The sequence below is a fragment of the Alkalicoccobacillus gibsonii genome (assembly GCF_016798245.1).
GTDB lineage: Bacteria > Bacillota > Bacilli > Bacillales > Bacillaceae_D > Alkalicoccobacillus > Alkalicoccobacillus gibsonii.
On record NZ_JAEUZA010000001.1, the window covers coordinates 276907 to 389922 of the forward strand.

128 protein-coding genes, 5 tRNA genes, 1 other RNA gene, 1 riboswitch and 1 other annotated feature (2 of these 136 cut by a window edge) are annotated in these 113016 nt (G+C 40.0%); of the genes, 98 read left to right on the forward strand and 36 right to left on the reverse strand.

The genetic code is table 11. The annotated features are described in order from the left end of the window. The 20 genes from yqfD to JNO66_RS01585 form a co-directional block, all read left to right on the forward strand. A protein-coding gene (yqfD, locus tag JNO66_RS01490; RefSeq protein WP_203086442.1) for a sporulation protein YqfD crosses the window boundary here: on the forward strand, window positions 1–285 show its end. The gene continues 906 nt to the left of window position 1, outside the view; 285 of the gene's 1191 nt are visible here — the last part of the coding sequence; its start codon lies beyond the left edge, outside the window; it ends in the stop codon at window positions 283–285. Window positions 286–291: 6 nt separating this feature from the next. After that, window positions 292–1263: a PhoH family protein gene (locus tag JNO66_RS01495; RefSeq protein WP_203086443.1), complete on the forward strand. Its 972-nt coding sequence runs from the start codon at window positions 292–294 to the stop codon at window positions 1261–1263. A 122-nt stretch (window positions 1264–1385) separates the two neighbouring features. Next, window positions 1386–3602, forward strand: a complete 2217-nt coding sequence (locus tag JNO66_RS01500) for an HD family phosphohydrolase (protein ID WP_203086444.1) — start codon at window positions 1386–1388, stop codon at window positions 3600–3602. Beyond that, a complete protein-coding gene (gene ybeY / locus JNO66_RS01505; RefSeq protein ID WP_203086445.1) occupies window positions 3553–4020 on the forward strand; it encodes an rRNA maturation RNase YbeY in 468 nt (155 codons plus the stop codon). The genes JNO66_RS01500 and ybeY overlap by 50 nt, the downstream gene beginning before the upstream one ends. Next, window positions 4004–4393, forward strand: a complete 390-nt coding sequence (locus JNO66_RS01510; RefSeq protein WP_203086446.1) for a diacylglycerol kinase family protein — start codon at window positions 4004–4006, stop codon at window positions 4391–4393. The genes ybeY and JNO66_RS01510 overlap by 17 nt, the downstream gene beginning before the upstream one ends. A 19-nt stretch (window positions 4394–4412) precedes the next feature. Further along, the gene (locus JNO66_RS01515) at window positions 4413–4808 is read left to right on the forward strand and encodes a cytidine deaminase (protein WP_203086447.1); all 396 of its coding nucleotides are present in this window, start codon (window positions 4413–4415) and stop codon (window positions 4806–4808) included. After that, window positions 4801–5718 carry a GTPase Era gene (gene era / locus JNO66_RS01520; RefSeq protein ID WP_203086448.1) on the forward strand — a complete coding sequence of 306 codons (918 nt, stop codon included), beginning with the start codon at window positions 4801–4803 and terminating at the stop codon, window positions 5716–5718. Before JNO66_RS01515 ends, era begins: the two co-directional genes overlap by 8 nt. 217 nt (window positions 5719–5935) lie before the next feature. Next, entirely contained in the window at window positions 5936–6085 is a 150-nt protein-coding gene (locus JNO66_RS01525; RefSeq protein ID WP_203086449.1) for a YqzL family protein, read from the forward strand. Window positions 6086–6107: 22 nt separating this feature from the next. Further along, window positions 6108–6872: a DNA repair protein RecO gene (recO, locus tag JNO66_RS01530; protein ID WP_203086450.1), complete on the forward strand. Its 765-nt coding sequence runs from the start codon at window positions 6108–6110 to the stop codon at window positions 6870–6872. 284 nt (window positions 6873–7156) lie between these two features. Further along, on the forward strand, window positions 7157–8047 hold the full coding sequence (gene glyQ / locus JNO66_RS01535) for a glycine--tRNA ligase subunit alpha (protein ID WP_203086451.1): 891 nt from the start codon (window positions 7157–7159) through the stop codon (window positions 8045–8047). Further along, on the forward strand, window positions 8040–10118 hold the full coding sequence (glyS, locus tag JNO66_RS01540) for a glycine--tRNA ligase subunit beta (protein WP_203086452.1): 2079 nt from the start codon (window positions 8040–8042) through the stop codon (window positions 10116–10118). Before glyQ ends, glyS begins: the two co-directional genes overlap by 8 nt. Before the next feature lie 21 nt (window positions 10119–10139). Then, complete coding sequence (locus JNO66_RS01545) at window positions 10140–10775, forward strand: helix-turn-helix transcriptional regulator (RefSeq protein ID WP_203087466.1); 636 nt, start codon at window positions 10140–10142, stop codon at window positions 10773–10775. Between the two features lie 47 nt (window positions 10776–10822). Continuing rightward, window positions 10823–11629, forward strand: a complete 807-nt coding sequence (locus tag JNO66_RS01550; protein ID WP_203087467.1) for a pyruvate, water dikinase regulatory protein — start codon at window positions 10823–10825, stop codon at window positions 11627–11629. A gap of 340 nt (window positions 11630–11969) precedes the next feature. Beyond that, complete coding sequence (locus JNO66_RS01555; RefSeq protein ID WP_203086453.1) at window positions 11970–12425, forward strand: YaiI/YqxD family protein; 456 nt, start codon at window positions 11970–11972, stop codon at window positions 12423–12425. 69 nt (window positions 12426–12494) lie between these two features. Further along, window positions 12495–14297, forward strand: a complete 1803-nt coding sequence (gene dnaG, locus JNO66_RS01560) for a DNA primase (RefSeq protein WP_203086454.1) — start codon at window positions 12495–12497, stop codon at window positions 14295–14297. 49 nt (window positions 14298–14346) lie between these two features. Continuing rightward, window positions 14347–15462 (forward strand): RNA polymerase sigma factor RpoD, encoded by a 1116-nt coding sequence (gene rpoD, locus JNO66_RS01565; RefSeq protein WP_203086455.1) that lies wholly within the window; start codon window positions 14347–14349, stop codon window positions 15460–15462. Between the two features lie 65 nt (window positions 15463–15527). Next, window positions 15528–16055: a hypothetical protein gene (locus tag JNO66_RS01570; protein WP_203086456.1), complete on the forward strand. Its 528-nt coding sequence runs from the start codon at window positions 15528–15530 to the stop codon at window positions 16053–16055. A 129-nt stretch (window positions 16056–16184) separates the two neighbouring features. After that, window positions 16185–16568, forward strand: a complete 384-nt coding sequence (gene cccA, locus JNO66_RS01575; RefSeq protein ID WP_203086457.1) for a cytochrome c550 — start codon at window positions 16185–16187, stop codon at window positions 16566–16568. Window positions 16569–16680: 112 nt separating this feature from the next. Further along, window positions 16681–17394, forward strand: coding sequence for a tRNA (adenine(22)-N(1))-methyltransferase (locus tag JNO66_RS01580; protein WP_203086458.1), 714 nt, complete (start codon window positions 16681–16683; stop codon window positions 17392–17394). Beyond that, window positions 17387–18508, forward strand: a complete 1122-nt coding sequence (locus JNO66_RS01585; protein WP_203086459.1) for a Nif3-like dinuclear metal center hexameric protein — start codon at window positions 17387–17389, stop codon at window positions 18506–18508. The genes JNO66_RS01580 and JNO66_RS01585 overlap by 8 nt, the downstream gene beginning before the upstream one ends. Before the next feature lie 43 nt (window positions 18509–18551). On the opposite strand, the gene JNO66_RS01590 is transcribed toward JNO66_RS01585, so the two are convergent. The 3 genes from JNO66_RS01590 to JNO66_RS01600 form a co-directional block, all read right to left on the reverse strand. Then, complete coding sequence (locus JNO66_RS01590; RefSeq protein ID WP_203086460.1) at window positions 18552–19493, reverse strand: 4-hydroxy-3-methylbut-2-enyl diphosphate reductase; 942 nt, start codon at window positions 19491–19493, stop codon at window positions 18552–18554. Window positions 19494–19597: 104 nt separating this feature from the next. Continuing rightward, window positions 19598–20086, reverse strand: coding sequence for a CarD family transcriptional regulator (locus JNO66_RS01595; protein WP_203086461.1), 489 nt, complete (start codon window positions 20084–20086; stop codon window positions 19598–19600). A gap of 131 nt (window positions 20087–20217) precedes the next feature. Continuing rightward, window positions 20218–20835: a YqfQ family protein gene (locus tag JNO66_RS01600; protein WP_246483145.1), complete on the reverse strand. Its 618-nt coding sequence runs from the start codon at window positions 20833–20835 to the stop codon at window positions 20218–20220. Window positions 20836–20991: 156 nt separating this feature from the next. On the opposite strand from JNO66_RS01600, the gene JNO66_RS01605 reads away from it, so the two are divergent. Together JNO66_RS01605 and JNO66_RS01610 are read left to right on the forward strand one after the other, a co-directional pair. Beyond that, window positions 20992–22311, forward strand: coding sequence for a DEAD/DEAH box helicase (locus JNO66_RS01605; RefSeq protein ID WP_203086462.1), 1320 nt, complete (start codon window positions 20992–20994; stop codon window positions 22309–22311). A gap of 23 nt (window positions 22312–22334) precedes the next feature. After that, the gene (locus JNO66_RS01610) at window positions 22335–23228 is read left to right on the forward strand and encodes a deoxyribonuclease IV (protein ID WP_203087469.1); all 894 of its coding nucleotides are present in this window, start codon (window positions 22335–22337) and stop codon (window positions 23226–23228) included. Window positions 23229–23233: 5 nt separating this feature from the next. Here JNO66_RS01610 and JNO66_RS01615 read toward each other — a convergent pair whose 3' ends face one another. Further along, the gene (locus JNO66_RS01615; protein WP_203086463.1) at window positions 23234–23500 is read right to left on the reverse strand and encodes a DUF2624 family protein; all 267 of its coding nucleotides are present in this window, start codon (window positions 23498–23500) and stop codon (window positions 23234–23236) included. Window positions 23501–23683: 183 nt separating this feature from the next. Here JNO66_RS01615 and JNO66_RS01620 point away from each other — a divergent pair, with 183 nt between their 5' ends. The 5 genes from JNO66_RS01620 to JNO66_RS01640 all read left to right on the forward strand — a co-directional run bounded on the left by JNO66_RS01620 (window position 23684) and on the right by JNO66_RS01640 (window position 27999). Beyond that, entirely contained in the window at window positions 23684–24829 is a 1146-nt protein-coding gene (locus JNO66_RS01620) for a two-component system sensor histidine kinase NtrB (protein ID WP_203086464.1), read from the forward strand. A 141-nt stretch (window positions 24830–24970) separates the two neighbouring features. Further along, a complete protein-coding gene (locus JNO66_RS01625; protein WP_203086465.1) occupies window positions 24971–25663 on the forward strand; it encodes a lytic transglycosylase domain-containing protein in 693 nt (230 codons plus the stop codon). Window positions 25664–25883: 220 nt separating this feature from the next. Next, window positions 25884–26627, forward strand: a complete 744-nt coding sequence (locus JNO66_RS01630; protein WP_210340740.1) for a metal ABC transporter ATP-binding protein — start codon at window positions 25884–25886, stop codon at window positions 26625–26627. Further along, entirely contained in the window at window positions 26624–27499 is an 876-nt protein-coding gene (locus tag JNO66_RS01635; RefSeq protein ID WP_203086466.1) for a metal ABC transporter permease, read from the forward strand. The genes JNO66_RS01630 and JNO66_RS01635 overlap by 4 nt, the downstream gene beginning before the upstream one ends. A 71-nt stretch (window positions 27500–27570) precedes the next feature. Continuing rightward, window positions 27571–27999 (forward strand): Fur family transcriptional regulator, encoded by a 429-nt coding sequence (locus JNO66_RS01640; protein WP_203086467.1) that lies wholly within the window; start codon window positions 27571–27573, stop codon window positions 27997–27999. A gap of 165 nt (window positions 28000–28164) precedes the next feature. On the opposite strand, the gene JNO66_RS01645 is transcribed toward JNO66_RS01640, so the two are convergent. Further along, complete coding sequence (locus JNO66_RS01645) at window positions 28165–28752, reverse strand: hypothetical protein (protein WP_373367147.1); 588 nt, start codon at window positions 28750–28752, stop codon at window positions 28165–28167. A 136-nt stretch (window positions 28753–28888) separates the two neighbouring features. On the opposite strand from JNO66_RS01645, the gene JNO66_RS01650 reads away from it, so the two are divergent. Continuing rightward, the gene (locus JNO66_RS01650) at window positions 28889–29281 is read left to right on the forward strand and encodes a DUF4190 domain-containing protein (protein WP_203086468.1); all 393 of its coding nucleotides are present in this window, start codon (window positions 28889–28891) and stop codon (window positions 29279–29281) included. Between the two features lie 71 nt (window positions 29282–29352). Here the strand turns inward: JNO66_RS01650 and ispG are convergent, their stop codons facing one another. Together ispG and JNO66_RS01660 are read right to left on the reverse strand one after the other, a co-directional pair. Further along, window positions 29353–30465 (reverse strand): flavodoxin-dependent (E)-4-hydroxy-3-methylbut-2-enyl-diphosphate synthase, encoded by a 1113-nt coding sequence (ispG, locus tag JNO66_RS01655; RefSeq protein ID WP_203086469.1) that lies wholly within the window; start codon window positions 30463–30465, stop codon window positions 29353–29355. 108 nt (window positions 30466–30573) lie between these two features. Continuing rightward, the gene (locus tag JNO66_RS01660; RefSeq protein WP_203086470.1) at window positions 30574–30918 is read right to left on the reverse strand and encodes a hypothetical protein; all 345 of its coding nucleotides are present in this window, start codon (window positions 30916–30918) and stop codon (window positions 30574–30576) included. Window positions 30919–31014: 96 nt separating this feature from the next. On the opposite strand from JNO66_RS01660, the gene JNO66_RS01665 reads away from it, so the two are divergent. The 3 genes from JNO66_RS01665 (at window position 31015) to JNO66_RS01675 (ending at window position 33979) form a co-directional block, all read left to right on the forward strand. Next, complete coding sequence (locus JNO66_RS01665) at window positions 31015–32193, forward strand: MFS transporter (protein ID WP_203086471.1); 1179 nt, start codon at window positions 31015–31017, stop codon at window positions 32191–32193. 150 nt (window positions 32194–32343) lie between these two features. Beyond that, window positions 32344–33192 carry a DUF1002 domain-containing protein gene (locus tag JNO66_RS01670; RefSeq protein ID WP_203087472.1) on the forward strand — a complete coding sequence of 283 codons (849 nt, stop codon included), beginning with the start codon at window positions 32344–32346 and terminating at the stop codon, window positions 33190–33192. A 133-nt stretch (window positions 33193–33325) separates the two neighbouring features. After that, complete coding sequence (locus tag JNO66_RS01675) at window positions 33326–33979, forward strand: NfeD family protein (RefSeq protein WP_203086472.1); 654 nt, start codon at window positions 33326–33328, stop codon at window positions 33977–33979. A gap of 7 nt (window positions 33980–33986) precedes the next feature. Here JNO66_RS01675 and JNO66_RS01680 read toward each other — a convergent pair whose 3' ends face one another. Beyond that, window positions 33987–34760 (reverse strand): DUF1189 domain-containing protein, encoded by a 774-nt coding sequence (locus tag JNO66_RS01680; protein WP_203086473.1) that lies wholly within the window; start codon window positions 34758–34760, stop codon window positions 33987–33989. A 221-nt stretch (window positions 34761–34981) separates the two neighbouring features. Between JNO66_RS01680 and JNO66_RS01685 the strand changes: the two genes are divergently transcribed. The 11 genes from JNO66_RS01685 (at window position 34982) to JNO66_RS01735 (ending at window position 44046) form a co-directional block, all read left to right on the forward strand. Beyond that, on the forward strand, window positions 34982–36604 hold the full coding sequence (locus tag JNO66_RS01685; RefSeq protein ID WP_203086474.1) for a Na/Pi cotransporter family protein: 1623 nt from the start codon (window positions 34982–34984) through the stop codon (window positions 36602–36604). Window positions 36605–36807: 203 nt separating this feature from the next. Next, window positions 36808–36882 (forward strand) — tRNA-Asn (locus tag JNO66_RS01690). Window positions 36883–36888: 6 nt separating this feature from the next. Next, window positions 36889–36965: transfer RNA gene (locus JNO66_RS01695), tRNA-Met, on the forward strand. Between the two features lie 33 nt (window positions 36966–36998). Then, window positions 36999–37074, forward strand: a tRNA-His gene (locus tag JNO66_RS01700). A 4-nt stretch (window positions 37075–37078) separates the two neighbouring features. After that, window positions 37079–37152, forward strand: a tRNA-Ile gene (locus JNO66_RS01705). Between the two features lie 27 nt (window positions 37153–37179). Continuing rightward, window positions 37180–37269, forward strand: a tRNA-Ser gene (locus tag JNO66_RS01710). 793 nt (window positions 37270–38062) lie between these two features. Beyond that, window positions 38063–38671 (forward strand): superoxide dismutase, encoded by a 609-nt coding sequence (locus JNO66_RS01715; protein ID WP_203086475.1) that lies wholly within the window; start codon window positions 38063–38065, stop codon window positions 38669–38671. 109 nt (window positions 38672–38780) lie between these two features. Further along, window positions 38781–40073: an MFS transporter gene (locus JNO66_RS01720; protein ID WP_203086476.1), complete on the forward strand. Its 1293-nt coding sequence runs from the start codon at window positions 38781–38783 to the stop codon at window positions 40071–40073. A gap of 54 nt (window positions 40074–40127) precedes the next feature. Continuing rightward, window positions 40128–40307: non-coding RNA, 6S RNA (gene ssrS / locus JNO66_RS01725), on the forward strand. A 101-nt stretch (window positions 40308–40408) separates the two neighbouring features. Next, window positions 40409–42517 (forward strand): peptidoglycan D,D-transpeptidase FtsI family protein, encoded by a 2109-nt coding sequence (locus JNO66_RS01730; protein WP_203086477.1) that lies wholly within the window; start codon window positions 40409–40411, stop codon window positions 42515–42517. 194 nt (window positions 42518–42711) lie between these two features. Beyond that, window positions 42712–44046 (forward strand): CitMHS family transporter, encoded by a 1335-nt coding sequence (locus JNO66_RS01735; protein ID WP_203086478.1) that lies wholly within the window; start codon window positions 42712–42714, stop codon window positions 44044–44046. Between the two features lie 96 nt (window positions 44047–44142). On the opposite strand, the gene JNO66_RS01740 is transcribed toward JNO66_RS01735, so the two are convergent. Continuing rightward, window positions 44143–44670, reverse strand: a complete 528-nt coding sequence (locus tag JNO66_RS01740; protein WP_203086479.1) for a hypothetical protein — start codon at window positions 44668–44670, stop codon at window positions 44143–44145. Continuing rightward, entirely contained in the window at window positions 44663–45049 is a 387-nt protein-coding gene (locus JNO66_RS01745; RefSeq protein ID WP_246483147.1) for a hypothetical protein, read from the reverse strand. Before JNO66_RS01745 ends, JNO66_RS01740 begins: the two co-directional genes overlap by 8 nt. Window positions 45050–45379: 330 nt before the next feature. Here JNO66_RS01745 and JNO66_RS01750 point away from each other — a divergent pair, with 330 nt between their 5' ends. The 9 genes from JNO66_RS01750 to JNO66_RS01790 all read left to right on the forward strand — a co-directional run bounded on the left by JNO66_RS01750 (window position 45380) and on the right by JNO66_RS01790 (window position 55597). Continuing rightward, window positions 45380–45913 carry a DUF4912 domain-containing protein gene (locus JNO66_RS01750; protein ID WP_210340741.1) on the forward strand — a complete coding sequence of 178 codons (534 nt, stop codon included), beginning with the start codon at window positions 45380–45382 and terminating at the stop codon, window positions 45911–45913. 19 nt (window positions 45914–45932) lie between these two features. Continuing rightward, a complete protein-coding gene (locus JNO66_RS01755) occupies window positions 45933–48692 on the forward strand; it encodes a 1,4-alpha-glucan branching protein domain-containing protein (RefSeq protein WP_203086481.1) in 2760 nt (919 codons plus the stop codon). Window positions 48693–48707: 15 nt separating this feature from the next. Next, window positions 48708–49469, forward strand: coding sequence for a hypothetical protein (locus JNO66_RS01760; protein WP_203086482.1), 762 nt, complete (start codon window positions 48708–48710; stop codon window positions 49467–49469). A 101-nt stretch (window positions 49470–49570) separates the two neighbouring features. Further along, window positions 49571–49720 (forward strand): 50S ribosomal protein L33, encoded by a 150-nt coding sequence (rpmG, locus tag JNO66_RS01765; protein WP_054712094.1) that lies wholly within the window; start codon window positions 49571–49573, stop codon window positions 49718–49720. 59 nt (window positions 49721–49779) lie between these two features. Further along, a complete protein-coding gene (locus tag JNO66_RS01770) occupies window positions 49780–50343 on the forward strand; it encodes a 5-formyltetrahydrofolate cyclo-ligase (RefSeq protein ID WP_203086483.1) in 564 nt (187 codons plus the stop codon). Beyond that, window positions 50340–51128, forward strand: a complete 789-nt coding sequence (locus JNO66_RS01775; protein ID WP_203086484.1) for a DUF92 domain-containing protein — start codon at window positions 50340–50342, stop codon at window positions 51126–51128. Before JNO66_RS01770 ends, JNO66_RS01775 begins: the two co-directional genes overlap by 4 nt. Window positions 51129–51152: 24 nt before the next feature. After that, window positions 51153–52163, forward strand: coding sequence for a ThiF family adenylyltransferase (locus JNO66_RS01780; RefSeq protein WP_203087474.1), 1011 nt, complete (start codon window positions 51153–51155; stop codon window positions 52161–52163). Window positions 52164–52545: 382 nt separating this feature from the next. Next, the gene (locus JNO66_RS01785) at window positions 52546–54066 is read left to right on the forward strand and encodes a rhomboid family intramembrane serine protease (protein WP_203086485.1); all 1521 of its coding nucleotides are present in this window, start codon (window positions 52546–52548) and stop codon (window positions 54064–54066) included. Window positions 54067–54136: 70 nt separating this feature from the next. Beyond that, window positions 54137–55597 carry a spore germination protein gene (locus JNO66_RS01790; protein ID WP_203086486.1) on the forward strand — a complete coding sequence of 487 codons (1461 nt, stop codon included), beginning with the start codon at window positions 54137–54139 and terminating at the stop codon, window positions 55595–55597. Here JNO66_RS01790 and JNO66_RS01795 read toward each other — a convergent pair. Continuing rightward, entirely contained in the window at window positions 55594–56001 is a 408-nt protein-coding gene (locus JNO66_RS01795; protein ID WP_210340742.1) for a YueI family protein, read from the reverse strand. The genes JNO66_RS01790 and JNO66_RS01795 overlap by 4 nt on opposite strands. Before the next feature lie 97 nt (window positions 56002–56098). Here JNO66_RS01795 and JNO66_RS01800 point away from each other — a divergent pair, with 97 nt between their 5' ends. The 12 genes from JNO66_RS01800 to JNO66_RS01855 all read left to right on the forward strand — a co-directional run bounded on the left by JNO66_RS01800 (window position 56099) and on the right by JNO66_RS01855 (window position 65924). Next, on the forward strand, window positions 56099–56611 hold the full coding sequence (locus JNO66_RS01800) for a hypothetical protein (RefSeq protein WP_203086487.1): 513 nt from the start codon (window positions 56099–56101) through the stop codon (window positions 56609–56611). A gap of 17 nt (window positions 56612–56628) precedes the next feature. After that, a complete protein-coding gene (locus JNO66_RS01805) occupies window positions 56629–56817 on the forward strand; it encodes a YqgQ family protein (RefSeq protein ID WP_203086488.1) in 189 nt (62 codons plus the stop codon). Between the two features lie 14 nt (window positions 56818–56831). Then, a complete protein-coding gene (locus JNO66_RS01810; RefSeq protein WP_203086489.1) occupies window positions 56832–57803 on the forward strand; it encodes an ROK family glucokinase in 972 nt (323 codons plus the stop codon). A 63-nt stretch (window positions 57804–57866) separates the two neighbouring features. Further along, on the forward strand, window positions 57867–59279 hold the full coding sequence (gene aspA, locus JNO66_RS01815) for an aspartate ammonia-lyase (RefSeq protein ID WP_203086490.1): 1413 nt from the start codon (window positions 57867–57869) through the stop codon (window positions 59277–59279). A gap of 130 nt (window positions 59280–59409) precedes the next feature. After that, on the forward strand, window positions 59410–60483 hold the full coding sequence (locus JNO66_RS01820; RefSeq protein ID WP_203086491.1) for a YqgU-like beta propeller domain-containing protein: 1074 nt from the start codon (window positions 59410–59412) through the stop codon (window positions 60481–60483). Window positions 60484–60537: 54 nt separating this feature from the next. Then, window positions 60538–60642, forward strand: a riboswitch (TPP riboswitch). Between the two features lie 65 nt (window positions 60643–60707). Continuing rightward, window positions 60708–61334: a thiamine phosphate synthase gene (thiE, locus tag JNO66_RS01825; protein ID WP_203086492.1), complete on the forward strand. Its 627-nt coding sequence runs from the start codon at window positions 60708–60710 to the stop codon at window positions 61332–61334. Next, a complete protein-coding gene (gene thiS, locus JNO66_RS01830) occupies window positions 61331–61528 on the forward strand; it encodes a sulfur carrier protein ThiS (protein ID WP_203086493.1) in 198 nt (65 codons plus the stop codon). Before thiE ends, thiS begins: the two co-directional genes overlap by 4 nt. A 1-nt stretch (window position 61529) precedes the next feature. Next, complete coding sequence (locus JNO66_RS01835) at window positions 61530–62309, forward strand: thiazole synthase (RefSeq protein WP_203086494.1); 780 nt, start codon at window positions 61530–61532, stop codon at window positions 62307–62309. A 15-nt stretch (window positions 62310–62324) separates the two neighbouring features. Further along, on the forward strand, window positions 62325–63434 hold the full coding sequence (gene thiO / locus JNO66_RS01840) for a glycine oxidase ThiO (protein ID WP_203086495.1): 1110 nt from the start codon (window positions 62325–62327) through the stop codon (window positions 63432–63434). 13 nt (window positions 63435–63447) lie between these two features. Continuing rightward, a complete protein-coding gene (gene thiD, locus JNO66_RS01845) occupies window positions 63448–64248 on the forward strand; it encodes a bifunctional hydroxymethylpyrimidine kinase/phosphomethylpyrimidine kinase (RefSeq protein WP_203086496.1) in 801 nt (266 codons plus the stop codon). A gap of 85 nt (window positions 64249–64333) precedes the next feature. Continuing rightward, complete coding sequence (locus JNO66_RS01850; protein ID WP_203086497.1) at window positions 64334–64903, forward strand: hypothetical protein; 570 nt, start codon at window positions 64334–64336, stop codon at window positions 64901–64903. Between the two features lie 31 nt (window positions 64904–64934). Further along, entirely contained in the window at window positions 64935–65924 is a 990-nt protein-coding gene (locus tag JNO66_RS01855; RefSeq protein WP_246483148.1) for an MTH1187 family thiamine-binding protein, read from the forward strand. Window positions 65925–65940: 16 nt separating this feature from the next. Here the strand turns inward: JNO66_RS01855 and JNO66_RS01860 are convergent, their stop codons facing one another. From JNO66_RS01860 to JNO66_RS01870, 3 genes are read right to left on the reverse strand one after another with little or no spacing between them, the layout of a single operon-like run. After that, the gene (locus JNO66_RS01860) at window positions 65941–66405 is read right to left on the reverse strand and encodes a GNAT family N-acetyltransferase (RefSeq protein ID WP_203086499.1); all 465 of its coding nucleotides are present in this window, start codon (window positions 66403–66405) and stop codon (window positions 65941–65943) included. A gap of 4 nt (window positions 66406–66409) precedes the next feature. Continuing rightward, window positions 66410–66922, reverse strand: a complete 513-nt coding sequence (locus tag JNO66_RS01865; protein WP_203086500.1) for a 2'-5' RNA ligase family protein — start codon at window positions 66920–66922, stop codon at window positions 66410–66412. Between the two features lie 27 nt (window positions 66923–66949). Continuing rightward, entirely contained in the window at window positions 66950–67678 is a 729-nt protein-coding gene (locus JNO66_RS01870) for an alpha/beta hydrolase (protein ID WP_203086501.1), read from the reverse strand. A gap of 134 nt (window positions 67679–67812) precedes the next feature. Between JNO66_RS01870 and JNO66_RS01875 the strand changes: the two genes are divergently transcribed. Both JNO66_RS01875 and JNO66_RS01880 read left to right on the forward strand, forming a co-directional pair. Next, window positions 67813–68364, forward strand: a complete 552-nt coding sequence (locus tag JNO66_RS01875; protein WP_203086502.1) for a phosphatidylglycerophosphatase A family protein — start codon at window positions 67813–67815, stop codon at window positions 68362–68364. Window positions 68365–68421: 57 nt separating this feature from the next. Continuing rightward, on the forward strand, window positions 68422–68610 hold the full coding sequence (locus JNO66_RS01880) for a hypothetical protein (RefSeq protein WP_203086503.1): 189 nt from the start codon (window positions 68422–68424) through the stop codon (window positions 68608–68610). Here JNO66_RS01880 and JNO66_RS01885 read toward each other — a convergent pair. After that, the gene (locus tag JNO66_RS01885; RefSeq protein WP_203086504.1) at window positions 68607–68942 is read right to left on the reverse strand and encodes a helix-turn-helix domain-containing protein; all 336 of its coding nucleotides are present in this window, start codon (window positions 68940–68942) and stop codon (window positions 68607–68609) included. The genes JNO66_RS01880 and JNO66_RS01885 overlap by 4 nt on opposite strands. 168 nt (window positions 68943–69110) lie before the next feature. On the opposite strand from JNO66_RS01885, the gene JNO66_RS01890 reads away from it, so the two are divergent. Beyond that, entirely contained in the window at window positions 69111–69344 is a 234-nt protein-coding gene (locus JNO66_RS01890) for a helix-turn-helix domain-containing protein (protein ID WP_203086505.1), read from the forward strand. Between the two features lie 39 nt (window positions 69345–69383). Here the strand turns inward: JNO66_RS01890 and fumC are convergent, their stop codons facing one another. The 6 genes from fumC to JNO66_RS01920 form a co-directional block, all read right to left on the reverse strand. Then, the gene (fumC, locus tag JNO66_RS01895) at window positions 69384–70769 is read right to left on the reverse strand and encodes a class II fumarate hydratase (RefSeq protein WP_203087476.1); all 1386 of its coding nucleotides are present in this window, start codon (window positions 70767–70769) and stop codon (window positions 69384–69386) included. A 142-nt stretch (window positions 70770–70911) separates the two neighbouring features. Then, window positions 70912–71352, reverse strand: a complete 441-nt coding sequence (gene msrB / locus JNO66_RS01900; RefSeq protein WP_203086506.1) for a peptide-methionine (R)-S-oxide reductase MsrB — start codon at window positions 71350–71352, stop codon at window positions 70912–70914. Continuing rightward, window positions 71352–71918 carry a peptide-methionine (S)-S-oxide reductase MsrA gene (gene msrA, locus JNO66_RS01905; protein WP_203086507.1) on the reverse strand — a complete coding sequence of 189 codons (567 nt, stop codon included), beginning with the start codon at window positions 71916–71918 and terminating at the stop codon, window positions 71352–71354. The genes msrB and msrA overlap by 1 nt, the downstream gene beginning before the upstream one ends. Before the next feature lie 100 nt (window positions 71919–72018). Continuing rightward, window positions 72019–72162: a YvrJ family protein gene (locus tag JNO66_RS01910; protein ID WP_203086508.1), complete on the reverse strand. Its 144-nt coding sequence runs from the start codon at window positions 72160–72162 to the stop codon at window positions 72019–72021. 2 nt (window positions 72163–72164) lie between these two features. Beyond that, entirely contained in the window at window positions 72165–72386 is a 222-nt protein-coding gene (locus JNO66_RS01915) for a DUF2922 domain-containing protein (RefSeq protein WP_203086509.1), read from the reverse strand. A gap of 28 nt (window positions 72387–72414) precedes the next feature. Beyond that, window positions 72415–72618 carry a DUF1659 domain-containing protein gene (locus JNO66_RS01920; protein WP_203086510.1) on the reverse strand — a complete coding sequence of 68 codons (204 nt, stop codon included), beginning with the start codon at window positions 72616–72618 and terminating at the stop codon, window positions 72415–72417. A 144-nt stretch (window positions 72619–72762) separates the two neighbouring features. Between JNO66_RS01920 and JNO66_RS01925 the strand changes: the two genes are divergently transcribed. Beyond that, on the forward strand, window positions 72763–74421 hold the full coding sequence (locus JNO66_RS01925; RefSeq protein ID WP_203086511.1) for a BCCT family transporter: 1659 nt from the start codon (window positions 72763–72765) through the stop codon (window positions 74419–74421). An 88-nt stretch (window positions 74422–74509) separates the two neighbouring features. Here JNO66_RS01925 and JNO66_RS01930 read toward each other — a convergent pair whose 3' ends face one another. Next, a complete protein-coding gene (locus JNO66_RS01930; protein ID WP_203086512.1) occupies window positions 74510–74878 on the reverse strand; it encodes a PilZ domain-containing protein in 369 nt (122 codons plus the stop codon). Window positions 74879–74929: 51 nt separating this feature from the next. Continuing rightward, window positions 74930–75565, reverse strand: coding sequence for a LysE family translocator (locus JNO66_RS01935; RefSeq protein WP_203086513.1), 636 nt, complete (start codon window positions 75563–75565; stop codon window positions 74930–74932). A gap of 204 nt (window positions 75566–75769) precedes the next feature. On the opposite strand from JNO66_RS01935, the gene JNO66_RS01940 reads away from it, so the two are divergent. From JNO66_RS01940 to JNO66_RS01950, 3 genes are all read left to right on the forward strand, one after another. After that, window positions 75770–75946 carry a hypothetical protein gene (locus JNO66_RS01940; RefSeq protein ID WP_203086514.1) on the forward strand — a complete coding sequence of 59 codons (177 nt, stop codon included), beginning with the start codon at window positions 75770–75772 and terminating at the stop codon, window positions 75944–75946. A 150-nt stretch (window positions 75947–76096) separates the two neighbouring features. Further along, window positions 76097–77080 (forward strand): aromatic acid exporter family protein, encoded by a 984-nt coding sequence (locus JNO66_RS01945; RefSeq protein ID WP_203086515.1) that lies wholly within the window; start codon window positions 76097–76099, stop codon window positions 77078–77080. 33 nt (window positions 77081–77113) lie between these two features. Next, window positions 77114–77617, forward strand: a complete 504-nt coding sequence (locus JNO66_RS01950; RefSeq protein ID WP_203087477.1) for a L,D-transpeptidase — start codon at window positions 77114–77116, stop codon at window positions 77615–77617. A gap of 46 nt (window positions 77618–77663) precedes the next feature. Here JNO66_RS01950 and prli42 read toward each other — a convergent pair whose 3' ends face one another. Further along, a complete protein-coding gene (prli42, locus tag JNO66_RS20975) occupies window positions 77664–77765 on the reverse strand; it encodes a stressosome-associated protein Prli42 (RefSeq protein WP_203086516.1) in 102 nt (33 codons plus the stop codon). Between the two features lie 96 nt (window positions 77766–77861). Between prli42 and mce the strand changes: the two genes are divergently transcribed. Beyond that, window positions 77862–78275, forward strand: coding sequence for a methylmalonyl-CoA epimerase (gene mce / locus JNO66_RS01960; RefSeq protein ID WP_203086517.1), 414 nt, complete (start codon window positions 77862–77864; stop codon window positions 78273–78275). 64 nt (window positions 78276–78339) lie between these two features. Continuing rightward, entirely contained in the window at window positions 78340–79458 is a 1119-nt protein-coding gene (locus tag JNO66_RS01965) for a M20/M25/M40 family metallo-hydrolase (protein ID WP_203086518.1), read from the forward strand. Between the two features lie 50 nt (window positions 79459–79508). Here the strand turns inward: JNO66_RS01965 and JNO66_RS01970 are convergent, their stop codons facing one another. Next, window positions 79509–79703, reverse strand: coding sequence for a hypothetical protein (locus JNO66_RS01970; protein WP_210340743.1), 195 nt, complete (start codon window positions 79701–79703; stop codon window positions 79509–79511). 162 nt (window positions 79704–79865) lie between these two features. Here JNO66_RS01970 and JNO66_RS01975 point away from each other — a divergent pair, with 162 nt between their 5' ends. From JNO66_RS01975 to JNO66_RS02005, 7 genes are all read left to right on the forward strand, one after another. Then, window positions 79866–81104, forward strand: coding sequence for a DNA polymerase IV (locus JNO66_RS01975; RefSeq protein WP_203086520.1), 1239 nt, complete (start codon window positions 79866–79868; stop codon window positions 81102–81104). A gap of 79 nt (window positions 81105–81183) precedes the next feature. After that, complete coding sequence (locus JNO66_RS01980) at window positions 81184–83508, forward strand: hypothetical protein (protein ID WP_203086521.1); 2325 nt, start codon at window positions 81184–81186, stop codon at window positions 83506–83508. After that, window positions 83505–83801, forward strand: a complete 297-nt coding sequence (locus tag JNO66_RS01985) for an EscU/YscU/HrcU family type III secretion system export apparatus switch protein (protein WP_203086522.1) — start codon at window positions 83505–83507, stop codon at window positions 83799–83801. The genes JNO66_RS01980 and JNO66_RS01985 overlap by 4 nt, the downstream gene beginning before the upstream one ends. 49 nt (window positions 83802–83850) lie before the next feature. Then, the gene (locus JNO66_RS01990; RefSeq protein WP_203086523.1) at window positions 83851–84270 is read left to right on the forward strand and encodes a flagellar export chaperone FliS; all 420 of its coding nucleotides are present in this window, start codon (window positions 83851–83853) and stop codon (window positions 84268–84270) included. Window positions 84271–84288: 18 nt separating this feature from the next. Beyond that, on the forward strand, window positions 84289–85125 hold the full coding sequence (locus JNO66_RS01995) for a flagellin N-terminal helical domain-containing protein (RefSeq protein WP_203086524.1): 837 nt from the start codon (window positions 84289–84291) through the stop codon (window positions 85123–85125). Window positions 85126–85197: 72 nt separating this feature from the next. After that, on the forward strand, window positions 85198–85635 hold the full coding sequence (locus JNO66_RS02000; RefSeq protein ID WP_203086525.1) for a YaaR family protein: 438 nt from the start codon (window positions 85198–85200) through the stop codon (window positions 85633–85635). 103 nt (window positions 85636–85738) lie between these two features. Beyond that, on the forward strand, window positions 85739–86191 hold the full coding sequence (locus JNO66_RS02005; RefSeq protein WP_203086526.1) for an SRPBCC family protein: 453 nt from the start codon (window positions 85739–85741) through the stop codon (window positions 86189–86191). 21 nt (window positions 86192–86212) lie between these two features. Here JNO66_RS02005 and cbpB read toward each other — a convergent pair whose 3' ends face one another. After that, window positions 86213–86650, reverse strand: coding sequence for a cyclic-di-AMP-binding protein CbpB (cbpB, locus tag JNO66_RS02010; RefSeq protein WP_273753140.1), 438 nt, complete (start codon window positions 86648–86650; stop codon window positions 86213–86215). 211 nt (window positions 86651–86861) lie between these two features. Between cbpB and JNO66_RS02015 the strand changes: the two genes are divergently transcribed. From JNO66_RS02015 to cysC, 5 genes are all read left to right on the forward strand, one after another. After that, on the forward strand, window positions 86862–87107 hold the full coding sequence (locus JNO66_RS02015; RefSeq protein WP_203086527.1) for a hypothetical protein: 246 nt from the start codon (window positions 86862–86864) through the stop codon (window positions 87105–87107). 120 nt (window positions 87108–87227) lie between these two features. Next, window positions 87228–87374, forward strand: coding sequence for a YezD family protein (locus JNO66_RS02020; RefSeq protein WP_203086528.1), 147 nt, complete (start codon window positions 87228–87230; stop codon window positions 87372–87374). A 13-nt stretch (window positions 87375–87387) separates the two neighbouring features. Next, window positions 87388–88101 carry a phosphoadenylyl-sulfate reductase gene (locus JNO66_RS02025; RefSeq protein ID WP_203086529.1) on the forward strand — a complete coding sequence of 238 codons (714 nt, stop codon included), beginning with the start codon at window positions 87388–87390 and terminating at the stop codon, window positions 88099–88101. Window positions 88102–88114: 13 nt separating this feature from the next. Then, complete coding sequence (gene sat, locus JNO66_RS02030; RefSeq protein WP_203086530.1) at window positions 88115–89260, forward strand: sulfate adenylyltransferase; 1146 nt, start codon at window positions 88115–88117, stop codon at window positions 89258–89260. Beyond that, window positions 89257–89859: an adenylyl-sulfate kinase gene (gene cysC, locus JNO66_RS02035; RefSeq protein WP_203086531.1), complete on the forward strand. Its 603-nt coding sequence runs from the start codon at window positions 89257–89259 to the stop codon at window positions 89857–89859. The genes sat and cysC overlap by 4 nt, the downstream gene beginning before the upstream one ends. A 271-nt stretch (window positions 89860–90130) precedes the next feature. Here cysC and JNO66_RS02040 read toward each other — a convergent pair whose 3' ends face one another. After that, window positions 90131–91891, reverse strand: a complete 1761-nt coding sequence (locus tag JNO66_RS02040; RefSeq protein WP_203086532.1) for a S8 family peptidase — start codon at window positions 91889–91891, stop codon at window positions 90131–90133. 142 nt (window positions 91892–92033) lie between these two features. Continuing rightward, the gene (locus JNO66_RS02045) at window positions 92034–92336 is read right to left on the reverse strand and encodes a MerR family transcriptional regulator (RefSeq protein WP_143848559.1); all 303 of its coding nucleotides are present in this window, start codon (window positions 92334–92336) and stop codon (window positions 92034–92036) included. Window positions 92337–92492: 156 nt separating this feature from the next. On the opposite strand from JNO66_RS02045, the gene cobA reads away from it, so the two are divergent. The 3 genes from cobA to JNO66_RS02060 are packed head-to-tail and all read left to right on the forward strand — an operon-like array spanning window position 92493 to window position 95340. Next, window positions 92493–93941 carry a uroporphyrinogen-III C-methyltransferase gene (gene cobA, locus JNO66_RS02050; protein WP_203086533.1) on the forward strand — a complete coding sequence of 483 codons (1449 nt, stop codon included), beginning with the start codon at window positions 92493–92495 and terminating at the stop codon, window positions 93939–93941. Continuing rightward, window positions 93938–94714, forward strand: coding sequence for a sirohydrochlorin chelatase (locus JNO66_RS02055; RefSeq protein ID WP_203086534.1), 777 nt, complete (start codon window positions 93938–93940; stop codon window positions 94712–94714). The genes cobA and JNO66_RS02055 overlap by 4 nt, the downstream gene beginning before the upstream one ends. 5 nt (window positions 94715–94719) lie before the next feature. Next, entirely contained in the window at window positions 94720–95340 is a 621-nt protein-coding gene (locus JNO66_RS02060; protein WP_203086535.1) for a precorrin-2 dehydrogenase/sirohydrochlorin ferrochelatase family protein, read from the forward strand. 22 nt (window positions 95341–95362) lie between these two features. Here the strand turns inward: JNO66_RS02060 and folE2 are convergent, their stop codons facing one another. Next, window positions 95363–96253: a GTP cyclohydrolase FolE2 gene (gene folE2 / locus JNO66_RS02065; protein WP_203086536.1), complete on the reverse strand. Its 891-nt coding sequence runs from the start codon at window positions 96251–96253 to the stop codon at window positions 95363–95365. A 208-nt stretch (window positions 96254–96461) separates the two neighbouring features. Between folE2 and JNO66_RS02070 the strand changes: the two genes are divergently transcribed. From JNO66_RS02070 to JNO66_RS02080, 3 genes are all read left to right on the forward strand, one after another. Beyond that, window positions 96462–97037: a hypothetical protein gene (locus JNO66_RS02070; protein ID WP_203086537.1), complete on the forward strand. Its 576-nt coding sequence runs from the start codon at window positions 96462–96464 to the stop codon at window positions 97035–97037. Window positions 97038–97049: 12 nt separating this feature from the next. Further along, window positions 97050–97679: a hypothetical protein gene (locus JNO66_RS02075; RefSeq protein ID WP_203086538.1), complete on the forward strand. Its 630-nt coding sequence runs from the start codon at window positions 97050–97052 to the stop codon at window positions 97677–97679. Window positions 97680–97858: 179 nt separating this feature from the next. After that, window positions 97859–99229, forward strand: a complete 1371-nt coding sequence (locus JNO66_RS02080) for an aspartate kinase (protein ID WP_203086539.1) — start codon at window positions 97859–97861, stop codon at window positions 99227–99229. Between the two features lie 170 nt (window positions 99230–99399). Here the strand turns inward: JNO66_RS02080 and JNO66_RS02085 are convergent, their stop codons facing one another. The 4 genes from JNO66_RS02085 to proB form a co-directional block, all read right to left on the reverse strand. After that, window positions 99400–100197 (reverse strand): ion transporter, encoded by a 798-nt coding sequence (locus JNO66_RS02085; protein WP_203086540.1) that lies wholly within the window; start codon window positions 100195–100197, stop codon window positions 99400–99402. Between the two features lie 138 nt (window positions 100198–100335). Beyond that, window positions 100336–101178, reverse strand: a complete 843-nt coding sequence (gene proC / locus JNO66_RS02090) for a pyrroline-5-carboxylate reductase (protein ID WP_203086541.1) — start codon at window positions 101176–101178, stop codon at window positions 100336–100338. A gap of 14 nt (window positions 101179–101192) precedes the next feature. Beyond that, complete coding sequence (locus tag JNO66_RS02095; protein ID WP_203086542.1) at window positions 101193–102440, reverse strand: glutamate-5-semialdehyde dehydrogenase; 1248 nt, start codon at window positions 102438–102440, stop codon at window positions 101193–101195. Then, window positions 102433–103566, reverse strand: coding sequence for a glutamate 5-kinase (proB, locus tag JNO66_RS02100; protein ID WP_203086543.1), 1134 nt, complete (start codon window positions 103564–103566; stop codon window positions 102433–102435). Before proB ends, JNO66_RS02095 begins: the two co-directional genes overlap by 8 nt. Before the next feature lie 48 nt (window positions 103567–103614). Then, window positions 103615–103819 (reverse strand) — a binding site (T-box leader). A gap of 259 nt (window positions 103820–104078) precedes the next feature. Between proB and asnB the strand changes: the two genes are divergently transcribed. The 3 genes from asnB to JNO66_RS02115 all read left to right on the forward strand — a co-directional run bounded on the left by asnB (window position 104079) and on the right by JNO66_RS02115 (window position 107318). After that, window positions 104079–105929 (forward strand): asparagine synthase (glutamine-hydrolyzing), encoded by a 1851-nt coding sequence (asnB, locus tag JNO66_RS02105; RefSeq protein ID WP_203086544.1) that lies wholly within the window; start codon window positions 104079–104081, stop codon window positions 105927–105929. Between the two features lie 711 nt (window positions 105930–106640). Further along, entirely contained in the window at window positions 106641–106970 is a 330-nt protein-coding gene (locus JNO66_RS02110; RefSeq protein WP_203086545.1) for an HIT family protein, read from the forward strand. 27 nt (window positions 106971–106997) lie between these two features. Then, the gene (locus JNO66_RS02115; protein WP_203086546.1) at window positions 106998–107318 is read left to right on the forward strand and encodes a YqfO family protein; all 321 of its coding nucleotides are present in this window, start codon (window positions 106998–107000) and stop codon (window positions 107316–107318) included. Between the two features lie 184 nt (window positions 107319–107502). Here JNO66_RS02115 and JNO66_RS02120 read toward each other — a convergent pair whose 3' ends face one another. Both JNO66_RS02120 and JNO66_RS02125 read right to left on the reverse strand, forming a co-directional pair. Next, on the reverse strand, window positions 107503–107769 hold the full coding sequence (locus JNO66_RS02120) for a hypothetical protein (protein WP_203086547.1): 267 nt from the start codon (window positions 107767–107769) through the stop codon (window positions 107503–107505). A 43-nt stretch (window positions 107770–107812) separates the two neighbouring features. Beyond that, on the reverse strand, window positions 107813–108190 hold the full coding sequence (locus tag JNO66_RS02125) for a hypothetical protein (protein WP_203086548.1): 378 nt from the start codon (window positions 108188–108190) through the stop codon (window positions 107813–107815). Between the two features lie 101 nt (window positions 108191–108291). Between JNO66_RS02125 and JNO66_RS02130 the strand changes: the two genes are divergently transcribed. The 5 genes from JNO66_RS02130 to JNO66_RS02150 all read left to right on the forward strand — a co-directional run bounded on the left by JNO66_RS02130 (window position 108292) and on the right by JNO66_RS02150 (window position 112834). Next, window positions 108292–108930: a DUF3885 domain-containing protein gene (locus JNO66_RS02130; RefSeq protein WP_203086549.1), complete on the forward strand. Its 639-nt coding sequence runs from the start codon at window positions 108292–108294 to the stop codon at window positions 108928–108930. A gap of 147 nt (window positions 108931–109077) precedes the next feature. Next, window positions 109078–110055: a YncE family protein gene (locus tag JNO66_RS20870; protein WP_203086550.1), complete on the forward strand. Its 978-nt coding sequence runs from the start codon at window positions 109078–109080 to the stop codon at window positions 110053–110055. After that, window positions 110052–110735 carry a response regulator transcription factor gene (locus JNO66_RS02140; RefSeq protein ID WP_203087479.1) on the forward strand — a complete coding sequence of 228 codons (684 nt, stop codon included), beginning with the start codon at window positions 110052–110054 and terminating at the stop codon, window positions 110733–110735. Before JNO66_RS20870 ends, JNO66_RS02140 begins: the two co-directional genes overlap by 4 nt. Beyond that, complete coding sequence (locus JNO66_RS02145) at window positions 110732–112120, forward strand: sensor histidine kinase (protein ID WP_203086551.1); 1389 nt, start codon at window positions 110732–110734, stop codon at window positions 112118–112120. The genes JNO66_RS02140 and JNO66_RS02145 overlap by 4 nt, the downstream gene beginning before the upstream one ends. A gap of 126 nt (window positions 112121–112246) precedes the next feature. Next, the gene (locus tag JNO66_RS02150) at window positions 112247–112834 is read left to right on the forward strand and encodes a copper resistance CopC family protein (RefSeq protein WP_203086552.1); all 588 of its coding nucleotides are present in this window, start codon (window positions 112247–112249) and stop codon (window positions 112832–112834) included. 115 nt (window positions 112835–112949) lie between these two features. Here the strand turns inward: JNO66_RS02150 and JNO66_RS02155 are convergent, their stop codons facing one another. Further along, a protein-coding gene (locus tag JNO66_RS02155; protein ID WP_203086553.1) for a D-glucuronyl C5-epimerase family protein crosses the window boundary here: on the reverse strand, window positions 112950–113016 show its 3' end. The gene runs 1217 nt beyond the window's last position; the window shows 67 of its 1284 coding nt (coding positions 1218–1284); its start codon lies off the right edge, out of view; it ends in the stop codon at window positions 112950–112952.

The following is a 113016-nucleotide window of genomic DNA, read 5'->3' on the forward strand; positions in this document are numbered from 1 at the left end:
GAACAATCCTTTGATCTGTTCGGTTGGGAGTTTCCGATTTCCTTAACTCATAAGGAAATACATGAAACCTATTCGTTTAATCGAACGTACACTGAGGATGAGGCCAAGCAGGTTGGAATGGGACAGGCAGAACACGAACTAAGAGAAAGATTGCCTGATGATGCTGAAATCTTAAGTGGAAAACTTTTGCACGAAGCGGTTGACAATGGTAAAGTGAACCTAACGATACATTATCAAGTCATTGAAGATATTGCGAAGGAAAAACCGATAATTCAAGGAGATTGAGGCGATTTGTCAGAAACCAGAGTACTACATCTAGAACCAAAAAACACAAATGAAGTACAACTCTTATTCGGTCCGAATGATACACATATAAAAAGGGCGGAAGAAAGTCTAAATGTTCAAATTGTGACAAGAGGAGAAGAGATTTCTGTTACAGGTCACAGTGAAGCCATTGAACAGACGGCTGAGCTATTCCAATCATTATTACATTTGTTAAGGGTTGGAATGAGTGTTTCTGAGCGTGATGTTGTTTACGCGGCTGGTCTTGCAAAAAACGGTCAATTAAGTGAACTATATGATTTATACGATGAGAAAATTGCAACGTCAGTAAAAGGTAAAGTGATACGAGCTAAGACACTCGGTCAAAAACATTACGTAACCCAAATCCGTAAAAAAGACATGACGTTTGGAATTGGCCCAGCGGGTACCGGAAAAACCTATTTAGCAGTTGTTATGGCAGTTAACGCACTTAAAGATGGTGTGGTGCATCGAATTGTGCTAACAAGGCCGGCAGTAGAGGCTGGAGAAAGTCTTGGTTTCTTACCAGGAGACCTTAAGGAAAAAGTAGATCCATATTTAAGACCTCTGTATGATGCATTGCATGATGTGCTTGGAGTTGAACAAACGACACGATTAATGGAACGCGGGACGATTGAAGTAGCTCCGCTAGCTTATATGCGTGGTCGAACATTAGATGATGCGTTTGTTATTTTAGATGAAGCGCAGAACACAACAAAAGAACAAATGAAAATGTTTATTACTCGGCTCGGGTTCGGCTCGAAAATGGTCATTAACGGTGACTTAACTCAAATTGATTTGCCAAAAGGAAAACAATCCGGCCTTGAAACGGCTAGCGCTATTTTAAAGAATGTTTCAGGCATTGGAATGATTTATTTACAGCAATCAGATGTGGTGAGGCATACGTTGGTCCAACAAATTATCCAAGCATACGATCAAAACGATCCAGGTCAATCTCTTTAAAGGGCCTTGGATCGGACATACATACCACTCACAACCAGTAAGCAGACCAATGAATTGGTCTGCTTCTCTTACAGAATTGTGTATAGTTAATTGATTTTCGGATTAGAAGTTGAGGTGAACATATGACAAAGAAGCCAAAATCAGTGAAAACGTGGTGGAATGAGATTAAGCAACACCGATACATAAAGTCCATTCTCGTTTTCCTAACAGCTGTCTTTCTTTATGTTATGATGCTTGGAAACGTGATTCCTGAGCAATTGGATATTCATCTTTCTGATACAGCAGAAGAAGATATCAGGTCGCCTATCACGATCGAGAACAGACAAGCTACCGAGCAATTACAAAGTGAAGCTGTTGATAATGTTGATCCAAATTATGTGTTAAAGCAAAATTACGCTGAAACGCAAGGTGGACGTGTAAACGATATTTTTGAATTAGTGATTCAGGTAAAAAAGGATCAAACGACGTCGGAGTCTGATTCTGAGGAAGATGAAGAAGAAGTAGATGAAGAGGAACGCTTGGAAGAGAGTTTAAATAGCGTGAAGGATGCGCTCTCATCTGGGACAAGTAATCAACTATCTGATGAAACGATTATTACATTACTCGAAACGTCTGAATCTCAGCTTGTATTAGCTAAAGAGGCAACATCAAACACTGTTTTTGAAGTAATGAGTGAGCAAATTGAAGCAGGCGATCTGCAAGAAGCTAGGGATAAGGTAGATGGTTTAATCAATATATCGACTGTTAGTAACCGCTTGCGAGATGCCATGGTAGAAGTGGGTCAATTTGCGATTATTCCAAACTATGTGTATGATCGAGACTCTACTGAACGACTACGTGAAGAAGCTTCTGAGAATGTTGAACCCGTTATGATTAGAGAAGGCCAATTATTAGTGCAGCAAGGAGATGTTATTAATAACGAAATGTATGCTCAACTAAAATTAGTTGGGTTACTAGATGAGTCTCTTAATTTCTATCCATATATTGGTCTTGGATTGTTTGTGATGATTATCATGGGGATGATGCTTTACTTTATTCAAGAATCAAATACGACGGTTAAGAATAACAATTCTCACTTTCTTATGTTCATTCTTGTTTTTGTCATTGTGACATGTTTGATGAAGGTCACAAGTTATACAGAATTAATAAATATCGCTGGTGTCGGTTATGTAGTTCCTGTTGCGGCTGGAACGATGCTTCTCACGCTATTATTAAATACTAGGATTGCTCTATTTTCAAGTGTGTTGTACGCCATTGTAGGAACGGTTCTTTATAGCCAAGATGGAGCATCATCATTTAATGTGACTTATGGCTTTTATCTCTTAGTTAGTTCGCTTGCAGGTGCATTATTTCTAGACACATCTAATCGAATTACAAGGTTGCTTAAAGCTGGATTCTTAGTAGCTTGTATTAATGTCATTGCCGTGTTAACACTCCTTTTCATTAAGGGGTTACAGCATAACTGGATTGAAGTAGGATCTCATGTAGCTAGTGCTGCTTTCTCGGGGATTGCCGCAGCTATTTTAACGATTGGTTTGCTTCCTTTCTTTGAAACCGGTTTTTCAATCTTATCTGTTTCAAAGCTCATTGAGTTATCCAATCCAAATCATCCGTTACTCCGAAAGATCTTAACTGAAGCCCCTGGAACGTATCATCACAGTGTGGTTGTTGGGAATCTTGCAGAAGCGGCATGTGAGCGGTTAGGTGAAAATGGGCTGTTAGCAAGAGTGGGTGCGTATTATCATGATGTCGGTAAAACGAAACGACCTCATTTCTTTATTGAAAACCAATTGAGGCAGGATAACCCTCATGATAAGATTTCACCACAGCTCAGCACAACGATTATTATTTCACATCCTTATGATGGAGCAGACTTACTCAGAGAGTATAAGATGCCAAAAGAAATAGTCGATATCGCCGAACAGCACCATGGAACAAGCTTACTTAAATACTTTTATCATAAAGCGAATCAGGATGTGGAGCAGCCATTACCAGAGTCGCAATTCCGTTACCCTGGACCAAAGCCTCAAAATAAGGTAGCATGTATTGTTGCGATTGCTGATAGTGTGGAAGCTGCTGTCCGTTCAATGTCTAAGCCAACACCAGATAAGATTGAAGCAATGGTAAATAAGATTATTAAAGAAAAATTGGAAGACGGTCAGTTTGATGAATCGGAAATTACGTTAAGAGAGTTAAATGACATTGCATTGTCCATGCTCGAGACGTTAAAAGGGACATTCCATCAACGAATTGAATATCCGGATGAAATGAAAAAAGGTGGGAAAGAACATGACGATACTCGTGGAAACCATGGACGAGACGAACACACTAACAAGTAAACAACTAGATCTTATACAAGACATCATTACGCATGCTTCAAAGGTTCAGGAACTTGATGGGGATTACGAAGTGTCTGTTAGCTTTGTAGATGATGAAGAAATAAGAGAACTAAATAATGAGCATAGAGGGAAAGATCAAGGAACCGATGTCTTATCATTTGCATTAAATGAAGGAGAAGATGAGGTGGTTGCACCGATTAGTGGAATGCCAAATCTTCTTGGAGATATTATTGTTTCGGTGCCAAGGATTTCATTGCAGGCAGAAGATTACGGTCATTCCTTTGAACGTGAGCTCGGCTTCTTAGTGGTTCATGGTTTTCTTCATTTACTTGGCTATGATCATCTAACGGAGCAAGAAGAAAAAGAAATGTTTGGCCGTCAGGAGGAGATCTTAACAAGTTATGGGCTTGTCAGATAGAAACCAAAAAGGATTCAGACGGTTACTTCGATCATTTGTTTTTGCAACCCATGGATTAAAACATGTCGTGAAATATGAACAGAATATGCAAATACATGTAGGGTGTTCTCTTTTAGTGATCGCATTAGCATGGTGGCTTCAGTTTCCATTGATGCATTGGATGGTTTTATTACTCGTCATTGGTGGGATGTTTTCACTTGAAATTATGAATACGGCGATTGAGCGAACTGTTGATCTTTACACAAAAGAATTTCATCCGCTAGCGAAAAGAGCAAAAGATGTGGCGGCAGCTGCTGTGTTTGTATATGGGGTTTTTGCTGTAGTGATTGGGCTGCTTCTCTTTGGTCCGCCGCTACTGGATCTTTTACTTTAATACATTAGGAGTGACGTTGATGAATGAACAATTAATGAAAGAAGCAACAAAAGCCAGAGAGAACGCATATGTTCCTTACTCTTCGTTTCCTGTAGGAGCTGCACTCTTAATGGCTGATGGCACCATCTTTCATGGTGCGAACATTGAGAATGCCTCGTTTGGATTAACAAATTGCGCTGAGCGGACCGCTTTATATAAAGCGTATTCTGAGGGCAATCGTGAAGTTCAGGCTGTAGCTGTTATTGCAAATACAGAGGAGCCTGTCTCACCGTGTGGTGCTTGTCGCCAAGTGATGATGGAGTTATGCGGACCAGATGTTCCTGTATACTTAGGTAGTACAAATGGAAAAATAATTAAAACAACAGTGGCAGAATTACTGCCCGGAGCTTTTAAAGCGGGGGATATGAATGAATAATCAACATGAAACTGAACACAAATCAGGATTTGTCTGTTTGATCGGAAGACCGAATGTCGGAAAGTCAACCTTGTTAAACCGGGTAATTGGTCAAAAGGTTGCGATTATGTCGGACAAGCCTCAAACGACTCGTAACAAAATTCAAGGTGTATATACAGATAACGATGCTCAAATCATTTTCATCGATACTCCAGGTATTCACAAGCCAAAGCATAAGCTTGGTGACTTCATGATGAAGGTTGCAAAGGACACCTTACGGGAAGTAGACATTATCTTATACCTAGTTGAAGCGAATGAAGGCTTTGGACCAGGTGAGCAATACATTATTAATCGCTTAAAGGAAACCAAGACCCCAGCATTTTTGTTGATCAATAAAATTGATCTTGTTCATCCGGACGAATTATTAGCACTTATTGATACATATAGGCAGAAGCATGAGTTTAAAGAGATCATTCCTATCTCAGCGTTGAGTGGGAATAATGTTCCTGTTTTGCTTGAACAAATTAAGGACAAGCTTGAAGAGGGTCCGCAGTATTATCCAGCAGATCAAGTAACAGACCATCCAGAGCGATTTATTGTAGCAGAATTGATTCGTGAAAAGGTTCTTCAGCTGACACATGAGGAAGTGCCTCATTCTATCGCTGTTGGGATAGAAAGTATGAAACGTCGTGAGCACAAAGATATGATTGATATTCAAGCAACAATTGTTGTGGAGCGTTCATCACAAAAAGGGATTGTCATTGGAAAGCGTGGCGCACTGCTTAAAGAAGTTGGTAAACAAGCTCGAACCGATATTGAAGCGTTACTTGGTACAAAAGTATTTCTTGAATTATGGGTAAAAGTGGAGAAGGATTGGCGCAATAAGCCTGCTCAGTTAAGAGATTTTGGTTTCCGCTCTGATGAATATTAATACGTATTTTTTTACAATGGTTGGGTTTCTAGCCATTGTTTTTTTGCGGAGAAAGCCTTATCATTAAATAAAAGACACGGGGAAAATTGTTTTGGAACAGTCATTATCTTGTCAAGTGCATTCATTTAGTAATATTTCCTTATCATGATCTAACTTTAACGGGTGAAACTAGGAGTACAGATGGAACGAATTCTTTGACAAAGGAGTGAATTCTGACATGCTCGACTTATCTTGGAAGGTTTTTACCAACACAGGAAATCTTGATACGTATTTATTAATTAAGGAGCTTGAGCGCGACTCAGAAGCGGAGAATGGTCCTGAAGATACTGGTACTAGCGATTTGACGTTTGATTCAACTTCTCAGTAACAAACAGCTAGGTGTGGTTATGATGTTAGACAAAGTAGAAGCAATTGTCATACGAACCGTAGACTACGGTGAAACAAATAAAATTATTACTTTACTCACAAAAGAAAGAGGGAAGGTAGGCGTAATGGCGAGAGGAGCTAAAAAACCTAGAAGCCAGCTTACTGCTGTCTCACAGCCGTTTATATACGGCTCTTTTGTGATTTATAAGGGGAGTGGACTTGGAACATTGAACCAAGGCGACCCCATTAAATCATTCCGAAAGATTCGGGAAGATCTGACTCTGGCTTCATACGCAATGTATATGGCTGAGCTAGTCGATAAATTAACGGAAGAGAATCAGCGTTATCTCTTTTTGTTTGATTGGTTGTATCTAAGTCTTCTTAAAATGGAAGAAGGGGCAGATCCAGAAGTCTTAACTCGAATCTTTGAGATGAAGATGATGGATGTGGCGGGTATTAGTCCTAACTTAAATCAATGTGTTTCTTGTGGATCAACTGAAACTCCGGCTGCATTTTCCATTCGGTATGGTGGATTTTTGTGCAGATCCTGTTTGCATAAGGACGAGCACGCATTCCCATGCTCAACTCAGACAAGTCGTTTGCTTCGATTGTTTTATGAAATGGACCTGTACCGGCTTGGAGAAATCTCCTTGAAAAAGGAAACGAAGCAACAGCTTAAAGATATTATTCGTGCCTATTACGATGAGTATTCAGGCGTTACATTAAAGTCTCGACGTTTTCTAGACCAGCTTGAACGGATGGATCTTGGAACAAATATTGACACGTAGTGTGAACTTATGTATGATTTTACTAATAGATTGGTGCAGTGATGAAAAGAAGTACCTGCTATCCACTGAATAAAGCGACCTAGGGGCGGTGTGAGCCTAGGATTCAGTAAGCAGCGAAAGGCATTTCGGAGCACATAAAACGAAAGTGGTTCGTACAAAATGTGTACGGATAAGTAGGGTGGAACCGCGGGAAAGCTCCCGTCCCTACGCTGATATCAGCGTAGGGACGGGAGCTTTTTGCATGGATCTCGTTCTTATGCGAATTAAAGACTGGAGGCTGTACAATGAATGTACAACAAATGATTTTAACGTTACAAGAGTATTGGGCAAAGCAAAATTGCATCATTATGCAGGCGTACGATACAGAAAAGGGTGCGGGAACAATGAGTCCCTTTACGTTACTAAAAACGATTGGTCCAGAGCCATGGAATGTGGCTTATGTTGAGCCTTCTAGACGTCCAGCAGATGGTCGTTATGGTGAGAACCCTAACCGGTTGTATCAGCATCATCAATTTCAGGTGGTTATGAAGCCATCTCCTTTAAATATTCAAGAGCTTTATCTAGATAGCTTAAAAGCAATTGGAATTAATCCACTTGAGCATGATATTCGTTTTGTGGAAGACAACTGGGAAAACCCTACACTTGGCTGCGCGGGTCTTGGGTGGGAAGTATGGCTAGATGGTATGGAGATTACTCAATTTACGTATTTCCAACAGGTTGGCGGGATGGAAGCAAGTCCTGTTTCAGCTGAGATTACGTACGGTTTAGAGCGTTTAGCTTCTTATATTCAAGACAAAGAAAACGTATTTGATCTAGAGTGGGTAGAAGGCTTCACATACGGTGATATCTTTAGCCAAGCTGAATACGAACACTCAAAATATACATTTGAGGTGTCAGACACGTCTATGCTGTTTTCTCTTTTCCAAACCTATGAAAAAGAAGCAGGAAGAGCGTTAGATGAACAGCTTGTGCTACCTGCATATGATTACATTTTAAAATGTTCGCACAGCTTTAATCTTCTAGATGCAAGAGGAGCAATTTCTGTTACAGAACGTACAGGATATATCGGACGTGTCCGTACATTAGCTCGTCGTGCAGCAAGACTTTACTATGAAGAAAGGGAACGCCTTGGTTTCCCTTTGTTAAAAGAAAAGGAGGAGTCTAACCATGAGTAAGCATGATTTTCTACTTGAGATTGGACTCGAGGAGCTACCAGCTCGATTCGTCACATCTTCTATCAACCAGCTTACAAAATTAATGGAGGATTGGTTAAAGGAGCAACGCTTAGCTTTTTCAGAAGTAAAAGGGTATGCAACTCCGAGACGTTTGGCCATCCTGATTACTGACTTAGAGGATAGCCAGCCGAACCTTGAAAGCGAAGCTCGTGGACCGGCTAAAAAAATTGCGGTTGCGGAGGATGGAAGTTGGTCTAAGGCTGCACTTGGTTTTGCTCGCGGTCAAGGGGTAACAGCGGATGATTTATTTACACAGGAAGTGAAAGGGACGGAATATGTTTTTGCAAAAACGTTCCAAGAAGGAAAGAAAACCATAGAATTACTTCCTGAACTAAAAGAGTTAATCACATCTCTTCATTTCCCGAAGAATATGAGATGGCATGATTACAGTATGCGTTTTGCTCGCCCAATTCAATGGATTGTTGCTTTGTATGACAAACAAGTTGTTCCATTTTCGATTACTTCCATTGAATCAGGAAATACAAGCCGCGGGCATCGCTTTCTTGGTAAGGACATCACGATTTCAAACCCAAGTGATTACCAAGAACGTTTAAGAGAACAGTTTGTTTTAGTTGATGCAGCTGAACGAAAACAAGTGATTCGTGAGCAGTTGAAGGAGCTAGCAGATCAAGAGGGGTGGGTCATCCCGGTTAATGAAGACCTGCTAGAGGAAGTAACCAATCTTGTTGAGTGGCCTACTGCGTTAAGTGGTCGATTCGAAGAAGAATTTTTAACTTTACCGAAAGAAGTTCTTTTAACGACGATGAAGGAACACCAACGCTATTTCCCGGTTGAGAACCAAGACGGTCAACTTTTACCGCATTTTATTACGGTTCGTAATGGGGATCGTAATCATTTAGAAAATGTGGCTAGAGGAAATGAAAAAGTATTACGCGCACGCTTTTCAGATTCTGCCTTCTTCTACAAAGAAGATCAGAAAATAGATATTGATGCAGCTGTTAAACAGCTTGATTCAATTGTGTACCATGAAGAACTTGGATCTCTTGGTGATAAGGTGAAGCGAATCAAGAGTATTGCAGAGAAGCTTAGTGCACAACCTGGGTTCCAGCATGTATCCAATGATCTTGTTCAACGAGCGGCTGAAATTAGTAAGTTTGACCTGGTTTCACAAATGGTTGGTGAGTTCCCAGAGCTTCAGGGATTAATGGGGGAAGTATATGCACAGCATCTTGGAGAAAACAAGGATGTAGCAAAAGCAATTCGTGAGCATTATTATCCTCGTTTTGCCGGAGACAGCTTACCTGAGTCTGATATTGGCCTAATTGTAAGTATGGCAGATAAACTGGATACCATTGTTTCTTGTTTTGCTATCGGATTAATTCCAACGGGTTCTCAAGATCCTTATGCACTTAGACGTCAAGCATTGGGTCTAGTACAGATGGTCTCAGAAAAGCAGCTTGACTTAGGTTTTGACCAATTGCTTGCTCTTGCAGTTGAAACAGCTGAGGAAAAAGCATTAAAAATCGCTAATAAAGAAGAGACGCTAAACCAGCTGTATGAATTCTTCATGTTACGGATGAAACACGCATTATCTGATAGAGGAATTGAGTACGATGTGATTGACGCCGTACTAACTAGTGAGCATGAGGCTATTCCTTGGGTATTCAAAAAAGCAGAACTCTTATCCGTTGCTCATAAAGAGGAGTCATTCAAAAAGGTTGTAGAAGCATTAAGCCGAGTGACTAATATTGCAAAGAAAGCAGAAGCAAATGTTGCAATTAACCCTGATTTATTTGAAAAAGAAGAGGAAACTCAATTATACGATCGATATGTTGAGCTATCTGCATTATTAAAGCAAGCAAAAGAACAAGGCCAAGTAGATGATGCCTATCAAGCACTAGAACAAACAGCTCCGGTAGTTCATCAATATTTTGAACACATTATGGTTATGTCCGACCAAAAAGAAGTAAAAGATAACAGACTTCAATTAATGAAACAGCTGGCTCACGAAATTGAAGGCTTTGCGCAGTTCAATAAGCTAGTTTTTTAAGGTAAAGGGCGGTGAATTCCCATCGAGCTATCTAGTAGGCAAGAACAAATTCTTAGTATAGTCAAAGAAAATGGCCCAATTACAGGTGAACATATTGCTGAAAGGCTTTCGTTAACAAGAGCCACTCTTAGACCCGATTTAGCCATTTTGACGATGTCAGGCTATTTAGATGCAAGACCACGGGTTGGGTATTTTTATACTGGAAAGCAGAATGCTGAAATTTTATCTGATAAAGTAAAAACGATTACGGTTGATCATTATAAATCAAGGCCAGTGGTTGTTAATGAATCTTCATCTGTGTACGAAGCCATTACAACCATGTTTTTAGAAGATGTTGGGACATTGTTTGTAGTGGATAAGGATTCAACCCTAACGGGAGTGGTTTCAAGAAAAGATTTGCTTCGAGCAAGTCTTGGACAGAAGTCACTTGAAACCATTCCTGTGGGGATTATTATGACAAGAATGCCGAATGTAACCGTATGTTATGAGGATGACTTTATTATAGATGTAGCGAAAAAGCTAATTTCAAAGCAAATTGATGGTCTGCCTATTGTAAGAAAAACAGGTCGTGGAAGTGGACTAGAAGTAACAGGTCGTATAACGAAAACAAATATCACCAGTTTGCTTGTAGACCTTGCGAATAACGAATCTATTTAAGTGCAACATGTGATGTACTTAAGTTAAGGAAAGGTTCTGATGTGGAAATGACATACCGACCGATTGTCTACGTGGTATCTGATTCAGTAGGGGAAACTGCAGAGCTTGTTGTAAAAGCCGCTGTCAGTCAGTTTAGTGGATCTGGAGTTGAGCTAAGACGCATCCCTTACGTAGAAGACAAAGGTACAATTGAAGAGGTAATCTGTTTAGCTGCTGAAGCAAAAGCGCTTATTGCTTTTACATTGGTAGTACCGGATATGAAAGACTATTTACTAAAAAGAGCAAAAGAAGAACAGGTGGAAACCGTTGATATCATTGGTCCAATGCTTCAAAAAGTCTCAGAGCTTACAAATGAAAAGCCGAGATATGAGCCAGGGGTGATCTATCGTTTGGACGAAGATTATTTCCGTAAAGTTGAAGCAATTGAATTCGCCGTGAAATATGACGATGGTCGAGATCCAAGAGGAATCATTCGTGCAGATGTTGTGTTAATTGGGGTATCTCGTACGTCTAAAACACCACTCTCACAATACTTAGCTCATAAACGACTTAAAGTAGCGAATGTACCACTTGTGCCTGAGGTTGAACCGCCAGAGGAGCTTTTTAAAATCTCACCTAGCAAGTGCATTGGACTAAAGATAAGTCCTGAGAAATTAAATAGCATCCGTACGGAACGATTAAAAGCTTTAGGTTTGAAGTCAGAAGCCAATTACGCAAATATTAATCGAATCAAAGAAGAACTTGCCTATTCTGAAAAGGTCATGACTCGCATAGGATGTCCTGTAGTCGATGTTTCAAACAAGGCCGTCGAAGAAACCGCTAATTTAATCTCTAATATGTTTCAACGTAAATAAATTCGAAAAAGGGGAGCTCTTAATGTTTTTATGGACATTAAGAGCTTCCTTTATCACGCTCTTTATAACAGTTAAGATAAAACTCTGTTCAAATGATCAATTATTACGTATAATAAAGAATTGTGATTTAAAGTTTATTTCATATATAAATGGTCTATTTTTATATGAGAACAAATAAATTTGAAAAGTCAAGACTTTTTCCAGTTTTTTTGGTAATGATAGTAAGGGATACTTTACGTAAAACGCCAAAAAAGAGGTCATTTTTTCCAGGTTTCGACGAAATTCAACTTTTTCTGCTTACTTAGCAGGATTTTTCAAGGGAGTGTGGAATGAACATAGTATGGACCAAACAATGCCAACAACTCACCTTTACGTTGATGCAGATTCCTGCCCAGTAAAAGATGAAATCTTAACCTATCGATTTGAACCGGATGTCAAGCTTGTGTTTGTGATGTCATATGCTCATATGATGACTCTTCCTCCCGAAGTCGGCCAAGTCATGGTTGATTCGGACAAAGAAGCAGTAGATCTTCATATTATGAATCATGTGAAGAAAGGTGATGTCTGTGTTACTCAGGATCACGCCTTAGCATCTCTTCTACTTAAAAAAGGAGTGATTGCTCTTTCTCCGCGAGGGAATAGGTACCTGGAGGAAACGATTGAATTTCTGTTGCAGGTTCGACATCACTCTGCCGAAAAACGTAGAAGAGGCATCCGATCGAAAGGTCCAAAGCCATTTACAGCTGAAGATCGTGATCGATTTGTAAAAGAATTAAAGATTATTTTGCAAAAATAGAAGGAAAACAGAAAAAAAGCTCGAATCTTATTGTCTTGTGGTCGATTTTATTGATGAACGGTGATGTATATGAGTACTCGAATACCTGATGAAACGATTGAGCAGATTCGTAAATCAAGCGACATTGTCGATGTAATCAGTCAGTATGTACAACTAAAGAAGCAAGGGAAGCAATATACAGGGTTGTGCCCATTCCATGGCGAGAAATCTCCTTCTTTTTCGGTGTCACCTGAGAAGCAGGTGTATCACTGTTTTGGCTGCGGGGCAGGTGGCAATGTGTTTACCTTTTTACGAGAGCATGAAGGATACTCATTTACTGATTCTGTAAAATATCTAGCGGATCTTGCAAGTATTCCACTTCCAGAGACTGTTTATCAAAGCAGCGGAACAGCTTCGGAGAACCGTAACACCCAGCTTTATAAGGGCCATGTGGAAGCAGCCGTTTTTTATCACAGAGTCTTTACACTTACGGATGAGGGAAAGCCTGGACGAGAATATGCTGCAAAACGAGAATTTACAAAGGATCAAATTGATCAGTTCCAAATTGGTTTTGCACCAATAGGCTGGGAAAACCTTTCAACCTTTTTACAGAAAAAAGGCTTTAACCCTAAGGACTTGGTAGAAGCAGGATTACTTGCTGAACGAGAGCAATCCGACGGGGTATACGATCGGTTTAGAAGCAGGCTCATGTTCCCCATATGGGATGCACAGGGTAAAGTTGTTGGATTTAGTGGAAGGTTAGTAGGCGAGGGAAAGCCAAAGTACTTAAACAGTCCAGAAACACCCATCTTTCAAAAAAACAAGCTACTCTATGGCCTTCATTTAGCAAGAGCACAGATTCGGAAATCTAATGTAGCTGTATTATTTGAAGGTGCAGCTGATGTAGTGGCAGCCTGGGGTGCAGGAGTAACAAACGGTGTAGCAACACTCGGTACGGCGCTTACGCCAGAACATGCTAAGATCCTTAGGCGAAATGCCGAAACAGTACTCATTTGCTATGATTCAGATCAGGCTGGTCAAAGTGCGGCCTTCCGTTCTGCTAGCGTCTTAGAGCAGGCTGGATGCATAGTTAGTATAGCGAACATGCCAGTTGGTCTTGATCCCGATGACTACATCAAACGTTATGGTGCCGAGCAGTTTCAAACAGATGTAATAGGGAACGGTCAGACAGTCATGGCATTCAAAATGAAGTATCTTCGTCAGGAGAAAAATCTCCAAGATGAAGGAGAACGAATGGTCTATATCGAAGAAGTACTACAAGAGCTTGCAAAACTTCCTCGAGCCATAGAGCGTGATCATTACTTAAGACAGATTGCTGACGAATTTTCTTTATCATTAGATGTTCTTAAACAAGAGCAATATCGAATGTATAAGGAATCCAAGACCACGTATACGGCTAACGAGAATCTTGAAAAACAAGTTGTTCGCAAGCCAAGGCAGCTCAAACATAAGAAATTGTTACCTGCTTATCAAAATGCAGAGCGAATGTTACTCGTCCACATGATGAATGATGAAGAGCTTGCTTGGCGAATCCAAGAGCGTTTAGGTTCTGCATTTAATGTGGATGAACATCAAGCCCTTTACGCTTATTTACTTGCCTATTACGGAAAAGGTAATGAGGCAAGCCCAAGAGAGTTTCTCCAGAGTATTGAAGATGCTGGAATCGTTCGATTAGCTTCAGAGCTTTCAGCCATGACCGTTAATGTTGATTGTTCTGATGAGGAATTGGAAGATTACGTCAAACAGATTGAGAACTATCCAAAAAGGGTATTAATAGAGCAGAAAGAAGTTGAATCAAAGCTTGAGCAAGATCCAATTGCGCAGGCCAGGTTATTGATTGAAATTCAGCAGCTAAAGAGAGAGCTTTCATAGAGAGCCAACAAATGATGTTACGTTTTGAACAATGGAAGGAGGGGATCGCATGGCAGATAAACCATTACGTCCAGTTACGGAAGGTGAATTATCCATCGATCAAGTGAAAGAACAATTAGTGGAGGTAGGCAAAAAACGTGGCGTTTTAACGTATGCTGAAATCACAGAAAAAATGGCGAGCTTTGAACAAGACGCTGAACAAATGGATGAGTTTTTTGAATACCTTGGTGAACAGGGAATTGATTTACAAAATGAATCCGATGAAGGCCCAAGTTCTCCTGAAGCAGCTAAAGAAGAAGAGTTTGATCTAAATGATCTTAGTGTGCCTCCTGGCATTAAAATAAATGACCCTGTACGTATGTACCTAAAAGAAATTGGCCGCGTACAGCTCTTATCAGCAGCTGAAGAAATTGAACTTGCTAAACGGATTGAACAAGGTGATGAGGAAGCTAAAAGACGCCTTGCAGAAGCAAACCTTCGTTTAGTTGTATCCATTGCCAAACGTTATGTTGGTCGAGGAATGCTATTCTTGGATTTAATACAAGAAGGGAATATGGGGCTTATCAAGGCTGTTGAGAAGTTCGATTTCCAAAAAGGCTTTAAGTTTAGTACGTATGCTACGTGGTGGATCCGTCAAGCGATTACACGTGCAATTGCTGACCAAGCGCGTACGATTCGAATTCCCGTTCATATGGTTGAAACCATTAACAAGTTGATTCGAGTTCAAAGACAGCTTTTACAGGACTTTGGTCGTGAACCAACTCCAGAAGAAGTAGCGGAAGAAATGGAATTAACGCCAGAGAAAGTGCGTGAAATCCTTAAGATTGCTCAAGAGCCCGTTTCCCTTGAGACGCCGATCGGTGAAGAAGATGACTCTCATTTAGGAGATTTCATCGAAGACCAGGAAGCATTAGCTCCTTCTGATGCTGCTGCATACGAGTTATTAAAAGAACAGTTAGAAGACGTTCTAGACACATTAACAGACAGAGAAGAGAATGTTCTTCGTCTACGTTTTGGACTTGATGACGGTCGTACAAGAACTCTTGAAGAAGTAGGGAAGGTCTTTGGTGTTACGCGTGAGCGTATTCGTCAAATTGAAGCAAAAGCCCTGCGTAAGCTTCGTCACCCAAGCAGAAGCAAACGTCTAAAAGACTTTTTAGAATAGGCTGTATCTAAAAAGGGTTTACTCCAATTGGGGTAAGCTCTTTTTTTAATGGGTAGGAGGCGAACATGGACAAACAGCGAAGAGAAATTATCATCAACGAAATCCACTATTGGCAAAAAACAAAGCTTTTACCTGAGCAACAGTGTCATTATTTGCTCGCCTTATATAGTGAAGGAGAAGATGAACTCCCTAAACAGCGGGAAACGAAACGAGCAAAGATGGTTTTATACATATTATTTACTCAATTATGTTTTTTGGCCTCCGTCTTTATTCTATATTTTACTGATTTTGAAAGTCGTTTGCAAATGGCCCTTTTATTTTTTCTATTCTCTTTAACGTTTTTTACTTGGTTTAAAAGACGGAACCATGCAATGGAATCAATGATACACACGCTTATGCTAACAATGATTTTATTTGTATTTCTTCTGTATTATTCATTTACAGCGTGGACTGAGATTCCATCACAAGCTGTTATTTTCCTTTTTTCAGCTATCTGGATATGGATCGGTTGGAGAAAGAAGCAAACCATTTTTTATTTAGTTGCCGCTTTTATGCTAATGATGGCGATAATCATCTTCTTTTTTTATCAATAACGACCAGTTTTTAAAACTTGTCCTTTTCAGATATACGCTTTTCAAGTAAACTATAAGAGACGCATGTGAAAAGATTGTACATAGGCTTAGTGAGAATTGTAAACGTCATCTTTTGGGAGGGTCCGCATTATGAAAGGAAGTCCACTTATACCTTTTGCACTTATTGCTTTAATCGGTATCGTTTTAATGGCAGTGATGTCAGCTTACGGAGTAAACGAACGAAATGCTCTTGAAGAGGAAGAGAATGGGACAGGCGAAGAGGAAACAGTTGAAATCGATGATCCAATCGTTGCAGGAGAAGAGCTTGCACAGCAATCCTGTATCAACTGTCATGGTGGTGACTTAGCTGGTGGTTCTGTAGGACCTGCGATTAATGGTCTTGATGGTGATTATTCAGCTGAAGAAATTTCTGATATTATCCAAAACGGAATTGGCTCTATGCCACCACAAACACAATATAGTCCAGAAGAAGCAGATGCGATTTCTGAGTACTTATTATCGATTTCTGAATAATCCTCATGAAGCTTCCTCTCGCGGTGACAAATCGCTTGAGGAAGTTTTTTCGTTCGGTTGAAATATGATATGATGAGTAACGGTAAACCAACAATGTAAAGGTGATAAAAAGATGAATGAACATAAATTATCAAGTCGATTAATGGCCGTGGCAGGCTATGTTAACCACTTAAAAAGTTTTGCTGATATTGGATCAGATCATGCCTATCTTCCAAGTTATCTTTGTCTTACGAACCCATCCATTCACGCGGTAGCAGGTGAGATTGTTGAAGGTCCATTCCAAGCAGCTAGAAAACAGGTGAAAGAGTCTAAACTGGAGAGCCGGATTGATGTTCGCAAGGGTTCTGGACTAGAAGTGATTAAACCATGTGAGGTAGAAGGAATTACAATTGCTGGAATGGGCGGAGCACTGATTGCGTCTATTCTTGAAGAAGGAAAAGAGAAGGTAGAGGGTGTCCAACGCCTTGTCCTTCAACCAAATAATTCGGCATGGTCCGTTCGTATCTGGCTACTTGAAAACAACTGGAAATTAATTGACGAAGACATTTTAATCGAGAATGAGAAATTCTACGAAATTTTGGTGGCAGAACCTGGCAACGATCAAGAAAGATATAAGAAAGACCGAGAGAAGAAGCTTATGCTAGGACCACATCTAATTAAAGATCCAAGTCAGGTCTTTATTGAGAAGTGGACGAGTGAAAAACAAAACTGGGAGCGCGTGTTAAAGGCCTTAAAGCAGGGTAAGGAACAAGAGTCCCTTATTCAGCGTAAAGCACAGATTGAGAAGAAATTGCAATTTGTACAGGAGGTATTAACAAATGTCTAACGCCTTAACAGGTCATGAAGTGGTAAGAATCTTTGAAACATGGTCTCCACCATCCTTAGCTGTAGAAGGAGATCGAATTGGGTTGATGGTAGGGAGCCTTGATAACCAAGTTAACCGAATCGTAACAGCACTTGATGTGACAGAGGCTGTTCTTGATGAGGCTATAGAACACCAGGCTAACTTTATACTTGCGCATCACCCATTGTTATTCCGTCCGCTTAAAACGATCGATTTACAAACGCCTCATGGACGAATTATTCATAAGGCACTGTCTCACGGGATCACCATTTATGCTGCCCACACTAATTTAGATATTGCTCGCGGGGGAGTAAATGACATGCTTGCTGAGGCATTATCATTAACCAACGTAACTGTACTTGCAGAAACCTATGCTGAGGATCTAAAAAAGCTGGTTGTCTACGTTCCTAGAACACATGTGGACATTCTTCGGGAGGCATTAGGAGAAGCAGGAGCTGGGCATATAGGCGCTTATAGCCATTGTTCCTTTAATGCAGAGGGTATAGGATCGTTTAGACCTCTTAAAGGATCAAATCCGTACATAGGTGAAAGTGGTGTTCAAGAATTTGTGGAAGAAACAAAGATTGAAACGATTGTTCGCGCATCACAGCTTTCGAACGTTGTGAGTGCAATGACCAAGGCTCATCCCTATGAAGAGGTAGCTTACGATGTCTATCCACTTGAGCAAAAAGGAGAAAGCTATGGACTTGGCCGGATTGGCGAGCTTTCCAGTCAAGTGACGTTAAGTGAGCTTGCTGAGTTGGTTAAAAAAGCATATGATGTTCCAACTCTACGTTTAATAGGGAATCCAAGTAAGATAGTAAAACGTGTGGCTGTACTTGGTGGAGATGGGAACAAATATGTTCAAACGGCGATGAAAAAGGGAGCCGATGTGTTTATTACTGGAGATATCTATTACCACACAGCAGTTGACGCAATAGAAGATGGTTTTTCTCTTTTGGATCCTGGCCATAATATTGAGAAGATCATGAAGAAAGGCGTCGCAAAGAAACTGAGTCACCTTCTTACGGAAGCAGGATACACTGTAGAAACAATCTCTTCTCAAATCAATACAGACCCTTACCAATACGTATAGAATAAAAAAAGATCGCCCACACTGGAGCGATCTTTTTTTATTTTTATTTAACTTTTACTTTAGGTAAAAGCTTTTCAAGATTTACTGTTCGTTTAAGAGGCCATGTCGTAGGATCATTCTGGTCAAACTGAGTAAGGTAGTTAATAACCTCTTTTGTTATAGGTGTTGGTGTAGAAGCGCCAGATGTAACCCCAACGACTTCAACTCCTTTTAACCATTCCAAATCGAGCTCTGTAATATCACCAATTCGATATGCAGTCGTTCCTGCAATTTGTTCGGAAACTTGAGCTAGTCGGTTTGAGTTATTGCTTTTTGGATCTCCAACCACAACAACGAGGTCACATTCCTTAGCTTGTTCTGCAACTGCTTCTTGACGAACTTGAGTAGCAAGGCAGATTTCATTATGAATTTCCGCGTGTGGGTAAAGCTCCATTGCGCGTTTCATAATGTCTGATACATCCCACTGACTCATGGTGGTTTGGTTTGTAATAATAATCTTATCTGTTGTTAAGTTAAGGCTCTCAACGTCCGCTGTATTCTCAACAAGATGAACAGCTTCTGGTGCGACTCCTATTGCGCCTTCAGGCTCAGGGTGACCTTTTTTTCCTGCATAGATGAATTCATAGCCTTCGCTATGCTTGTCTCTAATTAAATCATGTGTTCTAGTCACGTCTGGGCATGTTGCGTCAACAACGGTTAACCCTTTTTCTTTTGCAAGAGTACGAACTTCAGGTGATACTCCATGTGCAGTGAAAATAACCGTTCCCTTATCAATTTCTTTTAAGATATCAAGACGGTTAGGTCCATCTAAAGAAATGATTCCATCTGTTTCAAATGCATCTGTAACGTGTTGATTATGAACAATTTGTCCAAGTATATAAACCGGACGTGGTAGATCTAGGTTTTGCGCTGCCTGTCTCGCTAAAACCATTGCGTCTACAACGCCATAGCAATAACCGCGTGGCGAGATCTTTTTTACATTCATGTAACTTGTCCTCCTATAGAAAAGCTTCCCAACCAAACAAAAGGTGAGAAGCAGTCTGATACCATCATTGTAATGGAGATGGAGGTCGTTGACAATCGTTGTGCTTATGACAATTCAAGCAAATTGTTATCAATAAACTCATAAGCCTGTTCTTCAGACATATTGTTTACGAGAACAAGTTCACTCGCAATCATCTGTTTTGCCTTTTGAAGGTGGTTTCGATCTTGTATATGAAGACCGTTTGAACGACCAGCCTGTTTCTTAGAAAGGGAAGAAATTAGTTGAGCTGCATCAAAAATGCTGCCGCTCTTTAACAGATTTTCCGTTTCTTTTGAAAAGTGGCTAGTAGAAGGTGGAAGCTCAGGTCCGTTTTTCAATGCTTCAATTACATTGTCTAATTCATCTTGCTCAATGACTTTACGCAAGCCTGAATTATCAATTTTACTCTCAGGGAGCATTAATTTCACATCTACTAGTGGGAAATGAAGAACAAAATAAGAGTGGGTTTCACCTAAAACGTCTTTCTCTTCAATGTCTCGTATTGTTCCAGCCCCATGATAAGGATAAACAACATGATCACCGACTTTAAACATGAGCATTCCTCCATTCGAGTTGTCAGTATTTAGTATAACACAAATGGAGCAAAATTTGAAATTATACTATTCCACTATAAAGCTTGTCAACTATTTAATTAAAAATCACGAGTATTTTCTCGTGATTTTAATCAAACATATAATTTAGGAGCGGGTGGGCCACCTACGGGCCTCGCAACAGACTGAATCGTTGCTAGCTGTGGTTGGATAGGTACATTTACTTGTGGAGATAATGCCTCAGGAGACATCGTTTCTGGAGTGAGGCTAGTTTCTTGCTCGTTTTGAATGGGTATGTTCGGTGAAGTTATTTCATTAGTAACTTCTTCTGTATCTGAGCTTGATTGACTGCGCATGATTCTCCATAAAGCAGGGGCATTGCGAATAATCGGTCCGTATTGTTGTACCATTGGCATGACTTGTTGAGTAATTCCCATGATACGTTGTGTGTTTTGAAGGATCGAAGTGAAATTAATGCCTGAAAGAAAGCTACCACCACTGGCACCTGCTGTAGGAAATGCTGCTCCGCTCACTGCACTAGCCCCACCACCGCCGCCAAACAGTCTTGCAAGTAAACCGACTCTACCTCCCGCACCTTGCATGAAACCTGATGCAGCTTGGGGTCCTGGGCCACCGAGAAAGGCTGATGGAGGAACCATCCCGGCTCCGGGGCCAGGTCCGAACATAAAAGGACTTCTAGCTAACGGTTGAATTGGTGTTGGACCAGCTGGAGGTCCAAATATTCGTTGCATGGTCGTTCTCCCTTCAATATATGTCCATTTACTTGTTTATATGCAAAATGAATACGTGATGTGAGCCCGGATTTCCGAAGTACGTCGTGTTTGGTGTCATTCTGTGGTAAAATAAGCTACTGTAAATACCTAAAGTTCAGAGAGTAGGAAATAAACATGATTTCAGAGAATTTCAAACGGTTTGGACTTCAACCGTTTTTATTAGACGCACTTGATGCACAAGGCTTTAAAAAGCCTACGGAAATACAGGAACGACTAATTCCTGCAATTATTAATGGCAAGGATGTCATTGGACAATCGCAAACAGGAACAGGAAAAACATTGTCGTTTCTACTTCCAATCTTACAAGTGATTAAACCAGAGCAACAAGAAGTACAAGCGATTATTACAGCGCCAACTAGAGAACTTGCCACTCAATTATTTGATGAGCTTAAGTTGCTTCTTGAGCACGTTTCAGAAGAGCAACCCATTGTTAGTCAATTGCTTGTTGGTGGAACAGATAAAAGTCGTGCGATTGATCGACTCAAAACCCAGCCTCATATTGTTGTAGGGACGGCTGGAAGAATTTCAGATCTTATTAATGACCAAGCGTTAAAAGCATACTCTGCAACGATTTTAGTTGTAGATGAAGCAGATCAAATGCTTGATATGGGCTTTATTGATGATGTGGACCGTACGGCGTCCCGAATGGCCGAGGAGCTTCAAATGCTTGTCTTTTCAGCGACCATTCCTGAGAAGCTTCAACCGTTTTTAAAGAAATATATGAATGATCCAAGACATGTGAAGGTTGAGCCTGAGCACGCAACGGCTACATTAATTGAACACAAGCTTCTTCCTCTTAAGCATCGTGATCGACTAAAGGTAGTAGTGGAAATTGCCGAGTCAATTAATCCATTTCTTGCTGTTATCTTCACGAACACTAAGGATGAGGCAGATGAAGTTTCACAAGCCTTACTTGATGCTGGATTAAACGCTGAACGAATCCATGGCGGACTCCAACCGAGAGAACGTAAACAAATCATGAAGCAAGTTCGTGACATGAAGATTCAATACCTTGTAGCAACAGATCTCGCAGCGAGAGGTATTGATATTAAAGGAATTACTCATGTGATCAACTATAACCTGCCAAAAGACTTAGACTTTTACGTTCATCGGACAGGTCGTACAGCGCGTGCAGGGATGAGTGGTGACGCAATTACATTATATGCTCAAACAGATCAACAAGCGATTGAGCGTTTAGTGAAAAAAGGAATTACCTTTACGTATGTTGACCTTAAAAAAGGTGAGTGGATTAAGCTTGAGAAGCCACCACTTGGTCTTGGACGTTCACAACATCGTAAGTCTGATTCATCTGGTTCAAAAAAAGCAGTGGCAAAACCGAAAAAAGTAAAGCCTGCGTATAAGAAAAAAGCGAGATATCGTGCAGCAAAAGAAGAACAAAGACAACGCAGAATTAAGGGACGCTCAAAAGGATAATGATTGATTAACGAGGTGGAATGATGACATTAAAGATCGGTTCACATGTTTCAATGAGTGGAAGCAAGATGCTACTTGGAGCAAGTGAGGAAGCAGCTAGTTATGGTGCAAATACCTTTATGATCTATACAGGAGCGCCACAAAACACGAGGCGTAAAGCGATTGAAGATTTAAATATTGAAGCGGGTCAGGAGCATATGAAGGCTCACGGTATGTCTGATATTGTGGTCCATGCACCGTACATCATTAATATTGGAAATACAGAAAAACCGGCGACATACCAATTAGGTGTAGACTTTCTTCAATCTGAAATTGCTCGTACAGAAGCGCTTGGAGCAAAACAAATTGTTTTGCATCCGGGTGCACATGTAGGAGCAGGTGCAGAAAAGGGAATCGAGCAAATCATTAGAGGTCTGAATGAAGTGCTTGAAGTGAAAAATGATGTTCAGATTGCTCTTGAAACAATGGCTGGTAAAGGGACAGAATGCGGTCGTAGCTTTGAAGAGCTTGCTGCCATCATTGATGGCGTAACGCATAATGAGCGTTTATCCGTCTGCTTTGACACATGCCATACGCATGATGCCGGTTATAATTTGATCGAGGATTTTGACGGAGTGCTTAACCAATTTGATAAAATTGTAGGAGTCGACCGTATTAAAGTCCTTCATATTAATGATAGTAAAAATGTTCAAGGTGCACGAAAAGACAGACATGCAAATATTGGCTTTGGCCATATTGGGTTTGACACACTTCATTACATTGTTACACATGATCAATTAGCGACTGTACCAAAAATCCTTGAGACACCTTATGTTGGAGAGGATAAGAAAGATAAGAGACCTCCTTATAAGCATGAAATTTCGATGCTAAAAGAAGGCCAGTTTGATGAGGGATTACTTGAGAAGATTATGAATTAAATACATTATGGGAGCAGATGGCTATATTGCTTAAGAAGTTGCTCAATCGTGTTCGCAACATGGCTATCTGTTTCTGTTTGTAGTTTATGAATGAGTCTTTCTACTTGAGCCGCATTCCCTACATCAATTTTCTCTGTTTTTAAGATTGATACAACTTGCTCTGCTTGTTGATTTGTAAGTGAAATATTGTTTTTGTCAGCTTGTTTAATTAATTCAGGAACGGTTAACGAATTAATTTTTTGATTAATTAATTGTTGAATAAAAACGTTCATGTGTACCCCTCCCAAGACTTTTGCCTATCTATTTATACCTATGAAGAGCGGAAGATTTTGTGCAGAAAAAAAGGAAATACGTAGCAAATAACGAATACGTTTAATATCTGTAAGTCCTGAGTAAAAGACATTTTGACTTTAGTTGGATGTCAGAGCACTCGATAAATTAAAGGAGGGGCTACTATGTTTGATCATCAACAAGATAACAAATCAGCCTCTGAAAAAGGGAGCCGTAGTATGACGACTAATTCCAGCTCAGCACTGAATTCAGCCTTCGCCTTACCAACAGCACATTATTCTCAGAACCTACCACATAGACCATACATAGAAGATTTGGGATTCCCTTTCCTTAAAATGGACTGCCAATATAACGTACTTGGTTGGAATCAAGCGTTTATCAAAACATGTCAAATTGATGAACGAGAACTTGAAAACGCCTCCTTTCTAGATTTAAGTGAAGACTATCACGTGTTAAAGCTGGCTAAAGAAGTGATGGCTGTTACAACACTAACAATGAGGGTGGAGGAACAATTATATGAGGACGAAGATACATTAATACGGGTTTGTGTCTTTCCGTATTCGTACTTCAATTGCCAATATATTGTCTTTGAGGACCTTTCATACCAAAAAAAGTTTGAACATTTGTTAACCTTTCATCATCAGATGGAGGCGGTTTCCCATATTGCAGCAGGAGTAGCGCATGAATTACGCAATCCACTGTCCGTTATTAAAGGGTTTCTTCAGCTGGCTAAGCTTACGGACGATTTTCATAAGTATTACGATACGATTTTATCTGAGTTAAACCGAATGAATTTAATCATCGAAGATTTCCTATCCGTATCAAGGAAAAAGATGACCAGAAGCTGGCAATCTCCTAATCAAATCATTGAATCACTCGTACAAATTTTAAAGTCTGAGTGTTTGCTGCACGATGTGAGTCTTGATCTTCAATTAACAGCAACAAAATACAATGTAACGGTTCATGTAAATGAATCGATGATTAAGCAAGTCATTTTAAATCTTTTACGAAATTCGGTAGAAGCATATGGCTCATCTAACCTTAATCGACGGTTTATTGTTAAAACAGAAGTAGAAGATGAGAAGTTTCTTCTGACTCTTAAGGACAACGGAAAAGGAATGCCCGATGAGGTATTAAATCAATTAGGCAAGCCGTTTTTCACAACCAAAGAAAAAGGAAATGGGATTGGAATACCACTTTGTAAAAAGATTATTGAAGATCATGGTGGGACCTTTACCATTACGAGCGAATACAATGTCGGGACAGAAGTGAGAATTTCACTACCACTTGAAGAATCTGCAACTGGATAATATGTCCTCAGTAGGAAACAACAATTAGTAGCTGGGCTAAATCGTTTCGTGATACACTCATTAGCGCAAAACGCGTTTAAAAACAATAACTTAGGGAATCCACTAGTTGGAGTCTATGTTATGAAAAAGGAGTGTTGACGAATGTTACGACGTTTTTTAGTTGGAAGTTTAGTCGCAATCATGATGCTAGCCGGTTATTTTGCATTTGAAGCCAACAGCTTAAAGCAAGCTGTTAAAGATAAAGAGAATGAACTAACTCGTCTTGAAATTGAAAAGGATGGGTTAGAGCTTTCGAGTAATACAGAACTCTCAGAATCAAGTGCACCTAGTTACTCACAATGGATTCAATCAAGTGAATTGGCTGAGCAACTATACAAAGAGAGTGAAGGTCGCTTTAAGCGAGAGTGGGGTTTATTTCTAGGAGAGATTACTCAACAAAAGGGAATGGATCCTTATATCGTGTACGAGCTTCTTAAAGTTGAAACAGGAGGAAGCTTTGATCCAACCGTAGTAGGTCCGGAAACAAGATTTGGTGTGGCTTACGGAATGGGACAATTTATGACGAACACGGCGCCCTGGATTGCGGACAGAGCAAACCTTGAATACAAACAAGAGTATTTGTTTGAGCCTCTGTATTCAATCCAGTTATCTGTGGAATATTTAGATTATTTATATGAAGAATACGAAGACTGGGACTATGCGTTAACCGCTTATAACCGTGGAATGACGGGCTTAAAGAAATACGTTGAAAAGAACGGCCATGCTAAGAGCGAATATGCTGTGACGATACAGCAAGGCGTTTTGCAGCATGATGCCATAGCATTTAACCAATAATAGAGTAATAAAACGAGAAAACCGGATGAGCCTCTGTGAGGATTCACCCGGTTTTCTTTTGTTAGCTACTCTACGATGAATTCTTGTGATCTGGGTAATTTCTAAGAAATAATCTCCTTGGGTGGACAGATGGATAAAAAGCTTTATAATAGGGTAAGTCAAATAAATCGTAATCATTCTTAAGAGATGGTTGAATACACACGAAAAGGAGAGATCGTCTTTGTCCAACCAGACGATTTTAGCGGAACTAAAAAAAGTACATTTTTATTATGATCATCGGCACGTGTTAGAGAATGTGTCTCTTAAGCTTGAAAAGGGGTCATTTCTTGGTCTAGTAGGCCCAAATGGATCAGGAAAGTCTACACTTATCAGGTTGCTACTCGGGCTCATTAAACCGGTCCAAGGAGAGGTTGAAATCTTTGGTGAACGTGTGAGTCAATTTCAAAGATGGGATAAGGTTGGTTTTGTATCACAGAAAGCAAGTAGCTTTAACTCAGGTTTTCCGGCTACTGTATTTGAAGTTGTATCCATGGGCTTGTGCGGAAAGCTAGGTTTGTTTCGTTTTATGACAAAGAAAGATAAGCAAAAGGTTCATGAAGCGATTTCCCAAGTAGGCATGCAGGAATACACTAAACAAAACATTGGTGAACTGTCAGGTGGTCAGCAGCAGCGCGTGTTTATCGCAAGAGCCCTAGTAAGTGAACCTGAGCTCCTCATCCTAGATGAGCCAACTGTTGGAGTAGACGTGGCTAGTGTACAAACATTCTACGAGCTCCTAAAAACGTTAAATGAAGAAAAAGGCTTAACCCTTCTCTTAATTACGCACGATACAGGTGTGATGACTAAATATGTAACAGAGGTAGCATGTCTTAACCAGTCGATTCACTTTCATAAGCCAATTGACTTTGAAAAAAATCAAGATTTACTACACGTTTATCGAGTGAATGAGGAAGTGCACGTATGATTGAAACATTTCTAAGGTTTGACTTTCTTCAATATGCATTATATACGGGTATGATGATTGGATTATTAGCGCCGATACTTGGAGTGTTTCTAGTTGTGAGAAGAATGTCTTTAATTGCTGATGCTCTTTCTCATATTACATTATCAGGTATAGCATTCAGCCTATTGATGGGCAAATATGTTGGATTCTTTGCGGGTCTTAATCCATTATATATGGGCATGATTTTCTCTGTCGGAGGATCGCTACTCATTGAACAGCTACGCCGTGTGTACACGTTCTATAAAGAAATTGCCATTCCAATTATATTATCTGCCGGAATAGGGATTGGCGTTATTTTCATATCGCTTGCCAATGGATTTAATAATGATTTATTTAATTATTTGTTTGGTAGTGTAATTGCTGTTACACAATCGGACTTTATTACAATTAGCATCATTACCGTTGTCATTATTGTCGTTCTTGTTCTTTTCTACAAAGAATTATTTTTCCTCTCATTTGATGAGGAACAAGCCGTTATTTCTGGGGTCAATCGAAAGTTAGTAAATATGATTTTTGTTGTCCTTGTTGCTCTAGTCATTGCAGCCGCGATGCGAGTGGTGGGAATCCTTCTTGTTTCAGCTTTAATGACCCTGCCTGTTGCTAGTGCGATGAGATTTGCAAAAGGATTTAAGCAGTTGTTTTTCTTTTCAGTTATACTTGGAGAAATTGCTGTGGTTGGGGGGCTTATAGCTGCGTTCCAACTCGATTTGGCGCCTGGTGGAACAATCGTAATGATCTCAGTTGTGTTGTTGCTACTATCCATTTTGTTTGGCCGCAACCGGAAGATAAAATGGATGCGAAAGCCTAAGCCAAGCTCAATGATCGAACAGTAAGTGACGCAAGTGTTGTGAATCGTTTATAATAAAAGGAACAATTTACTCGTGTGACGGAAGGGTGTCAGCAGATGAACGTATCTGATGCATTAGATGTACTAAAAAAAGAAGGCTATAAATATACAGGGAAACGCGAAATGATGATTCAATTGTTTGCCGATGAAGATCGCTATATTTCAGCCAAAGAAGTGTTGGAGCATATGCAAAAGGATTATCCGGGTTTAAGCTTTGATACAATCTATCGCAATCTTTCTCTCTTCCAAGAATTAACGATCCTTGAAGAAACGGAGCTTGAAGGAGAGAAGCGATACAGGATTACATGTCAAACACATTCTCACCACCATCATCTTATTTGTTTAACATGTGGGCGTACAGAGCATTTTCACACATGCCCCGTGAGTGAGGAAGCGATTGCTAAGCAATTCCCTGCTTTTCAAGTAGAAGGACATAAATTTGAAGTGTATGGAACGTGCGAATCGTGTTCTTTAAAAAAAGCATGAGCAGTCTGCTCATGCTTTTTTTAGTGCGCGCCTCTCAGCATATTCAAGGCATTTCTCACAAACCTTTATGTGTTTGCCTTGATCAGAAATATATGTTTGCATAAAAGAGGTTCTCTTATGACAGAAATGACAGTTTTTCTTCTTAAACCAACGGAACAACCGAGATCACCTCTTTTTATCTTGAATCCAATTCTCGACCCATTGTTCAGCAGAAAGCCAGTCATTCACTCGAATTACGCCTTTTGGATCCTCCCCTTGGTTGTATGGAGTATTAATCAGAAGGACTGGGATACCACAATGAGTGGCAATCTCTACAGCATTGTCATATTTGTCTTCTAAGAAAAGGTCAATCTGATGCTCCTTAATTGACTCAATTTTATTATGTTGGCCAAGAAGTTCAATGTGATGGTGAGGAACACGGTTTGTTTGAAACCAAGTGCGAGTAATCTCCTCAAGATAAGAGCCCCGAGCTGTTACATAATAAAGTTCAAAAGAGCGTTGCCACTTCTCTAACACTTGGCTAGCATTCTCCGCCAAAGTGACGTTCGCATAGATGGTCGCTTCGTTCGTTTTCATCCATTCAGTAAATTCGTCGCGAGTAATTCCAAGCACACCTGTTAAGTCATAAGACGTTAAATCGTCTAAGGTTAAATTTTTTTGAAATGATTGATTTAAGGCCGGCACAAATGCAGCTGGATCGGTGACGGTTCCATCAATATCTAAACCAATTCGAATCGTGTTCAATATCATCATCCTCTCATCCTTATTGTAGCATTTAATAAAGAAGGATTTAAAACAAAGACAACATTCTAATGGGTAAACGGGTCAATAACAATCGTTTGGGTACACTATAAATGCTCTCTGCAGGAAATGAGTGGAGGGATTCAAATTGGCGATTGATAAACACCCAGAGCAAGAACCCGTACGTTTAGTGGATCCAGAGAATGTAACAGATACAAACGTTGATCTTGCTGAACGTAATGCAGATTACAAAGAAGAAGCAGCTGCTGAGTTTCATACTTCCGAGCCAATGTCCTTTTCCAATGATGAACGTGACTCTGATGAGCCTGTTGAACAGTTGATGAATGGACGAGCGATGGGAATTTTCTCAGTCGTTTTATCCATTCTCTCTTTGTTTATTTTGCCGATTCTCTTAGGTGCGGCAGGTATTATTGTTGGCTTTGTGGCGAGGAAGAGTGCTTCAAAATCGATTGGTAATTGGGGTATTGGAATTGGAATTGTGTCCATTCTAACGTCATTGTTTTTCTCAGCGTTTATTTAACTTCGAGTAATGATCTGTGCAGAGAGCGCAAAAAAAGGATCCCGTAGTCTAATTGACTAACGGGACCTTCTTTACATACTGCTTTCAAGCTCAGCTGCTTTTTGCTTTTTGTAATGTTCTTCAGCAATGATATCAATTTCCTTTTTAAGTTCTTCAACCATTGTTTCTTCAGGAACCTTCCGAACAATTTCTCCGTGACGGAATAGGAGACCTTCTCCACGTGCTCCAGCAATACCGATATCTGCTTCACGAGCTTCACCAGGTCCATTCACCGCACAACCAAGTACAGCGACTTTAATAGGAGCTTTAATAGAAGCAATGTATTCTTCTACTTCATTGGCAATACTAATCAAGTCAATCTCAATTCGACCGCATGTCGGGCATGAGATAAGCGTTGCAGCATTTGCTGCGAGACCAAAGGATTTAAGAAGCTCACGAGCAACCTTTACTTCCTCAACTGGGTCTGCGCTTAACGAGATACGAACGGTATTCCCAATTCCCATATTAAGAATAGCACCTAGTCCTGCTGCACTCTTTACTGTACCAGCAAATAGCGTTCCAGACTCTGTAATTCCTAGGTGAAGAGGGTAGTCGAAAGCTTTAGCAGCTTTTTCATAGGCTTCAATCGCTAGGTTTACATCAGACGCCTTCATGGAAACGATAATGTCATGGAAGTCAAGGTCTTCTAAGATCTTAATATGATGAAGTGCACTTTCAACCATACCATCTGCTGTAGGGTATCCGTATTTCTCTAAGATTTTGCGTTCAAGCGATCCTGCATTAACACCAATACGAATAGGAATGCCTTTCGCTTTAGCGGCTTTAACGACCGCTTCAACCTTTTCGCGACGCCCGATGTTACCTGGGTTAATGCGAATTTTGTCAGCTCCATTTTCAATGGCTTTTAATGCCAGCTTGTAATCAAAATGAATATCAACAACTAATGGAATTGAAATTTGCGCTTTAATATCTTTAATTGCTTCTGCAGCTTTCATATCTGGACAAGCTACACGAACAATTTGACATCCTGCTTCAGCAAGTCGATTAATCTCAGCAACTGTCGCTTCGACATCATGTGTTTTTGTTGTTGCCATACTTTGAATGACGACCTCATCATTGCCGCCAATCGTTAAATTACCGACCTTAACTGGACGGGTTTTTGTACGATGAGTAATTTCGGTCATTGACCAATCGCTCCTTTATTCAACGAGTAACGTTCACTAGTTGTCTAGTCTCTCATTTAGAGATACGACTTTATTTTATCAATGACCTCCTCGATTTGGCAAGGAAATTCACTCTTTCTTATAAATTGGGAATAAATAAGTCTCACCTGTTTGAATCATATCAGGTTCAAGCGATTGGTTTAACGATTTAAAGTCTTCTATTATTTGCGCAATGCTAACAGGAATAGGACCTTCATTTAAATGTTCAACTACTGATAAAACAGTATGACCCGGCTCAACAATGACCTCTTGAGAGACAAGGGAGGGTGAATCATCCGGTGTTTCTACCTTTTTAGTTGGTGCGGATTGATTAATTTGTTTAACAGATTGATTAGGCAGAGACCCTGTCCGTAGGTCCGAAACAATTCCTGCTATGACAAGGATTAGAGCAATACAAATAAACAAGCGCTTCATAGCTTGTCCTCCTCGGGGAAATCTAGATAGTAAAAGTTTATGCGGGAGTTATCTAGTTTATGACTATTATTTTTAGAAAAGGAAGGAGAGAAATAGATGAACATGCAAGAGGGACTCACAAAAATAGGACTGGCTACCTTTACGATGATTATGGTTATTGGTAACGGGCTCTTTATTCCAATTATGCCTGCAATTCAAGAAGAATTAGCATTAACATCAAATCAAACAAGTCTATTACTAAGTGTATTCTCCTATGCAGGAGCACTAATGATTTTAATTAGTGGATGGCTATCAGAAAAATATGGACGGAAATTTGTACTAATTGCAAGCTTATCCGGATTGGTTCTAGGATGTGTTCTTGCTTCTTTAGCTGGATTCACTACGGATTCGACCAAAGCGTATGACATGATACTAGGAGGAAGGATACTGCAAGGCATTGGGGCGGGGGCTACAGCTCCAATGGGCATGATTCTAGCTTCTGAGCGGTATCCAAAAGAACAGCAAGCGAAGGTGTTTAGCTTCTTAGAAATTGTTAACGGATTAAGTAAAACCGCTGGTCCTATTCTTGGCGGCTTGATTGTTGCGTACCACTGGCAAGCAGGTTTTGTTTGGTATTTGGCGATTGCGCTTGTTGCACTAGCTGCAACATTCAGCTTGCTCGGAAGACAAAGAGAGGAAGGTCAAAATTCTCCCACTAAAAAAAAGCTTTTACCATACTTCCGAGAGTTTCTTCCTGTCTTGTCTATTGGTTTTTATGTGATGTTCTTTTTATATGGACTTCTTTTTGTCATTTCATCTATAGTTGAAGATTCGTTTATTCGCTCCTTGTTCATTTCGTTGCCACTTGCTATTCTAGTACTGATGTCCTATCTTTACGGCAGGTCGTCTTTGCAGACATTTAGCCAACTACAATTGCTATTAAAAGTAGGCGTTCTTGTACTTCTTATAGTGACTGTTTTTGTAAGCTTTTTCTACATACACACATCACTTTTAATCGTTAGTGCTTGTGTGGTTGGAGCAGTGTCTGGCGTGATGCTACCGGCGTCAACGAGTGCATTGGTTTTTCTCATACCGGAAGCAGTGAGAGAAAAGGCCCTTTCATGGTTATCGATGATTCGCTTTATAGGGGTGGCGAGTGGTCCCATCTTATTCTCAGCATGGATGGCAAATTGGACGACATACCGATTTGTGTTTATATGTGGGACAGCGATTATAGGGTTTCTTGTATTTATTTTATGGAAGGAAAAGGGTGTTAAGAAGATAGAAATGAGCTAAAATTAGGTCTAAAGTAACTTTTCATTTATTCGTAAAAAAGGTTACCTAATGTGAAGGGTATTAGAAAAATAGAAGATACCTTACAAAGCAATGTAGTTTTACAACCATAAAAGGGGTCGATAAAAATTGTTTAATAAACTTAAAAAATCAATGTTACTAACGTTTATTCTTCTCTTGTTCATACCAACTATTGCAGAGGCGGATGCAGTACCAGGTGATGTCATCGTAACTCTAGGAGCTGATTTGTCTCCTGCACAGAGAGAGGACTTGCTTAAAGAAATGGATGTCACAGATGAGGTAGAAACATTAGAAGTCACCAATGAAGAGGAACATGTATATTTAGGAGATTACATTAGTAAGACAAACATCGGAAGTCGTGCGTTATCCTCTTCAAAAATTACAATGACTCAGTCTGGTGAAGGTATTAACGTACAAACAAATAATATTACATGGGTATCAGATAAAATGTATGCTAATGCACTTGTAACAGCCGGAGTTGAGGATGCCGATATCTACGTAACAGCTCCATTTGAAGTGTCTGGAACAGCGGGATTAACTGGATTAATTAAAGCGTATGAAGTTGCCGCAGGTGTTGATATACCTGAAGAACAGAAGCAAGTCGCCAATGAGGAGATGGTTCGTACAGCAGAATTGAGCGAATCCATCGGCGTTGACGAAGCGACTGAGTTAATCAACCGAATCAAAGAGGAAATTGGAGATCAACCTGTTGAATCTGAAGAAGATTTACGAGCGTTAATTCAACGAGTTGCAGGTGAACTTGGAATTACCCTTTCAGATGAAGAGCTTAATGGACTTGTATCATTGTTCATGCGTATGAAAGATTTAGATATAAACTGGGATCAAGTACAAGATCAGATTTCGAAGGTTCGCGATAATCTGGGTGAATTCTTAAATAAAGATGAAACACAATCGTTTCTAAGTAGCTTTTTAGATTTTATCAATCAAATTATTGAATCCATTAAAGGTTGGTTTAAATAATTTTAAGAGAGAAGGAATTGTGTATTCCTTCTCTAACTTTGTTCACGAAATGATACCGTTTTAATTTTAAAAAAAGTGAAACCGAATGATATGATTATACGTATAGAATATTGGAGAAAGGGGAGATGACGAAATGGAATGGCTTGATAGCGCAAGTATCGGCTTTATCGTGATCTTTTTAGGAACATTGTTTTTATTCGGTGAATTACTCGTTAAAGCACGTGGATTATTCGCCTTGCTCGGAGTAGGATTAACGGCTGCCTATTTCCTATATCATTTAACTGGAGATGCGGGATTTTGGGTTGTCATTCTTTATTTAATTGGAATTGCGCTAATTATCTTGGATGGTAAGCTCTTTTCTGATGGGACGGTTGGATTAATTGGTGTCATTTTAATGGTTGTGGGACTCGCAATTCCGGCTCCAAACTTAGTTTATGGTATTTTAGTGGGGATGGCCTTTATACTTGGTGCTCTTAGCTCTTTATTCTTCTTAAAGGTTTTTACACGCAGACAAATGTGGGCAAAGCTTACATTTAAAGATCGATTAACAAGTGATCGAGGTTACAATTCCATTAATGAAAGCTACAAGGATTTAGTTGGTAAAAAAGGAAAGACATTAAGTTCACTTAGACCAACAGGCACGATCGTAATTGAAAGCCAGCCTTACAGTGCAACAAGTGGGGGGCAATGGATCGAGCAAGAAAAAGAAATTGAAGTGTTATCAGTTGATGGTACGAGAATCTTAGTTGCAAAAGTTGAACAATCAGAAGCACCGAAAGAAGAGTAGAAAAACGTTAAGTCGTTTTTCTACTCTTCTTTTTTTGTGGAAGTCGAATGATGAAATAACAGTATAGAGCAACGACTAGTCCAATCCAGAGAAGGAGCGGGATAAAATCACCAATGACAATAATCCATGCAAAAAGGATGACAGGAAGTGTGATCGTATGGGCTGCTATTTTCCATAAATGTACATATGTAATCGATGGATTTCTCCGTTGTAGAAAATGACCTACAAATGCAAGGAGTGAAATTCCTAAAAAGGCTAGACCAATCATAACGCTTAAAACAATGATAGAGATAATGACCAGCAAAATGGGTAGAAATGATTTAATGTCGGACAATTTTTCAAGGATATCCGTTTTCGTAAATACGCCTTCTCCAAGTAATGTATAGGAAAGAGCCTGATTTACATTTGCTGTATGAAACACAACAGATTGTTCTTGCAGAAGTATCCCTTGGTAATCCAAACGATCCACGGTGAGTTCATTCGTTGGATCAATAATTATTTGATGAGACTGGTTAAGTTCCAAGACAGTAGGAGTTGATTCAACAGAGGTTTGAAGGACTCCTTGTGTGATTGAAAAATCAATATCTTCTTCGACTAACGTTTGTTCAATAAGTGTAATTCCTGACCAAATGGAGACACTTAAAACAAGACAATAGGGAATAAGAGCAATAAAAATAGTAAAACAGACATGTCCTAATATATGGATGGTTTGACGGAACCGAGAAGCAAGAATAGATTGACGATGATACAAACTCTTTAAAAACCAAGTAAAAAAACGCATGAAGCCTCTCCTGTGTGATTTTTATTTTTATGATAGCGGAAGCGGATTCATTGGGCAATAGCAACACACAACGTTCACAAAAAAGCGCTTGTGAAATAGATAACTTGTACTGTTTTGTAAATTGTGGTTTACAAATAATTAATATATGTTTAATAATAGACACGTATGTGCGTGATTCATGTCGAATAAACGTATGATGTTAGATGAAGGGATGAGATTGTGTGGATGTTCAATCGCTCGTATTTACGTTTCTTGGAGGCATAGGGATCTTTCTATTTGCTGTAAAGTTTATGGGGGATGGTCTTCAAAAAGCGGCAGGCGACCGTTTGCGGGATTTGTTAGATAAGTTTACATCAAATCCATTTATGGGTGTGCTAACTGGTATCATTGTAACAGCAGCCATTCAGAGCAGTACAGGAACAACGGTTCTAACGATTGGCCTTGTAAATGCAGGGTTCATGACGCTTAGACAAGCGATTGGTGTAATTATGGGTGCCAACATTGGTACAACAACAACAGCATTTATCATTAGTATTAACTTATCCGAGTATGCATTGCCAGTCATTGCTTTGGGTGCCTTTATGCTGTTCTTCTTTAAATCACCAAAGATTACCAATATTGGACAAGTTGTATTTGGTATTGGAGCTTTATTTTATGGACTAAAATTAATGGGACAAGGATTAGCGCCTTTAAGTGATATGCCAGCATTTGCTGAATGGACTGTGAGATTAAGTGAGAATCCATTGCTTGGAGTTCTAGTCGGAACTGTCTTAACGGTAATTATTCAAAGTTCATCTGCTGCCATAGGTATCATTCAGCAGCTTTATGCTCAAGGAGCCATTGACCTTACAGCAGCTTTACCTGTTTTATTTGGAGATAACATTGGTACAACCATTACGGCCGTCATTTCAGCCATTGGTGCAACAGTTGCTGCACGAAGAGCTGCACTAACACACGTAATCTTTAATTTACTTGGTACGGCCATCGTTTTAATTGTATTAAGATTTTTCCAGCAATTTATTGAATATCTTGCTGTCACATTTAACTTGAATCCAATGATGCAAATAGCAACCGCACATGGTGTCTTTAACGTAGCCAATGTCATCATGCTATTCCCTTTCATTGGTGTGCTTGCTTGGATTGTAACAAAGCTCATTCCTGGTGAGGACGCAATTGTAGAATTCAAATCGAAACATCTAGATACTCGTTTTATCGGAAGTTCACCTTCCATCGCTTTGGGACAAGCACAGCAGGAGGTATTGCGTATGGCGGAATACTCGTACGAAGGACTTGACCAAGCGGCGCAGTATCTTGTATCTGGCGACAAAAAGCAAGCAGAGAAGACCGTTCAATATGAACAGGCAATTAATAACTTAGACCGAGAAATTACAGAGTACTTAATCCAAGTATCTTCTCAGTCTTTATCTGACTTAGATTCAAAAAAACACTCTACACTTCTAGATTCCATTCGTGATATCGAGCGAATTGGTGATCACATGGAAAACATTGTTGAATTAAAAGACTTCCAGAAATCGAACAAAGTATCGATGTCTGAAACAGCAATAGCTGACCTAAATGAAATGTTTGAACTGACAAAAGAAACGCTTAAAGCAGCAATTGGCGCACTTGAAGACCATGACGTTGAAAAGGCTAAAGGCGTACTTGAAAAAGAAGAATTAATAGATAAGATGGAGAGACGTCTTAGAAAGCAGCACATCGCTCGTATGAACGATGGAAGCTGTTCTGGAGGATCTGGAATCGTATTTGTTGATATCGTAAGTAACCTTGAGCGCATCGGTGATCACAGTGTGAACATTGCTGAAGCTGTAATTGGAGAATATTAAATTCTCTCTGTGCTGAGTGGGGGATTTCCTCATCTCAGCACTTTTCTTTTTTATTATGTGCTTGTCCACCAAATACGCATGTGGTAAAGTATTTCTTGCAGGTTTTATTGCCCGCAATTAAATAAAAAAACTTTTTTCGATAAAAGTATTGCACACTTTAAAATATCGTGATAAGATAGTTCTTGTCTTGAGGGACACAATGTTCCACAGTAGCTCAGTGGTAGAGCAATCGGCTGTTAACCGATCGGTCGTAGGTTCGAGTCCTACCTGTGGAGCCATAATATGGCGGTGTAGCTCAGCTGGCTAGAGCGTACGGTTCATACCCGTGAGGTCGGGGGTTCGATCCCCTCCGCCGCTACCATAATTACATAAGTTGGATTAGAAGACTGACATGGCGGTTGTGGCGAAGTGGTTAACGCACCGGATTGTGATTCCGGCATTCGTGGGTTCAATTCCCATCAGCCGCCCCATCTTGGACCCTTAGCTCAGTTGGTTAGAGCACTCGGCTCATAACCGATCGGTCGTAGGTTCGAGTCCTACAGGGTCCACTCTTATCCGTACTTATCTTATAACCTGGAGGAATACCCAAGTCTGGCTGAAGGGATCGGTCTTGAAAACCGACAGGCGGGTCAAACCGCGCGGGGGTTCGAATCCCTCTTCCTCCTTCAAAAACGAAAAACTCCGAACGCATTGTCGTTCGGAGTTTTTTTGTGCTTTTTGGTGTGAGAGTAGAGTGGAATTAAGAACAAAGAACTTGAAAGCAAGAGCAATTGGACTTTTACCAAGCCCGAAGAGGCCTTAACAAGAAAAACGAGCTGCGCACCAAGCCCGGGGCACATTCCACCAAGAAACAGGTGCTGATACCAAGGGAGAAGAAGCTGGTACCAAGCTCGGGTTTCCAATATCAAGATCAAACTCCCTAACAGTAAGAAATATTTGGGGAGAGCAAGAAAAATCTCATCTTAAGCAAGAACCTTAGCTCCGGCAAAGGGAGAGTGATGGATACCAAGAACAAAGAGCGTGCAATTAAGAACAATTAAACCTTTAACAAGTATGGAGGAGCCTTAGCAAGAAAAACGAGCTGCGCACCAAGCCCGGAGCATATTCCACCAAGAATAAGGCGCTGATAGCAAGGAGAAAGAACTTAATATTAAGCACGCCCCTTAAACATTAAGAAAAAAACTTCTGACACCAAGAACATTAAGAGCCAAACCAAAAAGTATCTCACGTCAACCAAGAACATCACTCTCACACTCATTACAAATGAATCCAAATCAAATGAATTCCACGTTTAGTCCTCAAATACATGTGGAAACTATATCTTTAGAACTCGTTTGAGGCAGAGTCGTTTCATTTGCATATATCATTCTTATTTGATAACTTAAAATGGAAGACTTAAGAAACATTTATGTTTCAAAAGTTCTAACACTAGGTACTCATTCAAGGAGGAGAATTAACATGGCATATGAATTACCACAATTACCTTACGCAGCAAACGCACTTGAACCTCACATCGATGAGCAAACAATGAACATTCACCACGACAAGCACCACAATACTTATGTAACAAAGCTAAACGCAGCTCTTGAAGGTCATTCTGATCTTGCAAGCAAATCAGTGGACGAGCTAATCAGCGATCTTGATGCTCTACCTGAATCTGTTCGTACAGCAGTACGTAACAATGGTGGCGGACACGCTAACCACACATTCTTCTGGGAGCTTCTAACTCCAGGCGGAAGCACAGCTCCAACTGGTGAGCTTGCTGACAAAATTACTGAGGAATTTGGCAGCTTTGACAAGTTCAAAGAAGAGTTTGCTAATGCAGCAGCTAACCGTTTCGGATCAGGCTGGGCTTGGCTAATCGTTGACGGTGGCAAGCTTGCTATTACAAGCACACCAAACCAAGATACTCCTGTAATGGAAGGGAAGTCTCCTGTTATCGGACTAGATGTTTGGGAGCACGCTTACTACTTAAATTATCAAAACCGTCGTCCTGACTACATCAACGCTTTCTGGAATGTAGTAAACTGGGATGTTGCTGCGAAGAACTACGAAGCAGCGAAATAAGTTTTTTAGACCACCGCACACCCTTTGTGCGGTGGTTTTTTCATGACAAGAGAAACTTACTGCATAACCCGAACCGAGAGTGACAAACTATCTCGGAGGGGGTGACTTCATGCAGAGAAAAACCCTGAATCGTTTTATTGGTCAGATTGATCTTACACGGGACCTCGTCATGCTTCTGATCATTGGTGGACTGTATGCATTAAGCATTGCGCTCTCAAATACATTTGTGAACGTATACCTTTGGAAGCAGTCAGGTGAATTTCTCCATTTAGCTTTGTATAATTTAGCAGCAGTTATTTGCCAGCCAATCGCTTTTTACTTGGCGGGACGATTATCCAAAAAAATAGATCGTGTGTACGTTCTTCGAATTGGAGTGGCTGTACTGTCACTGTTCTATTTTTCTGTTCTCTTTATTGGAGGCGGGTCAATTCCGGCCATTTTACTTCTTGGTGCACTTGTTGGATTTGGACTTGGATGTTATTGGCTTGCATTTAATGTATTAACATTTGAAGTGACAGAGCCTGAAACAAGGGATTTCTTTAATGGGTTCTTAGGATTACTCACTTCATTTGCTGGAATGATTGGCCCGCTTTCCGCTGGTGTGATCATTACTGCAATGAACAAAACGACGGGGTACCACGTGATTTTTAGTATTTCCTTATTTATTTTTATTGTGGCTGTTTTTTTAAGTATGTCCTTAAAAAAACGTCATGCAAAAGGCCAGTTTAATGTTGGGCGTATCTTAAAAGAAAAGAAGCTCAACCATGCATGGGGCCGAATCCTGTATGCTCATTTTTTTCAAGGGTTACGGGAAGGAACGTTTGTATTTGTCATTGTGGTTTGGGTATATACCGTAACAAGTAGCGAACTGGCGCTTGGTACGTACGGTTTAGTGACATCAGCCACTCAATTAGTGGTGTACTACGCTGCGGGTCGATTGATTAAAGAAAAGCTTAGAAAAAAAGCGATTTTGCTGGGTGGTTTACTTTTATACGGAGCGATCTTTTTAATCCTGTTTAATGTGACGTTTCCAAAATTGATTACGTACGGAATCATCATTTCAATCGCTTATCCAATCCTGCTCGTTCCTTATGTGTCCCTAACATATGATGTGATAGGGAAAGCATGGAAGGCAGCAGACATGCGTGTTGAATACATGGTAGTACGTGAGCTTTATTTAAATTGTGGCAGGATCGTATCGGTTCTTGCGTTTATTGCGGCTATCTCCTTTTTCCCTGAAGCTAAATCGATTCCTGTTCTATTACTAATATTAGGCGCAGGACATGCATGTATTTATTGGTTTGTTCGAACCATCTCGTTCTCAAATCAGCCTTTAAAACCTGCACCTGGGCTAACCCCGCAAACAGAAGAAGAAGGGGGTACAGGAGGATCAAATGCTTAAGTAGGAACTAAGAACTTCCTTTAACACCAAGTCTGAGTATGTTATAATTAATCTATTCACCTGCCATGTCCGTGAGCTTCATTTTTGTTTTGAACCTTAATCAAGAAAAGGGAGCCTCAAATTGATCTTTGGACAGTATGCCATTTATTGGACACTGAAATAAGCTCTGCGGGCACCCACCTGCTAAAAGTAGGTTCTTGAACGATGGGAGTAACGGCATTACGCGGGGAATTACTTTATATGATTGTGACTAACTTGTGAACGCAGAGACACCCTAACCGAGGTGTCTATTGGTGTGTATACATAGAAATTTGTTTCTAAAAAGGAGAGGTACGATGGGGAAAAAGAATAAAAAGCGTAAACACGTTCCAGTTCGTTTAAACGTTCTGTTTATCATTGTCTTTCTACTATTCTCAGCCTTAATTCTTCGTCTGGGAGTTGTTCAAATTGTCCAAGGGGAAGAGTATGAAAAGGAATTAACACAAACTGCAAATCAAACCGCTCGAATTGATGCACCACGTGGAGTAATGTATGACAGATTCGGCCATACAGTAGTTGATAACGAGATGGAGCTGTCTGTTACATATACGAACCCAAGTGAACAATCATCAACAAAGAAAACAGAAGAAATGCTTCGAATCGCAAATGAGCTAGTAAAAATGATTGATGTTGATACAGAAAAAGTTACAGAACGAGATAAAAAAGATTATTGGTATGAAACGACACCCGCTGAAGAAAGAAAAGAATTACTTAAGAACGTTGAAGGCGATCTAAGTGGTGCGGAAGAATACCAAGCGATTATTGATCAAATTACGGATGAACAAATTAATTATAGTGACGACGAATTAAAGGTCATTGCGATCTACCGTGAAATGACCCGAGGCTATGCAGGATCCCCTCAACGTATTAAGCGTGCAATAAGTGAAGAAGAGGCACATAAAGTGTCTGAACACCTGGATAAGCTTCCAGGGGTGGAAATATTACGTGATTCTCGTCGAAGCTATACCTACGGTGATACATTTAGAAGTATCTTAGGAAACACAAGTACTATACCAGCGGAGAGTATCGATGCATACTTAGCGAAGGGATACGATCGTTCAGATCTAATTGGTAGAAGTTTTTTAGAGGCACAATATGAAGATGTATTAAGAGGGCAAAAAGCAGAAATTAATCGCAGTTCAACTCGTAATGGCTCTCAAACAGAAAATACAGTGAACGAAAAGCAAGGAAGTCGCGGAAATGATTTAATGTTAACAATTGATATGGAAATGCAGCAGAAACTAAGCGAAACGCTTGAAACAGCAGTTAAGTCTAATTTTGGAGCTTTTCTAAAGAATCGAGAAGCGTATGCTGTTATGATGAATCCTCAAACCGGAGAGATTATTTCTATGGCTGGGTACAAAGATGACCCGAATAATCCAGATGCTTCAAATATTAATGATACAGGTGTATTAAACGCTCAGTTCGAAATGGGTTCATCTGTTAAAGCTGCATCAGTTTTGACAGGTTTTCAGACTGGAGTAATGACACCAAGTTCTGTTATTAATGATAGAACATTAAATGTAAAAGGAACACCACCTAAAAAGTCTGTAAGTGCCATGGGACCAGTAAACTATTTATCAGCACTTGAAAGATCATCAAACGTATACATGTTTTACATTGCAATGAGACTCGCAAACCACGAGTATCAAGAGAATGCACCTTTTCGAAGTATCTCAGACATTCAAGATGGATATGAGAAAGCTCGTTACAATTTTAATCAATTTGGTTTAGGAGTAGATCCAGGTATTGATTTACCGAGTGTAGCAACTGGATATGTAGGGGATAACACAAATGGTGGTAACCTAATGGATTTCTTTATTGGGCAATACGATACCTATACTCCTTTACAAATGGCTCAATATATCTCAACAGTCGCAAATGATGGTGCAAGGATGAAGCCACACTTAGTTTCCGAAATCCGTGAGCCATCTACTAGTGGTGAAGAAGGTTCCATTGTAACTCAATTTAAACCTGAAGTTTTAAATCAAGTAGATGTAAGTAGAGAAGAGATTCAGTTGGTTAAGAATGGATTAGAAAGAGTTGTTTATGGTTCTAATGGAACTGCATCCAGAATGAGACAAGGAAGAGATGGCGTTGAGAAAGTAAACTTTAACGATCAATTCCCTGATATGGCTGCTAAAACTGGAACGGCACAGGTAAGCATTTATTCAACAAATGATGGAAATAACCAAACGCTTGTTGGCTATATGCCTGCTGACAACCCTCAGGTTGCATTTACAGTGGTAGTTCCAGGGATCTCTAAATCTTATAAAACAAATGTTGCTCAACAAATCGGTTCAAAAATGCTTAATGCTTACATCGATATCAACGAAAACCGTGAAGGACCTGAAGACGTAGATACAGTCTTAGAAGACGTTGACACAGATCCTGAAGTAGAATAATAGCTTAAATGATTTTTAAGAAGCAGACACCTCGTCTGCTTCTTTTTTTCTATCTTTTTCCTGGCGTTAATAACTTTTATGGTTTTTATCGGCGTAAATTGTAATTCGGTTATGAAATCGGTTACAGTGATACAAAGATAAATTAAAGCGCTTCCATTAAAGTGTATCTGAGAATGAGAGTAGGAGGATTTTATATGTTAACCGTAATAGGACTTCTAATTATTATTACAATTGTTGGTTTGTTAATGTGGGGGAAAATCAGTCCAATTGTAGGAATGGTACTTGTTCCGATTGTTGGTGCTTTTGCAGCCGGATTTAATCCATCTGAAATCATGGCATTCACTGAGTCAGGTATTGGCACGGTTATGAATGTTGTGATTATGTTTATTTTTGCTATTTTATTTTTTGGGATTATGCAGGATACGGGGTTATTTAATCCTTTAATTTCCGGGTTAATAAAGGTGTCCAAAGGAAACGTAGTAACAGTTGCAACCTGTACGGCGATTGTTGGGGCTATTGCTCATCTAGATGGAGCTGGAGCAACAACATTCCTTTTTACTATTCCAGCTCTTCTCCCGCTTTATAAGCAATTGCACATGAGTCGCTACTTATTGCTTCTTATTATTGCAACGAGTGCTTCAGTTATGAATATGGTCCCTTGGGCAGGACCTACAGGACGTGTTGCCTCTATATTAGGAGAGAGTCCAGCAGATGTCTGGAGACCTCTTATCCCGATTCAAATTATTGGATTGGTTATGGTTGTTATTTTAGCTTTCTTCTTAGGGATTCGCGAGAAACGTCGAATTGCTCGGAAGTTTGCTAAAGGTGAAATTAAAGAGTCAGAACAAACGTATTCAGGAAACTTAGCATTACAAGAGCAAGCGGCGACCATTAGTGAAGAAGATAAGAGTTTACTTCGTCCGAAGCTAATGATTGTAAACTTAATCATCATGCTTTCAACTGTCGCTGCTTTACTTGAAGCAACGTGGGAACCAGGTCTTATTTTTATGGTGGCATTAAGTGTTGCATTAGTTGTTAACTATCCTAATGTAAAATTACAAATGGAGCGAATTAAAGTTCATGCGCCAAGTGCTCTTTCAATGGCTTCAGTTATTTTAGCGGCAGGTGTATTTTTAGGTGTCATAAGAGAGACGGGGATGCTTGAGGCTATTGCTTTATCATTAGTTGATGTTTTACCTGCAGCAGTTGTACCAAATCTGCATATTATCATGGGTCTACTTGGAGTACCGCTTGATCTTCTTACAAGTACAGATGCATATTATTTTGCGTTACTACCAATCGTTGATGGTATCACATCACAGTTTGGCGTAGAGACAGCGTCAGCAGCGTATGCGATGCTTATCGGAAATGTTATTGGGACCTTTGTGAGTCCATTTGCACCGGCTCTATGGCTAGGAATTGGTCTGGCTGGAGCTGAGATGGGTAAACATATCCGCTATTCGTTCTTATGGATGTGGGGGTTCAGTATTATCTTAGTACTCATTGCCGTTGCAATCGGCCTTGTGTAATAGTAAAAAACCAGCGAATAAAAATTCGCTGGTTTTTTTAAAAAAGAATTAAAGGAATATTAAAAAGTTTGACGAATTATACGTAAATGGATCTAATCATGTAATTAAAGCAAAGATTTCAGCTGTTGACATGCCACTTGTAATTTCATACGCACCTGGCTTTAAGAATCCCGCTAGATTCTGTTGTTCAGCTTGAGCAACAAATTCTTGTTTATTATCAATGATGTTTCCACGAATCAGTTCATCCGCCACTTGAAAGCTTGTCATACCATTACGTATGATCAACAAGAATACCTCTTCCGTTTCTTGCTCCTGTTCTTGCTCTTCTTCCTGTTCCTCTTCAGGTTCTTCTTCTGATTCTTCTTCCTCTTGGGCAGCAAATTCTGCTTCAACTTCTAATCGAGTCGTATCGATCACTGTGTTTACTTCGTCTTCCCATTCTTCTGAGTTTCGAACCAAATAACCTTGCTCCTCTAGTTGTTCAATCATTTCATCATCAGTAAGTAATGTCTCTGCTTGTACTTCAGCATCTGTCTCATTGGAGGTGTTCGTAAAATAAACAGAGCCACATGCCACAGAAGCCACAATTAAGCCGATGGAGAAGCTTCTTAACGAATTAGCCATGCGTATACACCCTCTTGCCTTCTTCAGGGCGGTCTAAGAAGGGAGCAAGAACTTGATCAACTTCCATCGTATTTAAGCCGGTTTCAGACGCAATTCCTTCGTTTGAATATCCTCTCTTATGCAAATCAAGAACATCTCTCATAATTTGAACCTGTGTCTCTGAGCGAGTAGCGAGAGGTGTATGCTGCGCTACAATCTCTGCGTCTAATTCTAATGTACGTATTTGCTTTTTTAACTGGTAGATTTCCTGCATGAAAGAAATTGACATGTTTTCTATCTGCTGTTCATACTTCGAATTTCTCTCTTTACGAAAAAATGAAAGTAGTATAAGTAACACTGCTACGCCAAGTAGGATCGCCAGTGTCCATTCCATAGTCATTAAACAAATGCCTCCTTAATTAAATTGAATCGTATTTTATTATACATGTGTTTTCGAGACATTTCGATCGAATCAACGATTTTTTTAAGGAAAAGAGTGATATTTAGTTGAAATGTCACATATTCATGATGCAAGTAATGAAGATATGAAAAGTCTTTTTCTTTTTTTATAGACCTAGCTTTACTTACAACACGTAAGACAAATTAAGACAATTTACCCTTCTTGTACCGAATCCGTGCAGGCGATATGATTTAGGAACTACCAATTAACGAGATTCGGTTTCAAATAAGAAGGGGGATGAACCGCTTGTCTGGCCAATTTAAACGCTCTATGTCTTTTTCATTACAGTCTACAACAAAACCCTTCCTATTTAAGCGTAAAGGGACGTCCGATCTTACAAAGAACAGAACGAATGTATGGGTTCATTCTGACCAAGCCTTCTTATTAGTACAAAGTCCAACAAGTATTGTGATGAATTGGGTTATTCAAAAGGAAACAAGGGATATGGTAGCACTCCATTTTAATGAGTCATGGCGGCGGCTCCATAAGAAAATCCGTTTACATGACGTAACAAAGCTTATCTTTTCTAATGGATATTCGAATCGATTTATCGAAGTTGAGGTGCCAGAGATGACTGATAACTGGCATTTCCATCAATTAGATTCAGGGTGTTCCTATCTGGCAGAGTTTGGCGTAGGAGAGAATAAAGATCAATTTCTCCCTCTCTTTCGGACTAATACAATTGATACACCAACATGGAGTAGCTTAGCTCAAAATGAGCCAAGCTCACTGGACTGGAAACAAGTAAACCTAGGAATAGACCAATGGCAAGATCAATTTAGTGCCTATACAATCTACGAATAATATAGAGAGGAGAGCTGCAATGAATAAAGGGTATTATTCACTCATTCTTCATGCCCACTTACCTTACGTTAGACATGAAGAGGATCACCGTTTAGAGCAAAACTGGTTATTTGAAGCGATAACTGAATCCTATATTCCACTCGTCCATGCGATTGATCAAGCAAACCAAGCTCATGCTGTTACGCTCTCACTCTCGCCACCGCTTATGGAAATGTTAGCAGATTCACTATTACAGAAACGATTTGTAAGCTATTTAAAAAATGTTGAGCGACTTTTAAAAAAGGAAATTCGTTTTCAGAAACAGCACCAAGTTCCAGACGACTTACTAGCTTTTTACAAACATAGATATTCACTTATTCGAGAATTCATTAAAAAATGGAATGGTCAATTACTTTCAGCTTTTAAAGATCTTCATTTTAGAGGACTGATAACGTGTATTACGTCATCTGCAACACACACCTTCCTACCCTATCTCTTAACAGAGCAAGGGGTAAGGCTACAGATTCAAGAAGGAATACGTTGTTTTGAAAAGCATTTTCAATTCAGACCGAAAGGATTTTGGGTACCCGAGTGCGCCTTTAATGATCGAGTGGACAAGGTACTTGCTGAAGAGGGAATTCAGTATACATTTGTTGATGAGCATGCATTAACAGAAGCAAATCCACGTCCTGAGAAGGGGAGTGGCGCACCTGTTTTTAGTAAACAAGGTGTAGCACTCTTTCCAAGGCATACAAGCTTATCTGCGCAAGTGTGGAGCTCGACAGAAGGATATCCAGGAGATGAATGGTATAGAGAGTTCTACCGAGACATTGCTTATGAGCGGGAGTGGTCATACATAAAGCCACATATGCACCCTGAAGGTATTCGCTTTGATACTGGGCTTAAATTTAGTCGAGTGACCGGTCAAAGTGAAACGAAGGCATTTTACTCCCCTAAGATGGCTGATGAACGAATCGCTGCTCATGCCAATCACTTTATTGAAAAAGTAACTGAGCAAGCTGAACTGTATAAAGCGCAATGTTTTCCACCATATATCATGGTCACACCATTTGATGCAGAGTTATTTGGACATTGGTGGTTTGAAGGACCAGCATGGATTGAGTGTTTGATTAAACAATCTCAAGATCAAATCAATTGGATCACACCAGAGCTTTACTTAGAAGCACATGTAAGAGATTTGGAGACAGTAGACATCCCTTTTACAACATGGGGAAGAGATGGATATGGCAGTGTCTGGATCAACGAGAAAAATTCTTGGGTCTATCCAATTTTTCATCAGATGGAAGAAACGCTATGTATGTTAGTTAGTCACTATCAAGAGGAAGCGACTGATCTTGAGAAACGAGCTCTTAACCAACTCAAGCGTGAGTGGATGTTAGCCACAAGTAGTGATTGGGCGTTCATCATAGATGGGGATACGGCTACTGAGTATGCCATCTCACGTGTAAGAGAACACGAAAAACGCTTTAATCAATTGCTTACAGCTTTTTTAACTGACAACGTTACGCCAGCTGAGGTCACTCGATATGAAAAAGCGTACCCGTTTTTAATGAATTTAAAGGGAGATGCTTTTTTAACGCACCAGCTGAATGTTAATCGAAACAGGAACATAAGAACGAATCTACCATCTGTTTTACTTTTAACATGGGAGTACCCACCAATTACGGCTGGAGGGTTATCCATTCATGTATCAAACCTCGCTGTTGCTTTAGCAAAAAAAGACGTCATTGTACATGTAGTTACAAGTTATGTCGATGGCTTACCTTCTTATGAAAAAGTAGAAGGCGTCCACGTGCATCGAGTTCAAAGCTTGCAGCCTCATGCTCCGAGCTTCCATGATTGGATCGGCGGGTTGAACTTCGCCATGGTAAAGGCTGGTGAAGAGCTGGCTAAAAGGCATCATATTGATTTGATTCATGCTCATGATTGGTTAGTCAGTGTGGCGGCCATTGGTTTAAAACAAAAGCTACAAATACCAATAATCGCAACCATCCATGCAACCGAGCAAGGGAGAATGAAAGGAAAGTTAAATCAAAGGCAAGTCTTAATCAAAGCAAAAGAAGAACGATTAATGCATGAAGCTAAACGAATCATTGTATGTAGTGAATCAATGAAACATGAGTTGAATTCGCAATATAGAGTAGTAAAGTCAAAGTTGTCGATCATTCCAAATGCTTCACGGTTTTCAGAGAAAGTTGGGAGCCGCGCATGCAGTCCAACTGTAAACCTTTTTAGCTTCGGTAGACTTGTTCCAGAGAAAGGGTTTCAGTTTCTGCTAGAAGCGATGCAGCTATTAAAGAAAAGAGGATATGATATTCAATTGCAGCTCGCTGGAGAAGGACCTTATTATGATCGACTATCTCAATTAACAGAGTCACTTAAACTGACAAAGCATGTATCTTTTAAAGGATTTTTGCAAGCTACTGAATGTTTAGCACAACTTGAGGAAGCGGACATCGTGGTAGTTCCAAGTCTATACGAGCCATTTGGACTCTCTGCGCTAGAAGCAATGAGTGTAGGCAAACCCGTTATTGCCTCAAGTGTTGGTGGATTAAAGGAATTAATTATCCACAAAGAGAACGGCTTATTATTTGAACCTGGTAACGTGAACGAATTAGCCCAGCAGATCGTTCGACTCATTGAGGAACCGATAGAAAGAACTAAAATGGCAGAGCAAGCTGCACTGGTTGCAGAAGGATACTCTTGGAAACGAACAGCGGATTATACACTAGAACAAATAAAAGAAGTGATGAGTGAACAAGTCATTTCTACTACCTAAAAAGGAGCGTCTCAAATGGACCCAATACGATCTGAACAATTTCTCTGGACAGAAGAAAAGAGGTTAGTATCTCAAAGCTCTGTTCCTCATTCGCCATTTCATCAGTCTACATTCAGCATGGATGGCCAATTAAAAATTGGCTCGAATCGACAAACGATGCTTACGCATAAAGAGGATTTGTTATCTCCAAAAACAAGACTTGGAATTTGGACAGACAAAGGCACCTCGTGGTTTTCAACAAGTGAATGGGATTTATTTCCTGGGTATTATCAAAAAAATGAATTGTTAGTGAGCCATGCGTATCATCGCGGAATGCATCTTCTAATCACTGCATTCGACCGCACGAATCAGCATGACAACGGATTTGTACGAACATTAAGTATTAAGAATCAATCAGAGCAGCATACTTCCTTTAAACTTCTTATTCACCAGCAGCCGCTCATTCCTGATCGTGAGGATGCACTGACTTTTTATGTACCTGAGGAACGAGCACTGATTCATCACCAGGAACATATGAGTACGTTAGTTGCTGCAAGGTTTGAGGACGACATTCAAGTTCGTTATGAAGCAGGTTCTTACGAAAAGAATTGGAATGAAGCAACAGGGACGGCTTTGTTTTCTCCACTTGCTAGCGGTTCTGCAGAAAGTCTGATCATTATGAATGCGGATATGAAGCCTCATCAAGAAATAAAAGGGAACATGTGGGTGCTGCATCATGAGAGTTTAATGGGTCTTGAAGAGGCTCATCACAGTGTACAAACAGATGTCCTAAAATAATCGGGATAAACTGTAAAGAAAAAACACTTGATTCCTGCTCTTTGATTTGCTATCATAATCAAGTATGAAAGAAAGTAAGGAATGTTTGGAGGGATAAATTTATGCGTGTACAAGTTACTCTTGCTTGCACGGAAACTGGTGATCGTACGTACATCACTTCTAAAAACAAGCGAACAAACCCTGAACGTATTGAGCTTAAAAAGTATAGCCCGCGCCTTAAGCGCCACACACTTCACCGCGAGACAAAATAAGCAGGCGATTTTCGCCGCTTATTTTTTTTTGACTTCATACGAAAGAGGGCGTTAGATTCATGAATCGAGATAAACGTGAGATTCGTCAGTCCGTTCTACATACCCTTTCATTGCTAACCCAAACTGATTATCAGATGCAGTCCAGTCAAATGGCGAGTAGCCTCTATAAGGAGGCTTATTGGCAGGAAGCGCATTGCATCGCGCTAACGATATCAAGATTTCCTGAGGTTGATACCATTCCTATCATTCATGAGGCATGGAAACAAGGTAAACAAGTTGTGCTTCCTCGTATTAAACAAGAATCAAAACAAATGGACTTTTATCTTATTCATCATTTTTCACAACTTGAAGAGACCGTGTTAGGCTTAAAAGAACCTAAACCCTCTGAGGCAACCATACAAACTCCGACCGATATTGACTTAATGATTGTTCCTGGTGTTGCGTATACAAAGGAAGGTTACAGAATTGGTTTTGGTGGCGGATACTATGACCGATATTTGCCGTCTTTTCAGGGGACAACGGTTTCGTTACTCTTTCAAGAGCAATTAGTATCATCTCTACCAATCGAAACACACGATCAAGCGATCTCTCATCTTCTGGTTCCGGGAGGTGTATTAAAATGAATGTGATTCTAGCCCTCGTTGTTATTTTTCTCGCGTGGTCTGCTTTTAAACTGAAAAAATTAACGAAATCAGGTGCTATCACAGCTGTTTTTGTAGGGTTTTTTATCAGTTATGGACTTGGCATAAACGGATTGGTTGTATTAGGTGCTTTTTTTATTAGTTCTTCTGCGTTAAGTTCTATTTTTAAACCGAAGCGTGAGGGATTAATCGAGGAAAAAGGCAGTCAACGAGACGCCTATCAGGTTTTAGCAAATGGAGGAGTAGCAGCACTTATCTCATTATTGCATGCTTTTAATCCATCAGCCATTTATCAGGCTGCCTTTATTGCTAGTCTTGCTGCTGCTAATTCTGACACATGGGCTTCTGAAATTGGAAAATTAAATAAGTCTAATCCGTTTCATGTACTAAGCTTTAAACGGGTTCAAGCAGGTACGTCTGGAGCGGTGAGTCCATTAGGGACAATCGCTGCATTTGCTGGGGCCGCCTTTATTGCATTGAGCGCCATGTTATTTACGTGGGATTCGTTTACTTGGCAATTTCCGATCATATGTGGGATTATTGTGGCAGGATTTGTTGGCAACTTGGCTGACACCATTTTTGGTGCAACCATACAGGTGACTTATACATGTGAGGTTTGTGGAGAAACAACCGAACGTCTCGTTCATTGCGAGCAAGAGACCAAACATAGAAGTGGCCTTAAGTGGGTCACAAATGATACGGTAAATGCTCTCTGTACAGTAATGGGTGCAGTAACTGGAGCTGGTTTTGCTTATATGATTTTGTAGAGTGGAGTGAATGGATTGGATAAGATGTATGAACGGTATTCAAGACAAATGCTTTTTTCAGGAATAGGAAGTGAGGGGCAGGATAAGCTCTCCAAATCAGCTGTTCTTATTGTTGGGGTGGGAGCACTAGGCACAGCCATTGCAAACCACCTTGTTCGTGCGGGGATAGGACATGTACGCATGGTTGATCGTGACTACGTGGAAATGAGCAATCTGCAAAGACAAATGTTATTTGATGAACATGATGTAGAAATGCACATTCCTAAAGCTGAAGCTGCAAAACAAAAGCTGCAATCCATTAATTCAACGATTCAGATTGAAGCAATAGTGGCGGACGTGAATCCAACAAATGTAATGGAATTCATGGATGGAATTGATGTTGTGTTAGATGGAACAGATAACTTCCAGACACGTTTCCTTTTAAATGATGCTTGTTATAAGATGGGGGTTCCGTTTGCCTATGGTGGCGTAGTAGGAGCTAATGGTTTAACTAGCCTTTTTATCCCTGGTGAGACTGCTTGTTTGTCTTGTTTAATCCAATCTGATACCTCAAGTGGCGATACATGTGATACTATTGGTGTCATTAGTCCGATCGTAGATATTGTGGCTTCTATGCAATGCGTGGAGGTTTTAAAGTGGATAACGGGTGAACATGAAAAACTTCGCCGTGCTTTAGTCTCAATCGATGTCTGGAATAATCGTCAGCATCAGATTTCGATTGCAAAACCGAAAACAAATTGCCCCACTTGTCAGCAAAAGTCATTTGTTCATCTTGAACGATCAACTGACGAAGCGACAACCATGTGTGGAAGGGAAACCGTCCAAATTAATCGTGGTTTCCAAATGGACTTAGAGGAATGGAGTAATCGATTAAAACCAATCGCCAAAGACGTTAAGAAAACCCCATTTCTTATCCGAGTTTCTCTACATGAGGGTGAACGATTTGTTATATTCCCTGACGGACGTGTGCTTGTTCAGGGTACGGAAGAGATTAATCGAGCAAAAAGTTTATTTAGTCGTTATATCGGTAATTAAATAAAGTGTTAGATTGGATAAAAAGCCTCTTTTCTTCATAACGTAAGGGAAAGGAGGAGATTCACATCCGAAATGCATTAACAGCTATAACTGTTGTGTTAGCCATTTATCTTACAGTTGCAAACCGATATCGTGTCATAAATGGTGTTTTTAAATATCCTTTCTTGCGCCGAATGATCATTCATTTCGCACTTAAAATTCCATTTATCCGGAATAAGCTTTCAGGAATTGTATTTCATCAAAGCCAAGTACCATCTGTTGAATAAGATAAAAGTCCGACGTACTTGATGTCGGGCTTTTTTTAAGTGTTATGAGTGGGGTCTTACTATAATATCTTGATATACTGGATACATACCTAAATGCTTAAGTAGGGAGTGCAGCCATGAATGTAATAAAACAAGATGCTTATTTTTGGAAAATAGTTCATTCATTTGCGATGAAGCAACACCATCGTGTCATATCCCTGCAAACAAATGAAGTGTGGCTTGCAAATGAATTGAATAAAAAGGTTATTCGTTTGGTTCGCGCTGATTATGATTGGTCGAATCAGCTAAAACAAAACATGGAAACGTCTTTTGCGAAGTTAGATGGACTTAGAACTCAACTACGCTGGAAAACAATAGCGGCTGACAATGTGTATGTAGCCGTTTTACCTCCCGTTGATGATTGGGAGCACCTTTTCAAACGGCAGATGAATCACCCAAATGGAAAGGTACATATGAGTTGTTACTTGATTGAACAAGGAACAGAGGGGTATCAGGTTACGCCTAATCACATTCCGCTCGAATTACCTGAGCCTGAATCAAAAGCCGAAGAAGAATACGAAAAAGATATAACCTATTATAAACAAGCTGTTCGAGCTTCTGTTGAGAAGAAGGAGAATCAAGAGAAACAAACCTTTTCAAGAGGAAAACCAATTGTTTCATATGTAATGCTTACTGCCATTGTTCTCATGTACTTCTGGTTGGAATATGCAGGCGGTAGTACAAACACATTAAATCTTATTCAATGGGGAGCAAAATACAACCCACTCATTATGGAGGGCGAATGGTGGCGTTTGTTTAGTGCCATGTTTTTGCATATAGGTTTTTTCCATTTAATGATGAATGGATTAGCTCTTTACTTTTTAGGAACGTTAGTTGAACGCATTTATGGATCCATACGATTTCTGTTCATTTATATGATTGCTGGTTTGATCGGTTCTCTCGCTAGTTTTGCTTTTATGGGGGCTGTATCTGCTGGTGCATCTGGTGCAATCTTTGGTTGTTTTGGTGCTTTATTATACTTTGGTTTGATTCATCGAGAACTCTTCTTCAGGACCATGGGACAAAATGTCATCGTCATTCTCGTTATCAATTTGGTGTTTGGATTTGTCGTACAAGGAATTGACATGGGAGCACACTTAGGTGGACTTGCAGGCGGGTTTTTGGCAGCGGGCCTTGTTAAATTGCCTTCACAGAAGGGATTTTGGATTCGTTACGGTGCGGGAATAGGTATTGTCGTGGTCGCCGCAACATTATGGCTAGTTGGAAATCAGTTCCCTTCCAATCACGCCCAAACGGATCTACAAATTGCTGCAGAGTATATTGACCAGGGGAACTTAGATGAAGCCATACCTTTTCTAGAACGAGCACAAACTTCTGAAGAAGAACTTCCTGAGGTGCCATTTTATCTTGCGTATATTTATTTAAATCAAAACCAAAACGCTGAAGCGATTCCACTACTTGAAGAAGCGATACGTATAAGGCCAGAATTTCATGAAGCAATCTACAACTTAGCTCTTGCTTATGCACTTGAAGGAAACACAGAAGAAGCTAAATCGTTAATTGATGAAGCTATTTCAATTGAACCGGATGAACAAATGTATCTAGAGCTTCAAAAACAAATAGAAGAAAGTTCGTAGAATTCTACCTTGCTCATACATGTTCTTTGCAACTGTTGCGAATAATGTGTAAGAACAGGGGTGAAGAAGGATGGAACGAACAGGTACTGAGTTTTCTGCAGACTATAATGAAAATCTTGCATATCTAAAAAAAGAATTAGCCATTGACGAGAGCTTTGATTTAATTTGCCTTGAATTGAAGCATGCCAATCGTAAAATGGCTCTTATTCTTGTAGATGGGTTTGGTAAGGATGCTGCAATCACCGAAATTCAAAAACAACTCCATTATTTAGATAGGCATGAGCAAGAAATAGACCGATTTGAAGACGTCTTAATGGAACAAGTGATACCATACGTTGAACTTTCAAAAGCTAAGGATTTAGATCAAGTGATCGAAGAAGTGTTAGCGGGTCCTTGTGCATTAATCGTTGAAGGATTCTCTTTTGCTATTATTATGGATACGCGTGAGTACCCGGTTCGTTCACCTGAGGAGCCAGATACTGAGCAAGTCATAAGAGGCTCAAAGGATGGCTTTGTTGAAACGATTGTCATGAATGCGGCATTAATCCGTAGACGAGTCAGAGACAAGACATTGCGTGTGAAGTATGTGAAAGTGGGACGTCGTTCAAAGTCGGATCTAGCCATATTGTACATAGAGGACATTGCAGATCCTTCCTACGTAGAACACATTCATAGTGCTCTTCAAGCAATAGAAACCGATGGCTTACCGATGGCAGATAAATCGATTGAAGAGTATGTTTTTGGTCAGCATTACAATCCGTACCCACTTGTACGCTATACAGAGCGACCGGATGTTAGTGCCACGCATTTATACGAGGGGCACCTGATTGTTTTGGTAGATGGATCACCAAGCGCGATCATTACGCCAACAAGCTTCTGGCACCATCTTCAGCATGCTGAAGAGTATAGACAAAAGCCAATTGTAGGGGCCATTCAACGACTTGTCCGATTTACAGCTGTATGGTCATCGTTATTTCTTTTACCATTGTGGTATATTCTAGCCATCCAGCCTGATTTACTTCCCCAAGCGCTCTCGTTTATAGGGACGGAATCAAATGGTCAAATTCCTCTCATCGTTCAATTTCTCATAGCAGAGGTTGGGATTGAGATGCTCCGAATGGCCTCTATTCATACCCCTACAGCACTCGCTACAGCGCTTGGTTTAGTTGCAGCTCTCCTAATTGGACAAGTCGCTATTGATGTCGGATTGTTTTCTCCTGAAGTTGTCCTTTATTTATCAATGGCAGCAATCGGAACATTTGCTACGCCAAGCTATGAATTAAGCCTGGCGAATCGAATCATGCGAGTGGTGTTTTTGCTTTTAGCTTCTGTATTTGGAGTAAGTGGCTACGTAATAGCTGTTACCCTATGGGTCATTCTTCTTTGTAGTATGAAAGTCATGAATGTTCCCTACATGTGGCCACTCATTCCTTTTGACTATCGTGCAATGCGTGATGTAGTCTTTAGAGCGCCAATGCCGTTAAAAAATAGACGTCCTACTGTTTTACACCCACGTGATCCCGATCGTTAATCTTGGTTAAATGGGGCCATGTCTTTTTCATATAATGAATCTTCGATAAAAACAGAGGTAGTTGGTGGTTGTATAGCATGTGACGCATTTGCCACTACAAGTCCAATAGGAGTAGACTCCGTTGGTGTAACGATGGTATAAGGTACATTTGCTTTTGCTGCAAGCTTCGTATAGCGAGAATAAAATTGATAAGAAAGGTGTCCATTAATATACAGGTGGACATCTTTTTGTGTGTTCATCGCTGCGGCTACCTCAGTATATTCATTTCCCGATACAACTTGTTTTACAGTAAGCGCAACATGTATCCGCTCAAGAATGGTAGAAAGAAAAAGCTTTCTTTCCTGTGGTCGAATTTCGGGCTTTCCGTATATGGCTTCTTCTAGAATGTCATTAACTTTTTTCATGATGACTGGCCTCCAATAAGATTGATTGTCCTCTTTTTACTTTCGTCTACATAAACATATCATATACGTTTGTACTTTGTGAAAGGAGACACATGCGATGTTAATCTTTTTTACCATAAGTTTATTTGTATTTTCAATAGGCTTTGCGGTTGGGGGCTTGCTCGCCGGTCCAAGAGTCCTTCCACCATTTGTACAGTTGTTCCTATTAACAGGGATCTTTCTTGTTTGTACGTATGTAGGCATGTTTATTGGAGCGATCCTGCCATCCATATTTAGCTTTGGTTTTATTGATTTCTTTCTGGCTATTTGTTGTATCCTTGTGGTCATTTCAATCATTACACGTTTTCATCCGATTTACGGATTTTTTCCTCCTAATGACAAAATAATCGTGTTGCTGCTTGCCGCATTGTTTTGCTTGATTGGGTTTCAGTGGGGAGTCATCGGATATAAAACCTTCTTCACTTTTTTAATGTCATTCTTTTTTCTCTGTTCAATGACAATTGGACTCATTGTTCAACAACATATCCTCCAAAAATTATGGAGGTTTGCCTATATTTCCTTTGTCCCTCTTATTTGGTTACTATTCGTGACAGTCTTTAAGCTGTTATAATAAAATAGAGGTGGCTTATGAACACGTATTACGATTTATTACAGCAGATGAAAACATATGGAACGTTTATATACACAGGTGACCGAGAATTAGACCTTACTTTATTAACTGAGGAGATTAGGTCTCTCAAATTATCTGGATTGTTTTCAACTCAAGAATTTAGTCAGGCCATGGCCATAATTATGAAAGAAAAAAGCAAGCTATAATAAGGGGGATAAACATGGGTACTGAACAATGGTTAGCGGGAATTGATATTGGAGGAACAACAGTAAAGCTTTCTTTTATAACGGAAGATGGGGCAATCCTAGAAAAATGGGAGATTCCAACCAATACAGATCAAGGCGGAGTGATGGTTGTTCAAGATATTGGCAAATCCATCCAAGAAAAACTTTCTACATTAGGTAAAGGCATTGATCAACTTGGTGCAGCCGGAGTGGGAGCACCGGGATTTTTAGAGATGGAAACAGGTTTTGTCTACGAAGCGATTAACATTGGTTGGAAAGACTTTGCGCTTAAAGAGGAATTAGAGAAGCAGCTTGGCATTCCGGTGTCTGTTGACAATGACGCGAATATTGCCGCTTTAGGAGAGATGTGGCAAGGGGCTGGAGATGGAGCTCGGGACGTGCTATTCATTACACTTGGGACAGGTGTTGGTGGAGGTGTGATTTCGAATGGTCAGATTCTACATGGAGCGAATGGAATGGCTGGTGAATTAGGTCACATTACTTCTATCCCTGAAGGTGGCAGACCTTGTAACTGCGGGAAAACGGGTTGCTTAGAGACCGTTTCCTCTGCAACAGGAATTGTTCAGCTTGCTTTAGAATTCCTTCCACAGCATCCTGAAAGCTCGCTAAAAGCGTTTGAACAAGAGGGAACACTATCTGCACGCGCTGTCATTGAACAAGCTGATGCTGGAGACGCTTGTGCTACTGCAGTTGTTGAAAAAAGTATGTACTATTTAGGGTTCGCTATCGCGAATTTAGCAAATACTTTAAATCCAAGTCGTATTGTTATTGGTGGCGGTGTGTCAAAGGGTGGGCAAACGTTACTCAATCCGTTAAATGATACATACTCGAAGTTTGTCCTTAAGCGAGTAAAGGAAGCAGCCGATATTAAGATTGCTGAACTTGGAAATGATGCTGGAATAGTTGGGGCTGCCTGGATTGCTAAAGAGGCAAAGCGGAAAGCATAGAAGCCTGTTACACATAGATTATGTTAAGAAGGTTATCGCAAATTAAAGGAGATTTATACAAATATGGAGTATCGTATTGAACGTGATTTATTAGGTGAAAAAGAAGTACCAAAGCATGCATACTATGGGATTCAGTCCATGAGGGCAAAGGAGAATTTCCCGATTACAGGCTATCCACCACATCCGGAGCTCATTCGTGCATTTGGTTACGTGAAAAAAGCAGCGGCTATGGCGAACCGTGATGTTGGCGTTCTTCAGCCGAAGATTGCTGAAGCGATCATTCAAGCATCAGATGAGATCATTAATGGGCAATGGGTTGATCAATTCATTGTCGATTCCATTCAGGGTGGGGCAGGTACTTCTTTTAACATGAATGCAAATGAAGTCATTGCAAACCGTGCAATTGAAATTATGGGTGGCGAAAAAGGTGAGTATATTAAAGTGAGCCCTAACACTCATGTAAACATGGCTCAATCGACAAATGATGCCTTTCCTACAGCCATTCATATTGCGAGTTTACACCTAGCTCATCAGCTTCAGGATTCATTATCACGCTTAATTGGGGCTATGGAAATAAAGGAAAAGGAATTTGATTCTGTCTTAAAAATGGGAAGAACTCATCTACAGGACGCTGTGCCGATTCGTTTAGGACAAGAATTTGGAGCCTATAAGCGTGTTCTCATGAGAGATTTGAACCGAATCAAGCGCTCTGTGGGTCACCTGTATGAAGTGAATATGGGAGCAACAGCAGTCGGAACAGGCTTAAATGCCCTGCCTGAATATATCGATAAGGTTTCAAACTATTTAGCTGATATTACAGGACACCCATTTTGTAAAGCTGAAAATTTAGTAGATGCGACTCAAAACACCGATGCTTATACGGAGGTTTCAAGTGCACTTAAAATCCTTGCGATTAACCTTTCGAAGATGGCAAATGATATTCGTCTAATGAGCTCTGGTCCGCGAACCGGATTTAACGAAATCAATCTTCCACCTCGTCAACCAGGATCGTCCATCATGCCGGGGAAAGTGAATCCGGTAATGTGTGAGGTCATTAACCAACTCTCATTCCAAGTGATTGGAAATGATCACACCATTTCACTCGCTTCGGAAGCAGGACAGCTTGAGTTGAATGTAATGGAACCAGTATTGGTATTTAACTTATTACAATCCTTCTCCATTCTCGATAATGGCATGCGCGTCTTTAGAGAATATGCCATTGAAGGAATAACGGCTAACGTTGAAAGATGTCTAGGTCTTGTGGAAGGCAGTGTAGGGATTGTCACAGCTATCAATCCACATGTAGGATATGAAGTAGCGACAAGAATTGCAAAGGAAGCCATTCAAACAGGCCGCCCCGTTCGAGAAATTTGTTTAGAGCGAGGTATCTTATCAGAGGAAGAGCTGAATGAAATTCTTAATCCGGAAGAAATGACAAATCCGGGGATTGCTGGATCTCGATTTATTTCAATGTAAGACCGATATAAGCTGAAGAGGATACTTTTTCCTCTTCAGCTTTTTTTACATTCCTTTTAAAAAGAAGTTGAGAGGAAGAAAGTAGACATGTCATAATAAGGATAGAGATAGATAAAAAGGTGGCCCGGTCATGAAAAAGGTATGTACTAGTATCGTATTACTACTTGTTGTAGGTGGCTGTCAAACAGATGAAGCCCCAGTGTCTTCAAGTAATCCAGTCAGTAGCGATACAATTTATCCGATTGAAGTTGCAAAGGATGATCAATTGGAAGTGATTGGCTGGTATGATGAACAAACGCTGGTATACCTTTTGTCAGAAGGAAATTCATTTGATTTGTTTACGCACAATGTTTTTACTGGTGAGGATGAATTATTTTATGATGTTTTGGAGTCTGAGCATTTTCATCGCTTAGATGTAAATAACGATCAATCACTGTTCGCCTTACAAACACTTAATGATCAAGGTCAAGCTGAACTCGTCATTTTAAATAAATCCGGAGACGTGAAGATTGATCCAGATCTTTCAGCAGACGATTATTCGATTTTTTGGAGTCCTTATCATTCAACAGAGTTTATGGCGGTTGCGTTTCAACCTGACTGGAAACAAGAGGTCTACCATATCGATCTTGAAGCGATGACCGTTAATAAGACGGGAATTGAAAGTAACTTTATACAATGGTCAACAGAAGACACGGTTACCTATTTAAATTGGAGTATGATCCCCTCGGTTGAAGCTCCTCTTCAGCAGTATAATCTCACAACGAATCAAACGAAGGATGGAATCGGTTCGGCCCTTTATTTTTCAAGCTTATTTCAAGACCGTTCAATGTTTGTAAAATACAAAGAACTTCAAGCTGACGAGATCAAGTATGAGTTTAGGGATGGTATACATAAACTGGGTTCCTTAACGATTCCAATCCTAAATACGTTTTCGGAGCACTGGTGGATTACTTCCTACGCATTTGATGGGTTACTTGATCGTTTTTACTATTTGAGTCCAAGATATTCAGCAGATTATGTAACATACAAGGATGCTTTTGATTTACTTATGTATGATTTAAAAGAAGATTCATATACAAAGCTTGGTCAACTCGATAAACAAGAACCGCTTGAGCTTTCATCAGACGGCAAGTGGCTCCTCGTAGGAAGTGTTAAGAAGAAACTGATTCGTACAGAAGATGGTTCGATCTTTCACTTATATTAAGCGAATCCCTTTGCAAGAAGTCTAGTTTCTGTCATACTAAACTAAATTGAACATGATAAAGACTAGGGGTGCCTTCATAGGCTGAGAATTAGGAGAAATCCTTTTACCCTTGTACCTGATCTGGGTGATGCCAGCGTAGGAAAGTCGACTAATGAGCACAAGTAAGAGTTAGCCGTATTCCATCGTTGGATACGGTTTTTTATTGTGTATAGGAGGAATTTCACATGAAAGATTTTCGTTTATATGCCATTACAGGAGAAGAATTTCATCCTGGCAAGGAGCTTGTTGACGTCATGGAACAGGCGATTCTTGGTGGAGTCGATATTATTCAGCTTCGAGACAAAAAGAGTAGTAAGCTTGAGGTATTAAAAAAAGCTCATAAGCTACGTGAGCTTACGAAAAAATACGATGTTCCATTTATCGTGAATGATCACATTGATGTTGCTTTAGCAGTCGAGGCTGATGGGATTCATGTAGGACAGGATGATCTACCTCTCGCTGACGTGAGGAAAATTGTAGGCCCTGATATGATTATTGGGATCTCTACTCATAAACTGGAAGAAGCGAAAAAAGCAGAAGAAGGCGGAGCGGATTATATCGGTGTCGGCCCTATTTTCCCGACAAATAGCAAAGAGGATGTTGTTGATCCAGTTACTACGTCTTATATTCAACAAATTGAGACGGATATAACGATTCCCTACGTCGCGATTGGTGGAATTAAACGCCATAATCTAAAAGAAGTAATGGCCGCTGGTGCTAAACGTGTATGTATGATCACTGAAATCGTAGAGGCAACGGACGTGAGAGCACGTTGTGAAGAGATTATTTCAATCATGGAGGAGCAATCATGAGCATTAATGTGAATGGACAGAGCATCAGCTTTGAAGGCCAAACACTTGAAGATCTGGTGATTCAATACAAACTAGAACCTGAGCTTATTGTCACGGAAGTAGATGGAGAGATTATTTCAAGAGAAGAGCGAGGAGCAAAGCAGCTTCAGGATGGTATGAAAATCGAGTTGGTTCATTTTGTAGGAGGCGGTTGATTTGAAAAAAGACAAACTTGTTATAGCTGGTCGTGAGTTCTCATCCCGATTTCTGTTAGGGACGGGAAGGTATCCAAACCCATTTGTTCAAAATGAGGCAATTCGAGCGGCTGAAGCTGAGATTCTCACGTTTGCTATTCGTCGTGTGAATCTTGAAAATCCAGGAGAAGATGCGATTTTACAACATCTAGATCAAACGTCATTTACCTATTTGCCGAATACATCTGGCGCTAGTAACGCAGAGGAAGCGGTTCGAATCGCCCGACTTGCAAGAGCTTCAGGAATTAGTGATTGGATTAAAGTTGAAATTAGTGCAAACGAAAAAACATTATTGCCCGATCCAATTGAAACATTAAAAGCAACAGAAACACTTGTAAAAGAAGGGTTTACGGTTCTACCATACACATCAGATGATCCAATTCTAGCAAAGCATTTAGAAGAAGCGGGAGCAGCAGCGGTTATGCCAGGAGGTTCACCTATTGGAACAGGACTAGGTATCCTTAATCCGTATAACATTGGATTAATTGTCGAAGAGGCAAATGTACCCATTATCGTTGACGCGGGACTGGGATCTGCAAGTGACATTACTCAAGCGATGGAACTAGGCGTGGATGGTGTATTAATGAATACACCAGTTGCTCGGGCCAAAGATCCCGTGCGAATGGCAGAGGCGATGAAGCTCGCTATACAGGCAGGTAGAATGTCATTTAAAGCAGGTCGTATTCCTAAAAAACCGTATGCAACAGCAAGTAGTCAATTTGAGGAGTATATTGTTAAATAGAGAGTGTGATCATACATGGCAGAACACATCATTGTATTAGGTGGAGGCGTCATTGGGCTGGCAACAGCCTTTGAGTTACGCATGAGAGGATTAGATGTTACGGTTCTTGAAGTACAGGCATTTGGTGGTCAGGCATCCGGTGCAGCTGCCGGAATGCTTGCGCCTTATTCGGAAATCGGTGAAGATCCGGATGATTTTTTTAAATTATGCCTTTCGAGCTTACGAATATTTCCAAAGTGGCAACAAGAGGTGAAAGCTGCATCCGAATCTTCATTTGAATATACAGAGTCGGGAAGCTTACACTGTGTGTACCACGAAGCAGATTTGTTATCATTATCAACCCGCAAAGGCTGGCAAAAAGAATTTGGGGTAGAGGCACATATTCTAACAGGAGCTCAAACTAAGAAGCTAGAGCCAGAGTTATCTGATGAAGTTATTGGTGCAATACACTACCCGGAGGAGAGTCATGTATATGCCCCGGACTATGTGAGGGCATTAGAGAAAGCATGTGAGCGAACAGGAGTAGCGCTTTACAATCACCTTGGTGAGCTTACGCTTGAGGAGTGGGAATCAGGCGTCCTCGTCCGTTCTAAGGATGGGCGAGTGTTCGAAGCAGATCAACTTGTGATTTCATCAGGTGCGTGGGCTAAGGAATTTGAAGAGCTACTCTCTTTGAACATTCCAATCTATCCAATTCGTGGACAAATATGTGCTTACAATCTTGCACCAGAGCGAATCAGGCACATTATCTACTCGAGTCAAGGGTACTTGGTAGCAAAAGCAGATGGGACGCTTGTAAACGGTGCCTCAGAAGATATAGCAGGGTTTGAGACCAGTGTTACGGAAAAAGGAATTAATCGTTTAACGAATTGGAACTACCGGATGCTCCCTTTCTTAAAAGAGGAAACACCTTTCCATCAATGGGCAGGGTTAAGACCAGCCACTCAAGATGGGTATCCGTTAATCGGCCGGCTGCAAAGCGCAGAGCGCATCATTTTTTCGGCGGGTCATTATCGAAATGGGATCTTACTTAGTGCGGTGACGGCAAAGGCTGTTGCAGACTTGGCTGTTAAACAGAATCCAAGTATTTCATTGGACCGCTTTGTACCAGAACGTTTCTCATAAAGGAAGTGGTATCATGACTTTACCCAAGGTATTAACAATAGCCGGTTCTGATAGTGGAGGAGGAGCCGGTATACAGGCTGATTTAAAAACGTTTCAAGAGCTTGATACATACGGTTTAAGCGTGATTACGGCTATTACAGCTCAAAATACGGTCGGCGTGCAAGCCGCCCATCCAGTCTCACTTAATATCTTAAATGATCAGCTGGAGTCGGTTTTTAGTGATATCAAAGTAGATGCTGTTAAAACAGGAATGCTAGTATCTGCTGACTATATTCAATCCATCAGTACGTACATTCGTGATTATAACGTGAACAATCTAGTGATTGATCCTGTGCTTGGATCAACAACAGGCTCTGAACTCACAAAGAACGAAGCCATAGACGAATTAAAAAATAGTTTATGGCCTTTAGCTACAGTAGTCACACCAAATCTAGTTGAAGCGTCACGTATGCTTGGATGGGCTTCCATTAACACCGTAAGTGAAATGGAGAAAGCCGTCTACCAGTTACATGAGTGGGGCGCAAAAAGTATTTTATTGAAGGGTGGACATCTTCCTGGTGGAGAATCCGTTGATCTCTTATATGATGGTCATACACTTACCCACTTTCCTATGAAGCGAATTGATCAACCCCATACGCATGGTACAGGGTGTACACTCGCGTCGGCCATTGCAGCTGGACTTGCAAAAGGCCATTCAATTCATGAAGCAGTAAGTACGGCAAAAGATTTTGTTACTTGTGCCATAAGAGAAGGATTTTCGATAGGTCGCGGTTCTGGTCCACTTAATCATTCAGCGTATCGTCATCGCCAGTAAACTGGCGATTTTTTTAATCATGTTGCTTTCTCTAAGCTGTCCATTCATGGTAACGTAGAAGGGACCACAACAATGGAGGAAAAAGATGAAAACGAAGAGTAATCATTTGATCGTTTTTGTATTACCTGTCGTATTAATGCTTGTCATGGGATTTGGAGGGTACGCCTTCCTTCAGTCAGACGAGGCAAGTGAATGGACCAACGAAGATTTACAGGGAAACATTGAATGGACAGGCACACAGGCCGGACAAACCGTTGAATTATCCTGGGAATGGCCAGGTATGCCTGTTGATGGTATGTTTGGAGATGACTATTTAAGTGTGGTTGGGCCAGTAGAAGGGATTAAAGTAGAGCTTCATGCATCTGATGGAATTCTGCTTGAGGAAGAAGGGACGGAAGTAGATAATGGTTGGATTGTCTCGTTTCCAACTGAGCTTGTGGAAAATAAAAGCTACGGGAATAGAGGTACTTTACTTATTGATCTTGAGTCAAGTGAAGCATCTCTTGACGAACTGAACGTACACTTATTACATACGTGGACACAGCATGCGCCACTTGAGAAAGAGGATGCCACATTCGATCAACCAACATTCGGAGAAGCAACAAATGTCCCCTATTGGGTGGAACCCATTCAGGTAGAACAATATGTTCGTTAGAGGAATGTCCTTCCAATCTGGAGTGTTTTATATGACAAGCCAGTACGTTTCCTGTGCCAGCCATCATAAAGGAGTCCTACATAGTTGGATTGAGCCTGTTTCCTTTCGTACAACCTTAAAGATGGTCAAAGAGTTAGTTATCAGCATACCTGCTCGTTTTATTATATTACCGATCTTATGTGTCTTAGGTATCTTCTTACCGCCTATCTTTTTAAATGTAAGTGGCTTACCTGTCTATTCATTACTGTACTTAGCCTTTGGCATGCACTTTTTGTTCCCTAAAAGCCTTCGTCAATACCATGGGGCTGAACATAAAGTATTCAGCTATAAAGGCTTAATCTCGAAAGTAAGAATAAAAGCAATCAATCGAGCTTCAATCGTAAACAGAGGCTGCTCAACAAATGTTGTGGTTGTTTATTTTACGAGTGTTTGCCTTGGAGCATTGCTTCTTATTGCAGCACAAATTAATGGATCAACAGCCTTGATGATTTCTTCATATGGGAGCCTTATACCGGCAATACTTACTGAGAGGCTAATGAAAGCCTGGCCAAAAATTTATATTAGTAAGGTTTCTGCTTTCCTGCAACGAACGATCACGACAACTGAACCAGATCGGCATCATTTGCTAGCGGCTATCACATCCTATAGACAGCTAGCTGAAATGGAGTTTCCGCATCGTATTAAACGAATGAAAAAGGAGAGAACAACGAATATGGCTATTGTTGATGTAACAATTATACCAATTGGAACAGAAGGGCCAAGCGTGAGTGACTACGTGGTAAATATTCAACGTGTGTTAGAATCATTTGGAGATCAAATTACCTTTCAGTTAACACCAATGAGTACACTAATAGAAGGGGAACTTCCAGTGCTCTTTAAAGTTCTAGAAGCGATTCATGAAGTACCTTTTGAGCATGGGATTAAAAGAGTCGCGACAAACATACGAATTGATGATAGACGTGACAAAAAGCAAACGATGGCAAGTAAGTTAGAATCAGTTCAAAGCAAACTACAATCTTAATGAGAAAACCCAGCTACTAGTGAGCCGGGTTTTCTGCCTTAATTAGCTGCTTTTTCATTGTAAGATGTGGAATGCCAGCATCCAGAAATTCTTCTGAACAGATAGAGTACCCTAGATGCTCGTAAAATCTAACAGCATGTACTTGTGCGTTTAGCTTAGCTGTTGGTACGTGCTGATTTGTTAGCTCGTGCTCAATATGTTTCATTAGAGCAGCTCCGGCGCCTTGGCCTCTAAGCTCCTTTGAGATACATACTCGTTCAAGTTTAGCATACGTATCTATATGACGAGTTCTCGCAGCTCCAGCCGGTTGTCCAGACTCATCATATAACACATAATGAGTGGCCGTTGCATCTTGCTCATCCTTTTCAAGATCACTTGATACGCCTTGCTCATCTATAAAAACCTTTTCTCTCACTGAAAATGCATCATTAAGTTCAGATGTATTTGTCGCAGTGAGAATGTTCCACGTCTGTTGTTTCATTCTGCTATTCTCCCTTTAGATAAAACGTCTTCACAGTTTCCCATTTATCATCTTTGCCCTGTTTTACAAGGTGAAATTCTGTTACCTCTTCAAGGTGAGTATAAGGATTCATTTGAAATTGTCCAATTAAGTCATCATGTTCAGCTTCAGGTAAATCCTGTGCGATCGTAATATGTGGCACAAAGACTTGAAAGTCATCTTTTTGAGGATGGATAAGCTGATTAATCTGTTGGTATAAGGCATCTAACGTCTCATGTTTACGAACTTTAAAGAAAATCTTATGAGAAAGTGGTCTGAATGAATCAGCTTTGTAGATCTCAACAATAACTGGTGAAAGATCATGTGCAAGCTGATTAAGTGACTGGATCAGTTGCTGTAATTGATCTTCCTTCCAATCAAATGAATCTGTTAGTTTAATGTGAGGAGGAATAAGCGCATATTGAGAATCAAATCTTTTTCTAAACGAATTTGCTTCATCTTGTACGGATGGCGATGGAAAAAGGATCACATGATACATGGTTTCATTCCTCCTATATGTTAGAAATTAAAAGGGGAGCATTGTTTTTAGAGCATGTGGTAAATCTTTTTGCCAATAGGTCCACGTATGATTTCCTTCAAAAACTCTAAAGCTGTAAGTCGCAGGAGTTGCTTTTAAAATGTGTGATAACTCTTGATTAGGAGTGAGAAAATCAGCTTCTTCACCATTTGTCATTTGTACAACCGTTTCCTCGGAACCGATCACATGGTAAATTGATAAACTGTTCGTATACGAATGATTTTTAGCTGCATTTAACACATGCTGATCCACATATGGTGAGTGCATCATCACTTGACCGAAAAGAGTTGGGTATTCTAGGGCAGTAAGAAAAGAGATGGTTCCGGCCAGCGAATCACCAGCTAGCGTTCGGGCTGATGGTAATGGATGAGTAGGATAATGCTCATCTAAGTATGGAAGCAATTCAAAAGCCAAGAATCTTCGGTATGCTTCTGAGCGTTTGCCCTCAGGATGGTAACGCTCTCTTCGCTCAGGTACACTAGGATAAGGTACACCAACAATAATCGTCTCACGAACATCATAATCTGCCATAAGCTTTTCCATTTGACGAGGAATTCTTCCTAACTGAAAATAATCCTTTCCATCTTGGCAGATTAATACATCATAAGATGAGAGTGGTGTATAGTTAGGTGGCAAATATAGAAGTAATGGGACGTCATCGTCCAAATAGCTACTATGAATCACCGTGTCTTCCAACGTTCCATGAAGTGTGGCCATGATGAGATCACCTTTCTTTATCAGTTAATAACTTTTTTTTCAGAATGTATTGTACTCATTAGTTTATCATAACTTCTCTAAAAAGCGATGAATCTGCCCTTGTGGTAGAATAGAATATAAGGGAGGCGGTTACAATGTTAGAAAGAGTACCGTGTCAAACGGTTGAAAAGGCTGCTAGACAAAAGCTTATAGATCGTGGTGTTACAATAGAAGCTATTGCTGAGATTGTCTTTGATCTTCAGAAGCCATATGCTGAAAATTTAGACATGGCTTCTTGCATTGAAAGTACAGATGCTGTTCTCAGAAAAAGAGAGATTCAACATGCGATATTAGTTGGGGTTGAATTAGATGAACTGGCTGAAAAAGGCCTGTTGAGTGAACCACTCCTAAGCATGGTAAAACAAGACGAAGGATTATTTGGTGTGGATGAAACGATTGCTCTAGGGTCTGTTTTTGGCTTTGGAAGTATTGCTGTTACAACATTCGGATATTTAGATAAACAAAAAGTAGGAATTATACATGAGTTGGACAAGAGAAAAGAACATGTGAATACGTTTCTAGATGATCTTGTGGCAAGTATTGCTGCGAGTGCCTCGGCGAGACTTGCACATCGCATTAGAGATCTGGAAGAAAATCGTCGACTAGTCGATATTAGAAAAAGAGAAGAAGAAGATTTAATCGGATAGAAAAGCAAGATCATTGCTTACTATACGATTTGATTAAGATAAGGAGAAGTTGGGAAGATGAAATCAGAGTTGCCTCGCTGGATATATTATAAACAAGTGTTTTATTCAAAATTTCAAGCGGGTTGTCTAAAAGCAAAGATTGAGGATAATTGGCATAATGGCTATGAAATTGGGCCGCTCGTTGAGATCAAGAAACTCAAATCAAATAAGTATGTGGTTCGATACACATACGACGAAACGATTTAGTGCCTTTTAAGTGTAAGCTGTCTGTACTTGCGAAAAACAAATAAACTCTCTTTTAAATATTCCATTTCTTCTAAACTGACAGTTAATAGTTGGTCACTTTCTGTTTTAATCATCGCAATGTGATTAGGTTGACTAATATCTGTTCTTCCAAGAAGATAGTCAACAGAAACATCAAACGTATCAGCGAATAAATACAAAATGCTAATATCGGGTTTTCTGATCCCATTCTCGTAGCCTGATATGGTCGAAGCAGCTAGATTGACTCTCACTCCTAGTTGCTTCATCGTTAAATTGTGTTTTAATCGTTGTTCTCTAAGGCGAGATGAAAACATAGGTAAGGATCTCTCCATTTCATTGTTGTGTCACTTTATTATACTTTGCAAAACGCAAAGTGCCAATTATTATTAATTTACTATTCGTAATGAATTGACGATTATGCAAAATGAATTATAATCATGAAGAGTATATAACAATGATTTGAGGGTCAGGGTGTGAACGAGATGAGCTTAGTAAAGAAGGCTAGACAAAACCTTGGATACAGTTTGGAAGTTGCTGCTCGGGAAATAGGAATCTCAGCTGGCTATTTGTCGCAAATTGAAAGTGGGAAACGACAGATTAGCGCTGAAAGGGCGAAGCTAATTGCTCAAGTGTACAATGTACATCTAGATGATATTTTTACTCCTACAAGGTATGGAAGAAAAGAGTCAGTTACTGACGAAGAGGTAAATACTTAAAAGACAGGCGGGAGCTAATCCAGCCTGTCTTTACTTTGTTTATTTTGGATGAATCATGTCCTCAGGACGTACAGCAGCTTCGAATTCTTCTTCCGTTAATAATCCTGAGCTGATTGCTGCTTCTTTTAATGTTGTACGCTCAGCGTGTGCTTTCTTAGCAATCTTAGCTGCATTTTCATACCCGATGTGAGGGTTTAAAGCCGTAACAAGCATAAGCGAATCATTTAGATATTGTGTCATTTTCTCTTCATCTGGCTCAAGACCAACTAAACACTTATCGTTAAAGTTTACTAAGCCATCTGATAACAGGCGAAGAGATTGAAGTACGTTAAAGATAATGACTGGTTTGAATACATTTAATTGGAAATGACCTTGACTTGCTGCAAAACCAACGGATGCATCATTCCCAAACACCTGAGTGGCAACCATCGTAAGTGCCTCACTTTGAGTAGGATTCACCTTACCTGGCATGATTGAGCTTCCTGGCTCGTTTGCAGGAATAATGACTTCTCCAATGCCGCAACGTGGTCCACTCGCAAGCAAACGGATGTCATTGGCAATCTTAAATGCATCTGCAGCTAGTGCTTTTAATGCACTATGAAGGTGAACCAGTTCATCATGACTTGTTAAAGCATGGAATTTGTTCGCTGCGGATTTAAATGTCACACCTGTTTGCTTAGAAATTTGTGCAGACACTTGCTCAGAGAATTCAGGAGGAGCATTAAGTCCTGTTCCGACTGCGGTTCCTCCAATTGCTAGTTCTCTTACGTGATCAGTGCTTTGTTCAATCATCACTTTACACTTTTCAAGCATACGCTTCCAGCCACTAATTTCTTGACCAAACGTTAAAGGCGTTGCATCTTGTAGATGTGTGCGACCAATCTTGATCACATTCTCAAATGCTTTTTCTTTTTCTGCTAGTGTTTCTGTAAATGTTTTTACTGCAGGTAGTAGGTGTTGTTCTACATATATAACAGTGGCTACGTGCATCGCTGTAGGAAATGTATCATTTGAACTTTGAGAACGGTTTACATCGTCGTTTGGGTGTACCTTCAGATCGTGACCATTTTCAGTTAACCACTGGTTCGCTATGTAGGCAATAACTTCGTTCACATTCATATTAGACTGTGTTCCACTTCCTGTTTGCCAAACGACTAACGGAAAGTGATCATCATGCTGTCCGTCAAGAATCTGGTCGGCAGCGTAAGTGATCGCGTCCACTTTTTCTTTTTCTAATCCTTTTAATGAACCGTTTACAATAGCGGCTGCTTTCTTTAGATGAACAAAGGCGTAGACTACTTCTAATGGAATTTTCTCTTCACCGATTTTAAAGTTCTCTAAACTACGCTGTGTTTGAGCTCCCCAAAAACGGTCTGCAGGTACTTGAATTTCACCAATCGTGTCTTTTTCTGTACGTGTTTGCAACATGTCTCACCCTTTTTCACTTATTTTCAACACTCATATCATAACAGAAAATCGAATTTCCTTAAATGAAAACGTTATACATTGATAGAACTCAAAAAAAGACGAATGTCTTTTGAGGGACATTCGTCTTCCAAGAATTAATTTATTCATCAAAAAGCTTAAGATAAAGCTCGTACCCTTCATTTTTTAAATCACTTTTCGGAACAAAACGGAGGGCGGCAGAGTTAATGCAATATCTCAAGCCATTTGGTCCTGGTCCATCATTAAACACGTGGCCAAGGTGAGAATCGGCGTCTTTACTGCGGACCTCGGTACGCACCATAAAATGACTGCGATCTTCTTTTTCGAGAATTTCTTCTTCTACGATTGGTTTAGTGAAGCTTGGCCAGCCGCATCCAGCGTCATATTTATCTGTTGAGCTGAAAAGAGGTTTCCCAGAAACGATATCAACATAGATGCCGTCTTCCTCGTGGTCATAATATTCATTACGGAAGGGCTGCTCTGTTCCGTTGTTTTGAGTGACCTCATATTGAATAGGTGTGAGCTTCGCTTTTAATTCTTCTTTTGAAGGTTTTTGTGACATTATTTATTCCCCCAGTTTGACTTAGTAAATGCTTCTCTCCCAGATCCTTTTTGGTACATTTTATAGCGGATTGGATTCTTTTTATAATAATCTTGGTGATACTCTTCAGCTGGATAAAAGGTACTCGCAGGTAGAATATCAGTCACAATCGGTTTATCAAAACGCCCACTTGCTTGAAGACGTTCTTTTGATGCGATAGCAGCTTCTTTTTGAGCGTCTGAGTGATAAAAGATAGCGGTTTTGTATGAATGACCACGATCATAGAATTGTCCACCTGGATCTGTAGGGTCAATCTGTTGCCAGAATACATCTAATAACGACTCATAGGAGAATTCAGCTGGATTAAATGTTATTTGCACAGCTTCATAGTGACCTGTTGATTCACTACAAACTTCCTCATATGTAGGATTTACCGTTGTTCCACCCGTATAGCCAGAAACGACTGATTCAATACCTTGATACGAATCAAATGGTTTAACCATACACCAGAAGCAACCTCCAGCGAACGTAGCTTGTTGAAATGCGGTTTCGGTCAATGGATACTCATCCCTTTCTTGACTCTTCATGTAGTGGAAAGTCTACTATATCATATTGTGTACAATTCTCAGAAGAATACGCTTAAAACCCTCTCCCGGATTTGCGGAGAGGGTCAAACTCAGTTGGAGCTTACGATAGCTTTGTTGGTAAGGCTTCAACGGCTTCAGTCACTTTATCTAACTTTCTCTCTAATCGATTAAGTAGATAGAGTGTGACCATAATCGGGAATCCATATTCACTAATCAGAGGCACCCAGAGTTCAACGCCGTTCATGTCTAAATGCCTAAAGGAATAGCTGTGACTTCATGTTGGACTAATCTAGCGCCTTTTATAGTGGTTAATTTTCCTCCCGAAGCTAGAAACACATCCTCCGCGAGAATCGTCTCCATCACTGATTGTACCAGCTGTGCGTCCACTGGTTCAATCGGATGATCAACAGAAATGGTAACCTGCTTTCCCATTTGGTCTTCGAATAATAAGTCAATTTTTTTGCTCATGTTTTTCCTCCTTTTTGTTTGTTAGTTCTTAGTCTAGACTGTACGTGTTCTGACGAGCGACACTGAAAATCTGATACTGCTGCAAGCTAATGAGTGCATGTGCAGTTGTTGTGATCGCGGCATCACTGGCTTCCCCGTCAATGTTATGAAAGGATTTTGTTGCCAGAAGGTCCTTTCCATCATTGCCACGCCCAATCACAAACTGAAGAGTTAATCTTGTACGTTGATTCATCTTATCACCTCCTATATGTTATAAATCGCAGTCGATAGCAAGTTAGGGGGAGGAGATCTATAAATTATTTCGTAAGTAGTTTTATTCCATAGTTGATAGGGGAAAGGAATATAGATCTTTAAAAAAAGGAGAGGATTTGTACATATGGAAGAATCAAAGCAATCATCTTCATCTTCTAAAAGTGTGCTATACATCTCTACAAGTATAATTACAGTATTGATTTTATGGGGTGCTGTTTCACCGAGCTCACTTGGAAATGCCTCAGGTGCAGCACTTGATTGGATTATTGAAACCTTTGGATGGTTTTATATGCTCTTATTATCTGCTTTTGTTTTAGTTGGACTTGGCTTGGCGGTGTCTCCTTTCGGAAAGATCCGTTTAGGGAAAGAAGGGGAGAAACCAGAGCATTCCTGGTTGTCCTGGGTTGGGATGTTGTTTGCCTCGGGGCTTGGAGTTGGATTTGTCTTCTTTGGCGTAGCAGAGCCATTGCTTTATTATCTTGATACACCTGTTGGAATAGAGCCAGCAACAGTAGACTCAGCTGAGTCTGGCATACGATACGGTGTATTCCATTGGGGGCTACATGCTTGGGGAGCATTTTCCATTGTTGGATTAACATTGGCGTATGTTCAGTTTCGAAAAGGAAGACCTGCTTTGATTAGCTCCGCTTTTTATCCCTTACTTGGGAATAAAGTGAATGGGTGGGTAGGGAAGCTGATTGATGTGTTTGCAGTCATTGCAACGTGTGCAGGTGTGGCAACAACATTCGGTTTAAGTGCTATGCAAATAACTGGTGGACTTTCTTACGTGACCTCATTACCTAATTCAATTTACATACAATTAGCGGTCATTCTTGTTGTGACGATCTTATTTATTTTTTCAGCAGTTAAAGGGATTGATAAAGGGATTAAACGATTAAGTAATATAAATTTAGTTCTTGCTGCCCTGCTTTTATTGTTTGTTCTTTTCACAGGACCTACCTTATTTATTTTAGAGAACATGGTTAATACATTTGGTGGGTATCTATCAAACGTGGTTTCTATGTCTTTCACGATGACACCATACAGTGAAAGTGAGTGGTTAGGCACAAACACCATCTTTTTCTGGGCCTGGCATGTATCATGGTCTCCCTTTGTCGGACTGTTTATAGCTCGTATTTCAAAGGGAAGAACAGTACGAGAATTTATGGCGGGAGTGTTAATTGTACCAACGGTCTTGGCTGTAATTTGGTTTAGTGTATTCGGAGGATCTGGGTTGTTCTTTGAAATGTATCAAGGAGCCGGTCTTGCAGATGTTGTCTCAACAGATGTAGAAAACGCGATGTTTGTTCTACTCGAACAACTTCCACTAACGAGCCTTGTAAGCGGAATGGCTATTATTCTCATCCTAATCTTTTTTGTTACCTCAGCTGATTCAGCTTCCTTTGTTTTAGGTTCGATGACGTCAAATGGTCGGTTGAATCCTGCAAATAAGCTAAAGGTTATGTGGGGAGTGTTAATTGCAGCGACAGCTTCTGTTTTATTAATAAGTGGCGATGGGGGACTAGATGCCCTACAAACCGCTGCACTTTCAGCTGCCTTACCGTTTGCTTGTATCCTTATCTTAATGATTGTATCTGTGTTCATTATGATGGGACGAGATTTAGGGTATGAGAAGCGAAAAAAACGTTCAGAGCAGCTTGAGATCATCAAGTCTGAGGTTAAGGAAGATATTAAAGAGGATATTTACGAGGAATTAAAAGAGGATGTGTACGATGAAGTAAGACAGGAATTACAAGAATCAGAACGGAAAAAAGCAGATTAGTTCATCTATAAAGCAAAGACGAAGGATCCTGAGTGGAACCTTCGTCTTTGTTTCGTTTCTGTCCATGACTGATACCTGTTGAGAAGTGTTAAGAACGATGATTAAGAGCAAAGCGTTTTAACGCACCAATTACATCTTCTTTTTCTTTGTCAGAAGATAAGAGCTCTAGTCCATACTGGTAGTCACTAGCAACCGGTTTCATCCATTGGACGGATCCTTTAAGACAAAGAGGATGATCCTCCATATGAAATTGAATTTCCAATATAATCGTATAGGAAGCCGGATCCGGTAATTTGTATTGGGTTTTCATGCGAATGCCTCCTGGACTAAGGTCAAGAATTGAAAGCTCACCTTCTGCCATTTGAACCTCTTGTCCATTCAACGTTAGGATGTGAAATGTTCCACGTATAGATGGTTCAAATGTATAACGAAAGCTTTCATCACGCTTATAACGCACAGTGTGATTCCTCCTCCAACAACGATATAGTTTCATTATCGGTAATGGTACCTATGAAATCAAGTAGTACAATTGAATACCGAAGTGAAGAGAGAAGAAAGCAAGCATCGTTGCAGCAACAACATTTAACCCTTTTAATACCTTTGCTTTCATTAAAAATGACGAGAAGTGTGTTAAAAAGGACAGATTTAAATTCCATAGTAGAATTCCGGTGAAAATGAGTAAGCTATACCATAAAATGAACAAGCCGTTTGATCGTTCTACGATCTCACTTAATACTGAGCCATAGATTCCAAACCAAAACATGATATTGATTGGATTAATGAGAGCAATGAATAAACCGGTATAAAAACATTTCCAAAAGATTGATTTCTTGGGGCGAATTAAGTGACGATCCTTCCATAAAGACTGAGGAGCTTTCTTAAAGGTCCGAACGCTTAAATAAGCAAGAAATAAACAACCGCATAAATAAAGGATTGCTTGTGTCGTAATATGGGTAAGTATCGATCCAAGACCAAAATAAATGGTTGTCATAAAGAGTGCGTCTGCAGTCATTCCACCAATACCAACAGCAATTCCTCCTAAAAAGCCATTTCTAAGCGTTCGATTAATAATCTCCAAGCAAATAGGGCCAACAGGAGCAGCAAGAGAAATCCCCAAAACGATAGCTGAAATCGCAGTGATCAAAGAACTCCTTCCTTTCCATCCGTTCATTTTGTCTTTTACTAATACATGTCCAAGTTTGTGAAAATAGACATGTTATTTTTTGGGTACTTTGTAGAAATGTAAAGAGATCTCTAAATTCAGTGTGAAAGCGATTACGATCCTGTGAGGCGGGAAATGAAAAGTAAGCAAGATAGTATAACAAAATCACTGAAGGAGGAAATCATAATGAGCAAAAAATTGATGTATAGTATGATGGCAGGTATCTTTTCAGTAGGAATGTTAGCGGCTTGCGGAGATGGTGAGACGGATGGTACAGATCCGATGGAACCGGCTGATCCGGGTCAAGATGAAATGCAGGACGATGGAATGAATGATGGTATGGGTGACGATTCAGATATGTAATCATATCTATATGATGATTAAAGTGGGCAATCCCGTTAAGCGGGATGCCTTTTTTCTTTGTTTAAAACGATAGGATGAAGCCTTAGCCTATGTTTATTTCACCTCCAGGCATGTTAAAATAAGACCGATGATAAGGAGATGAACGCACGTATGAGATTTAAAATTGGCTATCGCACGATAAAAACAGCAATTGGCGTTTTAGTTGCAACAGCCATTTCACAAGCATTACAGTTAGATTCTTTTGGGTCAGCTGCCGTAATTACGATACTATGTATTTCAGTCACAAGGAAAAACTCATTAAGAGTATCCTGGCATCGTTTTGCTGCCTGTCTCCTAGGAATGATTCTTAGTATGGGTATCTTTGAATTACTTGGTTATACACCAATTGTTCTCGGGTTATTTATGGTATTATTCATACCTTTTGTAGTTGCACTTCGACTTAGTTTGGGGATTGTTACAAGTTCGGTCATTGTGCTCCATATTTATACGCATGCGAATGCAACCGTTGATCTTTTTATGAATGAACTTCTTCTGGTCGTGATTGGCATAGGGACGGCCTTACTAATGAATTTATATATGCCTAGCAGTGAGCGTCAACTAAGAGTATTTAAAAAGCAAATTGAGCAAAACTTTAGCTTAATTCTTTACGAATTTTCTACGTACATTCGTAAAGGAGACAGTGAATGGATTGGCGCGGAAATTTCAGACACAGTACGTTTATTAGATGAAAGCAAGAACTTGGCGATTCGTGAGAGGAATAATCAAATCCTCAAAGAAGAAGATCAGTACTTTCATTATTTCCAAATGAGAGAAAAGCAATTTGAAATTCTCGAACGCTTAATGCCATTCATCACAACAATTCACGGATCCGTGTCACAAAGCGAAAATCTTGCAGACTTTCTAGAAGAGTTAAGTAAGGCAGTGAGTCCAACCAATCATGTGCCGTACTTCTTAGGACAATTAGAGAAGATGCGTGAAACGTTTAAAGAGATGGAGTTGCCCACTACAAGAGAAGAGTTTGAAGTTCGATCTGCCCTTGCCTATATCATGCATGAGCTACAACAGTACTTATTGATTAAAGACTCTTTATGGAATGAAAAAAAGGATACAAACGTTAAAAAAAGAGCATTCTAACACTAGAAAAGGAGGGGTTTTCTGGTGTTCAAAATGCTCGTTGCGATTCTCATGATTGTGGCTTCTCCAATTTGGCCGATTGGGGAGAATCCAATAAATGGGGATCCTTTTTTAATCGTAAACGTTTCTACAAATCAACTCGCTTTTATTCATGATAATACGGTAAAAGAAGTACTTCCGGCTGCAACGGGTAAGCAAGCGAGTCAAACACCACTTGGTTTGTTTACTGTTACGGTTAAGGCAAATAATCCGTATTATCGAAAGAAGAATATACCAGGTGGAGATAAGAACAATCCTCTTGGAAGTAGATGGATCGGTTTTGATGCATTAGATACAGAGGGGAGAACATACGGTGTACATGGTACAAACCGACCTCATTCCGTCGGTTATTCCGTGACTTCTGGTTGTATTCGTTTAACAAATGAGACGATTGAACAGCTGTATGATCAGATTCCTCTTGGTACTAAGATTCTCATAACGGATCAATCCATCTCATTCGAGGAATTAGGTAAGCAGCATGGGGCCCTGAAGAATTAAGAAATGAAAAAAAGAAACACCAAGATTGGCGTTTCTTTTCCCACTATTATAAGCCTCCCAGACCTGCAACTCCCATAAACATTCCGCTTAATATAATCGCAACAAGCATGATATAAATCACAACTTTTTGTAATCCTTTTCTTTGCATCGATTCAACACACTCCTATAAACAAAATCTTCTACGTCCTATTTTACTTGCTTAGATGCAATCGGACAAGAGTATCAACTAAAAAAGGAGAAAGAAATGACAATCCAATGGCAGGATACCGGGGCTCATATAGCCATCGCTGTTCATTCTATCGAGCAAGCAAAGAAGTTCTATGAACAAACGCTTGGTTTGAATTTAATTAAAGAAGAAACAGTGGATGATCAACAAGTAAATGTGGCATTCTTTTCTTCTGGCTCACTAATGATTGAATTGATAGAACCACTGACAAAAGAGAGTCCAGTCGCCTTATTTCTCAAAAAACGTGGTGAAGGCATTCATCATCTTGCGCTAGGAACGAGTCACATCGATCAAACGATGCATACGCTCACTGAAAGAGGCATTCAATTTACAAAAGACAAAAGCACTAAGGGAGCAAATGGAGCTCATATCGCTTTTATTTCTCCGACTCAAACGCATGGTGTCTTGTTAGAAGTTTGCCAGAAGCAGTAGGTCACACGTGTAACAGAAATGATTTTGCTGTAGGATAAAAGGGAAACGGAGGCTTAACATACATATGATAAATGAAACAAGAGTAAAAGAAGAATTTATTGAACTTGTGAAAATTGATTCAGAAACTGGTAATGAAGGTGAGATCGCCAAGCATCTAAAAAAATCATTTTCAGAGCTAGGTCTAGAAGTGTACGAAGATGATGCAGCTGCTCAAACAGGACATGGTGCAGGCAATTTAATAGCCACTCTTCCGGCTACAGATCACAAAAGCAACCGCACTCCTATTTACTTTACCTCACATATGGATACTGTGGTTCCGGGTAGACAAATCAAACCAAAGGAAGAAGACGGTTATATTGTAACCGATGGAACAACCATTCTAGGAGCAGATGACAAAGCAGGACTTGCAGCGATGTTTGAAGCGATTCGAGTCTTAAAAGAAGAGAAGCTGGAGCATGGTACCATTCAATTTATCATTACGGTTGGTGAAGAGTCTGGTCTAGTGGGTGCAAGAGTGCTTGAAAAAGACCGAATCCAAGCTAAATTTGGATATGCACTTGATAGTGATGGACCAGTTGGGGATATCATTGTTGCTGCACCATCTCAAGCAAAGATTCATGCCAAAATTTTTGGGCGTACAGCACATGCTGGAGTAGAGCCCGAAAAAGGGATCTCTGCAATAACGGTAGCAGCAAAAGCTGTATCTAAAATGCCTTTAGGAAGAATTGATTCAGAAACAACGGCTAATATTGGGCGCTTTGAAGGTGGAAGTCAAACCAATATTGTATGTGATTACGTCGAGGTACTTGCTGAAGCGCGTTCGCTAGAAGAAGAGAAACTTCATAAGCAAGTTGAAAAAATGAAGCAGGCGTTTGAAGAAGCAGCTAACATGATGGGGACATCGGCAGAAGTAAATGTTGAGATTACGTATCCAGGTTATAAGAAATCTGATGCAGATCAAGTCGTACAAATCGCACAAGCTGCAATGAAGAAGATAGGTAGGGAATCAAGGTTGCTTGAAAGTGGAGGCGGAAGTGATGCGAACATCATCGCCGGTCTAGGCATTCCTACTGTAAACCTTGCGATCGGGTATGAAAACATTCATACAACAGATGAAAAAATGCCACTTGCAGAATTAGTGAAAGCAGCAGAGGCAATCATAGCCATTACTCAAGAGGTATAGATATACAAAAAAGGACATTTGCCCAAAAGCATGTCCTTTTTTTCATGATATTAATGAAGGAATGTCATAGAGAGATTGTTCGTTTGACCAAATTCTAAACTTTCTAAGATCATTTCTTCAGTATCTCCAATTTGTTCAGATATTTCAGTAATGGTAGGCGTAAATCCTGTCGTTTGTTTGTGCAGGCGGAGATAAGTAAATACCTTTCGTAAAGTGATGTCGTACTCTGATATCGTATGGTTCACTATAAAGGTCATGTTCTGCCGCACCTCCCGTATACATAGGGGGAATTTATTAATAACCTAGTATAATACCACCTTATACCATTCGTTATCAAGTTGCAAGCAAACTTTCTTTTAAAAACGAACATTCTTTCGTATAATAGAGTGTAGAAGGAGGGGTTTTCCATGCGTATCTTATTTCATGTCGATATGAATAGCTTCTTTGCTTCGGTTGAACTATCGTTTAGACCGGAATTAAGAGGCAAACCAGTTGCAGTAGCTGGAAGTGTGGAGGATCGTCGGGGCATTATTGTTACTAGTACATATGAAGCACGGGCAAAAGGTGTAAGAACCGCTATGCCTGTTTGGCAGGCAAAGAAAGTGTGTCCTGAGCTTATCTTACTTAAATCAAACTTTGATCGCTATCGTACGGCATCAAGAAACATGTTTGAAATCTTGCGCTCCTATACATCGTTAGTTGAACCGGTTTCAATTGATGAAGGGTATATGGATGTGACTCAATATCATGGGCAGGTTCATCCTTACGTATTAGCAGAACAAATTCAGGAGCATTTACTCCGAGACATGAATCTCCCTTGTAGTATTGGCATCGCACCAAATAAGTTTCTTGCTAAAATGGCGAGTGATATGAAAAAACCGAATGGAATTACCATCCTACGAAAAAGAGAATTACCTGAAAAGCTCTGGCCACTCTCGATTCACGAGATGCAAGGAATTGGCAAAAAGACAGTTAGTAAGTGGGAAAAGGCAAATATTCTTACCATTGGAGATCTTGCTCAAGCAGATCCTCTTTTTATTGCGGAGAAGTTTGGGTCTACGGCGCTTAAGCTCCAAAAAAGAGCCCAGGGTCATGATAACCGACCCGTAAATCCAGACTCCATTCACGAATTTAAAAGCATAGGTAACTCTACAACTTTACCTAGAGATACATCAAATGAACAAAAGATTGAAACCATCTTAAAACAGCTAGCTGATTCAGTTAGTAGCCGATTAGGGAAAAAGAATGTTGTTGCATATGGTATACAACTTACGATTAAATATCACGATTGGAAAATAACAAATAAAAGTGAGAAGGTCTCAGATGCTTTTCATACAACAGATGAAATCTACTTTCGCGCTAAAGCACTATTTAAGCGGGCCTGGAACAATAAGCCTATTAGACTCCTTGGGATTAGTACATATGATCTTGTTGATAAGCAGGATGCATTTAAACAATTAAACTTATTCACCCAAGAAAAAGATCAAAAGGATTATCAAATTCAACAAGCAATGCAAACCATTCAGGATAAATTTGGTCAGCATGCTCTGATTAAAGGAGCAAACGGGTACGAGGCAAGAAGAAAATGGATTGAACAACGTTCGTTACGGGGGACAAGCCTTGAAAAACCGGATCAACAGGAATAAGTGTAGGCATACTCTATTAATTAGAAGAGTTAAATGACCGATATGTTAAGTAACAGATTGTAGGGCGGGAGTGTATGATATGCAGGTGAATCCTCTAACTAGTAGGAATGTAGTTCCCACTGAGAAATCGTTAAAGCAGGGAGAAGTGTTGCGTGGTACTTCGATTCAACCGATCTCTGAAACAGAAGCAACGATAAACGTACGTGGAAAAGAATTAACGGTTAAGGTAGACGGTAAGATGCCTACGTCAAATTCAGCCACTTTCATAGTGACTTCAGTAGATGAGGATGGGATCCGTGTTCAAGAATGGAATTCGAAGGAAGCATCTCAATCACCAAAGCTTAGTACAGGGTCTCAGTCTTTTATTGATGCTAACGAGTCTCCATCAAATGAGACTATCCTTAAATCGAGGAGCTCTCTTATGGAGGCAGCAATGAAGTCAGGGGTCAATCGACCGACTGGTTTATTACTAGATGCCATGACACTCGTTCAAGCTAGTGGAAGACCTCTTTCAGAAGAGACAATTCGTGAGCTAGCAAATTTCTTGAAATCATCATCTGATCAGCCAAAACTTCAAACAGTTGAAGCGTTACTTTCTAAAGATCTGCCCATTCGCGAATCTCATTTGCAAGCCATACACGAGACCAGGACAGGAAAACCATTAAACGACATCGTCAAAGGTCTTGAACAACAGCTTCAACCAAAAGATCAGAATATAACAAGTTTAAAAGATAGGATTCTTCAACAATTACTTCAATTAACATCGGGAAAACAGTTATCAAATGTTCAACAGGCTTTAGTAACAGAGTTTAAGTCTCAACTCAGTCAAGCGATCTCAGTAGACAAGATTGATCAGGTCTCCAGGCTAATTTCTAAAACAATTCAAACAGATCAGGACTTTCAAGGGAAGCTTGAACAACCCAAGTCGGTTGAACCTATTGATACGTTCAAAACTCCAGAAGTACCTAAAGTTGTTTTACAACAAAAAGATCAATTAAACCAATTAGCCCAAACAATAGAATTGGAAGAAAATCCTCATAAAGCAATTGAATCGATCCAGTCAGTCTTGCAAAAACAACTGATTTTGGAAAGTGACCAAATACGTAGACTTAGTGATCAGCTTGAGGTTGCGAGCACACGTTTAAATGCAGGAAGGGAGCTGGCCGCAAGAACCGTTCTTTCAACAGCTATAGAAGCGGAGTTATCGATCCTTCCGACTCAACTCAATCAGTTTCAACCTGAAGAAAGAAACGACCGGTTCATGCTAAGTGAGCAAGTTCAGCCGATACATAGCAAACAGATTGCTGTCACAACTGTTACTGATAAAATGGCTCAATTGACGAACGAATTTAAGGATTTTCAAAGCGAGACAGTCAGAACGCTTAGACAAATCCAAGTTGACTTAACGACGCCCAATCGAACAGACACGCATGCATCCAAAAATCAACTAGACTCGATTATACGTAAATTAGATCATTCCATATTGCGCGGCGAAGCGATGCAATTTGCTGACATGAAAACAGAAAAGCAATTAATGCTGTCTAGTAGCAAGTTAGCTGAAGCAAGGCAGCATCTTTCTGCTGGAAGAAGTCAACAAGCGGCAGACATTGTTGCACAGGTTCAAAAGCAGGTAGAAAGCATTACATACAAGCCATCTGAGACTAAGGTAGTGGCTGAGAGCGCTCTACAGCAATTAAATCAAGATCATAAAAAATCTCAAACCACTCCGCTTTTCCAAATGGAAGAAGCAGCTGCTAAAGCGAAGGCGGGTACGGCAAGAGGCACTTTTGAAGCTATAAAACAATTAGGTCTTAATCAAGAGGCAGATTTCGCACAGAAATTTAGCCAAAGAGAATCTCAAAAGGATGTACCACTTGAACGAAACTTAAAGCAGTCTCTGATGCAATTAGTGAGAAGTCAGGATGATGGTGGGAAAACAACACAGTTGGCAAGCCAGGCTCTTCAACATGTAACAGGTCAACAGCTTTTAAGTAAACAGGATGCTCAACCACTTCAAAGCTTGTTCTTTCAGCTTCCATTAGTTCTTGAGCAAAAAGTAGAACAGCTTCAATGCTACATTCAATCTAAAAAAGAAGGCGAACAAGTAGACTGGCAGAATTGTAGTTTATATTTCCTAATGGAAACACCAAAGCTCGGGGAAATTGGCATCTCAATTAAAGCAGTTCAAAGACAGCTATCTGTCACCCTAACGAACGACCAGAAAGATTTCAGATTAAAGATGGAGCCACTTGTGGAAAAAGCCATAGCCAAAGTAGAGGAAGTTGGTTATTCCATTTCTTCCATTTCATTCTCGCCTTTTTCAAAGAATCAAAACCCGGAATCCATTCAGTCACCTAAAAACCAAGTCTATTCCAGTGATAAAGGATTTGATCTTAAAATATGAACCAATTTCAATACGTCAATCTTAAACAGAAAAAACAAGCAAGCGGTCCATCTGCTGCCGTAATCCGTTACGAGGATGAAGGGTCTGCACCAAAGGTTGTAGCACAAGGAAGAGGAAGAGTCGCCAAGCAAATGATGGAGCTTGCTAAGGAACATAACGTCCATTTACAAGAAGATTCTTCCCTGCTTTCGAGCTTATTAGATATGGATCTAGGAGATAACATCCCACCACAATTATATTCAGTCATGGCAGAGATCTTATTATTAATCGAAGAGATGGAAGAAAGCTATTAAGATTAAACAAAGGATGCCGATATAATAGATGAGATAAAGGAGTGATCTTGTGCCATTAATTTCTCAAGAGACCTTGCACAAAAAGACGTCTCAAGAACTCACACTGCTTCTATATGAAGCAGCACTTAATAATCTTGAATCGGCAGAGAATCATATTGAACATGATCGATTTGAACAAGCAAATAAGCACTTACAAAAAACAAACGATATACTTGAACGTCTTGGCGTTGGTATTAATTACGAGGCGGGCATCCTAGCTGATCAGCTAGAACAATTATATAACTATCTAGCAGATGAAGTGGTTACAGCTAACCTATTAAAAGACAGAGTACGCATCCAACATGTACATGAAATCATATTGTCCTTATTTAGTGCGATGATTGAAGCAGTTAAGGATAAACGTGTCGCGAACGACCGTGTGAATTATAAGCAAACGAACGCATATGAAAAAATGGCTTCATACGAATAAGAAGAGGGAGCGAAACTCGTGAAAATTAACAATAATATTCAAGCTTTAAATGCATACCGAAACCTAAGTCAAAACCAAATTCATACATCAAAAAACCTTGAAAAGCTATCATCAGGCTTGCGTATTAACCGTGCCGCAGATGACGCAGCAGGTCTTGCCATTTCCGAAAAAATGCGCTCACAAATCCGTGGTCTTGATATGGCAGAACGCAATGCACTAGACGGCGTATCACTCATGCAAACAGCAGAAGGGGCTATGCAGGAAGTACATTCCATGCTTCAACGAATGAGAGAGCTTGCTGTGCAGGCAGCGAACGATACGAATGATGAGTTTGATCGAGAGCAGATTCAGGCAGAGATAGTTGAATTAAGGACAGAAATAACATCTATCTCTGAAAAAACAGAATTTAACTCTAAAACTTTATTAGATGGTACTTTACAGAATATAAAGTTTCAGATTGGGCCAAACGCTGATCAATCTGTAGAATTTTCAATTCCTGAAATAAATTCAACAACTCTTGGTATAAATGATATAAGTGTTATAGCTAGTACTGAGCCGCCTTTGAGTGGAAATGCCGCAGCAGAAAAGGCTATTGAGGCATTAGACAAGGCAATTGAAACCGTCTCTAAGAACCGCTCCACTCTCGGAGCCATCCAAAACCGCCTTGAGCACACAATCAACAACCTTCAAGTGACTAAAGAGAACTTAACATCGTCAGAGTCGCGAATCCGTGATGCTGATATGGCGCTTGAAATGACGGAGTTCACGCGTAACAACATCTTAAATCAATCAGCAACAGCGATGCTGGCACAAGCAAATCAGCTTCCACAAGGTGTCCTGCAGCTGTTACAATAATGAGTAGACGAGAAGGCATGGTCCTTTTCGTCTTTTTCAAAGTGAAAATGATCATAGAAAGGCGTGAACCAGATGGACGTAGAGCGGATTATGAGGACCGGAGTCCATAAAGTGGATCGGAAAAAGGCTGAAGTTCAACCCTCTACCACGTTTTCAGAAGTGATGAACAAACAGCGTACAGATAAAGCGATCGAGCAGTTAACGAAGCTTATGCATAAAGTAGAGGACCAAGGCAAGGTACTTGCTGAGACAAGAACAATTGACGAGCTTCATACGTATAAAAAGCTTGTAAAAGAATTCATGGATGACGCGGTAAAGCATGGGTTAAGCTTAGAAGAACGCCGTGGTTTTAATAGGCGTGGTCGCACGAAAATTTACAAGCTTGTTGAAGAGGTTGATCGTAAGTTAATCGACCTTACAAACGATGTATTGGATAAACAAAAAACGAGCCTAGATATTTTAAGCAAAGTAGGGGAGATCAAGGGTCTTTTAGTGAATATCTATGCTTAATATGATCGCCTTTAGGCGTTAACGTGTGCGTCTTTTTGTTTATTTATTTGAATTCGTGATATACTTCGAAAAAAGGTCAGACAAGATAAAAGGGGCAAAGACTATGGATAGACTCATCTATACCTACAAAACAACAATCGATGCACCCATGAAACAGGTTTGGGACTTTTTTCAAGATCCACGTAATCTCGCGAAAATTCAACGATTTCCAAAGGTTCGAATTAAAGAAGCTGAATCGGAGTCGGTTGAGGGCAGCGAAATTAAAATGAAGATAGGCCTTTGGGGTATTGGGGTAAACTGGAGAGCCACAATTGAGACTGTGAAAAAGCCATATTATTTCGTAGATATCGCGGAGAAACCACCATTTCCATTTACGTATTGGCGTCATACTCACCGTTTTACTCGTGAGGACGGAAAAAGCGTTATGACGGACGAGCTTGAATTTGCTGCAAATGTGCCGAGCACTGTGTCCCATAAAATCCTTACGTACATGTTCAAAACAAGAGAAAAACAAATACAACAAGCTTTCCACCAATCAAAGAAAGATGATCGCTAATATGCGCTCATCTTTTTTTTGTTACATATGCAGGTATTTACTGACTAAGGCAAGAATGGAACGCCTTGTTAAAATACTAACAAACAGGCCATTTTCATCAACCACACACATAAATGGATGATTAATAGAAAGGGTTAGCGCACGTGCAAATGTAGCATCTTGCTGAATAGTTGGTACATCTGTTTCCATGACATCAGCTACAATCTTGTTTTGAAGTTTGTCGACTTCAATAAATTCTAGACCAAGCAGTGAATCCAAAATGATTGATTTACTAATCAATCCATGAAGTTTATCCTTCGTATCTAAAACAGGTATCGCAGTATATCCTGATTTCACTAATACAAGTAATGCGTGTTCAAGCGGATTATTTAACTGAACATGAGCGACCTTTTCAGCGGGAATAAGTAATTCTTCAATCTCTTTATCCATGAGTTGTTGGTTTTTTAAGATATCGAACAAGGAAATCACTTCTTTTTTAATTATTTTTGAGGTGCGGTTTACTTTTTGGGGATCGGTGAGGTTTGAGGCTAAGCGCATCATACCAGTTGTTTCTCTTATCGTACTAAGAGATTTAGCTTTTTGTCAAGAAAACTAAAACGCTTCCAATTAAGACCAGTCGGCTGAATAAATCACTTGAGCAACGGTCATCCTTATGGATGGAGGTGCTTTGATGCATACAAAACAGACCGTTAAATATATTTGTGAGATCTTTCCTTCAGGGAATTCATATTATTATAAACAAGAAATCATTACGCATGAATGTTGGGATAATCTCGAGTCCCTTGCTTGGTCGACTCCAAGGCCCATTTCAAAAAAGACATTTGAAAAACGTCTAAAAGAAAAATATCGTACGGAATATATCCAAAAACAATCAGCTGAAATCCTAGATTTTAACAAGTTTCGGGTGAATCTTTAAACTGATTTTTTTGAAAGTTCATTGACAGCACTATTCTTAATCGATAGAATACTATTAAACTAATAAAACATATGAAATTACAAGGAATTATGTTTGGCTATTTGAAAAAGGAGGCCACATATGGATCCCTCAAGTAAACAAGTCTACGATAAGTTATCAGATCTTTTAGAAAACCTTAAATTTGGTTCAGTAACTATCTTTGTCCAGGACGGGAAAGTCGTTCAAATGGAAAAAAACGAAAAAGTAAGGGTGGAAAAAGCAAAATAATAAGGAGGAGAAGATGTCTAAACTCGTACTCTATGAAAATACCGATGTAGAAGCGTTTAAGCAGCTTAATCACTCATTAGCTCGCCTAGACACCTTGGATATATTACGTTGGGCTTTTGACATGTATGGCGATGAACTTGTGTATGCCTGTAGTTTCGGGGCGGAAAGTATGGTACTGATTGATCTTATAAGTAAGATACAACCAAACGCCCACATCTTATTTTTAGACACAGATTTTCATTTCCTAGAGACTTATTCACTCATAAAAGAAGTTCAAGCGAAATATCCAGACTTGAGGATAGAATTAGAGAAACCAGGACTCACTCCTGAAGAGCAAGCGGAGATTCATGGAGAGAAGCTTTGGGAAACAAATCCTGACCTTTGCTGTAAAATTCGTAAGCTTGATCCATTAGATAGTAAGCTGAGTCAAAAAGCGGCATGGATCTCAGGTTTAAGAAGAGAGCAATCACCTACAAGAGCGAACACTGAATATGTCAACCAAGACAATCGATTTAAATCGGTCAAAGTCTGCCCTTTGATTCATTGGAAGGAAGACGAGATCTGGATGTACATTAAGCTTCATAAGCTTCCTTACAACTCGTTACATGATCATAACTATCCAAGTATTGGCTGTACTCATTGTACAAAGCCTGTTGCAGAGGGTGAAGACAGTCGTAGTGGAAGATGGTCAAGCACAGATAAAACGGAATGCGGATTACATCAATAAAGGAGAGAGTAATATGACGTCAATTTCAGCGCACGGGGGAGAATTGGTTAATCGGTATCAAGCGGATTATGATCTATCTAAGGCAAAAAAGGAAATTGAGCTCGATTCTTTTGCCTTATCTGATTTAGAGTTAATTGCAATTGGCGGGTTTAGTCCTTTGACTGGCTTTCTAAATGAAGCGGACTATCGTTCGGTTGTCTCTTCAATGAGACTTACAGACGGAACGGTTTGGAGTATTCCAATTACGCTGCCTGTTACAGAGGAAACAGCTGCTACACTCACTGCTGGGGAAGAAGCAAAATTGATCTTCAACGGCGAAGTGTATGGAGCGATTACCATTTCAGAATGGTATACACCTGATAAAGAATTTGAAGCAGAACAGGTATATCGTACAAATGATCCAGCTCATCCTGGTGTAAAGAAATTGTATGAGCGTCCACCTGTCTATGTAGCAGGATCAATTATTCTAACGAAACGACTAGATAAAGGAAGATTTGAGAGCTATCATGTCGATCCTGCAGATACAAGAGCCAGTTTCCGAGAGAAGGGTTGGAGCACGATTGTTGGTTTCCAAACACGTAATCCAGTTCACAGGGCACATGAGTATATTCAGAAATCGGCACTTGAGATCGTTGATGGGTTATTATTAAATCCACTTGTTGGTGAAACAAAATCAGATGATATTCCTGCCGATGTCAGGATGGAGAGCTACGAGGTTCTCCTAGATCATTATTACCCAAAAGACCGAGTATCCCTAGCTGTTTTTCCGGCGGCGATGAGATATGCAGGACCAAGAGAAGCGATTTTCCACGCGTTGGTTCGAAAAAATTACGGATGCACCCATTTTATTGTAGGTAGAGACCACGCTGGTGTGGGTGATTATTATGGAACGTATGATGCTCAACGAATCTTTGATCAGTTTACGGAAGAAGATCTTGGAATTCGTCCATTGTTCTTTGAACATAGCTTTTATTGCAAGGCTTGCGGAAACATGGCTTCAACAAAAACATGTCCACATGATGCAGATGACCGAGTGATTCTATCTGGTACAAAAGTTAGAGAAATGCTTACGAATGGAGAAGTTCCACCTGTAGAGTTCAGTCGTAAAGAAGTTGTAGAAGTTCTTATTCGTGGTATGCAGAAGGTGAGCGTGTCATGACGAACACAACTTCAAACTTATACTGGCATCAAGCTGAGGTTACAAAGGAGAAACGTCAAGCACTTAAAGGACATAAGAGTGCAGTTATTTGGTTTACTGGTTTATCTGGAGCTGGTAAATCAACCATTGCTAATGCATTGGAGCAACGGCTACTCCAAGAAGAAAAACATTCATATCTTCTGGATGGAGACAACATCCGATTAGGCTTAAATAAAGGGCTAGGATTTTCAGATGAGGATCGTAAAGAAAACATTCGCAGAATTGGAGAAGTAGCCAAGCTATTTGTTGACGCGGGAGTACTTGTTTCAACTGCATTTATTTCTCCTTTTAAGGAAGATCGTCAAGTCGTACGCTCGTTGCTTGGGGAACATGAATTTATTGAAGTGTATGTACGCTGTTCGCTTGAAGAATGTGAGAAAAGAGATCCAAAGGGTTTATATAAAAAAGCGAGAGAAGGCGTTATTCCTGAGTTTACAGGAATTAGTTCACCATATGAAGAACCGAATCACCCAGAGCTTATTTTAGATTCTGATAAAGAACCTGTAGAAAACCTTGTTGAAAAGGTTATCGCGTATCTTAAATCGAATAATTTAATATAAAAAGAGGGCAGAATATAACATTAATGTTGAGAGTCAAACATGAATATAGCAAATAATCCGCTACAGGAGAATCCCTCGCTTTCCACGGGAACGGCCTCAGCCCCTTTCGCGGAAAAAGCGCCGCTACAGTGTCTTCACCACGTTCTGTTCCGTAGGAGTCTCGGGTTCTCCCTCCGCTTGTTCAAATAAAATCGCGAAAGGCGAATGATCCTGCAATCGAATCATTCGCCTTTTTAAATTTATTTTTAGTTATGTTCCAGCCTCTTCTTTGCTATTGTTTGGCTTGTTTGATGGCTGCATTTGCGTTAATTTCGCCATACCCGTAGTACTGATCGACTCCAGGAGCACCTAAGTCTGTTGCTGTATCCCTTACGATGTCATAAACTTCATCATTTGATAATGAGGGGTTGACGGAACGAATGAGCGCACACAGACCAGCAACGTGAGGACTTGCCATCGATGTACCAGACATCACCACATATTGATCGTCGAGAAACAAACTCGGGATGCTAGTGCCAGGAGCTGCAATATCAACATGATCGCCGTAGTTAGAATAAAAGGCTCGATCTTTTGATTCATCTAAAGCAGCGACGGTTAAAACTTCAGGATAAGCAGCCGGATACATAGCATCACCAACATTGTCATTACCTGATGCTGTTACAATGACAACGTCTTTTTCGTAGGCATAGCGTATGGCATCATAAAGAACCTTAGAATCGTGATAATCACCGAGGCTCATATTCACGACGTCAGCCCCGTTATCAACGGCCCAGTACAGTCCTTTCGCTACGGCGTAAGAAGAACCTTCGCCATTTTCATCCAATACTTTAATTGGTAGGATCTTACTGTTCCATGACACGCCAGCAATACCGTCTTGATTATCGGTAACAGCAGCAGCGATTCCTGAAACATGGGTTCCATGACCATGTTGATCGGTTGCATCTTCAGTGTCATCAATTGCATTATAGCCTTTTTCTGATTTATTCTTTAATTCAACATGGTTTGGATCGATACCTGTATCAATGATGGCAATCGTGACACCTGAACCATCTGTATCGTTCCATGCTTTTTCTAGGTCAAGCTGTTTTAAATTCCATTGATAAGGCTCAAAAAATTCATCGTTTGGAATCGCATCTTGTTTGGCAAAACGATAATCGGGCTCTGCGTAAATCACGTAAGGACTACCCTCTAACTGATTTAACAATTGTTCAGAGCTTGTATCTTTTTTCTCAACTAAATAAAAGGGTTCGTTTGTTTCAATGATCGTAAGCTGATCATTTGCTTCAAAGAACTTTTTAGCATCATTCGCAGACTTTAGCTTAACAATTGCTCGGCTTTCATGGAAATGTTCTGCTGCCTTCATAGGCTTTTGGTCCTCTGAATGAACAACGATTTTCCAGCCAAGCTCTGAAACGGTTTCGACGTGCTGACCTGCTGGGACATCATCCATCGTTTTCCACTCAACATCGGTGTTTTCGCTTGAAGCAAAGAAGTTTCCACCTGCATCAGCTACAGAAGCAATATCTTTTATAAAAGATTGAACAAAGGTGAGATCTACTTCTCCAATAATCATGGAACCATCTTCAAGTGTTTTACCTAGGAGCATATATTGGCTACCGTTTCGTTCATATGGATCTGAATACTTATGATCTCCTGTAGAATTGTCAAATTTACGAACATCTGGATTGCCTTGAAATCCTGCGCTCTCGAGAACCTGATCATCTTTCATTCGTGCAAATCCTGTGATATGAGGATGTTCATTCAGTTCGTTTTGAAAAGAAGCAGTTGACATGGACGAAGAATCGGCCCAAGATTCAAGTTGTTGGTTGATTTGTTGAATAAACAGCGAGGTTGTTTGTTTTAAGTCACTGGCTAACAATCGATCCATCGAATGAACATCGTATTGTTGTTTTACGGAGACACCTTGGTAATCTGTTGCTTCATCCGTAGGGAATGTATAACTTGCTGCGACCACTACGAGGGCACATGCTGCAATAATGAGAAGCGGTTTGATAAATCGTTTAACATTCATGTGATTACTTACCCCTTTGTCCTGTCAAAAATTGAATAGACCTTAATAATTGGTAGTATGACTCGAAGTACATATATAAATCATGGAATAAATAGGCACAAAAAAAACAGGAAGCTCTATGCTCCCTGCTTACGACTACCTCTTATTTACGAATATTAAATGCGGCATTGATCTGGCCTCGAAGCATCCGTTCACGTACTTCTTGCTTCTTGATTGCTTTTTGTTCCATTTTTCTGATTTCGAACGTTTGCATCCCGTCTTCCATTTTGTTTGCAATATCAATTAAGCGTTCAACATCAAGAAATGAGTATTTACGTGTACCACCCTTTGAACGTTCAGGAAACAATAATTTTCGCTCTTCATAATAACGAATTTTTCGTTCAGATAAACCAGTTAGTTCGCTCACTATCCCAATGGTGATGACTTTTTTATCTTTATAAGACAACTGTTCCACCTCACTAAAAATCACTGCAACCAGTTTCTTTGTAATAATATATCACAATCAATTTTGATTGTCTGACACTATGGAAGATAATCTTACATTTTATAATGGGAATACTTTCCCAATCGGAAGAACGTGTTTAAAGAAGGAGAGACTCTCATGCAAAATAAAGGTTTCGTTTCATTTGTTGGTGCAGGTCCTGGAGATGCTGGTCTTCTAACCGTAAAAGCTTTAGAGCGACTAAAGAAAGCTGATGTCATTTTATATGATCGACTTGTGAATCCAGTGCTGCTAGAACATTGTCAACCCCTTGCTCAATTAGTTTATTGCGGAAAGCTTCCCGATAGACATTTAATTAGACAGGAATCTATTAATGAATTACTTGTTACCTACGCAAGTGAGGGGAAACGGGTTGTTAGATTAAAAGGGGGTGATCCGGGAGTATTCGGACGAGTGGGGGAAGAAGCCCAAGCGCTCGAACCTTATCATATTCCGTATGAAATCATTCCAGGTATTACTTCCGGTATTGGAGCTCCGTTATATGCTGGAATCCCGGTGACCTATCGAAATGTTAGTACTTCTTTTGCGGTTGTCACAGGGCATAATCAAACGGGAACATCAACGATTGATTGGCAGGCTCTAGCAAATGGAGTGGATACGCTTGCTTTTTATATGGGTGTAAAGAAATTAGATGAGATTACGTCGAATTTAATGATTCACGGACGAAGCGCTAATCAACCTGTGAAGGTAATCCAATGGGGGACGCTTGGAAAGCAGCGTACAGTCACGGGTACTCTCTCAACCATCGTACAAAAAATAAAGGAGGAGAAGGTTTCAAATCCTGCCATTACATTAGTTGGTGATGTCGCGGGAATTGGTGAAGGAAAGATAAGCTGGTTTGAGTCTAAACCTTTGTTTAATACACATGTACTAATTGCTCGAAGTTCTCATCATGAAAGCAGGGGTGCGGAGCAGTTACGCTTGCTTGGATCAGATGTTTTTGAATATCCAAGATGGCAGTTAAAAGAAAGCGAATTTCCTGCTTCGTTTAACTTTTCAAATGTTGACCAAATTCAGTTTGAAACCGTTGAAGCTGTGGAATGGTTTTTTGATTGGTTGTTCAGTTTGCGTTTTGATATGAGAGAAATCCGAGCAGATGTATATGCAAACACAAGGACAGGAATAGAAGCATTGGCGAAGCGAGGGATTCAACTAAGTCCTAGGAAGTGGAACCCAGATCGTCCGTCTCTCATCCTTGGTCAAACCGAGCCTGTTGAGGTAAACTTAAATCATCAGTTTATTTGCACGCATCAAAAAAAGCCTTACTCGCAATCTAATCAAACACTTCTTCGTTTAAATGATGAAGAAAGAATTGAAATACTTGTCATACCAAACGCTAAATCAGTGGAAAGTTTAGTTCGAGGAGCTAAGGAACTTGGATTAACTCCGGAAGAGTGGAGTTCAAAGGTTCAAGTCGTTTGCTTTGGACAAGCATCAGAAGCAGTAGCTAAAAAAGCTGGTTTTTCAATTACTCATACATTAAATGATCCAAGCTGGGACGTGTTAACAGATTGGTTATTGGAACAGAAAAGGAGCTGGACAACGTGAAAACAGCTATCTTATATGTTGGTCATGGCAGTAGAGTAGAAGCAGGAAATCAAGAGCTTTTATCCTTTATTGAAAAAACAAAAACACAGTTTCCGGATGTGCCGATTCAAGAAACAGGATTTATTGAGCTTACCTCTCCAACGATAGTTGAAGCTGTCCGATCCTGTGTGGACCAGGGAGCAACCCATATTGCTGTTGTACCCGTTTTACTACTAACGGCCCAGCATGCTAAAGAAGACATTCCTGAAGAAATTGAAAAGGCTAAGAAACAGTTTCCCCATGTTCACTTTGCGTACGGAAAGCCATTCGGAATTGAACCAACCATTATTGATTTAATTAAACAAAGAGTTGAAGAAGCGGGATTAAAGTCCATTAACCACCGCCCCGCATTTGAAGATCGTGAAGAAGTTACGCTTGTTCTTGTGGGAAGAGGAAGTAGCGACCCTGAACAAACAAGTGATCTTTTTAAAATTGCGCGATTGGCTTGGGAACAAACGCCTATCAAAGATGTAGAGGTATGTTTCATTGCGGCCACCCATCCAACTGTTGACGAAGGGCTAGAAAAAGCTGCTCGTCTTAAAGCAGACACCATATATGTTATACCGTACTTACTTTTTACAGGGGTATTAATGAAAGGCTTAGAAAAACAACTAGCAGCATTAAATCAACGCTCCGATAAAACATTTATCTTAGGTGATTACCTAGGGTTTGATGATCAACTTATTGAAGTACTTAAGAAACGAACAGTTGAGGTACTGGCGAAACTGGGGTGAAATAAATGCCTGATCGAATTCCTTTGATGGTGAATGTACGTGAGAGGTCCGTTACGTGTGTAGGTGGGGGAAAGGTAGCAGCGAAACGCATCCCTATCTTAATAGAGGGTGGAGCAACTGTAACAATCATTTCTCCAACGCTTCATGAGAACCTACTCAGCTTACTACCAGATGTCGTTTGGGAAAAGCGAAAAATGACTCAGGCGGAGACGTTCACAAGTGATATTTTATTTATTTCAACAGATGATTCATTGTTAAATGATGAACTTATTGCGAGATCAGCTAAGGGGCAGTGGATCTACGCGGCGCATGATGCGAAGAAGAGTGACTTTCATTTTCCTGCCGTATTAGAAGAGCCTCCTGTTTGTTTAAGCATTCACACTGGAGGTGCGTACCCGGCGTATCTACCTAAAATAAAATCCATTCTCAGCAAAGCATTACATGAGGCAAATGTGCATAATGATCTCAAGATATTAGCAGAAGTTCGCCAAATGGTTTTAAATCATCCATCGCTTTCTAGAGAGCAACGAACAGAGCTTTTACGGGCATGTGCAACGGATGCTTTTTTACAGCATCCAGAAAAAGATCAGCTTCTTATGAGATGGATCCACGAAAAAAGCGTTTAGGCAGGAGCCTAAACGCTTTTTATTATGCATCTTTATTATAGTGGAGCTTAGCAACAGCATCATGCTGGTGAATGGATTCTTCGTTTCTGCAATGAATCGTGAACTCACGCACTTCTTCATGTTCATATAAATCAGCTGCTACAAGTCGCGCCAAGTCTTCAACAAAGCGAGGATTTTCATACGCTCGTTCTGTAACGGCTTTTTCATCAGGACGTTTCAGAACAGGGTATAGAATTGAGCTAGCATTGGATTCAGCTGCTTCAACTAAAGCCGTTTTCCAATCCGTTTGTGAATCCTCTGTGGTACGAATAGACATTGTGACAAAACTACGTTGGTTATGAGCGCTATACTCACTAATTTCCTTTGAGCAAGGGCATAGTGTGGTCACAGCTGCTTCAAGACTAATCTCTGTTTGATAACCAGTGGCTTCATCAAATTCAACTTTGTACGTCAACTCAGCGTGAGCTAGTCCTTCTTTATCTGTCTCTGGCGCTTTTTTTACAAAGAACCATGGAAAAGTAACTTCAATTTGCGCTCCTGTTTGATTCATTTCACGAGCGAGGATCGCTGCCAACTCACGAAGTGTTTCAGGCGATAGAAGGTGTACCTGGTAAAAGGAATGTAATTGCTCCGTTAAACGACTCATGTTAATTCCTTTATAATCGGCTCCTAAATTTGTCGTCAAACGAAACTCTGCTGTTGCTGTTTGCGTTTCTGGTGCCCAGACCGATTCAACCATCACAGGATATTTCACTTTCGAAATACCTACCTGTTGGATTGGGAAGAAGTAGTCTGAAGGTTTGTTTTGTAAATCAGGCATGTCTTCCTTCTTTTTTGGTTTTGTACCCTCTATTGGTTCAACTGAGCCAAACATACGATGCCGCTCAGCTTTTGGTGGTAATACACGTGTCATCTGCGTTCACTCCGGTCTCTCTAATTTTCCAAGTGTGCTTGGTCTCTATTTAACGTACTTGTATTTTACAACAACTAAAGGAAGACAAACAACAAAATACGATTGGAATCGATACAATTCTAAAATTTTCCTAAATTAAAGCGAAAACAGCTATTTATTTTTAAAAGTCAATGTAAAATAAATCTTAGATTGAGGAGGGATGTATGAATTGAAACGAAAACTAGTTCTTGGCTGGAGCCTCTTATTACTAGCACTTACTGCCTGTCAGCCTGCAACTGCAGAAGTTGAACAAAATGAAATAAAACCAAAACAGCTCACAGAAAATGAATATACGTTATTAGAAGCAATTACAGACTACGGTGTGTGGATAGATGTAGGCCAATTAGATCAAAGCAAGCAAGTAAAAATTGGGATGGACTATTATATAGATGGTGAACGTGTGGAAGAAGGATTTGAGATGATGCCTGATCCTAATCTTTCAATTCATTCCGTTCTTATTGCTCTTAATATCAATGGAGAGAATAATGATCAGTTAGATGGAATCGTTCAAGTGAACGACGAAGAAGGAATGGTTCGCACTAATTTTAATCGTTCATTACCAGCGTTTGAACATATGGGACACGCAAGCCTGGAGTTGTATGGAGAAGGGGCGGTGGTTCAGGAGAAGAAAACATATGTTGGATCGTTTCAAATAGGAGAGGACATTACTCCAATTGAATTAGAAGACATCGCATCTATGCAAAGTCCTGGTCACTTACTTGCGTTTTACATTAAATATGAGTAAAGGAGTACACAGTTGAAGCCATCCATTCATTTAATTCAAATGTTTATTTTAGGCACACTTCTAGTTGGATGTTCACAAGAGTCGGAATTAACGATTAAAGAGGCAGAATTAACCGATAATGAAGAACTGTTATTTGATTCGATCGGAAAAGAAACCTATTTATTTGATCTAGAAGGTGAACTTATAAAGGGAAAGGCAATGAGTATTGGTGTAGAGGAATATGACTATGGGGAATTAAAAGATGATCGAAGCTTCTTATCTCTTGGGAAAAATGCTGATGATGAGGAAGCACAAGTCGAGAAATACAAAAAACTATTTATTATGTTAAATGAAAACACTGATGCTGAGATGTCAGTGGATGTAAGAGTAACCTCTGAGAATGGTTTTTTCTCTTTAACCGCAGCTGAGCTAGGGACAATAGATGTTGAGGAAAAAGCTTATGCATCCGATGAGATCATTGGAGAAGAAGCAGTCAATCTGATGGATGATAATGGTGAAGATAAAAGAACATATATTGCACATTTGGCCATTAGTCCTGATGGGACCTTAAGAAGCTTCGACATTGAACACGCTACTCAATCAAATGATGATTATGAATTTCTATACCTTTTTTATGTTGAAACTCATGATTTTGAAGAATAACAGTCTTTCATACAGTAACAATACCTTACATGTAGCTAAAGCCCTCTAACGCTTTCAAAACAGCTCTCCTTGCTTTCTATATAGCCTTAGCATCTTTGCGGAAAGTGCATAACTATGCTATATTTGGAATGTTGAGAATACGGAATAGAGAGATAAAAGTTAGGAGCTGGAGAGGGAATATGAAGGTTGCAAAGTTTGGGGGATCGTCTGTAGCCAGTGCGGAACAAATCCGTAAAGTTGCAGCAATTATTGCAGAAGATACAGAAAGAAAAATTGTCGTGGTATCAGCTCCGGGAAAACGAGATAAACATGATACAAAAGTAACGGACTTGTTAATTGAATTAGGGGAATTAAGTCTTTCCACTGGTAAGGCTGAAGAGCAATTACAAGCCGTACTTGAACGCTATCGTCTAATCGCCGATGATTTAAAGGTTAATCGTGATGTCATTAGTGTAATCGAGGCAGACTTGCGCGAGCGTCTTGAATCAAACCGAGATAAACCAGGTGTATTTATGGATGCGATTAAGGCAAGTGGGGAAGACAATAATGCGAAATTAATCGCAGCCTTCTTAAAAAGCGAGGGTATGAATGCTATTTATTTAAATCCTAAGGATGCAGGGCTACTTGTTAGTGATGAGCCTGGAAACGCTCAGGTTTTACCAGAAGCATACGATCATTTAATTAAATTGCGAGATCGTGAAGAAGTCATCGTGTTTCCAGGGTTTTTTGGGTATTCACCAGAAGGTACACTTGTGACGTTTCCACGCGGAGGCTCAGATATTACAGGTGCCATTTTAGCAGCTGGAACTCAAGCTGAATTATATGAGAACTTCACGGATGTGGATTCTGTCTATGCGGCGAATCCGACCGTTGTTGAAAATCCAGTCGAAATTAAACGGATGACATATCGTGAAATGCGCGAGCTTTCTTATGCGGGATTCTCTGTTTTTCATGATGAAGCCTTAATTCCTGCGTTCCGTAACGGAATTCCTGTGTGTGTGAAAAATACAAACAATCCTTCATCATCTGGAACGATGATTATTGCTGAGCGGGAGTACTTCTTTAATCCCGTTATTGGAATTGCTGCTGATGACGGATTCTCTACCATTTATGTACGCAAATACTTAATGAACCGAGAAGTTGGGTTTGGTCGACGTCTTCTACAAATTCTTGAAGATGAAGGCTTATCATATGAGCACATTCCATCTGGAATTGACGATACGTCCGTTATTTTGCGTGATCATCAATTAACAGAAGAAATTGAAGGACGAATTATTGGTCGGATTAAGCATGAGCTACATGCGGATGACGTCTACATTGAAAAGGACTTTTCAATGGTGATGATTGTTGGCGAAGGGATGCATAATACCGTTGGGGTATCAGCTCGTGCAACTCAAGCGCTTGCCCGCGCTGGAGTGAACATTGAAATGATTAACCAAGGTTCATCTGAGGTTAGTTTAGTGCTAGGTATTCATCAAGAAGATTCTGATCGCACGGTGAAGGCACTTTATGAAGAATTTTTCGGTGCGTCCGATGGCACGATCCAGTAGTGTGATGTAGAGAAGAGGCTGGGGCATAACTCAAAATGAACGAGAAAATGGCGATATCTCCACGAGCGAATCATTCGTCATTCGTGTTTTACTATCTATATTAATGTTATGTCTCGTCCTCTTCAATATAGTTAAAATAAACCCAGGTCTATAATCAGACCTGGGTTTATTTATGACCTATCTTTTAACAAACGCTTAATCTCATCAAGCTCTTGCTTTAATTCAGCCATTGTTGGCTGCTCTCCATTTGTCTTCTTCTCATCATCTTCGTTCGCTTTTTCTACGTTGTTTACGATGACACCAATAAACAAGTTAAAGATGATAAATGTACCGAGTAACACGAATGAGATAAAGTAGATCCAAGACCACTTGTAGATTTCGAGAATGGAAGACATAATTCCGCTTGCCCATGAATCCAACGTGACAATTTGGAATAAAGTCATTAGTGAGACGGGTAAGCTTCCAAAATACTCTGGAGCAACTGATGAAAACAGCATCGTACCAATGACCGCGTAGATATAAAAGAAAATAGACATTAATATAAAGATATTTCCCATCGACGGAATGGTCAGAATTAACGCATCAACCAAGCGCCGGAGGGAAGGGATGACGGAAATGGCCCGCAGTACCCTTAGTACACGAAGAATCCTCAAAACCGTTACAAAATGTGCTCCTGCAAATAAGTGCCCCATCCCTACGATAATAAAGTCAAACCAATTCCATCCTTTTGAGAAGAATGTTTTTGGTGAAACAGCTAAAAAGCGTAAGATAATTTCAAGGGTGAATAAATAGAGCAGTGTTTTATCAGCTACCACAAACAGTGATTGATATGATTTGTAAAGAGAAGGGGATGTTTCGATTCCTACAATAATGGCATTTAAAATGATTAACGTGATGATCGTTCCAGTAAACCATTTATTTTCAATTAATTGATTTAAACGAGATTGATAGACTTTGAGTGTAGTCATATATGTAAAGGGCTCCTTCTTATCTGTTTCACATCCTTATTTTACTAAAAGTTGGTCTAGAAATATATGCTCAGTTCGTTTTTACTGAATGGAGTGATAAAAAAATGCGAAGCTCTTTATGAGGCTTCGCATTTTTTATTAGGATGAATGGTTGGTTGGTGTGTACGCTGAACCAAGCTCTGTTGAGCGTTTGACAGCTTTCCCTATGGCCTTTTGCAAAATATCCTGTGTCGCATGCGCGGATAATTCACTGATACCGGCTTCCGTTGTACCACCAGGACTCATTACTTCTTTATATAATTCTTTAGGTGTTTTGCTTGTTTGTTGAAGTCGCTTCCCAACTCCAACAACCGTTTGAGTAATTAACTCTCGCGATTGTTGTTCTGAAAGCCCAGCCTCTTGAGCGGCTTTTTCCATTGCTTCCACCATGTAATAAAAGTAAGCAGGGCCACTACCAGCAACACCTGTCACTGCATCCATTTGTGTTTCTTCAACCACGGAAACGGTGCCAATCGCTTTAAATAATGCTTCAACGGTAAGTAAATCTCCAGCTGTTGCATGTGCACCCGGACAAATAGCAGACGCAGATTCACCAACTTTTGCACTTGTGTTTGGCATCGTCCGAATAACTGGATTTGTTGATCCAAGCTCTTCCTCGATGAGTGTGGTAGGAATGCCTGCAATCACAGAAACAATTAATTGCGTACCCTTTACATGCTCCTTAATATGGGAGATCGCATCGTGCACATTCTTTGGTTTCATCGCTAATACAATAATGTCGGCTTCTTTAATGGCCTTCAAGCGATCAGATTCTGTTTGTACGGAGTATGTGGTTTTAATATAATCAAGTCGGTCCTGATCCTGCAAATTCGCTACAGTAATCATGCGAGGAGAAACAATTCGACGAGTAATTAATCCGCCAATAATTGCTTCAGCCATTGAACCGGCACCTAAAAACGTAATCGTCTTATTTATATTCATGAGGCAATCATTCCTTATGGTTTAATCTGACCTTCTCCAAAAATCATAAATTTTGTTGATGTTAAAGCTTCCAGTCCCATCGGTCCACGTGCATGAAGCTTTTGTGTGCTTATTCCGATCTCAGCGCCAAATCCAAATTCAAAGCCATCTGTAAAACGAGTAGATGCGTTGTGATAGACAGCAGCAGCATCTACGCCGTTTAAGAAATCTTGAACATGCTCTGCTGTTTCACTTACGATTGCCTCGGAATGCTTTGTTCCGTACGTACGAATGTGATCCATTGCATCTTCTGTTGAATCAACAAATTTAACTGCTAGCTTTAAATCAAGATATTCCTCGGCCCAATCATGTTCTTTGGCTATCGTAGCTTGTGAATCCCATTTTAGAAGCTCTTCCTCACCAAACAACTCCACGCCATGCTCATGCAAATCAGTTAGAAGGGTAGGGAGATGATTGTCTGCCCACTTGCGATGGATAAGCAACGTCTCAGCTGCATTACATACAGAGGGACGCTGTGTTTTGGCGTTAATAGCGATGGATCGAGCCATCTCTACATCTGCCGATTCATCAATAAACACGTGACAGTTTCCAACTCCTGTTTCAAGAACAGGAACGGATGCTTTTTCGACCACTGTTTTAATTAATGATGCGCCACCTCTAGGGATTAGAACATCGAGGTATTCATTTAAAGTAAATAATTCAGAAGCCGCTTCCCGACTGGTATCTTCAATTAATTGTATGGCTTCCTTAGGAAAACCGACTTGATCGAGTGCTACTTGTAAGCATTGAACAATTTGACGATTCGAATGAATGGCTGTTCTGCTTCCACGTAAGATGACAGCATTACCTGTTTTTAAGCAAAGACCCGCTGCGTCTACCGTTACATTAGGGCGCGCCTCATAAATAATACCGATCACACCAAGTGGAACTCGCTTTTTTTCAATACGTAATCCATTTGGGCGATCAATTGTTTGAATGGTATCTCCAATCGGATCTGCAAGTTCAGCTACTTGTCTAAGTCCGTCTGCCATATCACGAATTCGAGAATCAGTTAATGTGAGTCGATCGAGTAAGGTTTTGGTTTGACCAGCAGTTCGCCCGTTCTCTACGTCTACCGAATTTGCTGAAAGAATTGCATCACTATCTGATTCAAGTGCGGTGGCCATCACCTGTAATGCTTCGTTTTTTTGTATTGTAGAAAGACTTGCTAATTGATACGTGATTTCCTTTGCGCGTTTAGCTTTCCCTATGATTTCACTCATGATGACACGACTCCTTCCGATTTGAAGCTACCCATTGATCACGATGGATAATTTCTTTTCTTGTTTTTTTAGTGATTTCTTGCGCACGTGCGCTATCTAGTCCAAGTACTTGTGAAAGCTCATGAGAAGATACATTTGTTCGTCCTTTACCAAGAACAGTGCCTTGCTGATTATAGACGTGGATGACCTCATCTGAAGAGAAGGTACCATGCACGGAAAGAACACCAGCTGGCAAAAGACTTTTCCCTTTTATAAGTAGAGCTTGCTCGGCACCCTGATCAATGACAATGGAGCCATTGGCATGCGAATGCAAGGAGATCCATTGCTTCGATGTAGGCATAACGGATTGATTGGAGAAGTCACCTAGATACGTGCCATCTCCGTTCCCATTAAGAATCGTCAGCAGCTTTTTGTGACCCAAGCCTTTTCCAATAAACGTGTTAACTCCTAAAGAGAGGGCAGTTTGTGCTGCTGCAATCTTAGATTTCATCCCACCAGTACCTACCGTTGTTCCAGATTCACCCGACAAACTCAGAAGTTCTCCGGTGACCTCTGGCAGATAGTCAAACCTTGTTGCGTTAGGATTCTTATTTGGATTATCTGAATAAATCCCATTTACATCCGTTAATATGATCAACATGTCTGCATGAACAAAACCTGCAACAAGTGCTGAGAGCATATCGTTGTCACCAAAAGTAAGTTCCTCAACACTGGTTGAGTCATTTTCATTAATGATCGGAATACAGCCCCTCTTTAACAATTCTGTAATCGTTCGATTGGCATTACCGAACCTGGCGTGATCGGAAAAATCATCACGTGTAAGTAACAACTGAGCGGGGGTCAACCCATATGGTGCAAACTGTTCGGTGTACCCTTGCATTAAAAGTCCTTGCCCAACGGCTGCAGCTGCTTGTTTTCCTGATAAGGTCACGGGTCGGACCGGGTAGCCAAGTGACGGGAAACCTGCTGCGACAGCACCTGATGAGATAAGAATGACATCATGGCCCGCGTTTTTTAATGCAGCAAGCGCTCCTACATGCTCTGTCAGTTTCAGAATACTGAGTGAGCCATTTGTTTCAGTTAATGAACTACTACCAATCTTTACAACGATTCGTTGCCGACCCATGATTAATCCCTCTTTCTAATTAAAAATAAAAAACACTCCTGTCCTCATAAAAAGGACGGAGTGTTATCCGCGGTACCACCTTGTTTGACATGTATCATGTCCACTTTAGCTCTTGTAACGTAAGAGTGACGTCCATGTTTAAATGGATGCTCAAAGGCAGGTTCTCCTAAGGAAGCGGTGATGGGTCTTTCAGCCGGTGAACCCACTCTCTAATCACGTTCATTAGAATACTAATCCTTCTCTATGCAATGTCATATAATGTGCTAAGTATAATTCGGCGCTTTAAAGAAGTCAAGTGGGCAAATGTGTATTTTTTATTTAGTTGGATTATTCTGATTAATAGGTATAAACACTCAAAAACCGCTATGTAAAAGGGTTCTAGGCGATTCAATCATATCTAGGTAAATTCAGATGACACTCTTGCCTAAGCCACTGAATAGCATAGGTTATGTACAAACGAAGTGCACAAGAGCGGAATGGTAATTAAAGAACCCAAAAGGGGCTGATTATGGATGTGCGGCATTACAGGGTGGATAGATTGGCGGAAAGATATGCGGAAAGAGACAGCTGCCCTTCATAAAATGGCAACAACTCTTAATCGCAGAGGTCCAGATGACTTAAATATATGGACCTCAACTCATGCTGGATTTGGTCATGCGCGGTTAGTTGTAGTGGATCCAGCAGGTGGCATTCAACCGATGACTAGAACTGTAAATAATAAAGAATATACACTTGTTTATAACGGAGAGCTTTATAATACAGAAGAGATTCGTAGCGAGCTACTTAGGCAGGGTCATACCTTTTTAGGACACTCTGATACCGAGGTTCTCCTTAAATCGTATATTGAATGGGGAAGCGGATGTCTGGAGAAGTTTAACGGCATCTTTGCTTTTGCCATTTGGAATGAGCAAGATCAAAGCTTGTTTATGGCAAGAGATCGTTTAGGTGTGAAGCCATTATTTTATTCTGTCCTGCACGGTGCGTTAATTTTTGGCTCAGAGCTGAAAGCCTTACTTGCGAATCCAAAGCTTGATGCAGTCGTTGATCGCGAGGGTCTTGCTGATGTGATGGGGCTAGCACCATCACGTACACCAGGGCAAGGCATCTACAAAAATATCTCTGAGCTTAGACCGGGTCATATGTTGATTTATGATCGGAACGGAGCAAAAGTGAGCCGGTATTGGTCTCTTAAAAGCACCGAGCACACAGAGGATGCAGAGGGGACCGCGGCTCATATTCGTGAGCTTTTAACCGATACGGTAAAAAGACAGTTATTTGCTGATGTTCCTGTAGGGATGTTCCTTTCAGGAGGACTTGATTCAAGTGCACTAACTGCACTTGCTGCAGAGATATATAAACAAGAAGGAAGAGGATCGATCCGAAGCTATTCCATCGATTACGATGAAAATGATAAATACTTTAAATCAAGTGCATTCCAACCGAATTCAGATGCCCCGTGGATTAAGAAAGTATCAGACGTCTTAAAAACGGATCATACAAACGCCATTATTTCGATTGATACATTAGCCGAGCAGTTAAAAGAAGCCGTCAAGGTTCGCGACCTGCCAGGAATGGCTGATGTGGATTCTTCCTTACTTTGGTTCTGTAAAGAAATCAAAAAGGATGTAACCGTTGGACTATCAGGAGAATGTGCGGACGAAATCTTCGGCGGGTATCCATGGTTTCATCAACCAGAAATTATGAATATCGATGGTTTCCCTTGGATGCGGTCGATTGACGAACGAGAAGATCTACTGAATGACTCGTGGAAATCCAAGTTAAAGCTAAAAGAATATGTTCAAAGCCAATACCGCAAAACCATTAACGAAACGCCACGGTTTGCGGGTGATTCCAAGGAAGAAGCTAGACGACGCGAGATCTCATACTTAAATATTATTTGGTTTATGACAAATTTATTAGATCGTAAAGATCGTATGAGCATGGGAGCAAGCCTCGAAGTACGTGTACCTTTCTCAGATCACCGACTCGTTGAATACGTCTGGAATATCCCTTGGGAAATGAAGCGTTATGGTGGCAAAGAAAAAGGTATACTCCGTAAAGCAATGGAAGGCGTTCTTCCAGATGAAGTCCTTTATCGTAAGAAAAGCCCGTACCCAAAAACGCACCATCCAAAATATGCAGAAACAGTTAAACATCTAATGGACGACGTCCTAAAGCAAAAAGACGCTCCATTGTTTGAGTTTGTAAACAAAGACAAACTAAAAGCAATTAACGAAACAGGCGGATTTGATACAGGTACGCCGTATTTTGGGCAACTTATGGCCGGACCACAGCTCCTCGCTCACTTCGTGCAGATGGACTATTGGTTGAATGAATACAATGTGAAAATAGAAGATAAATAGGTTGGAGACCTTTCTGGTGAATGTGCTGGGAAGGTTTTTCGAGTTTGGAATTAAATATAATACTACATAAAAATATATGATATTGATCTTACAGTGTAATAGGCAGCTAAGAAGATGAACAAAGGTTTTAAAAATTTCTCATTATCTTTTTTTAAAACAACGATAATAGAAATGGCATACACAAGTGGTAACCATATAAACCAAAATAATAAATCGTCAAAAATAAATTCTAAAATTATAATCATTCCTTTAACACATTGGATTAATTTAGATATCAAGTATTCCTTCTTGTATAAACATGAATTCGCTATGATAATAAGAATAAATGACTTGGGTAATATAGTAAATTAATATTTGACATCAAGAACTAATGTAAGATCGTTTTAAGTTATCTAGCTTACAGAGCTATATACGGTCAAGATTGTTATGTGAAACATTACCTGAAAGGGGCAGATTAATGGAGTATTTGTTTGTCTTCTTTATGGTTTTTATAGTTGTTTTCATTTTAAATGGGGTTCTTAACATACTATTAAAGACAGGAACTGCCATGAAGCATTGGTTTCTAGTTTCTTTTATCATTTCTATTCTTTCCGCGTTCTTTGCTCTTATGATTTCATAATTTGAGGTAAACGAGTAGGTTACCTATTAACATGACTTTATACTTTCATTAAATTTAATTGTAAGGATTACGTGGGAGGAGGCGAGTTACTGATGGAAGACTTTTATTGTAGAGAGGTTCTAAGTGGAAATACACAAGTTGAGACAGTAGTAGATACCAAAAATGTTTTAGCATTTTATCATACCCACCCATTTTATGAAGAACATATTGTCGTGATTCCAAAGAAACATATCACCTCATTCATCACAGTAAAAGAAGAAGAGTCCATCATCATGAGCGAGGTATTAAGTGTTATTAAGGAGATCGCGACTGATATGGATGACAAATTCGGTGCTTGTACAGTCTCTACGAATATAGGAGATTATCAAACGAATAAACATATGCATTGGCATATACATTTTGGCAAGCGTATTAGAGATTAGACTTTTTTAAAAAATTGGGGTGAAAAGATGGAGATTACTAATGTAAAAGTAGAGGTTTTGCTGCCAGAACAACACATTTTTAAACTTAAGAATAAACTAAATGATGCGGGTTTACTAACCATCGGAAATTACGACCATGTACTGTCATATTCGCATACAAAAGGATACTGGAGACCGTTAGAAAATTCGACACCGTTTAACGGTAAAATAGGGGAAGTTTCGTTTGGTAAGGAGTGTAAAATTGAATTTAGGTGTACATACTCTAATATGAAAAAGGTGGAACAAATAATAAAGGAAATACATCCTTATGATGAGCCAATAATTAATTTTATTCCGCTCTTAAATTAAACTTTATTTTTGAATATAAAGGAAAGGAGTATTGGATTAGTAATACTCCTAATAACAAACACCAACGAGAGTAAGCGATGCTAATACTCAAACATTCGAAAGCCCAAGAATTTTGTTTGAAAAAGCAAAGATAGATGGAAGACACTTTGATGAAATCTACCACGATATTCCTTGGAATGAATAATCATTTTCTTTTAAAGAAAGTCGTTAAGGTTAGAATAATTGCTAATAGAATTAGAAAGTAAACCGGAGTCATCCAAATATAATAGTAAGAATCTGATGAATTCTCCATAAAACCAGTATCTATTCGTATACTACCCCAATCAAGCTTCACTGGGTTTTCTGCGTTGAACGAGAATTTCTTTAAATACAGCTTCTCTTGTGTCACTTTATGGATAACATAGATAAAACTTGTGAGTAACAATATGATTGCTAGGTATAATCTTTTCATACTAACCCTCTATTCACTTTTTAACGTTATTCCTCTTATATATTTAGACCTGCTCTGTGACCGGCCTTCTCAGTTCCTTCCACTCTTTATACGTTTGTACAATGGAAAAGACTAGAACAATAAGAAGTGCAGGAGAGATGATTTCAGATTGGGATTGGATGCCCCGAAATGCCATTGTCGTAATGAAAATGATGATTAAAAACAAAGCTATGATGGTTATATAAAAATGTTCCTTGTTTGTATTGATCTTTGTCAATTTACTAAGCGATGCTTCGAGAACTCCTAAAACGACAATCGTAGTAACGAATAAAGGTATGGTGAGTAAACTTAGAAAGGGAAGGCTTGGAAAAAAGTCTTTAATTATAAAGATTATAAAAGTGGCGTTGAAGCAGATTTGTAGTGTAATAATGATCTTCTTCATTTAAGAGTCTCCCATGAGTTATATTATAGTTTTAGTATAATGCACTATTTTAGAAAATGGTATAATTCTCTTGTAGAGTCATATTAAACAAGAGGTGAAACATGGAGCTTAATAAATTCTTAAATACATATTATCCCGATCTAATCCTTCGGCCACCACTGTTCTACAATTGGTCAGTGGGCATCCGGTTTGAGGTTGGAGTGTCAATGGATGTTGATTATACCATTCCACATAACCCTTATATTCAGGGGTGTTACAGACGGGCCATTACACTTTTTGAAGCGTTACATCAAAAGGATGATGATATTTTTGTTTTAATTGATATAAATACTGTTTTTGGCTTTCATCAATTAAAAAGAAGGTTAAAGAATTTTCATCCATATGTAGAAAAGAAGCACTTGTATTCGTTAAAGCATGAGGTTCTTTCTCTTTATCCAGAAGAGGAAGAAGATCATATAGTGACACATCGCTTTACATTGTCTTGTAAAGCTAGAGAGTTACATCATGTGAACCTATTAAAAGCTATTTGTAACCAGGATTTTGGGTTAACGCCAAAGCAGACTAATAGAGTATATTTTATTAACCAAAGAACTAAGACAATCTTTCATGTATATGACGATCGAGGCTGTGATTTGATTGCAACTTCTTCCCTGGATATCAAGGACATATACATAAGATTTAATGACTGGATTTTAGATTATGATCGCAAACAAATTGATGAAGTCTTTAAAGGTGAATGAGAGAACTTTAAATCTCTTTAGCTTGTATACGGATCGAGTGCCTAAAAGGGTGCTCTTTTTTTAGGAATTCACGTGAACTTCACAAATAGATGATAGAACCATTTGGTATACTATGATGTACATTGTACAAGAGGTTGGAGGTGCTGTGTGAGACGTATTTGGTTTGGTTTATCTATCATTTTTTGCGCAGGTTTGTTTGCAGGCTGTAACGATCAGGCCATTGATGTACCTGATTCAGAGAATCCTGTTATGTACATTACACACGCAAAGGAAGCAACCCTTTCGTATTTAGATACAGAGCAAGATAAAGAAATTGGATCAACGGAACTTCCGTATGTTTTGACAGATATGGTCAAGCTGTCTGCACATTCATTTATTGGGATTAACTCAAGTAATTCTCGGATCCTAGAAATAGATTTGGAAACAGGCAAGGCACGAACATTTATGGAGCTTGAGGAAGGTATGAGTAGACTTGTTTACGATCCCACATCGGACATTCTATATATTTCAAACCTTGAGGAAAAAAGCATTAAAATAATTGATATTGAAACGAAAAGTGAGACTGCAACTATTCAGCTAGATTCTGCACCTAAAGAGCTAAAGCTAGGAGAAAACGGCCTCCTCTATGTGTTAACAACGGAGGAAGACGAGGTGAGTGTTTATGATCCAGTTACTGAAAAGGTTCAATCTCACTTTTCTGTAAATGCGAGTCCGGCAGGCATGTATAAGAGTAACGAACTTGTTTGGCTCGGTGGTCATGGTTCCAATGGTGAATTGAACCGAAACATCTATGCGTATGATCCGACAACGGGTGAACAAAAAGCTGAGATTGAGGTCGGCCTGATGCCAATTGCCATAACTGATAGTGATCAACCTAACGTTCTATTTGTTTTATGTCATGGCGACCATTCGTTGTATAAGGTTAACACTGAAACAAAACAGGTAGTTGATAAAGTAGAAGTGGGGCAAAACCCAAATGATGTGAAGCGAGTTGGAAATGAGCTCTATGTGGCTAATTTCGATAGCGATAGTATCTCAATTATTGATGCGACAGACTTAACCTTAAAAAAGACTGTACCTGTTTCTAAAGGGCCGTATTTTCTGTTATCGGAGGTAGATTCATAATGCAACAAACACGCGTTTTGGTGGTTGATGATGAGAAAGAGCTTTTGCAGCTTGTCGCCACGTATTTACTTAATGAATCTTATGAGGTGCTCAAGGCGAGTGATGGGTACGAGGCTCTTCATCTCCTTGAAACAGAATCCATCGATCTCGTCATTCTGGATATTATGATGGAGGGAATCGATGGCTTTGAGTTATGTAAGCGAATCAGAGCGACGTCGAGTATTCCTGTTGTCATGCTGACGGCTAAGAGTAGTGAAGAGGATCGCATACGTGGTTTAAAGCTCGGAGCAGATGATTACGTAGTTAAGCCATTTAGTCCGAGAGAGTTGATGGCTAGAGTAGAGGCTGTTTTAAGAAGAATGAAAGTGGGACAACCTGATGAACAACAAATTCAAATCAACGAACTCTTGATAGATAAGAACGGTCGCAAGGTTTTTGTTGAGAATGAATTAACGACATTGACAAAAAAAGAGTATGATCTTCTTGTTTTTCTCTACGAATCAAAGGGTCAGGTGTTTACACGTGATCATCTTTTAATGAGGCTTTGGGATGCGGACCATAATAAAACCGCTCGAACCGTAGACACTCACATCAAGACGTTACGTTTGAAATTAAAAACAGCTGGTCGGTTTATCCAAACAGTCTGGGGTGTGGGCTACAAATTTGAGGAACCATCATGAATCACTGGTCGATTAAACGCAAGGTTTGGATTACAATTGCTGCCGTTATTTTCATTGTCGTTGCGGCTACAACGTCTTTAATTTACTTTTTATATAATGAATTATATGTTGATAAGCAGATTGACACGTTGACCATGCAAGGTGAGAAATTGACAACGGTCTACGCGGAACAGGGAGTTAATGATGTCTTTTTAGAACGAGTGGACTGGGCTAATCAAAGTATGGAGGCAGATGTTTTATTCACAGATGATCCGATGCTGCTAGCAAGCGGGGATCCGCTTGACCCAAACTCTGAGTACAACTTAATCACATTTGAAGAGCGACAACTCTTATTAAATGGGGACACAGTGATTATACAACGCTCTCATCCGAGATTTAATCAGGAAATTGTAGGAGTTGTCATTCCACTCTTTGAAGAAGCCAACTTGGCAGGGGCTGTGTTTCTTTATCAGCCATTATCAACAATCCACGAGCCTTTCCAAGAAGTAAAATGGTTATTACTATTTGTGATCCTAGCACTTGTCGTACTAATCTTATTTTTAGGTTCAAAAATGATTCGAGATGTTGTAAATCCACTGATCTCAATGAATGATGTTGCCACAAAGATGGAGCAAGGGGACTTTAAGCAAACCATTACTCTTTCTAACCGACATGATGAAATGAGTCAATTAGCTGAATCAGTTAATCGCTTAGCTCATTCACTTAATGAGGTCGAACAGAATCGGAACGAATTCTTGGCAAATGTTTCGCATGAGTTGCGGACCCCTTTAAGTTACATGAAAGGCTACGCTGAAGGTGTAGAAGAAGGAATTATTTCAAAGGAAAAGGGCCTAGGAATTATTCAAAAAGAAGCGAATCGCTTAGATCGGCTTGTAAATGATTTATTAGATCTCGCTCAGCTTGAGGGAGATCAATATGAAATTCGGTCGGAGCCAATTGCACTCGCAGAGCTTGTTGATGAAGTCATTGATCAGTTTAATCTAATAGCTTATAAGAAGGATATAAAACTACTGCGTGATTTAAATGATGAATGTATTGTGTATGGTGATGCTGATCGACTTGACCAGGTAATAAGAAATCTCTTGGATAACGCACTTACGTATACGCCTGATGGTAAAAAAGTAGAGGTAAGGCTTGAACAAAAGGGAGATGACGTAACCTTACTAATACGGGATGAAGGCATTGGTATACCAACGAAAGAGATTGATGCCGTTAAACAACGTTTTTATCGTGTGAAAAAGGCCAGGGAGCGTAAGGATGGAGGCACGGGACTCGGACTTTCAATCGTCTCGCAGATTATTGCGAAGCACGGGGGAACGTTTTCATTAGAATCTACAGAAAATGTAGGTACTACTGCGAGTATTCATTTAAAAGGAATTCTTTAAAATCTGTATCTAATAGGTCTTTTATGAACATTTTATGTCATAGCAGAACTTCACCCCAATTTCACTTTTATCTAGTACGATTCAGTTGAACAAAAAATAACGAAGCATTTAGTAGGAGAGGTTTAGATGAAAAAGAAAGTCGTTAGTCTTGCATTATTAGTTGGTTTATTAATAGGAGTTTCACCAAGCGTTACATATGCTCATTCCCATTTTGAGTCCTCGGTACCAGAAGAAGGTCAAACGGTTGAAGAAGCTGTTGAAACGATCGAGTTGTCATTTGATGGAGGTATTGAGCAAGCGAGCGAAGTTCAAGTGTTTACAGCAGATGGAGAAGAGATTGAAACGACAGCTGTTAATGTCAACAGTCCGAACATCGAAGTGGAGCTATCTGAACCTCTAGCAAATGGAGACTACCGTGTTGCTTACAATGTGTTAAGTGCAGATACACATCCTGTCGAGGGAGAGTTTACCTTTAGTGTAGAAGCTGAGGAAGCGATAGTTGAAGAAGATACAGAAGACGAAGCTACGACTGAGGAAGAGGTTACAGATACAGAAGAATCAGCTGATACAGAAGAACAAGATACAAATGTAGCGGATGAACAGCAAGAAGAAGACTCAGAAGAAAGTAGTAATTCAATCATTTGGATTGTGGGAGCTGTTCTTGTCGTTGGAGTCATTTTAGGAGCACTGGCTGGGTTTAGAAGAAAACGCTAATATAGTGCACCAATGTTAAAGTGTATATCCATCAAATCACATAAATTAAACAAGAGCTTGTATCCCAATGATACAAGCTCTTGTTGTGCACTTTTATTAATTGAGAGTACTGCTTCTATTTATAGCGCTCTGATTTTAAGCCCTCATATAAAGGCATGTCTTCCCAAAGCTCGACAGCTTCA

What these genes read in the sequence shown, in the direction of transcription:
- JNO66_RS01500 (WP_203086444.1), top strand. Translation starts at nt 1,386, where the DNA reads ATGACAAAGAAGCCAAAATCAGTGAAAACGTGGTGGAATGAGATTAAG.
- ybeY (WP_203086445.1), top strand. Translation starts at nt 3,553, where the DNA reads ATGACGATACTCGTGGAAACCATGGACGAGACGAACACACTAACAAGT.
- JNO66_RS01510 (WP_203086446.1), top strand. Translation starts at nt 4,004, where the DNA reads ATGGGCTTGTCAGATAGAAACCAAAAAGGATTCAGACGGTTACTTCGA.
- JNO66_RS01515 (WP_203086447.1), top strand. Translation starts at nt 4,413, where the DNA reads ATGAATGAACAATTAATGAAAGAAGCAACAAAAGCCAGAGAGAACGCA.
- era (WP_203086448.1), top strand. Translation starts at nt 4,801, where the DNA reads ATGAATAATCAACATGAAACTGAACACAAATCAGGATTTGTCTGTTTG.
- JNO66_RS01525 (WP_203086449.1), top strand. Translation starts at nt 5,936, where the DNA reads ATGCTCGACTTATCTTGGAAGGTTTTTACCAACACAGGAAATCTTGAT.
- recO (WP_203086450.1), top strand. Translation starts at nt 6,108, where the DNA reads ATGTTAGACAAAGTAGAAGCAATTGTCATACGAACCGTAGACTACGGT.
- glyQ (WP_203086451.1), top strand. Translation starts at nt 7,157, where the DNA reads ATGAATGTACAACAAATGATTTTAACGTTACAAGAGTATTGGGCAAAG.
- glyS (WP_203086452.1), top strand. Translation starts at nt 8,040, where the DNA reads ATGAGTAAGCATGATTTTCTACTTGAGATTGGACTCGAGGAGCTACCA.
- JNO66_RS01550 (WP_203087467.1), top strand. Translation starts at nt 10,823, where the DNA reads ATGACATACCGACCGATTGTCTACGTGGTATCTGATTCAGTAGGGGAA.
- JNO66_RS01555 (WP_203086453.1), top strand. Translation starts at nt 11,970, where the DNA reads ATGGACCAAACAATGCCAACAACTCACCTTTACGTTGATGCAGATTCC.
- dnaG (WP_203086454.1), top strand. Translation starts at nt 12,495, where the DNA reads ATGAGTACTCGAATACCTGATGAAACGATTGAGCAGATTCGTAAATCA.
- rpoD (WP_203086455.1), top strand. Translation starts at nt 14,347, where the DNA reads ATGGCAGATAAACCATTACGTCCAGTTACGGAAGGTGAATTATCCATC.
- JNO66_RS01570 (WP_203086456.1), top strand. Translation starts at nt 15,528, where the DNA reads ATGGACAAACAGCGAAGAGAAATTATCATCAACGAAATCCACTATTGG.
- cccA (WP_203086457.1), top strand. Translation starts at nt 16,185, where the DNA reads ATGAAAGGAAGTCCACTTATACCTTTTGCACTTATTGCTTTAATCGGT.
- JNO66_RS01580 (WP_203086458.1), top strand. Translation starts at nt 16,681, where the DNA reads ATGAATGAACATAAATTATCAAGTCGATTAATGGCCGTGGCAGGCTAT.
- JNO66_RS01585 (WP_203086459.1), top strand. Translation starts at nt 17,387, where the DNA reads ATGTCTAACGCCTTAACAGGTCATGAAGTGGTAAGAATCTTTGAAACA.
- JNO66_RS01590 (WP_203086460.1), bottom strand. Translation starts at nt 19,493, where the DNA reads ATGAATGTAAAAAAGATCTCGCCACGCGGTTATTGCTATGGCGTTGTA.
- JNO66_RS01595 (WP_203086461.1), bottom strand. Translation starts at nt 20,086, where the DNA reads ATGTTTAAAGTCGGTGATCATGTTGTTTATCCTTATCATGGGGCTGGA.
- JNO66_RS01600 (WP_246483145.1), bottom strand. Translation starts at nt 20,835, where the DNA reads ATGCAACGAATATTTGGACCTCCAGCTGGTCCAACACCAATTCAACCG.
- JNO66_RS01605 (WP_203086462.1), top strand. Translation starts at nt 20,992, where the DNA reads ATGATTTCAGAGAATTTCAAACGGTTTGGACTTCAACCGTTTTTATTA.
- JNO66_RS01610 (WP_203087469.1), top strand. Translation starts at nt 22,335, where the DNA reads ATGACATTAAAGATCGGTTCACATGTTTCAATGAGTGGAAGCAAGATG.
- JNO66_RS01615 (WP_203086463.1), bottom strand. Translation starts at nt 23,500, where the DNA reads ATGAACGTTTTTATTCAACAATTAATTAATCAAAAAATTAATTCGTTA.
- JNO66_RS01620 (WP_203086464.1), top strand. Translation starts at nt 23,684, where the DNA reads ATGTTTGATCATCAACAAGATAACAAATCAGCCTCTGAAAAAGGGAGC.
- JNO66_RS01625 (WP_203086465.1), top strand. Translation starts at nt 24,971, where the DNA reads ATGTTACGACGTTTTTTAGTTGGAAGTTTAGTCGCAATCATGATGCTA.
- JNO66_RS01635 (WP_203086466.1), top strand. Translation starts at nt 26,624, where the DNA reads ATGATTGAAACATTTCTAAGGTTTGACTTTCTTCAATATGCATTATAT.
- JNO66_RS01640 (WP_203086467.1), top strand. Translation starts at nt 27,571, where the DNA reads ATGAACGTATCTGATGCATTAGATGTACTAAAAAAAGAAGGCTATAAA.
- JNO66_RS01645 (WP_373367147.1), bottom strand. Translation starts at nt 28,752, where the DNA reads ATGATGATATTGAACACGATTCGAATTGGTTTAGATATTGATGGAACC.
- ispG (WP_203086469.1), bottom strand. Translation starts at nt 30,465, where the DNA reads ATGACCGAAATTACTCATCGTACAAAAACCCGTCCAGTTAAGGTCGGT.
- JNO66_RS01660 (WP_203086470.1), bottom strand. Translation starts at nt 30,918, where the DNA reads ATGAAGCGCTTGTTTATTTGTATTGCTCTAATCCTTGTCATAGCAGGA.
- JNO66_RS01665 (WP_203086471.1), top strand. Translation starts at nt 31,015, where the DNA reads ATGAACATGCAAGAGGGACTCACAAAAATAGGACTGGCTACCTTTACG.
- JNO66_RS01670 (WP_203087472.1), top strand. Translation starts at nt 32,344, where the DNA reads ATGTTACTAACGTTTATTCTTCTCTTGTTCATACCAACTATTGCAGAG.
- JNO66_RS01675 (WP_203086472.1), top strand. Translation starts at nt 33,326, where the DNA reads ATGGAATGGCTTGATAGCGCAAGTATCGGCTTTATCGTGATCTTTTTA.
- JNO66_RS01680 (WP_203086473.1), bottom strand. Translation starts at nt 34,760, where the DNA reads ATGCGTTTTTTTACTTGGTTTTTAAAGAGTTTGTATCATCGTCAATCT.
- JNO66_RS01715 (WP_203086475.1), top strand. Translation starts at nt 38,063, where the DNA reads ATGGCATATGAATTACCACAATTACCTTACGCAGCAAACGCACTTGAA.
- JNO66_RS01720 (WP_203086476.1), top strand. Translation starts at nt 38,781, where the DNA reads ATGCAGAGAAAAACCCTGAATCGTTTTATTGGTCAGATTGATCTTACA.
- JNO66_RS01730 (WP_203086477.1), top strand. Translation starts at nt 40,409, where the DNA reads ATGGGGAAAAAGAATAAAAAGCGTAAACACGTTCCAGTTCGTTTAAAC.
- JNO66_RS01735 (WP_203086478.1), top strand. Translation starts at nt 42,712, where the DNA reads ATGTTAACCGTAATAGGACTTCTAATTATTATTACAATTGTTGGTTTG.
- JNO66_RS01740 (WP_203086479.1), bottom strand. Translation starts at nt 44,670, where the DNA reads ATGGCTAATTCGTTAAGAAGCTTCTCCATCGGCTTAATTGTGGCTTCT.
- JNO66_RS01745 (WP_246483147.1), bottom strand. Translation starts at nt 45,049, where the DNA reads ATGACTATGGAATGGACACTGGCGATCCTACTTGGCGTAGCAGTGTTA.
- JNO66_RS01750 (WP_210340741.1), top strand. Translation starts at nt 45,380, where the DNA reads ATGTCTTTTTCATTACAGTCTACAACAAAACCCTTCCTATTTAAGCGT.
- JNO66_RS01755 (WP_203086481.1), top strand. Translation starts at nt 45,933, where the DNA reads ATGAATAAAGGGTATTATTCACTCATTCTTCATGCCCACTTACCTTAC.
- JNO66_RS01760 (WP_203086482.1), top strand. Translation starts at nt 48,708, where the DNA reads ATGGACCCAATACGATCTGAACAATTTCTCTGGACAGAAGAAAAGAGG.
- rpmG (WP_054712094.1), top strand. Translation starts at nt 49,571, where the DNA reads ATGCGTGTACAAGTTACTCTTGCTTGCACGGAAACTGGTGATCGTACG.
- JNO66_RS01770 (WP_203086483.1), top strand. Translation starts at nt 49,780, where the DNA reads ATGAATCGAGATAAACGTGAGATTCGTCAGTCCGTTCTACATACCCTT.
- JNO66_RS01775 (WP_203086484.1), top strand. Translation starts at nt 50,340, where the DNA reads ATGAATGTGATTCTAGCCCTCGTTGTTATTTTTCTCGCGTGGTCTGCT.
- JNO66_RS01780 (WP_203087474.1), top strand. Translation starts at nt 51,153, where the DNA reads ATGTATGAACGGTATTCAAGACAAATGCTTTTTTCAGGAATAGGAAGT.
- JNO66_RS01785 (WP_203086485.1), top strand. Translation starts at nt 52,546, where the DNA reads ATGAATGTAATAAAACAAGATGCTTATTTTTGGAAAATAGTTCATTCA.
- JNO66_RS01790 (WP_203086486.1), top strand. Translation starts at nt 54,137, where the DNA reads ATGGAACGAACAGGTACTGAGTTTTCTGCAGACTATAATGAAAATCTT.
- JNO66_RS01795 (WP_210340742.1), bottom strand. Translation starts at nt 56,001, where the DNA reads ATGAAAAAAGTTAATGACATTCTAGAAGAAGCCATATACGGAAAGCCC.
- JNO66_RS01800 (WP_203086487.1), top strand. Translation starts at nt 56,099, where the DNA reads ATGTTAATCTTTTTTACCATAAGTTTATTTGTATTTTCAATAGGCTTT.
- JNO66_RS01805 (WP_203086488.1), top strand. Translation starts at nt 56,629, where the DNA reads ATGAACACGTATTACGATTTATTACAGCAGATGAAAACATATGGAACG.
- JNO66_RS01810 (WP_203086489.1), top strand. Translation starts at nt 56,832, where the DNA reads ATGGGTACTGAACAATGGTTAGCGGGAATTGATATTGGAGGAACAACA.
- aspA (WP_203086490.1), top strand. Translation starts at nt 57,867, where the DNA reads ATGGAGTATCGTATTGAACGTGATTTATTAGGTGAAAAAGAAGTACCA.
- JNO66_RS01820 (WP_203086491.1), top strand. Translation starts at nt 59,410, where the DNA reads ATGAAAAAGGTATGTACTAGTATCGTATTACTACTTGTTGTAGGTGGC.
- thiE (WP_203086492.1), top strand. Translation starts at nt 60,708, where the DNA reads ATGAAAGATTTTCGTTTATATGCCATTACAGGAGAAGAATTTCATCCT.
- thiS (WP_203086493.1), top strand. Translation starts at nt 61,331, where the DNA reads ATGAGCATTAATGTGAATGGACAGAGCATCAGCTTTGAAGGCCAAACA.
- thiO (WP_203086495.1), top strand. Translation starts at nt 62,325, where the DNA reads ATGGCAGAACACATCATTGTATTAGGTGGAGGCGTCATTGGGCTGGCA.
- thiD (WP_203086496.1), top strand. Translation starts at nt 63,448, where the DNA reads ATGACTTTACCCAAGGTATTAACAATAGCCGGTTCTGATAGTGGAGGA.
- JNO66_RS01850 (WP_203086497.1), top strand. Translation starts at nt 64,334, where the DNA reads ATGAAAACGAAGAGTAATCATTTGATCGTTTTTGTATTACCTGTCGTA.
- JNO66_RS01855 (WP_246483148.1), top strand. Translation starts at nt 64,935, where the DNA reads ATGACAAGCCAGTACGTTTCCTGTGCCAGCCATCATAAAGGAGTCCTA.
- JNO66_RS01860 (WP_203086499.1), bottom strand. Translation starts at nt 66,405, where the DNA reads ATGAAACAACAGACGTGGAACATTCTCACTGCGACAAATACATCTGAA.
- JNO66_RS01865 (WP_203086500.1), bottom strand. Translation starts at nt 66,922, where the DNA reads ATGTATCATGTGATCCTTTTTCCATCGCCATCCGTACAAGATGAAGCA.
- JNO66_RS01870 (WP_203086501.1), bottom strand. Translation starts at nt 67,678, where the DNA reads ATGGCCACACTTCATGGAACGTTGGAAGACACGGTGATTCATAGTAGC.
- JNO66_RS01875 (WP_203086502.1), top strand. Translation starts at nt 67,813, where the DNA reads ATGTTAGAAAGAGTACCGTGTCAAACGGTTGAAAAGGCTGCTAGACAA.
- JNO66_RS01880 (WP_203086503.1), top strand. Translation starts at nt 68,422, where the DNA reads ATGAAATCAGAGTTGCCTCGCTGGATATATTATAAACAAGTGTTTTAT.
- JNO66_RS01885 (WP_203086504.1), bottom strand. Translation starts at nt 68,942, where the DNA reads ATGTTTTCATCTCGCCTTAGAGAACAACGATTAAAACACAATTTAACG.
- JNO66_RS01890 (WP_203086505.1), top strand. Translation starts at nt 69,111, where the DNA reads ATGAGCTTAGTAAAGAAGGCTAGACAAAACCTTGGATACAGTTTGGAA.
- msrB (WP_203086506.1), bottom strand. Translation starts at nt 71,352, where the DNA reads ATGTCACAAAAACCTTCAAAAGAAGAATTAAAAGCGAAGCTCACACCT.
- msrA (WP_203086507.1), bottom strand. Translation starts at nt 71,918, where the DNA reads ATGAAGAGTCAAGAAAGGGATGAGTATCCATTGACCGAAACCGCATTT.
- JNO66_RS01910 (WP_203086508.1), bottom strand. Translation starts at nt 72,162, where the DNA reads ATGAACGGCGTTGAACTCTGGGTGCCTCTGATTAGTGAATATGGATTC.
- JNO66_RS01915 (WP_203086509.1), bottom strand. Translation starts at nt 72,386, where the DNA reads ATGAGCAAAAAAATTGACTTATTATTCGAAGACCAAATGGGAAAGCAG.
- JNO66_RS01920 (WP_203086510.1), bottom strand. Translation starts at nt 72,618, where the DNA reads ATGAATCAACGTACAAGATTAACTCTTCAGTTTGTGATTGGGCGTGGC.
- JNO66_RS01925 (WP_203086511.1), top strand. Translation starts at nt 72,763, where the DNA reads ATGGAAGAATCAAAGCAATCATCTTCATCTTCTAAAAGTGTGCTATAC.
- JNO66_RS01940 (WP_203086514.1), top strand. Translation starts at nt 75,770, where the DNA reads ATGAGCAAAAAATTGATGTATAGTATGATGGCAGGTATCTTTTCAGTA.
- JNO66_RS01945 (WP_203086515.1), top strand. Translation starts at nt 76,097, where the DNA reads ATGAGATTTAAAATTGGCTATCGCACGATAAAAACAGCAATTGGCGTT.
- JNO66_RS01950 (WP_203087477.1), top strand. Translation starts at nt 77,114, where the DNA reads ATGCTCGTTGCGATTCTCATGATTGTGGCTTCTCCAATTTGGCCGATT.
- prli42 (WP_203086516.1), bottom strand. Translation starts at nt 77,765, where the DNA reads ATGCAAAGAAAAGGATTACAAAAAGTTGTGATTTATATCATGCTTGTT.
- mce (WP_203086517.1), top strand. Translation starts at nt 77,862, where the DNA reads ATGACAATCCAATGGCAGGATACCGGGGCTCATATAGCCATCGCTGTT.
- JNO66_RS01965 (WP_203086518.1), top strand. Translation starts at nt 78,340, where the DNA reads ATGATAAATGAAACAAGAGTAAAAGAAGAATTTATTGAACTTGTGAAA.
- JNO66_RS01975 (WP_203086520.1), top strand. Translation starts at nt 79,866, where the DNA reads ATGCGTATCTTATTTCATGTCGATATGAATAGCTTCTTTGCTTCGGTT.
- JNO66_RS01980 (WP_203086521.1), top strand. Translation starts at nt 81,184, where the DNA reads ATGCAGGTGAATCCTCTAACTAGTAGGAATGTAGTTCCCACTGAGAAA.
- JNO66_RS01985 (WP_203086522.1), top strand. Translation starts at nt 83,505, where the DNA reads ATGAACCAATTTCAATACGTCAATCTTAAACAGAAAAAACAAGCAAGC.
- JNO66_RS02000 (WP_203086525.1), top strand. Translation starts at nt 85,198, where the DNA reads ATGGACGTAGAGCGGATTATGAGGACCGGAGTCCATAAAGTGGATCGG.
- JNO66_RS02005 (WP_203086526.1), top strand. Translation starts at nt 85,739, where the DNA reads ATGGATAGACTCATCTATACCTACAAAACAACAATCGATGCACCCATG.
- JNO66_RS02015 (WP_203086527.1), top strand. Translation starts at nt 86,862, where the DNA reads ATGCATACAAAACAGACCGTTAAATATATTTGTGAGATCTTTCCTTCA.
- JNO66_RS02020 (WP_203086528.1), top strand. Translation starts at nt 87,228, where the DNA reads ATGGATCCCTCAAGTAAACAAGTCTACGATAAGTTATCAGATCTTTTA.
- JNO66_RS02025 (WP_203086529.1), top strand. Translation starts at nt 87,388, where the DNA reads ATGTCTAAACTCGTACTCTATGAAAATACCGATGTAGAAGCGTTTAAG.
- sat (WP_203086530.1), top strand. Translation starts at nt 88,115, where the DNA reads ATGACGTCAATTTCAGCGCACGGGGGAGAATTGGTTAATCGGTATCAA.
- cysC (WP_203086531.1), top strand. Translation starts at nt 89,257, where the DNA reads ATGACGAACACAACTTCAAACTTATACTGGCATCAAGCTGAGGTTACA.
- JNO66_RS02040 (WP_203086532.1), bottom strand. Translation starts at nt 91,891, where the DNA reads ATGAATGTTAAACGATTTATCAAACCGCTTCTCATTATTGCAGCATGT.
- cobA (WP_203086533.1), top strand. Translation starts at nt 92,493, where the DNA reads ATGCAAAATAAAGGTTTCGTTTCATTTGTTGGTGCAGGTCCTGGAGAT.
- JNO66_RS02060 (WP_203086535.1), top strand. Translation starts at nt 94,720, where the DNA reads ATGCCTGATCGAATTCCTTTGATGGTGAATGTACGTGAGAGGTCCGTT.
- folE2 (WP_203086536.1), bottom strand. Translation starts at nt 96,253, where the DNA reads ATGACACGTGTATTACCACCAAAAGCTGAGCGGCATCGTATGTTTGGC.
- JNO66_RS02080 (WP_203086539.1), top strand. Translation starts at nt 97,859, where the DNA reads ATGAAGGTTGCAAAGTTTGGGGGATCGTCTGTAGCCAGTGCGGAACAA.
- JNO66_RS02085 (WP_203086540.1), bottom strand. Translation starts at nt 100,197, where the DNA reads ATGACTACACTCAAAGTCTATCAATCTCGTTTAAATCAATTAATTGAA.
- proC (WP_203086541.1), bottom strand. Translation starts at nt 101,178, where the DNA reads ATGAATATAAATAAGACGATTACGTTTTTAGGTGCCGGTTCAATGGCT.
- JNO66_RS02095 (WP_203086542.1), bottom strand. Translation starts at nt 102,440, where the DNA reads ATGAGTGAAATCATAGGGAAAGCTAAACGCGCAAAGGAAATCACGTAT.
- proB (WP_203086543.1), bottom strand. Translation starts at nt 103,566, where the DNA reads ATGGGTCGGCAACGAATCGTTGTAAAGATTGGTAGTAGTTCATTAACT.
- asnB (WP_203086544.1), top strand. Translation starts at nt 104,079, where the DNA reads ATGTGCGGCATTACAGGGTGGATAGATTGGCGGAAAGATATGCGGAAA.
- JNO66_RS02110 (WP_203086545.1), top strand. Translation starts at nt 106,641, where the DNA reads ATGGAAGACTTTTATTGTAGAGAGGTTCTAAGTGGAAATACACAAGTT.
- JNO66_RS02115 (WP_203086546.1), top strand. Translation starts at nt 106,998, where the DNA reads ATGGAGATTACTAATGTAAAAGTAGAGGTTTTGCTGCCAGAACAACAC.
- JNO66_RS02120 (WP_203086547.1), bottom strand. Translation starts at nt 107,769, where the DNA reads ATGAAAAGATTATACCTAGCAATCATATTGTTACTCACAAGTTTTATC.
- JNO66_RS02125 (WP_203086548.1), bottom strand. Translation starts at nt 108,190, where the DNA reads ATGAAGAAGATCATTATTACACTACAAATCTGCTTCAACGCCACTTTT.
- JNO66_RS02130 (WP_203086549.1), top strand. Translation starts at nt 108,292, where the DNA reads ATGGAGCTTAATAAATTCTTAAATACATATTATCCCGATCTAATCCTT.
- JNO66_RS02145 (WP_203086551.1), top strand. Translation starts at nt 110,732, where the DNA reads ATGAATCACTGGTCGATTAAACGCAAGGTTTGGATTACAATTGCTGCC.
- JNO66_RS02150 (WP_203086552.1), top strand. Translation starts at nt 112,247, where the DNA reads ATGAAAAAGAAAGTCGTTAGTCTTGCATTATTAGTTGGTTTATTAATA.